Source organism: Streptomyces sp. NPDC034037, from assembly GCF_055575715.1.
The window spans coordinates 320798-436140 of sequence record NZ_JBVISC010000005.1; the positions used below are offsets into that span (position 1 = coordinate 320798).

Below are 115343 nucleotides of genomic sequence, written 5' to 3' on the forward strand. Positions count from 1 at the left end.
GGGGGCTCGAGCCGCCCCCTGCCTGCGACTTCGGTGGGGGTGTCGTTTCCCGTGTTTCTGGTGGGGCGTAGCCCCCGCAGGGGGCGCGGGGAACTGCGCGAGCAACCAGGAACGAGCCGCACGCGACAGACGACCCTTTAAGGGGCGCGGGGAACTGCGCGAACAGCCACCGACGAGCCGCACACGACAGACGACCCTTTAAGGGGCGCGGGGAACTGCGCGAACGGCCACCCATGAACCCGCGCGCGGCAGACGGAGCTTCAGGGGCGCGGGGAACTGCGCGGGCGGTCACCCACGCAGCCGCACGCGCGTGATCGGCTCCAGCGCTCATGAGGGAAGATGCCCAGGGTGAACCGCCGGGGTGAGGAGAGGGTGAGCTTGCGCAGCGTGGTCGTCAGTCGTGACGTCGATCCGGACGCGGGGGAAGCAGACGCCCCCCGGCGAGGAAGAGGCGCCGCATGGCTCGGCGGCGCGCTGCTGCTCGGCGTCACCGCCATCCTCGGCTTCCGCGTCGCCGACTCCGACGGCCTCACCCCCGTACCCCAGATCCTCGCCTTCCTGCCCTGGCTGCTCGCCCCCGCCGCCGCCGGCCTCCTCCTCGCCGCCCTCGCCCGCTGGCGCACCGGCATGGTGTGGGGCGTCGCCGTACTGGCCCTGCTCGCCTGGTACATGGAGCCCTACGGCACCTCCGACCCCCCGGAGGGGAAGGCCGTCGCCGAGCTGCGCGTCATGGCCGCCAACATCGAGTACGGCCGCGAGACGGCGGGGCTCCTACGCGCCGTCCGCGCTGAGCAGCCCGACCTGCTCTTCGTCGAGGAGTGCGACCACGCCTGCTCCGCCACCCTCCGCGAGAAGCTGCCCCGCGCCGACTACCCCTACCGCGAGTCGGTCGACGCGTACGGCCCGGAGGGTTCCGTCCTCCTCGCCAAGGTCCCCCTGAAGCCCGCGCCCGGCATCGACGCCACCCTCGGCATGCCCGGCGCCGTGGCCGACGTACAGGGCCACCCCGTACGCGTACAGCTCGCGCACCCCATGCCCCCGATGCCCCGCCACGTGGACCTGTGGCGCAAGGAGCTGAGGGCCATCGAGAAGTACGCCGCCGCCGGCAAGGGCCGCTCCACCATCGTCGCCGGCGACTTCAACGCCACCCAGGACCACGCCGCCTTCCGCTCGCTCCTGCACGGCGGCGGCCTGCGCGACGCCGCCCGGCTCGACGGCGCCTCACGCACCCCCAGCTGGCCCACCACCCTGCCCGCACCGCTCGGCGCGCAGATCGACCACGTCCTGGTCACCCCGGACTTCGCCGCCCGCGACACCCGCTTCCTGGAACTCGGCGCCACCGACCACCGCGCGCTCGTCGTCACTCTCACGCTCCACCGATAATGGGCTCATGCCTCGTGAGACCCCCAGCGCACCTCCGGTTCCACGCGGCCCCCGGCCCCCGCGCCCGCTGACCCCGCCCGACTGGCTGGTCCGCTCCCTCAGACCGCAGTCCGCGCCCATCCCCTGGGCGGCCGTCGCCCGCGCCTGTGTCGCCATGGCACTGCCCCTCGCCGTCGGCATCCTCGCCGGGCGGCCGGCGTACGGCGCGCTCGCGTCGATGGGCGCGCTCTCCGGCGTCATCGGCGACACCGCCGACGCCTACCGCATGCGCGTCCTCAACATCGCCGTGCCGCAGCTCTTCGGCGCCCTCGGCGTCACCCTCGGCTCCCTCGTCTTCGGCCACGGCTGGGTGGCGGTCGGCGCGGTCACGTTCGTGGCGCTCGTCTCCGGGATGATGTCGACGATCGGGGCCGTCGCCTCCGTCGGCGGGCTGCTCCTGCTGCTGAACTGCGTCGTCGGCGCCGGGCTGCCCATGCCCGGCCCGTGGTGGCTGGCCCCGGCCCTGATGACAGGCGGCGGCCTGCTGGTCCTCGCGCTCGGCCTGCTCGCCTGGCCGCTGCGCTCCGGCATCCCCGAACGCGCCGCCGTCGCCGCCTCCTACCGCGCGGTGGCCGCCCTCCTCGACGCGGCGGGCACCGACGCCTACGACGACGCCCGCGCCACCGTCACGGCCTCGCTCAACCAGAGCTACGACCTCGTCCTCGCCCGGCGCGCCCGCGACCACGGCCGCAACCCCGACCTCGTCCGGCTCGTCGCCCAGCTGAACGCCCTCACCCCGATCATCGAGGCCGCCCCCGCCACCCACCTCGGCGCCCGCCACACCTGCGGACGCCTCCCCTGCGCCGTCCCCGGCGCGGTGCGCGCCCTGGCGGAGGCGGTGGAGCACGGCGGCCACGCCGAACCGCCCGCCCCGGCCCCGGAGGCGATCCGGCTGCCCGAGCCCGGCGACCACGCCGCCCGCGCCCTCGACCACGCCGTGCGGCACGCGGCGGAGACCCTGAGCGACCCCGACCCGCTCGCCGTCATCGACAGCGACGACCGGCTCGGCAAGCCCGCCGCCCTGCGCGTACGCGCCCGGCGCGCCTCCCGCAACGTCGTCCTGTCCGGCGCCTCCTGGCGCTACGGCCTGCGCCTGGCCCTGTGCATCGGCATCGCGCAGGCCCTGGTCTCCCTGATCGACGTCCCCCGGTCGTACTGGGTGGCCCTCACCGTCACCTTCGTCCTCAAGCCCGACTTCGGCTCGGTCTTCTCGCGCGCCGTCCTGCGCGCCCTCGGCACGGCCGCGGGGCTGGTCGTCGCCGCGGCCGTCCTCACGCAGGTGCCGCACGGCTGGTGGGACGTGCCCGTGATGATGCTCCTCGCCCCGCTCATCCCGGCCCTGACCACCCGGGGCTACGGCTACCAGACGGCGGCCATCACCCCGGTCATCCTGCTGCTCTCCGACATCCTCAACCACCAGGGCCTCGGGCTGGTCGTGCCCCGCCTGGTCGACAGCCTGCTCGGGTGCGCCATCGCCCTCGTCGCCGGCTATCTGCTCTGGCCGGAGAGCTGGGGCACGCGCATCGGGGACCGGCTCGCCGACGCCGTCGCGGACAGCGCCGGATACGTGGAGTGCGCCTTCGGCGACACCGCGGGCGCCGCCGAACGGGCCCGCCAGCGCCGGCGCCTGTACCGCGACCTGTCGGTCATCCGCTCCGAGTTCCAGCGGGCGCTGACCGAGCCCCCGCCGACCGGCACCCGGGCCGCCGCCTGGTGGCCGCTGGTCGTCGCCGTCGAACGGATCCTGGACGCCACGACCGCGGCCCGCGTGCGCATCCGGCACGGCGCCCCGCCGGCGGCCGCCGACGAGATCACCGAGATCGCCCGTGAGCTACGGGAGTTGGCGGCGGGCCTGCGCGCCTCGGACGTACTGGAGGAAGTGCGCCCCGACTTCACCGTGGGGCCCAAGGACAGCGTCCTGGAGCCCCTGCGCCAGGAGGTGGCGGCGGCCAGGGCCATCGCCACCCCCAAGGCGTAGCGGCCCTGTTGGGGCGCGGGGGCTCTTTCGGGCTGTGGCAGGATCACGGGATGCTACGACTGACGGACTTCATCATCGACTGCCCGGACACGATGGAGCTGGCGGCCTTCTACTCCGAGATGGTGGGGCGCCCGGTCAAGGAGGGCAGCGACGAGAACTGGGCCGGCATCACGTTCGGCGAGATCGAGCTGGCCTTCTGGCCGGTGGCCGACTACCGCGCCCCGCAGTGGCCCGACAGCGACCACCCCAAGCAGTTCCACCTCGACTTCGAGGTGGACGACATCGAGGCCGAGCAGCGCCGCGTCCTGGCCCTCGGCGCGACCCTGATGCGGGACTGCGTCGGCCCCGACGGCTACGGCTTCCGCGTCTACGCCGACCCCGTCGGCCACCCCTTCTGCCTCTGCCGCAACAAGGGGGTCATCTGGACCGATCAGGGCCTCGTCTGGCCCACGAGCGGCCAGCAGGCCCCGTAGGGCCGCCGCGGACCGCGGGCCGAGCCGCCGCTCAGCCCGCTCCGTGGCCCCGCGCTAGCGGACCTTCTGCAGCGCCTTCGCCAGGCCGTTGGCCCACAGCCGCTCGACCTTCGCGCGCTCCGTGGCGTCCGGCCGCGCGTTCGTGCAGGACGGGCCGGGGCCGCCGCCGGACATCAGCTGGCTGCACGGACCCGAGTACGTGTCCGGCAGGCCCAGCACGTGCCCCGTCTCATGGGCGGTCACGCGCGTCGAGTTGTACTGCTGGTTCTGCGCGTAGTCCAGGAAGATGTACCCCCGGCCGTGCCCGTCGGTGCTCGCGTACGAGCCGCGCGAGTCATTGCCCTCGCGGTAGCTGAAGCTCGCGCCCGAGCTGCCCTGCTGGAGCTTGACGTTGGACACCGACGAGTTCCAGATGGACGTCGAACTGGCTATCTGACGGGCGAAGCTGGGGGCCCTGGAGGCGTCGTAGACGACCGTCACGGACGTCGCGCCCGGGTTCGCCGCGCGCTTCTCGGCGACCGCCTTCACGACGGCCTCGAAGAACGCCTTGTTGGCCTTGGCCTCCTGCGCCGACCCCGCGTACCGGTCGTACGACGGAGCGGCGGAGTGCCCGGCGGGCGCCACCGGGGCGGCCGACGCGGTGACGGAGGTGGCGCCGAGTCCGGCGACGGTGAGACCGAGGACAGCCGCGACGGACAGGTAACGCTTGCTCATGGGTGGGGGGCTCCCTACTCGTTCGACCGACCGTGGGGGTCGATGAAGGGTGAACTTTTCGGTGGCAGTGAGTCTCGGGGAGCCCGGGGCGCCTGGGAATGATGGCAACACGCGATAGCACGGAGCTATCACCCACTCCCGGCCTGCCCAGAACGGCTGGTTCTCATGGGGTTTGGGTGTCTGGTGCGCCGGCCGTAGCGGCTCTACGCTCAACGACCATGGAGCTCGAGGTCAGGCACCTCCGCGCGCTGTGCGCCATCGCCGACACCGGCAGCCTGCACAAGGCGGCGCGCCAGCTCGGCATGAGCCAGCCCTCGCTCACCACCCAGCTGCGCCGCATCGAGAACGCCCTCGGCGGCCAGCTCTTCGCCCGCGAGCGCACCGGCTGCCGCCCGACCCCGCTCGGCCGGATCGTCCTGAGCCGGGCCCGGCCCCTCGTCACGGAGATGCGGTCCCTGGTCAGCGAGACCAGGGCGGCCGCCGCCCGCACCGCCGACGGGCCCCGGCTGCGCATCGGCTCCACCGCGAGCCGGGCCATACCGGGCTGGCTGCGCCGGCTGCGGATACGCCTGCCGGGCACCGAGATCTCGCTCCAGATGGACGTCTCCGCCAACGCGCTGCTGCGCATGGTCGACGCGGCGCAGCTCGACGTGGCGTTCGTGCACGAGGTGGAGGGCAGCCCGCTGCGGATGCCCGAGAACCTGCGAAGACGGGTGCTCCTCGACCGCGAGCCGCAGTTCGTCTCCCTCGCCGCGGACCATCCGGCGGCCGGACGGCCCGTCGTACGGCTCGGCGACCTCGCCGACGACCGCTGGATGGTCGACCCCACGGTCGACGGCGAGTGGGACGGCCTGCGCCGCGTCCTGACGGCGGCCGGCCTGAACCCGCCCGTCCTGCACGGCGACTACCTCACCGCCGCGTCCCTCGTCGCCACCGGCGAGGTCGTCGCCCTCTGCCAGCCCACCTCGCGGGGCCGCGCCGAGATGGCCGTACGGCCCCTCCACGGCGATCCCCTCGGCGTACGCCTGCTCGTGGCGGCCCGCGCCGAGGAGGAGCTGGACGCGGTCTACGGCGAGCTGGAGGCCGCCTACTGGGAGGCGGCCCGCCAGTCCCCCGCCTACGCGCAGTGGCTGCTGCGCGCCGGTGACCCGCGAGGGGCGGGCGGCGGGACGCTGGTCCCGGCCGGCCGGTGACCCCCCACCTCTCTCCCGTCTCCCGGACCGCCGCCCCCCTTGGACGTCACACGCCGATGTCGCGGCCGTCCTCGCGCCATACCGACACGACCGACGGGCGGACGATCTTGCCCGGGCCGTCGGGCCAGGCGCTCGCCGGCTTCTCGACGGACGCCCCGTCGACCTCGCCCGGGTGCTGGACGGAGACCAGGACCCGCCGGTCCTGCACGAGCGGCCCACAGGTCTCGGCGCCGGTCGGCATGGTCAGGAACTGCTTCAGCTCACCGCGCCGGTCGCCGCGCGTGGCGACCCCGAACAGGCCGTCGTGCGAGCCCAGTTGGTTGCCGTCCGTGGAGATCCACAGGTTGCCGTGCGGGTCGAAGGCGACGTTGTCCGGGCAGGAGATCGGCGAGACCCGCTCCTTGGGGAAGCCCGCGAAGTACGTCGCCGGGTCGTTCGGGTCACCGGCGACCAGGAACAACGACCAGCCGAAGGTCGTGGCGTCGGCGCGGTCGCGGTGCTCGGTCAGCTCCAGGATCTGGCCGTGCTTGTTCAGGTTGCGCGGGTTGGCCTCGTCGGCGCCCGCCTTGCCCGGCTTGCCCCGCTCGGAGTTGTTGGTCAGCGCCACGTACACCTTGCCGGTGTGCGGCGACGGCTCGATGTCCTCGGGCCGGTCCATCTTGGTGGCGCCGACCTTGTCGCCCGCGAGGCGCGTGAAGACGTACACCTCCTCGGCCGTCATGCCCTCGACGTGGCTGACCGCCTTCCCGCCGGGTCCGGCGGTGGCCAGCGGGATCCACCGGCCGCCGCCGTCGAACTCGCCGTCCCGCGGCAGCGTGCCCTTGCCGTCGATCTCCTCGGCCGGTGAGTCACCGGTCAGCTTGGCCACGTACAGGGTGCCCTCGTCCAGCAGCGTGAGGTTGTGCTCGTGCGCGGCGCGGGAGCCGCCCTTGGCCATGCGCTTGCTGCTGACGAACTTGTAGAAGTAGTCGAACTTCTCGTCGTCGCCCATGTAGACCACCGGACGCCCGTCGCGCGTCAGGCGCGGCTGCGCGGCCTCGTGCTTGAAGCGGCCGAGCGCGGTGCGCTTGCGGGGCGTCGAGTGCGGGTCGTACGGGTCCAGCTCCACCACCCAGCCGAAGCGGTTCGCCTCGTTGGGCTCCTTGGCCAGGTCGAAACGGTCGTCGAACCGCTCCCACTTGCGCTCCGAGGCCTCGCCCGTGACGCCGTACCGCTTCAGGCGGGCGGCGGCCGTCGCGTCCGTCACCTTCGCGGCGTTGGCGAAGTACTGGTTGAAGTTCTCCTCGCCGTGCAGCGTGGTGCCCCACGGCGTGGTGCCGCCCGAGCAGTTGTTGAGCGTGCCGAGGACGGTCGTGCCCCGCGGGTCGGCCTTCGTACGGAGCAGCTCGCTGCCGGCGGCGGGACCGGAGAGCCGGAAGCGGCTGGTCGCGGTGAGCCGGCGGTTGAGGTGGTGGCGGCCGACGGCACGCAGCTTGCCGCTCCTGCGCTCGCCCTCGACCACGACGACGGACAGGCCGTGCGCCGCCCACGCGATCTCCACCTGCTCGCGGGTGGGGTTCTGGGGGTCGTACCCCTTGAACATCAGGATCTCGTCCGTGTACTCGTGGTTGGCGACCAGGACCTGTCGGCCGTGCTCGGACCGGAGCGGCAGCAGCGACAGGAAGTCGTTGTTGTACCCGAACTGGCCGGCCTGCGCCGCGGCGCTCTGCCGGTCCGCGTCGAAGGCGGGCGCGCCGCGCAGGATGGGCTCGCCCCAGCGGATGACGACGTTCTGCTCGTAGCCGGCGGGGACGGTGACGGCGTCCGTGGTGTTCGGGGCGACGGGCGCGAACCTCAGTCCGCGCGCTCCCTCGTCCTTGGCGCCCTTCCCGGTGCCGGGGGCGGCCGGGGCGGCCGCGGCGGCCTCGCCCGCGCCGGGGCCCGCCATGACCGCGCCGCCCGCGGCGGTGGCGACCGTCACGACGGCGGCGGCGCGCATCAGCGAACGGCGGCTGAGCGCACCGGCGATGACGTCACCCACGTACTCGTTCGCGCTGGTGTTGGGCACCTCGCCGAAGCAGGCGTCGCCGCAGCGGAAGCGGCAGGTCAGGGCGGAACGGCCGCCGCTCCCCTGATGCGAGGTGATGATCGGCAGCAGCTTGGGCACGGATCCTCCGTCGTCGTGGCGTGGCTTGTTTCCGCCGTGAGGCTAGGCGGGGGTTCCGGCACGGCGGCGGCCTGCGGGTGAACGGCCGGTGAATCCGCGACGCCCGGGAGGAAGTTGACGTGCGAGCCGCCGCGCGGTGGCGCGGGCGGGTGACGAGCGGTGACCCTGCCCAAGATCGCCCGTGGCGGCGGCTAACCTTACGTGTCCGCCCTGGCCAGGGATTTCGGGAATCAACTCACGCGAAGGGTTGCGCACATGGGCATTCTGGATCGCCTGCGGAACGCGTTCGGACGGTCACGCAAGGGGAACGTTCCTGAGGCGCGTGAGTCTGCGGCAGCGCTTGAACCGGGGGCGGAGGGATCGGATTCCTCGCAGGGCGTCTCGCTTCCCGGCCCGTCACCGGAGCCGACGCCGCCCACCCGGGCGACGATCCCGTCCCCGAGTCCGGAACCGTCGGCCTCGACGGTGAGTGACCTGGTCGCGGCGGCCTTCGACAAGGTCAAGCGCCGCGCCCCGGACCCCGCGCCCCCCGCCGAGGCCCCCACGACCGAGCCGAAGCCCGAGGCCATCCCGGAGCGCGCGCCCGAGGCGGAGACCGCCCCGGAGCACCCGGCCGAGGCGCAGGCCGAGCCGAAGACCACGGCCGACGCGCGGCCTGCGGCTGAAACTGGCCCCAAGGCGAAGTCGGACGCCGCTACGAAGCCTGCGGCTGACGGTTCGCCGAAGCCGGCCACCGCCCAGGAGCCTGTGACCGAACCGAGCCCCGGGGATGCCCCGGAGCGGGCGGTCAAGGCGGAGGCCGACGCCGAGCCCAAGGCAGAGTCGGAGGCCGACGCGCAGCCGACGGCTGAGACCGAGCCCAAGACTGAGCCCAAGGCCGAGGCCAAGGCCAAGGTGGAGGCGCAGCCAGAGGTCCAGCCCGAGGCCACGACCGAGGGCAAGCCCGAAGCGAAGGCCGAGCCCGCCCCGAAGGCGGCCACTGCCCAGGACACTGCGGCTGACCCGAAGGCCGAGGACGGCCCGGAGCGCGCGGCCAAGGCGAAGGCCGACGCCGAGCCGAAGACCACGGCCGTCGCGCAGCCTGCGGGTGAAACTGCCCCCAAGGCGGAGGCGAAGCCCGAATCCAAGGCCGAGCCCGCCCCGAAGGCAGCCACCGCCCAGGACGCTGCGGCCGAGGACGGCCCGGAGCGCGCGGCCAAGGCGAAGGCCGACGCGCAGCCTGCGGCTGAGACCGAGCCCAAGGGCAAGGCGGAGGCGGACCCAGAGGCCCAGCCCGAGGGCAAGCCCGAAGCCAAGGCCGGGACCGAGACGAAGGCCAAGGCCAAGCCCAAGGACAAGGCGAAGCCCGAAGCGAAGCCTGCGGCCAAGGCGGAGACCACGTCCGAAGCGGAGCCCGAAGCCAAGGGGCAGGCCGAACCCGAAGCCACGGCCAAGGCCAAGCCCAAGAGCGAGGCCAAGCCCGCAGCCGAGACCGAAGCCAAGGGGCAGGGCAAGCCTGAAGCCGACGCGGAGACGAAGCCCGCAACCGCGCCCGGCGCCAAGGCGAAGCCCGAAGCGAAGCCTGCGGCCAAGGCGGAAGCGACGTCCGAAGCGAAGCCCGCAGCCGAAACCGAGACCGAAGCCAAGGGGCAGGGCAAGCCTGAAGCCGACGCGGAGACGAAGTCCGCAACCGCGTCCGGCGCCAAGGCCGACGAGGCGAAGCCTGCGGTCAAGGGGCAGGACGAGGCGAAGGCCGGAGCCGAGAAGGCCGGGGGCGGTGTTGTCGGCAAGGGGGTGGCCGGGGTTCGGGGGGTGGCACCTGGGTTGGTGGCCGCGTACAAGGCCGCCGGGGGCGTGTTGAAGAAGCGGGGGCTGGACGAGGTGCGCGCGGCCGTGTACCTCGTGCTGGACCGCTCCGGGTCCATGCGCCCGTACTACAAGGACGGCTCCGCGCAGAGCCTCGCCGAGCAGGTCCTCGCGCTGGCCGCCCACACGGACCCCGAGGCCACCGTCCACGTCGTCTTCTTCTCCACCGACATCGACGGCACCGGCACCCTCACGCTCCCCGAGCACGAGGGCCGCATCGACGAGCTGCACGCCGCCGCCGGCCACATGGGCCGCACCAGTTACCACCGCGCGATCGAAGAGGTCGTCGCGCACTACGAGTCGCACCACGAGAAGTCGGACCGCGCCGGCGAACCCGCCCTGGTGATCTTCCAGACGGACGGCGCCCCCGACGCGAAGGGCCCGGCGACCCAGGCCCTGGCGGAGGCCGCCGCGCACCCCCTCTTCTTCCAGTTCGTCGCCTTCGGCGAGCACGACGCGAAGGCCTTCGACTACCTCCGCAGGATGAAGGCGGACAACGCCGCGTTCTTCCACGCGGGCCCCACCCCCCGCGAGCTGACGGACAAGGAGCTGTACGAGGGCCTGCTGGCGTCCTGGCGCCCTGGTCCGGCCGGTGAAACCGAGGTGAGTGGATCTTCGCGGGGCCGTTAGGATTTCGACCATGGCGGCCACTGGATCCGAGAAGCAGGGAGCGGGCGAGAACGCGAAGGCGTTCTACGTCTCGACCCCCATCTACTACGTAAACGACGCTCCTCACCTGGGCCACGCCTACACGACCGTTGCAGGGGACGTGCTCACGCGCTGGCACCGTCAGCGCGGCGAGAAGGTGTGGTACCTCACCGGCACGGACGAGCACGGTCAGAAGATCATGCGCACGGCCGAGGCGAACGACGTCACCCCCCAGGAGTGGTGCGACAAGCTCGTCACCGAGGCCTGGAAGCCCCTCTGGGAGCACCTGAACATCGCCAACGACGACTTCATCCGCACCACGGAGAAGCGTCACACGGACCGGGTCCAGGAGTTCGTCCAGGATCTCTACGACAAGGGCGAGATCTACAAGGGCGGCTACGAGGGCCCGTACTGCGTGGGCTGCGAGGAGTACAAGCTCCCCGGCGACCTGATCGACGGCGAAGCGGGCGGCGAGTTCGCGGGGCAGAAGCTCTGTCCCATCCACAAGAAGCCGGTGGAACTGGTCAAGGAGGAGAACTACTTCTTCAAGCTCAGCGAGTACGGCGACAAGCTCCTCGCCCTCTACGAGGCGAACCCCGGCTTCATCCAGCCGGAGTCCGCGCGCAACGAGGTCGTGAACTTCGTCCGGCAGGGCCTGCAGGACCTGTCCATCTCGCGCTCGACGTTCGACTGGGGCGTCAAGGTCCCGTGGGACGACAAGCACGTCATCTACGTGTGGGTCGACGCGCTCCTGAACTACGCCACGGCCGTCGGCTACGGCGCCAACCAGGAGAAGTTCGACGCCACCTTCCCGGCCGACGTCCACCTGGTCGGCAAGGACATCCTGCGCTTCCACGCGGTGATCTGGCCCGCCATGCTGATGGCGCAGGGCCTGCCGGTGCCGGGCAGGATCGCCGCCAACGGCTGGCTGATGGTCGGCGGCGAGAAGATGTCGAAGTCGAACCTGACGGGCATCAAGCCGCAGGACCTGACCTCGCACTTCGGCGTGGACGCCTACCGCTGGTACTTCCTGCGCGCCATCGCCTTCGGCAGCGACGGCTCCTTCTCCTGGGAGGACTTCTCCGCCCGCTACACCAGCGAGCTGGCGAACGACTACGGCAACCTCGCCTCCCGCCTCGCGGCCATGGTCGGCAAGTACTTCGGCGGCGAGCTGCCCGAGGCCACGGCGGCGGGCGACGCCGAGAAGGCGGTCGAGGACGGTCTGGCGAAGGCCGTCGCCGACGCCGACCGCGCGATCGGTGAGGAGCTGGACTTCCAGGCCGGCATCCTCGCCATCTTCGCCTTCGTCAAGCAGGTCAACGGCTACATCACGGAGCAGGAGCCGTGGAAGGTGGCCAAGGACGAGTCGGCGGAGGGCCGCGCCCGCCTGGCGACCATCCTCTACACGGCCGCCGAGGCGCTGCGCGCCGTCGCGGTCCTGCTGAACCCCGTCATGCCGGAGACGTCCCAGAAGCTGTGGGAGTCCCTCGGCGCGGAGGCCTCGCTGGGCGCGCTGGCCGAGCAGCGGGTCCAGGACGCGGGCACGTGGGGCCGGCTGCCCGCGGGCTCGACGGTGACGAAGGGCGCGGTGCTGTTCCCCCGCCTGGAGGAGCCGAAGAAGGCCTGACGTACCTACGCCCGAGGGCCGGGACCGCGCTGTGCGGTCCCGGCCCTTTCGCGTGCGCCCTCAGGCGTACGTCCGCAGCAGCCGGGCCAGTTGCCGGCCCGCCGCCCGCAGGGGTTCCTCGCTGCGCGTGACCTGGGCGGTCACCTCCGCCCCCTCCAGCGTGCTGATGACGGTCGTGGCGACCTCGGCCGCGTCCTCGGCGGTGAAGCCGGACGCGAGCAGCTTCCCGGCGACGACGCGCTCCCAGTTGCGCAGGGCCTGCGCGCACACCCGCTGGATCTGCGAGTCGGTGCCGAGGGTCTCCAGGGCGGCGGCCGTGACGGGGCAGCCGTCGGTCCAGCCCGATTTCCGCAGCGCGACCGCCAGGTCGGCGGCGCACGCCTCGACGGCCGGGGCCGGATCGTCCTCCCGCTCCAGCGCGTCCGCGAGGAGCCGGCCGAACTCCATCTCGCCGTGCTCGATGGCGGCGACGGCGACAGCCTCCTTGCCGCCCGGGAAGAAGTGGTAGACGGAGCCGAGCGTGGCCTCCGCCTCCGTGGCGATCTGCTTGATGCCGGTGCCGACATAGCCCTGCCGCTGGATGAGCCGCGCGGCGACCACGACGATGCGCTCACGCGTGCTGGGGGGCGCGCTGTTCTGACTCATCCCGCCACCTTATCCAGCTCTGAGTAGAGCGTTCGTTCTAGAGCCGTGCTACGTTTCGCTCCAGCGCTGGATAGAGCGCTCGTTCTAGTAACTCCATGTTCCTGTCGGAGGCCCGCATGTCACAGCACGTCACCCCTGCCGTCAACCCCGCCGTCACCGTCATCGGGCTCGGCCCCATGGGCCAGGCCATGGCGGCCGCCTTTCTCGACCGCGGCTACGAGGTCACCCTCTGGAACCGCACCGCGTCCCGCGCCGACGCGCTCGTGGCACGCGGCGCGCGGTGGGCCCCGACGGCGGAAGCCGCCCTGGCGGCGAACGAGTTGGTGATCCTCAGCCTCACCGACTTCGACGCGATGTACGCCCTCCTCGCCCCCGCCGAGGCGGCCGTCGCGGGCCGCACCCTGGTGAATCTCAGCTCCGACACCCCGGAGAAGGCCCGCGCGGGGGCCCGCTGGGTGACGGAGCGGGGCGGGACACACCTGACCGGCGGCGTCCTGTGCCCGCCGCCCCTGATCGGCACCCCGGACGCGGCGACGTTCTACAGCGGCCCGCGCCAGGCGTACGAGGCACACCGCGAGGCCCTCGAAGTGATCACCGGCAGGACGGACCACCGGGGCGAGGACCCGGGCCTGGCCGCGCTCATGTACCAGCTGAACATGGCCATCTTCTGGCCGTCGATGACCGCCTACTGGCAGGCCGTGGCCGTGGCCGCCGCCCACGGCCTCACGGCCACGGACATCGCGCCCTACGCCGCGGAGAACTTCGCCGGCATGGGCCACTTCATCGACTTCTACGCCCCCCGCATCGACGCGGGCAACCACGCCGGCGACGTGGACCGCACCGCGATGGGCCTGGCCAGCATCGACCACGTCGTCCACACGGCCCGCGACGCGGGCGTGGACACGGCCTTCCCGGAGGCGGTCCAGGACCTGTTCCGCCGCGTCGTGGCCGCGGGCCACGGCTCGGACAGCTTCAGCTCGGCGGTGGAACTCCTGAAGTCCCCGAAAGAGTGATCACCAACCGTTCATCGGATTTCCCCACCCCGAATCCGCTTGGCTCTGTCCCATGGTCACCTCCCGCCACGAGGCCTCCCACCGGATCTTCCAGGAACGCCCGGAGATCCTCGGCCCCGTCTTCGGCCTGCTCGGCGTCCCTCCACCGTCCAAAGCCGTCGTAGAGAGCTGGGCGGTGGGGCCGTTCGCGTGCGGCGCACTGGGGTGGACGGCACTCAGCACACATCCGCTCGTCCTGGGCCCCGAGAACGTACCCGTCGTCACCTTCTGAAGGTCGGCCTGGGGAACACCCCGGCCGGAGCGGAATGGAGAGAACTCATGACGTTCGTCAGCTACTTCCCGGGCCGGGGCACACTTCGCGAGCAGGCCTACCTGGAAGGGAAAGCGGAAGGGAAAGCGGAAGGCAAAGCGGAAGGCAAAGCCGAGGGCGCGGCCGAGGCTGTGGCCATGGCCGCCCATGCCGTGGTCCGCCTTCTCGAACAGCGTCTCGCACCCCTCCCCGACGACGCCCGCGAACGCGTCGCGTCCTGCACCGACCTCGACACCCTCGGCCGCTGGCTGGACCTGGCCTTCACCGTCGGGAGCGTCGAGGAGCTCTTCGCCGAGGACACGGGGCCCGAGCACACGCCGCACGGGTGACGGCGCGCTGTGCTCAGCTCACGGTGAGCTAAGTCATGCGGGGTGATGGCTTAATTTGACGGCGCCTTCACACGTGACTACGTAAGCTTCACGACATGGCCACGACTCACTCCCCCGACCGGCGCCGTACCGCCGACGAGGTCAACGAGGAGATCCGTGCGCTGTGGCTGGGCGCCGGTGGCCGGTTGCGGCCCGACGAGCGACGGGTGTACGAGCAGCTCGTCACCGAATGGGCCGAGGCCGAGGCCAACTCCTCGTCCACGCACGCCGCCTGACAGCACACACGGACTCCACGACCCGACGACGAAGAAGAAACAGAAGAAACAGAAGAAGTAGAAGAAGTAGAAGAAGTAGAAGAGAAGGCACAGGAAAAGGCCCCCGGAACCGATGGTTCCGGGGGCCTTTTCGGGCCGCTACTGCGCCGCCGGCTTGCGCAGCGAGATGTTCAGCTCCCGCAGCCGCGACTCGTCCAGCTCGGTGGGCGCGCCCATCATCAGGTCCTGCGCGTTGCCGTTGAGCGGGAAGGCGATCGTCTCGCGGATGTTCGGCTCGTCCGCGAGGAGCATGACGATGCGGTCGACGCCGGGCGCGATGCCGCCGTGCGGCGGGGCGCCGAGGCGGAAGGCGCGCAGCATGCCCGCGAACTCCTGCTCGACGGTTTCCGCGTCGTAGCCCGCGATCTCGAAGGCCTTCAGCATGACCTCGGGCTCGTGGTTGCGGATGGCGCCGGAGGACAGCTCGATGCCGTTGCAGACGATGTCGTACTGCCAGGCGAGGATGTCCAGCGGGTCCTTCTCCTCCAGGTCCTTCATGCCGCCCTGGGGCATGGAGAACGGGTTGTGGGAGAAGTCGATCTTGCCGGTCTCCTCGTCCTTCTCGTACATCGGGAAGTCGACGATCCAGCAGAAGCGGAAGACGCCCTCCTCGAAGTGTCCGGCCCGCTTGGCGGCCTCGACGCGCACCGCCGACATGATCTTGGAGACCTCGTCGAACTCGCCCGCGCCGAAGAAGACGGCGTGCCCGGCGGCGAGGCCGAGCCGCTTGGTCAGCTCCTCCACGTTCGCCTCGGTCAGGAACTTGGCGATCGGGCCGCTCAGCGAGCCGTCCTCGGCGACGCGCACCCAGGCGAGGCCCTTGGCGCCCTGCTCGACGGCGTAGTCACCGAGGCCGTCGAAGAACTTGCGGGACTGCCCGGCGGTGTCCGGCACCGGCAGCGCGCGCACGTGCTTGCCCGCGAAGGCCTTGAAGTCGGAGCCCGCGAAGATGTCCGTGATGTCGTGCAGTTCGAGCTTGGCGCGCAGGTCCGGCTTGTCGTTGCCGTACTTCAGCATCGACTCGCGGAAGGGGATGCGCGGGAAGGGCGAGGTGACCTCGCGGCCGCCGCCGAACTCCGTGAACAGCTCCGTCATCAGCTTCTCGATGGGCTGGAAGACGTCCTCCTGCTCCACGAAGCTCATCTCGACGTCGAGCTGGTAGAACTCGCCCGGCGAGCGGTCCGCGCGCGCGTCCTCGTCGCGGAAGCAGGGCGCGATCTGGAAGTAGCGGTCGAAGCCCGAGATCATCAGCAGCTGCTTGAACTGCTGCGGGGCCTGCGGCAGGGCGTAGAACTTGCCGGGGTTCAGGCGGGAGGGGACGACGAAGTCGCGGGCGCCCTCGGGGGAGGTCGCGGTGAGGATCGGTGTCGCCATCTCGTTGAAGCCGAGGGCCACCATCTTCGAGCGGATCGCGGCGATCACGGCGCTGCGCAGCATGATGTTGCGGTGCATGCGCTCGCGGCGCAGGTCCAGGAAGCGGTACTCCAGGCGCCGCTCCTCGTTCACGCCGTCCTCGGCGTTGATCGTGAAGGGCAGCGGGCCGGCGGCGCCGAGCACCTCGACCTCGGTGGCCTCGATCTCGATCTCGCCGGTGGGCAGCTCGGGGTTGACGTTGTCGGCGCCGCGCGAGACGACCTTGCCGTCGACGCGGACCACCGTCTCCTTGGACAGCTTGTCCAGGACCTCGGCCGCCGCGGTGCCCGGACGGGCCACCAGCTGCGTGATGCCGTAGTGGTCGCGGACATCGATGAACAGAATGCCGCCCAGGTCTCGGCGATTGTGCAGCCAGCCGCTGAGCCGGACGTCGGTGCCGACGTCAGAGGCGCGGAGCTCGCCGCAGGTGTGGGACCTGTACCGATGCATCGTCGTTCATCCAGTCTTCGCGAATAGGGGAGAGAGCAGACGCTCCCCAGGCTACCGTCCGGGCGAAGATCGGTTTCCGGATATCCGCCGGTGGCCGCCCCTCCGTGCTCCCCCCGGACCTCTTGCGGGCCGGGAAAGGGCCCGTTCCGGGAACCGGGCTCGGTGGCGGCTTTCCCCTCCATCTTCATAAAGTGGGTCAATGCGCACCGACGATCCCCTCTCGCAGGCGGGGAGCGACTCCCTGCCTCCCATACGGGACGTCCTTGCCGCCATCGCGACCGGCCTGTGGCGCTGGGACAACGCGTCCGGGACCGTCACGCTCGACGCCGAGGCCGCCCGGCTGCTCGGCCTGCCCGCCCGCCCGCAGACCCTGACGGAGGCGGCGGTGCGCTCCCGCTTCCACCCGGTCGACTGGAACGAGATCTACGGAACGGTCCAGCTCGCCGTCGCCGAGGGCACCCTCGCCGAGGCCCGGTTGCGGATCATGGACGACACGGGACGGCGCGTCCTGCGCACCGTACGCAGCCGCTCCAAGCCCGTCCTGCACGACGCGACCGAGGCGTACGAGCTGATCGGCACCCTCCAGGAGGTCAGCGAGCCCGCGCCCGGCACCGCCGCCCGCACACCCGTCACGGGCGACTGGCGCCGCTCCCGGGAGGCGTTCCTGCTCGACGCGGGCCGGGCGCTGGCCGAGGCGCGCTCCACGGAGGAGGTGCTGCGGGTCGCGGCGGGCCTGTCCATGCCGGGGTTCTCGCCCGACGGGCTCGCGGTCTTCGGGGTGGCGGGCGACCGGCTCTCGATCATCGGGCACCACGGCCACCAGCCCGGCGACGACGGGCCCTTCTCGGCGATGCCGCTGGACACCAACTACCCGGCCGCCGAGGTGGTGCGCACCGGCCGTGCCGTCTACCTCTCCTCGCCCGAGGACTACCGCCGCCGCTATCCGGCGGCCTGGCCGCTGGCCCGGCGCTTCGAGCGGCAGTCGTGGGCGTTCTTGCCGCTGACGGTGGCGGGCCGCACGATGGGCGCGTGGATGGCGGCCTTCGCGTATCCGGTGTCCTTCACGCCCGACGAGCGTTCCGTCCTGACGACGGTCGCCCGGATGCTGGCGCAGGCGCTGTCGCGGGCCGGGGTCGCCGAGTCCGAGCGGGAGCTGACGGAGGGCCTGCAGCGCTCCATGCTGCCGATGCTCGGGCCGCGGATCCCGGGGATGAGCGTGGCGGCCCGCTATGTGCCGACCGGCGGCGGGCTCCAGGTCGGCGGCGACTGGTACGACATGATCCAGCTGCCCAGCGGCCGGATCGCCTTCGTCATCGGCGACGTACAGGGGCACGACGTGCGCGCGGCGGGCCTGATGGGGCAGCTGCGGATCGCCCTGCGCGCCTACGCCTCCGAGGGGCACCGCCCGGACGCGGTGCTGTCGCGGGCCACCCGGTTCCTGTCGGGGATCACCGAGTCGATCACGTACGGCTCCAGCGGCCACGGCGCCGACGAGTCCACGGTGTACGACCCGCGCTTCGCGACCTGCCTGTACGTGGAGGCCGACCCGGCGACCGGCGTCCTGGAGATCGCCCGCGCCGGCCATCCCGAACCCGCGATACGCATGAGTGACGGAACGGTTCTGCTGAGGCCCACGGCGGGCGGTCTGCCGCTGGGCATCGACCCGGACGCGGACTATCCGACGACGCGCCTGGTCCTGGAACCCGGCGAGACCATGCTGATCTGCACGGACGGTCTCATCGAGACCGGCGGCCACGACCTGGACAGCGGCTGGTCCCGGATCCGGTCGATCCTGGAGGGGTATCTGGGCGAGGACGAGCAGGACGGCCTGGAACTCCTCGCCGACCGGCTCGTACAGGCCGTGCACGGGCCCGCCTCGCACTACACCACGGGACCGCTCGCCGACCGCCGCGAGGACGACGTGGCCGTCCTGCTGCTGAGCCGCACCGGGCGCCCCGAGCAGCGCACGGACGCCCGCCGCACCGTCCTCACCGTGGCGCAGGCCGAACCGGAGCGCGTCGCGGGCGCCCGCAGGCACCTGCGGGACCTGCTGCACGACTGGGCGGACGACGAGCAGGTCGACTCGGCGGTCCTGATGGTCTCGGAGATGCTGACGAACGTCCTGGTGCACACGGACGGCGACGCCCTGCTGGTCGCCGAGGTCACCGGTGAGCCCGGCGCGCGCCGGCTGCGGGCCGAGGTCGCGGACGGCAGCGACGACCTGCCGCACAAGCGCCGGCCGGGCGAGATGGCGTCGTCGGGGCGCGGCCTGGTCCTCATGGAGCTGCTCGCCGGGGCGTGGGGCGTGGACCCGCGCGGGGACGGCAAGAGCATCTGGTTCGAGCTGTACGAGGACGCGAATGCCGCCGGCGGTGAGGCGGGGGAATGAGTGGCGGGGCAGCGGCGGGGGCCACTACGCGCGGGTCGTCGTGGGCTGGGCGCGCGGTTCCCCGCGCCCCTTCGGGGCGCTACTCGGGGGGCTGAGCCGTACCGGAGTAGCGGGAGCGCAGTTCCGACAGGACGCCGAAGGCCGCCGCCGTCAGGGGTACGGCGAGGAGCATCCCGAGGATTCCGGCGACGGACGCGCCCGCCGTGATCGCCAGCATGACCACCGCCGGGTGCATCTGCACGGTGCGGCTCTGGATCATCGGCTGGAGGAGGTGCCCCTCCAGGACCTGTACGGCCAGGACCACGCCGAGCGCCCAGAGCGCGATGGCGAAGCCGCGGTCGGCGAGGGCGACGAGGATCGCCACCGCGCCGGACAGGAACGCGCCGAGGTAGGGGATGTAGGCGCCGACGAAGACGAGCGCGCCGAGCCCGAGGGCGCCCGGGACGCGCAGGACCAGCAGGCCGACGGTGATGCACAGGGCGTCGATGAACGCGATGATCGTCGTGCCGCGCATGAAGCCCTCGATGGCCTCGAAGGCGCGCCGCGCCATGACCTCGGCGGTGTCGGCGCTGTCGCCGGGGGCGAGCGAGCGCAGCCCGTTCAGCGCGCGCCCGGAGTCGCGCAGGAAGAAGAAGACGAGCAGCAGCGCGAGGACGGCCATCGCCATCATCTCGCCGACGGTGCTGAGCCCGCTGATCACCCCGGACGCCGCCGTGCCGCCGAACTTGCCGAACAGCTCCTTGGCGTTGGACGCCATGTCGTCGAGCGAGGTGCCGGCCGCCCCGAAGTACTTCGACAGGTCGCTCGCGGCCTGCTTGAGGGAGGCGATGATCTGGTCGCCGCTGTCGATGAGCGCCTTGACCACGATGTACGTCGCCCCGCCCACGACGGCGACGACGGCCGCGCAGGTCAGTCCGGCGGCGAGGGAGCGCTGCACCCGCATCTTGAGCAGGCGCCGGTACAGCGGGCCCAGCAGCGCGGTGCCGAGCAGGGCGAGCAGGACCGGGGTGACGGCCGTCTTGAGGGTGACGCAGAGCCAGACCCCCACGGCGGCCACGCCGGTGACCAGGAGGACGACGACGCACCAGGCGGCGGCGCGGCGGGCGGGCTCGGGCAGGAGGGTCTCCACCTCTCCTACCCGAGCACGGGGCCGGGCGCCGCGCACGTCATGTACGGCTACATGCCGGGCTGCTCATGTACGGCTACATGCCGGGCAGGTCATGTGCCCCTACATGCCAGGCCGGTCAAGTACGGCTACATGCCGTGCACGGCCGGGACCTTGCCGAGGAGGCCCCTCTGGAAGTCCTCGAAGGCCTGCTGGAGTTCGGCCCGGCTGTTCATCACGAACGGCCCGTAGTGCGCCATGGGCTCGCGGATCGGCTGCCCGCCGAGCAGGACGACCTCCAGGTCGGGGGCGTGCGCGTCCTGCCGCTCGTCGGCACGGACGGTCAGCGCGGAACCGGCGCCGAGGACGGCGGTCTGCCCCACGTGCACGGGGCGCCGCTCGGCCCCGACCGTGCCGCGGCCCGCGAGGACGTACGCGAGTCCGTTGAAGTCCGCGCGCCAAGGCAGCGTCACCTCGGCGCCGGGCCGCACGGTCGCGTGGATCATCGTGATCGGCGTGTGCGTGATGCCGGGGCCCTCGTGCCCGTCCAGCTCACCGGCGATGACGCGGAGCAGCGCGCCGCCGTCGGGGGAGGTGAGCAGCTGGACCTGGCCGCCGCGGATGTCCTGGTAGCGGGGGTCCATCATCTTGTCCCTGGCAGGCAGGTTCACCCACAGCTGGAGGCCGTGGAAGAGGCCGCCGGACAGGACGAGCTCCTCCGGCGGCGCCTCGATGTGCAGCAGGCCGCTGCCGGCCGTCATCCACTGGGTGTCGCCGCCGCGGATGGTGCCGCCGCCCCCGTTGGAGTCCTGGTGGACGAAGGTGCCGTCGATCAGGTAGGTGACCGTCTCGAAGCCGCGGTGCGGGTGCCAGGGGGTGCCCTTGGGCTCGCCGGCGGCGTACTCCACCTCACCCATCTGGTCCATCATGATGAACGGGTCGAGGTACTTGTAGTCGATCCCCGCGAAGGCCCGGCGCACCGGGAAGCCCTCGCCCTCGAAGCCGCTGGGCGCGGTGGTCACGGCGAGCACGGGGCGGGCCACGGCGTCGGCCGGTGCCACCACTCGGGGCAGGGTCAGCGGGTTCTCGACGGTCACTGCAGGCATGGTCGGACCTCCTTGTGCGCTCACTTTAGTTGAACATAGAACTTTCTGCCATCTGAACGAACGGGACCCGGAGGGCATTCCCTCCGGGTCCCACGGGTGGCTTGATCTGTTCCGGTTATGGGCGCACGGGCTACGGGCGCGGGCTACGGACGCACGGGCTCCAGCTGGAGGTAGTCCAGGTTCCAGTTCTGGAACGCGCCCGCGTCCAGGGACAGCAGGACGTGGTGGTGGCCGGCGGCCAGCTCCCGGGGATCGCGGCTGTCCTGGAGGTCGAAGGCGTGATGGGCGGTCGTGTTGGCGACCGGTACCGGTTTGCCCGGGCCGGCGCGGTCGAAGGCGAGCCGGTAGGTGCCGGCGGGGGAGTACGGGGACGAGACGCGGGCCTTGAGGGTGTAGCGGCCGGCCTTCGGCACGTCGAATCCATAGGTCAGCCACTCCGAGCCGCGCATCCAGCACACGACCACGGCGCCGTCGTGGTCGCACACGTCGACGTTCTCGCCGCGCCGCCCCGGTCCGTCGCCCCGGTTCCCGGGGTCGATGTCGTGGTAGGCCCTGCCCTCGCCGCCGGGGGCGTAGTTCTCCGCCTGGACGCGGACCGCCCCGGCCGGCACGGGGTCGGGGGCGCCGGTGGTCAGGTAGGACTTCAGCGTCCGGACGTTGTCGGTCTGGAGGATCGTCGCCTTGTGACGGGCGATGAGCGCGCCCCAGCCGCGCGCGGGGTCGATCAGCGAGGCCTCGTCGGTGAACCGGGCCGCGTAGCCGTTGCGCATCGTGTTGAACCACACGCGGCCGGTCGCCCGCAGCCCCTCGGCGAAGGCGGGGGCGGCCACCTTGTCGCGGACGTCGTCGAAGACGACCTCGAACGCGGGCGGCCGGTTCTGGCCGAAATCCCCCACCGAAGCGGCGTTGGCGTCATCCACCAGGTGCATGTAGAGCGCGCCCCGATGCCGGTCGAGGAACGCCCGTACCTCCGTGGCCGGTGCCCTGGACTTGAAGAGGCCGTTGCGCACGGTGCCGGTCTGCTCCAGCACCCGCCAGACGGCCTCGCGGTCCTTCCAGGCCTGGTCGAGATTGACGAGGCCGAGGGTGCGGGCGGCGCCCATGGCCTCCGCGAGCGTCGGCACCCGCTCACCGGTGACCGCCGCCTGGCGACCGCCCAGTCCCGCGCGCAGCCGCAGGCCGCGCAGCTGGGCGAGGGTGAGGTCGGCGACGCGACCGGTGCCGTCGGTCGTGCGGTCCACCCTCTCGTCGTGCATCAGGACGGGCACCCCGTCCTTGGTCAGCCGGACATCGACCTCGACGATCTCCGCACCGTCGGCGAAACCCGCCCGGACGGCGGCGAGGCTGTTCTCGGGGGCCCTGCGCCACTGCCCCCGGTGGGCGGCGATCATGACCCCGGCCCTGGGCCCGTGATCGAGGAAGGCGCGGAGGGCACGATCGGCGGGGGTCTCGCCGGGGCCGACGGAGTCGGTACGGGGGGCGGGGGCGGCGGCGTCCGTCCGGGGCGGAGGGGCGGCGGGGGGCGGCGGCTTGGCGGGGGCTGCGGGGTCCGCCCGGGGGGGCGGCGGGTTGGCGGGGGGTGCGGGGTCCGCCGGAGGGGGCGGGGCGGCTGGAGGGGGCGGGTTCGCGGGGGGTGCGGGGGCCGCTGGGGGCGGGGGGCCGGGGGTGGAGACGGGGCCCCTCATGGCCGCCTCCGGCGCCCCGGCGGGCGCCACCGCCCTGGTGCCCGGGGACGCGGCCGCTCTCGTACCCGGGAACGCGGCGCCGAGCAGCGCCGCGCACACGGCGAAGGTCACGAGGACGGCGAGCCGCCCCCTGCCCGGGTCGGCGAGGGCGCGACGCACACTCCCTGGCGAGGAGGAGCGCGGGGATGAGGGCGCGGGCGAGGCGGAGTACGGGGGCGAGGGCTCGGGTGAGGCGGAGTGCGGGGACGAGGAAGAGGGCGAGGGCGAGGGCGAAGACGAGGGTGACGAGGAGGGCATGGACGTGAGCATCCGCGCCCCCGCTCCGCGCGGTCCCCGACCCGGCCGCGCCCCGCCCGCCGTTCACCTGAAGCGACGATCTGAGCGCTACCCGTCCGGCGGCCCCCGGACGCCGGCCGACACCGGGGTCACGGCCCGGCGGCCGGAGCACGGCTCGACAGCCAGGTCACGGTCCAGCGCTCGGCCATGACCCGGCGGTCGGCATCGTGGCCCGACACCGGGGTCACGGCCGACAGCCCGGGCCACAGCCCAGCGCCCGGGGCCTACGACCCGACGCCCGGGTCACGACCCGACGAGCGGGGTCACGGTCCGGCACCCGGCGCACGACCCGAGGCCCGGGGTACGGGCGGGCCGGGAGGGTGGGTCAGCCGTACATGCGTCGCATGGCGAAGTCGACCATCTGTTCCACGGCCTTCGCGTCGAAGACCATGCGGTGCTCGCCCTCCATGTCGAGGACGAAGCCGTACCCGGTGGGGAGGAGGTCGATGACCTCGGCGCCGGTGATCACGAAGTACTTGGAGTCCTTGCCGGCGTACCGGCGCAGTTCCTTGAGGGAGGTGAACATCGGGATGACGGGCTGCTGGGTGTTGTGCAGCGCGAGGAAGCCGGGGTTGTCGCCGCGCGGGCAGTAGACCTTCGAGGTCGCGAAGATCTGCTGGAAGTCCTCGGCGGACAGCGAGCCCGTGGTGAAGGCGCGCACCGCGTCCGCGAGGGACGGCGGCGAGGGCTCGGGATAGAGCGGCGGCTGCTGGCCGTACCCACCGCCGGGCATGCCCTGCATCTGCTGCGGCGGCGGCTGCGCGCCCGGCGGGGCGTACTGCTGCTGGGCGCCAGGGTTCTGGTCGTAGCCGTACATGGGTGGAAGCCTACTGAGTCACAGATGGCCGGTTAGGGGTTGCGTCTTATTACCGACGGGTAGCATCATCGTAGCTACTTACTGGTATTCCATCCCTTTCTGCTTACGGAGCCTTCGCCATGGGCCACTACAAGTCGAATCTCCGCGACATCGAGTTCAACCTCTTCGAGGTGCTCGGCCGCGACAAGCTGTACGGCACCGGCCCGTTCGCGGAGATGGACGTCGACACCGCCAAGAGCATCCTCGAAGAGCTGCGCCGCCTCGCCGAGAACGAGCTGGCCGAGTCCTTCGCGGACGCCGACCGCAACCCCCCGGTCTTCGACCCGAAGACCAACACCGCGCCCGTCCCGGCGTCCTTCAAGAAGAGCTACCAGGCCTTCATGGACTCCGAGTACTGGCGCCTCGGCCTGCCCGAGGAGATCGGCGGCACCACCGCGCCCCGCTCCCTGATCTGGGGCTACGCGGAGCTGCTGCTCGGCTCGAACCCGGCCGTGTGGATGTACTCCTCCGGCCCGGCGTTCGCCGGCATCCTCTTCGAGGAGGGCAACGAGGCGCAGAAGAAGATCGCCTCCATCGCCGTCGAGAAGCAGTGGGGCTCCACGATGGTCCTCACCGAGCCCGACGCGGGCTCGGACGTCGGCGCCGGCCGCACCAAGGCCGTGCAGCAGGCGGACGGCTCCTGGCACATCGAGGGCGTGAAGCGCTTCATCACCTCCGGTGAGCACGACATGTCGGAGAACATCCTCCACTACGTCCTCGCCCGCCCCGAGGGCCACGGCCCCGGCACCAAGGGCCTGTCCCTCTTCCTCGTACCGAAGTACGAGTTCGACTGGGAGACCGGCGAGCTGGGCGAGCGCAACGGCGTCTACGCCACCAACGTCGAGCACAAGATGGGCCTGAAGGCCTCCAACACGTGCGAGATGACCTTCGGCGACCAGCACCCCGCCAAGGGCTGGCTGATCGGCGACAAGCACGACGGCATCCGCCAGATGTTCCGCATCATCGAGTTCGCGCGGATGATGGTCGGCACGAAGGCCATCGCGACGCTGTCCACGGGCTACCTGAACGCCCTGGAGTACGCCAAGGAGCGCGTCCAGGGCCCCGACCTCGCCCAGTTCATGGACAAGACCGCGCCCAAGGTGACGATCACCCACCACCCGGACGTGCGCCGCGCGCTGATGACGCAGAAGGCGTACGCGGAGGGCATGCGCGCGCTCGTGCTGCACACCGCGGCCGTCCAGGACGAGATCCAGGTCAAGGAGGCGGCGGGCGAGGGCGCGTCGGCGCTCAACGCCCTGAACGACCTGCTCCTGCCCATCGTCAAGGGCTACGGCTCGGAGAAGTCGTACGAGCTGCTGGCGCAGTCGCTCCAGACGTTCGGCGGCTCGGGGTACCTCCAGGAGTACCCGCTGGAGCAGTACATCCGCGACGCCAAGATCGACACCCTCTACGAGGGCACGACGGCCATCCAGGGGCAGGACTACTTCTTCCGGAAGATCGTCCGCAACCAGGGCGCCGCGCTGAACGGCCTCGCCGAGGAGATCAAGAAGTTCCTCGCCGTCGGCACGGGCGGCGAGACGCTGGCCGCCGCCCGCGAGGAGCTGGCCAAGGCCGCGGTCGAGCTGGAGGCCATCGTCGGCGTCATGCTGACGGACCTCGCGGCGACCGAGCAGGACGTCAAGTCCATCTACAAGGTGGGCCTCAACACCACGCGCCTGCTGATGGCGTCCGGTGACGTCGTCGTCGGCTACCTGCTGCTGCGGGGTGCGGCGGTCGCCGCCGAGAAGCTGGAGACGGCCTCCGCCAAGGACAAGGCCTTCTACGAGGGCAAGATCGCGGCGGCGAAGTTCTTCGCGACGACGGTTCTGCCGGGGGTCGCCGCCGAGCGGAAGCTCGCCGAAGGCGTTGACCTGGGGCTGATGGAGCTGGACGAGGCGGCGTTCTAGCCCCACGCCTCTCCTGCCTCTCCCCCGGCCCCCGCGCCGGGCACCACGGCCTGTCCCCGTCCCGGGGGCGGGCCGTGCGGCGTTGGGCCCAGGCCCAGGCCGTGTGGCGTGAGGCCCCGGCCCGCCCCGGGCCGTGCGGCGTGGGGGGGCGGTCCTGGCCCGCCGCTTCGCGGCGGATGTTTTCCCACCCACCCACCCGATTGCCCCGCATCGCCCCGGAACCGAACAAGCTCCCGCCGCGAAGCGGCGGGCCAGGGGATGACGCCGGGTAAACGGGCGGGTGGGTGGGAGACATCCGCCGCGAAGCGGTGGGCCAGGGGATGACGCGGGGCAACGGGCGGGTGGGTGGGAGACATCCGCCGCGGAGCGGCGGGGCAGGAGATCCTCCCCACCCCCCCAGGCCCCCGGCCAGACCCCGTCAAACCCACCCCACCCCCGCAGGGGGGCACCACCCCCGCCCCGGGGACCCACACCACCCCACCCCCGCTCTGGCTAGGCTGGCAGCCATGCGCACATCCACCGGCCCCTTCGACCGCGGCCACACCGAAGACCTCATGTCCTTCCTGGCGGCCGGCCCCACGCCGTACCACGCCGTGGCGAGCGCCGGCGAGCGGCTGGAGAAGGCCGGTTTCCGCCGGGTCGAGGAGACCGACGCCTGGGACGGCACGACCGGCGGCAAGTACGTGCTGCGCGGCGGCGCGATCGTCGCCTGGTACGTCCCGGAGGGCGCCGACCCGCACACCCCCTTCCGCATCGTCGGCGCCCACACCGACTCCCCGAACCTGCGCGTGAAGCCGCAGCCCGACGCGGGCGCCCACGGCTGGCGCCAGATCGCGGTGGAGATCTACGGCGGCCCGCTGCTCAACTCCTGGCTGGACCGCGACCTCGGCCTCGCGGGCCGGCTCTCGCTGCGCGACGGCACGACGCGGCTCGTGAACATCGACCGGCCGCTGCTGCGCGTGCCCCAACTGGCCATCCACATGGACCGTTCGGTGCACTCCGAGGGCCTGAAGCTCGACAAGCAGAAGCACATGCAGCCCATCTGGGGGCTCGGCGACGACGTGCACGAGGGCGACCTGATCCGGTTCCTGGAGGCGGAGACCGGTCTGGGCGAGGGCGACGTCACGGGCTGGGACCTCATGACGTACTCCGTGGAGCCCCCCGCCTTCCTGGGCCGTGACCGCGAGCTGGTCGCGGGCCCCCGGATGGACAACCTCCTGTCCGTGCACGCGGCGACGGCCGCCCTCGCCGCCGTGTCGGGCCGCGCCGACCTGTCGTACATCCCGGTCCTCGCCGCCTTCGACCACGAGGAGAACGGCTCGCAGTCCGACACCGGCGCCGACGGCCCGCTGCTCGGCAGCGTCCTGGAGCGGTCCGTGTTCGCGCGCGGCGGCTCCTACGAGGACCGGGCCCGCGCCTTCGCCGGGACCGTGTGCCTCTCCTCCGACACCGGCCACGCCGTGCACCCCAACTACGCGGAGCGGCACGACCCGACGCACCACCCCCGCGCCAACGGCGGCCCCATCCTCAAGGTCAACGTCAACAACCGCTACGCCACGGACGGCACCGGGCGGGCGGTGTTCGCCGCCGCGTGCGAGAAGGCGGGCGTGCCGTTCCAGTCGTTCGTCTCCAACAACTCGATGCCGTGCGGCACCACCATCGGCCCCATCACCGCGGCCCGGCACGGCATCAAGACGGTCGACATCGGCGTGGCGATCCTGTCGATGCACAGCGCCCGCGAGCTGTGCGGCGCGGACGACCCGCACATGCTGGCCAACGCCCTCGTGGCGTTCCTGGCGGGCTGAGGCGTCAAGTCCCGTGTGGTCGTGGCCCATCCGGGTACACGGTGCATCGCAGCCACGACCACAGGGAGGCGGTCCATATGGGCCTGGGCGGATGCATCATTCTCATCGCCGTGGGCGCCATTCTCACGTTCGCGACCGACTGGGAGATGGAAGGCCTCAACCTCACCGTCGCCGGTCTGGTCATGATGGCGGTCGGCCTCATCGGCGTCGCCGCGTTCACCAGCATCGCGCGCCGCAGGCGGGCGGTGGTGCCACCGGTCGCGCCGAACACGGTCGTCGACCCCGAGCAGGAGCGCAGGGGCTACTGACCCGCCGACACACCACATCATCGATGCCGGATGTCCGATGTCTGATGTCCGATGTGCGACGGTTCGGGGTAGTCATGGGTCATGAGACTTCTCGTACGGGACCGCCTGCTCGGCATCGGTGACGACTACTGGATCGAGGACGACCAGGGCCGCAAGGTCTTCCTCGTCGACGGCAAGGCGATGCGCCTGCGCGACACCTTCGAGCTGAAGGACGCGCAGGGCAGGGTCCTCATCGACATCCACGCCAAGATGCTCGCCCTGCGTGACACGATGGTGATCGAGCGGGAGGGACACCCGCTCGCCACGGTCCGGCGCAAGCGCCTGTCGCTGCTGCGCAACCACTACCGCGTCTCGCTCGTCGACGGCACGGAGCTGGACGTCAGCGGCAAGATCCTCGACCGGGAGTTCGCCGTCGAGTACGACGGTGAGCTGCTGGCGGACATCTCGCGCCGCTGGCTCAGCGTGCGCGAGACGTACGGCCTGCACGTCGTGCGCGAGGACGCCGATCCCGCCCTGCTGGTCGCCGTCACGGTCTGCGTCATCCACCTGGCGGAGAAGGAGCGCTCGGACGACTGATGTCCGGTTCCGGCGTCGTGGGCGGGGCGCGCGTCAGCGTCCGGGCGGCGGGTCCATCCCCAGCAGCCGGTCCTTCAGCGCCGGGAACTGCTCGCGTGTCGCCGCCACCTTCGCGGGGTCGAGATCGACGGTGAGGACCTCCTCACCGTCGCCCGCCTCGGCGAGCACCTCGCCCCACGGGTCGACGACGACGCTGTGCCCGGCCTGCGGTACGCCCGCGTGCGTGCCGCCGGTACCGCAGGCCAGGACGTACACCTGGTCCTCGACCGCCCGCGCCCTGGCCAGCAGCAGCCAGTGCTCGCGCCGCCGCTCGGGCCAGCCGGCGGACACCACGAACATCTCGGCGCCCGCGTCGACAAGACCCCGGAACATCTCGGGGAAGCGCAGGTCGTAGCAGGTGGCGAGGCCGAGGGTGGTGTCCGGCGTGCGAACTGTCACGAGCTGCGAGCCCGCGCCCATCAGCACGGCCTCGCCCTTGTCGAAGCCGAAGCGGTGGATCTTCCGGTAGGAGGCGGCGAGTTCACCGTCCGGGGAGAAGACGAGCGAGGTGTTGTAGAGGACACCGTCCCCCGCCCCGGAGCCCCCGTCCCCCGCGCCGGAGCCGTCGTCGGACGCGGCGCGCTCGGGGATGGAACCGGCGTGCAGCCAGACGCCCGCGTCCCGCGCGGCCTCGGACATCGCGTCGTACGTGGGACCCGTCAGCGGCTCGGCCTCGCTCGCGAAAGCCTCGTAGGCGAAGGCGCCCGTCGTCCACAGCTCGGGCAGCACCACGAGATCCGGCCGCTCCCGTGCCGCCGTCTCCCGCACCAGCGAAGAGACGCGCTCCCTACGGGAATTGACCGGCTCGTCCTCGTCCACGGCGATCTGGATGAGAGAGGCGCGCACACTACCACCGTCCTGGCATTCGATCCGTCATCACCGTCAAGCACAGCCTACGATCGTCACACGAAAGCACTGCCGGGGTGCCTGCGGGCAGCGTACTGTGATTTTCCGGGGGAGCCCCCCGGACCCCCACGACGCCCCACCGACACCCACCGCCCGCGTACGACCGCCGAGGGGTCCCGTGAGTCTCCATCCCAGCCTGCAAACCTACGCCGATGCCTGGTCCCACTCCGTGGAAGCGATATCCGAGCTGGTGACACCGCTCGTCGAGGGCGAGTGGAACCGGGCCACCCCGTGCCCCGGCTGGTCGGTGCGCGACATCGTCTCCCATGTCATCGGCCTCGACTGCGAGATGCTGGGCGACCCGCGACCCATCCACTCCCTGCCCCGCGACCTGTACCACGTGCGGACCGAGGGCCAGCGGTACATGGAGATGCAGGTCGACGTGCGGCGCCACCACACGGCACCGGAGATGACCTCCGAGCTGGAGTACACGATCATCCGCCGCTCCCGGCAGCTGCGGAACGAGTCGCGCGACCCGAGCACCAAGGTCCGCGGCCCCCTCGGCACGGAGCGGACCCTCGAACAGTCCATGCGCCTGCGGGCGTTCGACGTATGGGTGCACGAGCAGGACCTGCGCACGGCGCTGCGCAAGCCCGGCAACCTCGACTCCCCCGGGGCGTACGTGGCGCGCGACCTGCTCCTGCAAGGGCTGGCGAAGGTCGTCGCCAAGGAGGCGGGCGCGCCCGCGAACAGCGCGGTCGTCTTCGACGTCAGCGGCCCCGTGGAGTTCCTGCGCACGGTGCGCGTGGACGCCGAGGGCAAGGGCACCGTGGACAACGCCCCCTCGCTCGGCCCGCTGGCCACCATCGCCCTGGACTGGGAGACATACTTCCGGCTCGCCTGCGGACGCGTGTCGTACGGGGCCGTCGCCGACCGCGTCAAGACCGAGGGCGACCACGACCTCGCGGAGGCCATCCTGCGCAACTTCGCCGTGACACCGTGACTCCGTGACGTCGTGACTCCATGACGTCGTGACGCCGTGAAGCAGAGCCGACCGTCCGGCGTCCCAGACGCCCCCGAAGCGGTTCACACCGGGACGTGCACGGCCTCGACCCGGGAGGCGACAAGCTGCTCCCGCTCCCGGCGAACCGCCCGCTTCCGCAGCCGCAGGATCTGGCAGAGCCCCACCGCCTCCAGGACGAACACCGCCGAGAACGCCACGCGGTAGTTCTCACCGGTCGCGTCCAGCAGCAGGCCGATCGCCAGCAGCGTCGTCATGGAGGCGACGAAGCCGCCCATGTTGGTGATGCCGGAGGCCGTGCCCTGGCGCTCGGGCGGGTTGGCGGGCCGCGCGAAGTCGAAGCCGATCATCGAGGCGGGCCCGCAGGCGCCGAGCACGGCGCACAGCGCGATCAGCAGCCACAGCGGCGCGTGCTCCCCGGGACAGGCGAGCGTGGCCGCCCACGCCGTGGCCGTCGCCCCGACCGTGCCGAGCGCCAGCGGGAGCCGCGCCGCGTGGTGCCGGGCGACGATCTGCCCGTAGACCAGGCCGATCACCATGTTGGAGAGCACGACGAGGGTGAGCAGTTCGCCCGCCGCCGCCCGGGACAGGCCCTGCGCCTCGACGAGGAACGGCAGCCCCCACAGCAGCAGGAACACCATCGCGGGGAACTGCGTGGTGAAGTGCACCCACAGTCCGAGCCGGGTGCCGGGCTCGCGCCAGGACAGGGTGATCTGCTCGCGTACGAAGGCCGCCCCGGTGCGCTCGGCCGGCTTCGGCTCGTGGCCCTCGGGGTGGTCCTTGAGGAACAGCGTCAGCAGGACCAGGACGACGACACCGCACAGCGCGCTGCCCGCGAAGGCCGCGGTCCAGCCGACGGAGTGCAGCAGCCGCGCCAGGACGAGCGTGGAGACGAGGTTGCCCGCCATGCCGACGAGCCCCGCGAGCTGGGCGACCAGCGGGCCGCGCCGGGCCGGGAACCAGCGCGTGCCGAGCCGCAGCACGCTGATGAAGGTGAGCGCGTCGCCGCAGCCCAGCAGGGCCCGGGAGGTGAGCGCCATCGCGTACGAGGGGGAGAACGCGAAGCCGAGCTGCCCGACCGTGAACAGCACGACGCCGATGGTCAGCACCTTCTTGGTGCCGAGCCGGTCGACCAGCAGGCCGACGGGTATCTGCATCCCCGCGTACACGAGCAGCTGGAGGATCGAGAACGTCGACAGGGCCGAGGCGTTGACGTGGAACCGGTCGGCGGCGTCGAGTCCGGCGACGCCGAGGGAGGTGCGGAAGATGACGGCGACGAAGTAGACGGCGACCCCGATCGACCAGACGACCACGGCCTTCCCGCCGCCCGGCGGATCACCGGGCAGGACGGCGGGGGCGGACGGGGAACTCACCGCACCTCACCCCGGGCCAGGTGCTGGAACCACCCCACGTGCCGGGTGACGACGGCGACCGCCGCCTCCGCGTCGCCCTCGCGCAGCGCCGCGAGGATCTCCTCGTGCTCCGCCAGCGTCTTCGCGATCCGGTCCGGGTGCGAGTGCATCACGGCGACCCCCATCCGCAACTGCCGGTCCCGCAGCTGGTCGTAGAGGCGCGAGAGGATCTCGTTGCCCCCGCTGCGCACGATCTCGGCGTGGAAGCAGCGGTCGGTGACGGCGGCCGCGGCGAAGTCCCCGGCGGCGGCCTGCTCGCGCTGGCGGGCCAGCAGCGCCGCGAGGCGCTCCACGAGCCCCGCCGGCGCTGGTACGGCCTTGCGCACGGCGTGCGTCTCGACGAGCAGCCGCGTCTCGACGACGTCCGCGATCTCCTGCGCGGAGACGGGCAGCACGAGCGCGCCCTTCTTGGGGTAGAGCCGCAGCAGCCCTTCGACCTCCAGCTTCAGCAGCGCCTCGCGCACCGGCGTGCGGGAGACGCCCACGGCCTCGGCCAGCTCGCCCTCGGTGAGCAGCGTGCCGCCCTCGTAGCGGCGCTCCAGGACGGCTCGCTTGACGTGCGCGTAGACGCGTTCGGCGGCGGGCGGCCGCTTGCCGGCGGGCGCGGTGGCGGTGGCGGTGGGGGTGGCGGAGGAGGTGGTGGAGGCGGGTGCGGTGGGGGTGGTGGGCGTGGTCGCGGCGGCGGGGGCTGGCATGCGCACAGCTTAGATACAACACGTATACGCGAGAATCCCCCGTCCACATGACGGACCCCCGCGCGCTCCATGCGCCCTCACGGGTCCCCGCGAGATTTCTCGGGTCCGGAGCAGATTTCTCGGCGCGTCGGCACATCCATTGCCCCCTCTCACTCGTCTTACGAAAGAGGCGGCCCCTCCATGTGGCCGCAATCCAGGGGCATTTGGAGCAGAGATCTTGAAAACCGGCATCAAGGACGTACGCCGCGTATCGGTTGTAACCCTCACCGCGAGCGCGATACTGGCCGGCGGCGTCCTCACCACCCCGGCCCACGCGGCCGCACCGCCCAAGCCGTCCATCGCGGCCAAGGGCGGCTATGTGATGAACAACGGCACGGGCAAGAGCCTCTTCACCAAGTCCGCCGACACCCGCCGGTCCACCGGCTCCACGACGAAGATCATGACGGCGCGCGTGGTGCTCGGCCAGCGGAACCTCAACCTCGACTCCAAGGTCACGGTCCAGAAGGCGTACAGCGACTACATCGTCGCCAACAACTACGCCTCCTCGGCCCGCCTGATCGTCGGCGACAAGGTCACCGTCCGCCAGCTGCTGTACGGGCTGATGCTGCCCTCCGGCTGCGACGCCGCGTACGCGCTCGCCGACAAGTTCGGCAAGGGCACCACCCGCGCGGCCCGCGTGAAGAACTTCATCGGCCAGATGAACACCACGGCCAGGTCGCTCGGCCTGACCAACACCCACTTCGACTCGTTCGACGGCATCGGGCACGGCCAGAACTACTCGACGCCGCGCGACCTGACGAAGCTCGCGAGCAACGCGATGAAGTACTCCACGTTCCGCACGGTCGTGAAGACCAAGGCGACCACCCAGAAGGTCACCACGAAGTCCGGCGGCTACCGCAACATGGCGTGGGAGAACACGAACAAGCTCCTCGGCTCCTACAGCGGCGCCCTCGGCGTGAAGACGGGCTCCGGCCCCGAGGCGAAGTACTGCCTCGTCTTCGCCGCGACGCGCAACGGCAAGACGGTCATCGGCACCGTCCTGACCTCGTCCTCGGCGGCCGACCGCCTCTCGGACGCCAAGAAGCTGATGGACTACGGCTTCAAGGTCGCCTGACACCAGGCACGCCGACAGTACGAGAAGGGGGCCCGCCGCTCACCGCGCGGCGGGCCCCCTTCTCTTGCGTGCTACGCCCAGGTCAGCAACCGCTTGGGCCGCTCCAGGATCGCCGCCACATCGGCGAGCACCTTGGAGCCCAGCTCCCCGTCCACCAGGCGGTGGTCGAAGGAGAGCGCCAGCGTGGTCACCTGACGCGGCTTCACCTTGCCCTTGTGGACCCACGGCTGGAGCTTGATCGAGCCGACCGCGAGGATCGCGGACTCGCCGGGGTTCAGGATCGGCGTGCCCGTGTCGACGCCGAAGACGCCGACGTTCGTGATCGTGACCGTGCCGCCCTGCATGGCACCGGGCGACGTCTTGCCCGAGCGCGCCGTCGACACCAACTCGCCGAGCGCCTCGGCCAGTTCGGGCAGGGTCTTGGTGTGCGCGTCCTTGATGTTCGGCACGATCAGACCGCGCGGGGTGGCGGCGGCGATGCCGAGGTTCACGTAGTGCTTCTGGACGATCTCCTGGTTGGCCTCGTCCCAGGCGGCGTTGACCTCGGGATGGCGCCTGATCGCCACCAGCAGGGCCTTGGAGATGAGCAGCAGCGGATTGACCCGCAGCCCCTCGAACGCCTTGTCCTGCTTCAGCTCCTCGACCAGCCGCATCGTGCGCGTCACGTCGACCGTCACGAACTCCGTGACGTGCGGGGCGCTGAACGCCGAACCGACCATCGCCTGCGCGGTCGCCTTGCGGACGCCCTTGACGGGGATACGGGTCTCGCGGGCGTCGGCGCCCGCCACGGGGGCCGGTGCCTGCCCCTGGGGCTGCGCGGGGGCGGCCTGCTGTGCCTGTGCCTGTGCCGGTGCCTGTACCGGTGTCGGCTGCGGTGCGGCGGCCTCGGCGGGGGCCGTCACCACCGCCGCCGCGTGCACGTCCTCGCGCGTGATGATCCCGTCGGGTCCGGACGGGGTGACCGTCGCGAGGTCCACGCCGAGGTCCTTGGCGAGCTTGCGGACGGGCGGCTTGGCCAGCGGGCGGGCGCCGTGGCCGTTCACGCTGCCGTTCTGCGGAGCCACCGGGGCCGGCACCGGCGCCGGCTCCTGCTCCGCGACGGCGGCCTGCTCCACGACGGCGCCCTTGCGGGCCCGCCGCTTCGTCGAGGCCTCGGCCACGCCGTACCCCACGAGCACGGGAGTCCTGCCCTCCGCGACCGGGGCCCCGGAGACCACGGCCTCGGCGGGCACGGCCTCCGGCGCCGCGGCCGGGGCGGGCGCCGCCGGGGTGCCCGCTCCGCCGGACACGTCCACGGTGATGATCACCTGGCCGACGTCGACCGTCGTGCCCTCGGGGAAGCGCAGCTCGGCCACGACGCCGTTGAACGGAATGGGGAGTTCGACCGCGGCCTTGGCCGTCTCGACCTCGCACACGACCTGGCCGTCGGTGACGGTGTCACCCGGCGCCACGTACCACTTGAGGATCTCGGCCTCGGTGAGTCCCTCGCCCACGTCGGGCATCTTGAACTCGGCCAGAGCGGTGTCTGTCATCGTCGTCACGACCCTCTCCCTCAGTACGCCAGCGAGCGGTCGACGGCGTCGAGCACCCGGTCGAGACCCGGCAGGTACTCCTCCTCGAGGCGGGCCGGCGGGTACGGGGCGTGATAGCCGCCGACCCGCAGCACCGGGGCCTCCAGGTGGTAGAAGCACCGCTCGGTGACGCGCGCCGCAATCTCCGCGCCCGTGCCCAGGAAGACCGGGGCCTCATGGACGACGACGAGCCGCCGCGTCTTCTCCACCGAGGCCTGCACGGCGTCGAAGTCGATCGGCGACATGGAGCGCAGGTCCAGGACCTCCAGGGACTTGCCCTCCTCCGCGGCGGCCGCGGCCGCCTCCAGACAGACCTTCACCATCGGCCCGTACGCCACGAGGGTCAGGTCGCTGCCCTCGCGGGCGACGAAGGCCTTGTGCAGGGGCCCGGGGAAGGCCTCCTTGTCGACCTCGCCCTTGTCCCAGTACCGCCGCTTGGGCTCGAAGAAGATCACCGGGTCGTCGCTCTGGATGGCCTGCTGCATCATCCAGTAGGCGTCCGCGGAATTCGACGGGGAGACCACCTTCAGGCCCGCCACGTGCGCGAACAGCGCCTCGGGGGACTCGCTGTGGTGCTCGACGGCGCCGATGCCGCCGCCGTACGGAATGCGGATGACGACCGGCATCTTGATCTTGCCGAGCGCGCGGGCGTGCATCTTCGCGAGCTGCGTGACGATCTGGTCGTACGCCGGGAAGACGAAGCCGTCGAACTGGATCTCCACCACGGGGCGGTATCCGCGCAGGGCCAGCCCGATGGCGGTGCCGACGATGCCCGACTCGGCGAGCGGGGTGTCGATGACCCGCTCCTCGCCGAAGTCCTTCTGCAGCCCGTCCGTCACCCGGAAGACACCGCCGAGCTTGCCGACGTCCTCGCCCATGACGAGGACCTTGGGGTCGTTCTCCAGCGCCGTGCGCAGCGATTCGTTGATCGCCTTGGCGATGGGCAGTTTCTGGACAGCCATGGTTACTTGACCTCCCCGGCCGCGGGGCCGTCCGCGAACGACGCCTGGTAGGCGGCGAACTGGGCGCGCTCCTCGTCCACGAGCGCGTGCCCGTCCGCGTACGCGTTCTCGAAGATCGCCATCAGATCGGGATCCGGCATCGCCCGCACCACCTCTCGCACTCGCTTGCCCAACGCTTCGCTCTCGTCGTCGAGTTCCGCGAAAAATCCCTCATCCGCGTGACCTTCGGACTCCAGGTAGGCCCGCAGCCGCAGGATCGGGTCCTTGGCCTCCCAGGCCACCCGCTCCTGGTCGTCGCGGTACTTGCTCGGGTCGTCGGAGGTGGTGTGCGCGCCCATGCGGTACGTGAACGCCTCGATCAGCGCCGGGCCCTCGCCCGCGCGGGCCCGCTCCAGCGCCCACTTGGTGACGGCGAGCACGGCGAGCACGTCGTTGCCGTCGACCCGCACACCGGGGAAGCCGTAGCCCTGCGCGCGCTGGTAGAGCGGCACGCGCGTCTGGCGCTCGGTGGGCTCGGAGATCGCCCACTGGTTGTTCTGGCAGAAGAACACGACCGGGGCGTTGTAGACCGCGGAGAAGGTGAACGACTCGGCCACGTCGCCCTGGCTGGAGGCGCCGTCACCGAAGTACGCGATCACGGCCGAGTCGGCACCGTCCTTGGCCACGCCCATGGCGTAGCCGGTGGCGTGCAGCGTCTGCGAGCCGATGACGATCGTGTACAGGTGGAAGTTGTTGCTGTTGGGGTCCCAGCCGCCGTTGTTCACGCCGCGGAACATGCCGAGCAGGTTCGTCGGGTCGACCCCGCGACACCAGGCGACGCCGTGCTCGCGGTACGTGGGGAACACGTAGTCGTCGTCACGGGTGGCCCGGCCCGAGCCGATCTGGGCGGCCTCCTGGCCGAGCAGCGAGGCCCACAGGCCCAGCTCGCCCTGGCGCTGCAGATTGGTGGCCTCGGCGTCGAAGCGACGGGTGAGGACCATGTCGCGGTACAGGCCGCGCAGCTCCTCGCCGGTGATGTCGGCGACGTACGCGTCGTACACGGCGTTCTCGGCGCTCCTGACGCGCTTGCCCTCGGGCGTCAGCAGCTGTACGAGCTCGGGCTCCGTGCTTTTCTGCGGCGCGGCCTTCTTGGCGCTCGCGCGCTTGGCGGCGCCGGTACTGCTGCGGCGCGGTTTGCGCGCGGCGGTGCTCTCCACGGTCACGTGTGCTCCTCCGTCGGTCCGGCTCCCGGGATTACCGGGTGAGCCAGTACGGCTCGCCTGGTCCGCCCGCGCACGGGGTGGGTGCGGCTCGGCCGGGAACAGGCGTGACAGGTGCCCCGGCGAGCGCCCTGCACAATGCACGTTACCCAGTGCTTCCCAATTCTGTGAAACCCCATCTGACCTGCGAATTTGCTTGGATTTCCAAGTAAACGACCATGCGTCGACTGCTGGGAAATCCGAGTACTTCGAGAAAAGCGGGAACACATCCTGGTCACAGCACTGATCACAGCCTGGCAGGGGGCCGGAACACGGGCACGTTATCCCGGCCACCCCGGGCTCGGGAAGGGCCGCACGAGAAGGGTTCCTCCCGGGCATCAAAAGTGATCGTGTGTGAGACTGGCTCCGTGCGCGAAGACGGAAAAATTACGGTTTTCCTCCTCGACGACCATGAGGTGGTCCGGCGTGGAGTCCATGAGCTGCTCTCCGTGGAGTCCGACATCGAGGTGGTCGGCGAGGCCGGCACAGCGGCGGACGCCCTGGTCAGGATCCCCGCGACCCGGCCCGACGTGGCCGTGCTCGACGTACGCCTGCCCGACGGCAGCGGGGTCGAGGTGTGCCGCGAGATCCGCTCGCAGAACGAGGACATCAAGTGCCTGATGCTCACCTCCTTCGCCGATGACGAGGCCCTCTTCGACGCGATCATGGCCGGTGCGTCCGGTTACGTCCTCAAGGCCATCCGCGGCAACGAACTGCTCACCGCCGTGCGCGACGTCGCCGCCGGCCGGTCCCTGCTCGACCCGGTCGCCACGGCCCGGGTCCTCGAGCGGCTGCGCGACGGCAACAACACCAAGGGTGACGACCGGCTCGCCGGCCTCACCGACCAGGAGCGCAAGATCCTCGACCTGATCGGCGAGGGCCTGACCAACCGCGTCATCGGCGAGCGGCTCCACCTGGCCGAGAAGACGATCAAGAACTACGTCTCCAGCCTGCTCTCCAAGCTGGGCATGGAGCGCCGCTCGCAGGCCGCCGCGTACGTGGCGCGCATGCAGGCGGAGAAGCAGCACTGACGGGACTTACGTCCCGTTTCAAGGGGGCGGGGGCCTCTTTTATGAGCCCTGGCCCCTGGACGAAGGTGGGGCCATGCCCTCCGACGTCCCCGCTGCCACTGATGCCGCCGACTCCGCCGACGACCAGCTCGCCTTCGAGCTGCTCCGCCGTACGGACCACGGCCGGGTGGCGACCAGCATGCGCGCGCTGCCCTTCCTCGCGGTGGCCCGCCACATCGTCGTCGGCGGCGGCATCCTGCTGCGCATGCACCAGGGATACGGCTACCACCAGGCCTGCGCCGGCAGCGTCGTCGCCTACGGCGCGGACAACGCCGACACGGCGGGCGCCCACGAGGACCGGTGGAGCGTGCAGTGCGTCGGCGTCTGCGAGGCGGTCGAGCCGACCAACGCCGAGCTGGAGCTGTTCGGGCCGGCCCCGCACTTCGCGGACGGCGAGCTGTTCGACCCGGTCTACCTGCGGATACAGCCGCAGGTGACCCAGGTCCACACCCTCAGCACGGGCCGGGTCCGCGGCACGGGCCGCGCCCCCAGCCCGCAGCGCGTCCGCTGAGCCGCCGGATCAGACGCGGGGAGCCCCCGGATCAGACGCCCGGGTCCTCGCCGGTGCCGCCCTGGTCACCCTCGCCCTCGGTCGGGTCCGTGGTGACCGGCGGATCGTCGGTCGGGTCCGTCGTGGGGTCGGTCGTCGGGTCCGTCGTCGGATCCGTCGTGGGGTCGGTCGTCGGGTCCGTGGTGGGCCGCGTCGGGTTGCCGGTCGGCCGGGTGGGGCCGGTCGGCTGGTTCGTCTGCGGGGGGTAGTCCGTCTGGCCCCCGGTGCCCCCGCCGGGCTCCGTCGCCCCGCTCGTCTCGCCCTTGTCCGGGCTCTTGCTGGGCTTCTTCTCCTGCGACTGCTTCGTCGTGGGAGTCGTCGGGGGCTTTTCCTTGTGCTTCGTGTCGCTGTTGAAGTTCAGCGCGACGGCGACGCCCACCGCGATCGCGATGACCGCGAGGACGGCGACGATCCACATCCTGCCCCGGCCGCCCTTGCCGCCGCGCTGCCCGCCCTCGAAGCCGCCGTCGTCGCCGCCCGGCGGACGCAGCATCGGGCCCGGGATCTGCGCGGTCCCGGAGTCGGGGTGCCCCATGGCGCCCGAACCGGCGACGCCCATCGCCGGGGTGCCGCCGCCCTCGTGCGTCTCGACGGGCCCGGTGTTCCACGTGCCCGTGTGGCTGCCCTGCTCGTGCAGCATCTGGAGCCCGTACTGGACCAGGCCGCGCATCTCCTCGGCGGTCTGGAACCGGTCGTCCGGGTCCTTGGCGAGGGAGCGCATGACGAGCCCGTCCAGCTCCGGCGGCGCGTCCGAGACCTGGGAGGGCGGCACGGCCGTGTCCTGGACGTGCTGGTAGACCACCGACAGCGGCGTCTCGCCGGTGAACGGGGGCCGCAGCGCGAGGAGTTCGTAGAGCAGACAGCCGGTCGCGTACAGGTCGGAGCGGTGGTCGACGGCCTTGCCGAGCGCCTGCTCGGGCGACAGGTACTGGGGCGTGCCCATGACCATGCCGGTCTGCGTCATCGTCGACTGCGCGCCGTGCAGGGCGCGCGCGATGCCGAAGTCCATCACCTTCACCGCGCCGGTGTTGGTGATGATCACGTTCGCGGGCTTGATGTCACGGTGCACGATGCCGTGCTGGTGCGAGTACGCGAGCGCTTCCAGCACCCCGGAGACGATGATGAGCGCCTGCTCGGGACCCGGCGCCTCCGCGTTGAGCAGCAGATCGCGGATCGTGTGACCCTCGACGATCTCCATGACGATGTACGGGACGACGCTCGGCCCGACGACGTCTTCACCGGAGTCGTACACGGCCACCACGGCGTGGTGGTTGAGGCCCGCCACCGACTGGGCCTCACGCGTGAAGCGGGCCTTGGAGACGGGGTCCTCGGCGAGGTCGGAGCGGAGCAGCTTGACCGCCACCGTGCGGCCCAGACGTACGTCCTCGGCGGCGAACACCTCGGCCATGCCGCCCCGGCCGAGCCGGTGCGTGAGCCGATAGCGGCCGTCTCCGACGAGCCCGCCATTGCCCCACAACTCAGGCGCGTCTGACATTCCGCCGCCAGTCGCGTCGGGGTCGGACGGGCCCTGAGCGCGCTGCGTCTGTGCCATCAGTCCTCGCCGTCGTTTCTGGTCGTGGTACTTGGTGCTGAGCACGCCGTCGCACGGGTACTCCGACGGGCCACGCTACAGCCTTCACGCCACCTGCCGGTTCGACGTGGACCGGACATAAAAGCGTTCACGGGTCCTCACGCGCAAACTTGTAACGCTTCCGAGACGCTTCTTGCGCGTACGGTCACGGAACGGGCACCGAGCTTGACGCGTCATCGTCCTCGGGCAGACTTGGCCAGGAATAGCGGGTAATCGATCACCAGCCGCGGAGCCGTCCGGCCACCGCGCCGATGGGGGACGCACGAGATGAGCAGCCAGGACGGCGCACAGGGGCGGTACGCGGGGCGTTCGCTGGCCGGTGGCCGCTACCAACTGCGCGATCTGCTCGGCGAAGGCGGCATGGCGTCGGTCCACCTCGCGTACGACGCCGTTCTCGATCGCCAAGTCGCGATCAAGACGCTCCACACCGAGCTGGGGCGCGAGCAGTCCTTCCGCGAGCGCTTCCGCCGCGAGGCCCAGTCGGTGGCGAAGCTCACGCACACCAACATCGTGTCGGTCTTCGACACCGGCGAGGACGAGCTCGACGGCACGACGATGCCGTACATCGTCATGGAGTACGTCGAGGGCAAGCCGCTCGGTTCCGTGCTCGACGCGTCCGTCACGCAGTACGGCGCGATGCCGACCGGCCAGGCGCTGAAGATCACCGCCGATGTGCTCGCGGCGCTGGAGATCAGCCACGAGATGGGCCTGGTGCACCGCGACATCAAGCCGGGCAACGTCATGATGACCAAGCGCGACGTCGTCAAGGTCATGGACTTCGGCATCGCCCGCGCCATGCAGTCCGGCGTCACCTCGATGACCCAGACCGGCATGGTCGTCGGCACCCCGCAGTACCTCTCGCCCGAGCAGGCCCTCGGCCGCGGCGTCGACGCGCGCTCCGACCTGTACTCGGTCGGCATCATGCTCTTCCAACTGGTCACCGGGCGCCTGCCGTTCGAGGCGGACTCGCCGCTGGCGATCGCGTACGCGCACGTCCAGGAGGAGCCCGTCGCTCCGTCCTCGATCAACCGTTCGCTGCCGCCGGCGGTCGACGCGATCGTCGCCCGCGCGCTGAAGAAGAACCCGAACGAGCGCTTCCCGACCGCAGACGCGATGCGCGACGAGTGCCTGCGCGTGGCCCAGTCCCTCCAGGCGGCGGCCCCCAGCATCGTGCCGGGCGCGCCGACGGCGAGCGGCGCGGGCGTCAGCTCGGCGGTCTTCCCGCCGGTCGACTCCTCGCTCCCGCAGCAGAGCAGCGGTGTGCAGACGCCGTACCAGCCGGGCCCCTACGCCCCCTCGACCCCCGCGCCGACCCCGGGCTACGGCTACCCGCCGCAGCAGCAGGGCTACGGCTACCCCCAGCAGCAGGGCGCGCACACCCCGCCCCCCTACAACCTCTCCCCGCAGCCGGTCACGGCGGCCACCGGGGGCCCCGGCGGCGGCAAGCGGCGGAACATCCCGCTGATCGTCGGCTCGATCGTCGTGGCGCTCCTCGCGATCGGCGGCCTGATCACCGCGCTCACCCTGGGCGGCGACGGCGAGAAGGAGGCGTCGGACGACAAGTCGAAGCAGCCGGTGGCGGGGCACAAGGGGCCCGAGCGCGACAACATCATCGAGGTCGAGAAGTGCAAGGAGCCGGAGACCTCGTACAACGACGAGAACAAGATCAAGGTCCCTGACTTCACCTTCAAGGACTGGAAGTCGGTGCTGTCCTGTCTGCAGGCGGCCGGGTGGAGCTACGACAAGCGCTCGATCGACGAGAACGCCTACGGTGAGGACACCGTGATGCGGCAGACCCCGAAGGAGGGCTCGGACGTGGACCCGAAGAACGTGGACATCCAGTTCGACGTCTCCACGGGCAACCCGGCCTGAGCCGATCCTCTGATCCGATACGACGAGGGCCCGGTACGCGTGTCGCGTACCGGGCCCTCGTCACGTACTGGCCGCGCCCCTAGAGGCCCCTAGAGATACGGGCCCCCCGTGCGGCCCGCGATGCCGCCCTCTTCCTCGTCGTCGCCGCCCATGCCCGGCGGCAGCGCCCGGCGCATGGATTCCAGCTGGGCCCGCGCCGCCATCTGCTGGGCGAACAGCGTCGTCTGGATCCCGTGGAAGAGGCCTTCGAGCCAGCCGACCAGCTGGGCCTGGGCGATGCGCAGTTCGGCGTCGCTCGGCGTCGCCTCCTCCGTGAAGGGCAGGGAGAGCCGCTCCAACTCCTCGACCAGCTCGGGCGCCAGACCGTCCTCCAGCTCCTTGACCGAGCTGGCGTGGATCTCCTTCAGCCGCACTCGGCTCGCCTCGTCGAGAGGAGCCGCCCGCACCTCCTCAAGCAGCTGCTTGATCATGCTGCCGATGCGCATGACCTTGGCCGGTTGTTCGACCATCTCCGTCACCGGAACCTCGCGGGATTCGTCGTCTCCGCCACCACCGAGAGCCATTCCGTCCTGGCCAACGACCAGGACCTGGGGGCTTTCCGGCGACCGTTCGTTCCTCGGCATCTCCATGCCGTCATTGTCTCGCACCCGTACATCACACGTCGGTGGTGCCCCCATACGGCGGTGATCCACCCTCGCGAACCCCTCGGGCACCACCCCTTCGGCCACCCCCTCCGCCGCCGCTCAGTCACGCCGCAGCCGCAGGCCGAGGAAACCGAGGCCGAGGCCGATCAGGACCAGGCCGCCGCCGAGCGGCAGCACCCGGGGCCCGGGCAGCACGGACTCCGTGGAGGTCGGCTCCTTCGGGTCGCTCATGCCGTCCCGGAGGGTCACCGACACCCGTTCGGGTCGCGGCGGGGATACGTCCGGCGGCGGCGAGGGCGGTGCCGGCGGATCGGGGATGGGCGCATCGGCACGCCCCGGCCGCGCGCGGCCCTCACCAGGACGGCTGCCGGCCCGGGGCGTCTCGTCGACGCTGGTGACGGGGCCCCGGGGCCCGGCTTCCGCCGCGTACGACACGGGCCCGGACGGAACCGACCCGAGGGACGCGGCCGACCCGAGGGACGCGACCGTCCCGAGGACGGTGAGCAGCGTCGTCACGAGGACCCCACGCAGAGCCAGCCACGAAACAGTCACCGCGCCGGTCGCCTCCCGCAGTCGGGACACCCAAGGTCAAGAGGAACATCACGCCAGGCACAACACTCACATGGCATGACCATCCCGGCACCTCGATCGCGCCCAAGAGGGTGTGACGGCTACCGCGTGAGCAGCACCTTCCCGATGTGCCCGCTCTCCTCCAGCACCCGATGCGCCTCGGCCGCGTCACTCATCGGCACCGTCCGGTCGACGATCGGCCGCACATGCCCCGCGCCGATGAGCGGCCAGACGTGCTCCCGCACCGCCGCGACGATCGACGCCTTCTCGGCCGCGGGCCGCCCCCGCAGCGAGGTGGCGGTGACGGCGGCACGCTTGTTGAGCAGCGTGGCGATGTTCAGCTCGCCCTTGACGCCGCCCTGCATGCCGATGATCGCGAGCCGCCCGTTCACCGCGAGGGCGCGCACGTTCCGGTCCAGGTACTTCGCGCCCATGTTGTCGAGGATGACGTCGGCACCGGCCCCGTCCGTGGCGCGTGCCAGCTCCTCCACGAAGTCCTGCTCGCGGTAGTTGATGAGGATGTCGGCGCCCAGCTCCTGGCAGTACGCCAGCTTCTCCTTGCTGCCCGCCGTGACGGCGACCTTCGCGCCGACCGCCTTGCCCAGCTGGATCGCCATGGTGCCGATGCCGCTGGAACCGCCGTGCGTGAGCAGCGTCTCACCGGGCCGCAGGTGGGAAATCATGAACACGTTGGACCAGACGGTCGCGGTCACCTCGGGCAGCGCGGCCGCCGTCACGAGGTCGACGCCCTCGGGCACGGGGAGCAGCTGCCCGGCCGGGACGACGACCTGCTCGGCGTAACCGCCGCCGGAGAGCAGGGCGCACACCTCGTCGCCGACCGCCCAGCCGGAGACGCCGGGACCAAGGGCGGTGATCCGGCCCGCGCACTCCAGACCGGGGTAGGGGGACGCGCCGGGCGGCGGGTTGTAGAAGCCCTGGCGCTGGAGCAGATCGGCGCGGTTGACGGCGCTCGCCACCACCTCGACCAGCACCTCGCCCTCGCCGGGCACGGGATCGGGCACCTCGGCCCACACGAGCGCTTCGGGGCCGCCGGGTTCGGGGATCGTGATCGCATACATGCGGCCGAGGCTACTCCCGCCGCCCCCCACACCAAGGAAACCCCACGGGCGTGCACCCCTCGACGGACAGCCACGGGCGCCCCACCAGGGGCGCGGGGAACTGCGCGACAAGCCACAACACACAGCCACGAGAACAGCGACCTCACCCCCCGGCGGCACCCCGACCCCCGGCACACGGCCCGGAGCCGCCCCCGCCCCCGCCCCGGGGCGAACCCCCAAGGCCCCCAGGCCAGATCAATCCGCCGGCAACGGCCTCGCGTCGGGCGCGACCACCGACGCGGGCGACGCCCGGACAATCGTGATCAGCCGGTCCGTCAACTCCAGCTTCCCGACGGCCGGATCGTCGTACCCCAGCACCCGATGCCCGCGTACGACACTCACCACGAGGTCATCCGTCTCCCGCACTCCCCGCCCCACCTCGGCCTTTATCACCGGCCGCTCGACGAGATCGAGCCCGGTGCCCTGCTGGATCAGGTCCTCCATGACCATGCCCGCGCTCGGGCTCAGCACGGAGAGCCCGAGCAGCCGTCCCGCCGCGCTCGCACTGGTGATCACCGCGTCGGCGCCGGACTGCCGCAGCAGCGGCGCGTTCTCCTCCTCGCGCACCGCCGCCACGATCTTCGCCCCGCGGTTCAACTGCCGCGCGGTGAGCGCGACCAGCACCGCCGTGTCGTCGCGCTGCGTCGCGATGATGATCTGCCGGGCCCGCTGGACCTCCGCCCGCAACAGCACATCACTGCGGGTCGCGTCACCGATGACACCCGCGTACCCCTCGGCCGTCGCCGCCTCGATGGCCTTAGCGCTGGGATCGACCACCACGATCTGCTCCGGTTTCAGACCGGTGGCGCAGACGGTCTGGATCGCCGAACGGCCCTTGGTGCCGAAGCCGACGACGACAGTGTGTTCACGCAAGTTGGACCTCCAGCGGGACAGACGCCATTCCTCGCGCGTACGTTCCGTGAGCACTTCGAGGGTCGTACCGACCAGGATGATCAGAAAGAGCACGCGCAACGGCGTGATCAGGAGGATGTTGGTGAGCCGCGCGCTGTCGCTGTACGGGACGATGTCGCCGTACCCGGTGGTGGAGAGCGTCACGGTGGCGTAGTACGCGGCGTCGAGGAAGTCGACGCGCTCATCCGAGTTGTCGTGGTAGCCGCTCCGGTCGATCCACACCAGGAACGTCGTCAGGGCGAGCACCAGCAACGCCATCGCCAGCCGCCGGGTGACCTGGCGCAACGGCCGTTCGACCACCCGCTGGGGCAGCTTGATCCGGTGGGTCACATGGTGTTCGTCGGGCTGGCGGGCGATCACGTCGTGGCCGGGAAGTTTCACGTGAAACACACCCCGCCGTCGGTCGAACGCCAGGGCAGGTCCAGGATCTCCAACACCTGACCCTCGCGTGCCCCGCCGGGCGGCACCACCGCGAGCCCGTCGGCCGCCGCGATGCCCCGCAGCATCGCCGGGCCGTTGAACCGCAGCGGCACGGCGTGCTCGGCGCGCAGGGTGACGGGGACGAGGCGGGTGTCGTGCGGGTGCCCTTGCACGTCCTCGCGTACGGGCGCGGTGTACGCGACATGCGAGGCGGCGGGCGAGGCGTGTGGGGCGTACGTGGTGGCGGCCCCGGACCCGCGTCCGGTGAGCGTACGCAGCAGGGGTTCGGCCAGCGTGAGCAGGCCGGAGATGGCGGCGAGCGGATTGCCCGGCAGCCCCACGAGATGCCGGCCGGGCCGGATCCGGGCCAGCAGCATCGGGTGCCCGGGCCGTACGGCGACACCGTCCACGAGCAGTTCGGCGCCGATGCGGCGCAGCGTGGGGTGGACGTGGTCGACAGGGCCCGCCGCCGTGCCGCCGGTGGTGACGATCAGGTCGGCGGCGGAGTCGGTGAGCGCGGCGTGCAGCGCGTCGGCGTCGTCGCCCAGCCGCCGCACGCCGGTGACCTCGGCGCCGAGCGCGCGCAGCCAGGACGGCAGCATCGGGCCGAGCGCGTCCCGGATGAGGCCCTCGCGGGGCAGGCCCTCGGTCAGCAGCTCATCACCGAGTACGAGGATGTCGACCCGGGGCCGACGCAGCGCGGCGAGTGTGTCGTACCCCGCCGCCGCGGCCAGACCGAGGACGGCGGGCGTGACCAGGGAGCCGGCCGGCAGCAGCTGGTCGCCGGAACGGCACTCCTGGCCGCGCGGCCGGATGTCCTGGCCCTGCACCACCTCGCGCAGGGCGTGCAGCCTGCCCCTGGCGTCCAGTCGGCCGTGTTCCGAGCGCACCACGGCGGTGGCCTCCCGCGGGATGCGGGCACCCGTCGCGATCCGGACCGCCTCACCGTCCCCGAGGGTCTCGGGCCCCTCGTGCCCGGCGAGGACCTTGTCCTCCCGTACGCCCCAGGGGCCCGGCCCCGCGACGGCCCAGCCGTCCATGGCGGAGGTGTCGAAGGACGGCAGGTCGGTGAGGGCGGTGAGCGGGGCGGCCAGGGTCAGCCCGAGCGCCTGGTCCAGGGGGACGGCCACGGGCTCGCCTCCCGTCCGGGGCACGGCCTGCGCGGCACGTGCGCGGGCGGCGGGCCATGAGGTGACGCCGACGTGCGCGGCCCCGCCCTCTGGGGCCTGCCCCCACGTGCCGGGGCGCGTGTGGGGCGGGGCGGACGGAGGCGTGGGCGGGGAGACGGGGGAGGCCGCGGACGGCGTAGAGACCGAGGACGCCGGGGACGCCGGGGACGCCGAGTGGGGCACGGCTCTGCGGCCGTCCCGGCACTCGTTCACCAGGGCAAGCGCCTCGTCGAGGTCGGCGTCCGGAGCGGGTTGCCCGGTCATCCGGCATCGGACGCGGCGTCGGGGGCGGGCGTGCCGTCGTCCTTCGCGTCCTGGCGGGCCTCCTGCGCCCAGCGTGCCGCGAGCGCCGCGGCCTTGCGCGCCGCCTCGGCCACCGCCTCGGCGCCGCCACCCGTCCCACCCGACGCGGCGGCCTGAGCCGCCGCGTAGCCGACGAGGAACGTGGTCAGCGGTGCCGCGGGCCTGGCCACGCCGTGCGCGGCGTCGCGGGCGAGGTCGAGGAGGGTGCCGGTATCGACGTCGAGTTCGATGCCGAGCTCGTCCTTGACTGCGGAAATCCATTCATCCAACACGTGCCCATGCTCCCTGATCCGCGCCCGTGCGGCGGCGATGTCGTCCCAGGTGTCGCAGTCGAAGGCGGCGACGGGGTCCGCGACCCGGGTCAGATCGAGCCGCGCGGTGAGCAGGCGCAGCGGAAGCCCGTCGAGCCCGCCACCCTCGCCCGTGTCCGCGCCGGTACCCGCGCGCGTCTGCGCGACCTCCGCGAGCCCCCGCCGCAGCGACGCGCTGCGATAGGCCGCCACGAGCGGCTGGTCACGCCCCCCGGGATCGGTGAGGAGCGCCCCGTCCGCACCACTGTCCCGCAGCGCGTCGAGCAACCGGCGCACCGTCCGCCCGTCCAGGAACGGCAGGTCGGCGGAGAGCACCAGCACCCGCTCCGCCGTCGTGCGCCGCAGCCCGGCGGCGAACGCGGCCAGCGGCCCGCCGCCCGGCGGGTCCTCGCGCGCCCACACCACGGGCCGGGCCGTCGGTCTCGGCGCGGCCACGACGACGGTGGTCCCGGCGCCGGAACAGGCGGCCAGGACCCGGTCGATCAGCGTCCGGCCGCCCACGCGCACCCCGGGTTTGTCGGCGCCGCCGAGCCGCGCGGCACCGCCGCCGGCGAGCACCACGGCGTCGTAGACGCCACCTTCGTTCGCGGTCACCCCCCGAGTATGTCCCTACGCGGGATCATCGCCACCCCGCGAACAACCCCGGGCGCAAGGGAACTTCCGCTACTTGGACGCCGCCCCCGGCATGCCATCCGGCGCGCCCGCCCGGCTCCCCCCGCCAGGTTCACACCGAGCGCAGCAGCACCACCGGCTGTTCGACGCAGTCCGCCACGTACCGCAGGAAGCCGCCCGCCGTGCCGCCGTCGCACACCCGGTGGTCGAAGGTGAGCGACAGCTGGACCACGTGCCGCACCGCCAGCTCCCCCTCGTGCACCCACGGCTTCGGCACGATCCGGCCGACGCCGAGCATGGCCGCCTCGGGGTGGTTGATGATCGGTGTGGAACCGTCCACCCCGAACACCCCGTAGTTGTTCAGCGTGAACGTCCCCCCGGTCAGCTCCCCGGGGGTCAGCCTCCCGGCCCGCCCCGCCTGCGTGAGCCGCACCAGCTCGGCGTTGATCGACTCGGTGGTGCGCGCCTGCGCGTGCCGGACGACGGGCACGACCAGGCCACGCTCCGTCTGCGCGGCGAATCCGAGGTGGATGTCGGCGAACTGCCGCACCTCCCGCGCCTCCATGTCCACGCTGGAGTTCAGCATCGGGAAGCGCGTGAGCGCGGCCACCGTGATGCGGGCGAACAGCGCGAGCAGCGACACCTTGTGGCCGTCGCCCTCCGTCGTCGCGGCGTTCATGGCGGTGCGGGCGGCGAGCAGTTCCGTCGCGTCGGCGTCGACCCAGCAGGTGGCCTCGGGTATCTCGCGCCTGCTGCGGGCCATCTTGTCCGCGACGAGGCCCCGGATGCCGGTCAGCGCGTGCCGGGACTCCCGTCCCGCGTCCGTGGGCTCCTGCCCCGCCTCGACCTGGCGCCGCGCCTGCGCGGACCCGGCGCGGACCAGCTCGTCGTCCGCGCGGACCGCCGCCGTGACGTCCGCGCCCCGACGCGCCTCGTCCGCCCCGACGGCGGCGTGCTCGGTCGTGGTGGCGGCACGCTCCGTCGTACCCGGGGCGCGCCCGGCCGTTCCGCCCCCGCCGATGGCCGCCTCGACGTCACCCCGTGTGATCAGCCCCTCCGGGCCCGAGCCCGCGAGCGCCCGCAGGTCCACCCCGTGCTCCCGCGCCAGCCTGCGCACGAGGGGGGAGATCACCGGAACCGGACCGGCCACGCGCGTGCGTCCCTGTTCCGAACGCGGCTCCTCGGACGGCGCCGCCACGGCGTGCCGGGTGGGCCGCACCCTTCTGCGGCGGGCCGGGGCGGCCGCGGTGCCGTAACCGACCAGGACGTTTCCCGAAGCCTCATCCGCGGCCGTCTGCAGGGCCCGCTCGGCGGGCTCCTCGGGTGCGGAAACCCCGGGTGCGGAGGCCTCGGGTACGGGGACCCCGGGTGCGGAGGCCTCGGCCGGCGCTCCCACCGCGACCGTCAGCAGCGGTGCCCCGACGGGCAGTTCCGCGCCCTCGGCGCCGAAGCGGGCGGTGACCACGCCTCCGTAGGGGCACGGCACCTCGACCATCGCCTTGGCCGTCTCGACCTCGACGACCGGCTGGTCCACGGCGACGACGTCCCCGACCTCGACCAGCCAGCGGACGATCTCGGCCTCTGTCAGCCCCTCGCCCAGGTCCGGCAGCTTGAACTCCAGCACCTGCGCCATCAGCTCTGCGCCTCCCACTGCAACCGCGCGACCGCGTCCAGGATCCGGTCGACGCCCGGCAGATGGTGCTTCTCCAGCATGGGCGGCGGATAGGGGACGTCGAACCCCGCGACCCGCAGCACCGGCGCCTCCAGATGGTGGAAGCAGCGCTCGGTGACCCGTGCGGCGATCTCCGCGCCGGGGCCCGCGAAACCGGTCGACTCGTGCACGACGACCGCCCGGCCCGTGCGCCGCACGGACGCGGCGACCGTCTCGTCGTCGAAGGGCACCAACGACCGCAGGTCGAGCACTTCGAGGTCCCAGCCCTCGGCGCGCGCCGCCTCGGCCGCCTCCAGGCAGACGGGCACCGACGGGCCGTACGTGATGAGCGTGGCGCTGCGGCCGGGGCGCCGCACCACCGCGCGTCCTATCGGTTCAACGGTCTGCGGCGCGTCCGGGTTCCAGTCGGCCTTGGACCAGTACAGCCGCTTCGGCTCCAGGAAGACGACCGGGTCGTCGGAGGCGATGGCGGCCCGCAGCAGGCCGTAGGCGTCGGCGACCGTGGCCGGGGTGACGACATGGAGGCCCGGGGTCGCCATGTAGTACGCCTCGGAGGAGTCGCTGTGGTGCTCGACGCCGCCGATCCCGCCGCCGTAGGGCACGCGCACGGTGAGGGGCAGCGGCATCGCGCCCCTGGTGCGGTTGCGCATCTTCGCCACATGCGACAGGAGCTGTTCGAACGCGGGGTAGGCGAAGGCGTCGAACTGCATCTCGACGACGGGCCGCAGTCCGTACATCGCCATGCCGACGGCCGTCCCGAGGATGCCCGCCTCGGCCAGCGGCGTGTCCGTACAGCGGTCCTCGCCGAACTCCTTCGTGAGCCCGTCCGTGACCCGGAAGACGCCGCCGAGCGCCCCCACGTCCTCTCCGAGGACGTGCACGGAGGAGTCCTCGGCCATGGAGTCGCGCAGCGCCCGGCCGAGCGCCTGCGCCATGGTGGCCGGTTTGGTGGCCGGCCTCGCCGCGACCGTGGTCATCGCGTCCCACCCTCCGATGCGTGCGCCTCTTCCGAGGCGGCGTCCAGCTCGGCCCGCAACTGCGCCGCCTGCTCCCGCAGTTGCGAGGTCTGCTCGGCGTACACGTGCGTGAAGAGGTCCATGGGGTCGAGCAGGGGCTCCTGGTTCATGCGCTCGCGCAGGTCGGCGGCCATGGCCTCGGCCTCCTCACCCGTCCGCCGCTTGAAGTCGTCGTCGAGAAGGCCCCGCCCTGCCAGTTCCCGCTCCAGGAGCAGGATCGGGTCGTGGCCACGCCAGGCCTCGACCTCGGCGTCCCCGCGGTAGCGCGTGGCGTCGTCGGCGTTCGTGTGGGCCTCCATCCGGTAGGTGACCGCCTCCACGAGCGTCGGGCCGCCGCCCTCACGCGCGCGGGTGACCGCTTCACCGAGGACCTCGGTCATCGCGACCGCGTCGTTGCCGTCCACCAGGCGCCCCGGCATCCCGTACCCGACGGCCTTGTGGGCCAGGGAGGGGGCGGCCGTCTGCTTGGCGAGCGGCACGGAGATCGCGAAGCCGTTGTTCTGCACGAGGAAGACCACGGGCGCCCGCCACACGGCGGCGAAGTTCAGCGCCTCGTGGAAGTCGCCCTCGCTGGTGCCGCCGTCGCCGACCATGGCGAGCGCGACGACGTCGTCCCCCTTCAGGCGGGCGGCGTGCGCGAGGCCCACGGCGTGGGGGAGCTGGGTGGCCAGGGGGGTGCACAGGGGCGCCGTGCGGTGCTCGCGCGGGTCGTATCCGGTGTGCCAGTCGCCGCGCAGCAGCGTCAGGGCGCTCACCGGGTCGAGGCCCCGGGCGACCACGGCGAGCGTGTCCCGGTAGCTCGGGAAGAGCCAGTCCCGCTCCTCTAGGGCCAGCGCGGCGGCCACCTCGCACGCTTCCTGGCCGGTGCTCGAGGGGTAGACCGCGAGCCTGCCCTGCTTCGTCAGCGCCGTCGCCTGCGTGTTGTAGCGGCGCCCGCGCACCAGCTCCGCGTAGAGGCGGCGCAGCAGCCCCGGATCGGCCTTCGCGGCGGCCTCGGTGCCGAGCACCCGGTACGGCTCCGCGTCCGGCAGCAGCGGCGCGGGGTCGGTCCTGGGCTGCCAAGCGGGGGGCGGAGTCGGCCGGTAGGCGCCCCGCTGCTCCATGACCGTCATGACGGCACCTCCTGGGGGAAGCGGTCTCCTCGTGAGGAGCTGCAAAAGAGGCGCGGTGATGTGAGGCGCCTCACCTACCGATTGTTCGGTCGCCGGCACATTTTGGCTACAGGCACCTCCAGGCTGTGGACAAACGGTTCTGCACAGCCTGGGATGGACGCAGTACGTCCATGGTAGGGAGGCGGGGGGACATGGCATCTGAACGAATGGCCGACCAGCATGCCGAGGACCGTCCGGAGCCCCGGTCCCTGGACGCCATCGACCGCGACATCCTCCAGATCCTGCACACGGACGGTCGCGCGTCGATACGGTCCGTCGCCGAGCGGGTCCACGTCTCGCGGGCCAACGCCTACGCGCGCATCAACCGCCTCATCGACGACGGCGTCATCCGGGGGTTCGGGGCGCGGATCAATCACGAGCGCGCCGGGCAGGGCGCGTCGGCGTACATCACGCTGAAGATCGTGCAGAACACCTGGCGCACGGTGCGCGAGCATCTGCGCGCGCTCCCCGGCGCCTCCCACATCGCACTGGTCAGCGGCGACTTCGACGTGCTGCTCCTGGTGCACACGCCCGACAACCGCGCGCTGCGGGAGCTGGTGCTCACCCGGCTGCAGTCCATCCCCGAGGTCCTCAGCACGCGGACGCTGCTCGTCTTCGAGGAGGACGACCTGCAGAGCGCCGAGCCGAGCACCCACCCCTGACGTCGAGCCGGAACGCCGGCCGGAGCACCGGGCCGGAGCTCACCGGGCCGGAGCTCACCGGGCCGGAAAAGGAGGCCCGGGACGCCGACGCCCGTGACTCAGCGGTCGGTGCGCAGCCCTCCGAAGGCCAGCTGCACGACGGCGTCGGCGATCTGGCCGCCGTTGGCCGCTCCCCGGCTCTCCGGCCGGTACCACTCCACGATCGAATTGATCATTCCGAAGAGCAGCCGGGTCGCCAGGCGCAGCTCGACGTCGGAGCGCAGGTCGCCGTCCGCGACCGCCTCCTTGAGCAGCGCGGCCACCTGCTGGTCGAACTCCCTGCGCCGCTCCAGGGCCCACCGCTCGGTATCGGTGTTGCCGCGCACCCGCAGCAGCAGTGTCACGTAGGGCAGCTCGGCGACGAGGACCTCGACCGTGCGCCGCGTGACGTACTCCAGGCGCTCGACGGCGCTGCCCGCGCGCGCGTGCTCCTCGGCGAGGATCCCGAAGAGGCCGTCGATCGCCCGGCTGACCGCGCGGCGCAGCAGTTCCTCCTTGCCCGCCACGTGGTGGTAGATCGAGGACTTGGAGATACCGGCCGCCTTGGAGAGGTGCTCCATGGACGTGCCGTCGTAGCCGCGTTCGTTGAAGACCCGTACGGCGACGCCCAGCAGCGTCTCCGGGGTGTACGTGTCACGCCGGGCGGTGGTCATGAGTACTCCTCTCGCACGGCCTGGCGCCGCAGGGCCTGGGAGGGCGCGTAACGCCCGGTGGGGTACCCGTCGTTCATCAGGTCCAGCGCCTCGGCCACGCGGTACGCGGTGAGCCGCCGACCCCATTCGATCGGTCCGAGCGGGTAGTTGACGCCGAGCCGCATGGCGGTGTCGACGTCCTGCGCGTCCGCCACCTCGCGGCCGACGGCGTCCAGGGCGAAGTCGACGAGCATCCACACCGTGCGGGCGACGATCATCCCCGGGGCGGGGCCGATGACGCTGACCTTCTTGCCGAGCGCCTGGAAGAGGCCGACCGCCTCCTTCAGCGCCCGCTCGTCCACCCGGCCGGAGGGGGCCAGGGCGATACGGGTCGCGGTGCGGTAGTCCAGGGCGAGGTCGAAGTGGATCGTGGGTTCCGCCGCGGCGTCGGGGGACATCCCGTCGGCCGGTTCGAGCCGCGCGCCGCCGGGCAGCTCGATGGAGCCGGGACAGTTCGGGGCGTCCTTCCCGTGCCCGACCCGGATACCGGCTTCCCGCATGAGGTCGGGCAGGGCGTCCGCCGCGAAGAGGTCGCCGTGGACGGTGACGGACTCCGGAGCCCGCTCGGGCCCCGCGGTGTGCGGCTCCGCGCGCGGGGTGTCGTCGTACGCGTACCAGCCCTGCCCCGACTTGCGGCCGAGGCGGCGGGACTCGACGAGCCGGCGCTGGGCGAGCGAGGGCGTGAACTTGGGGTCCTGGAAGAACGACTCCCACACGGAGCGCGTGACGGCTTCGTTGACGTCCTGGCCGATGAGGTCGGTCAGCTCGAAGGGGCCCATCTTGAAGCCGCCGCACTCGCGCAGGACCGCGTCGATCGTCGCCGGATCGGCGACCCGCTCCTCGTACAGGCGCAGCGCCTCGGCGTAGAAGGGCCTGGCGACGCGGTTGACGATGAACCCGGGGGTGTCGGCGCAGCGCACCGGAGTCTTGCCCCAGGCCCACGCGGTCTCGTACGCGCGCGTGGCCGCCGCCTCGTCGGTCGCGAAGCCGCTGACGACCTCCACGAGGGGGAGCAGCGGCGCCGGGTTGAAGAAGTGCAGGCCGAGGAAGCGGCCCGGCTTCTTCAGGGCGCCCGCGATGGCCGTCACGGAGAGGGAGGAGGTGTTGGTGGCCAGCAGGCAGTCCTCGGCGACGACGTCCTCCAGGTCCTGGAACAGCCGCTGCTTGACCTCCAGTTGCTCCAGCACCGCCTCGATGACGAGGGCGCAGCCGGCCAGTTCCGCGAGGCTCTCGGCGGGCGCGAGCCGGGCGGCAGCGGCGGCGCGGTCGCCGGCCGAGAGCCTGCCCTTCTCCACGAGCCGGTCCAGGCGGGCGCCGATCGCGTCGGCCGCCGCCTTCGCCCGGCCGGGGGCGGCGTCGTACAGCCGCACGGGGTGGCCGGCCACCAGGGCGACCTGTGCGATGCCCTGCCCCATGGTTCCGGTGCCGACCACGGCAACGGCGCTGCTGAGCTCGAGTGCTGTCATGCTCGCGATCCTCCCGCACGGTGGGCCGGCCGGAGGTTTCGGGGTGGCCGCGAAGAAGTTGTCCACAGGTTTGGCGGACCCTCTTGTCCCGACCGATCGTTCGGTTACTCTAGCTCTGTCAGCCAGTCCCTGCCCACTGTTCCCGCCCATCTCGCCAGCTCGACGGAGAGCTGACCGACGAGGAGTTGGTCCTGTCATGGCCGCCGAACTCACCGCGCACCAGCTGATCGCCAAGCACCGGCCCACCCTCGATCAGGCGCTGGAGACCATCCGCACGCGTGCGTACTGGTCGCCGCACCCCGAGCACCCCAAGGCGTACGGGGAGGACGGCAGCCTGAGCCTGTCCGAGGGCAAAGCCGCTTTCGACGCCCTCCAGGGCACCCGCTTCGACCTCGACCAGCCCGGCACGGACGACTGGGTCGGCGCCGAGGTCTCTCCCTACGGCCCGGAGCTGGGGATCACCTACCCCCACCCGGACGTCGACGTCCTGCTCCCCGCGATGCGGGCCGGCATGCGCGCCTGGCGCGACGCGGGCGCGGAAGCACGCGCGATGGTCGGCCTGGAGATCCTTGCGCGCATCGGCGCCCGCACCCACGAGCTCGCGCACGCCGTCATGCACACCAGCGGCCAGGCCTTCATGATGGCCTTCCAGGCGGGCGGCCCGCACGCCCAGGACCGCGCCCTGGAAGCGATCGCGTACGCGTACGTGGAGCAGGCCCGCACCCCCGACACCGCCGACTGGCACAAGCCCCAGGGGAAGCGCGACCCCCTCGCGCTGAACAAGCGGTTCACGCCCGTGGCGCGCGGCATCTCGCTCCTGATCGGCTGCAACACCTTCCCGACGTGGAACGGCTACCCGGGCCTCTTCGCCTCGCTCGTGACCGGCAATCCGGTCCTGGTCAAGCCCCACCCGCGCGCGGTGCTCCCGCTCGCCCTCACGGTGCGGATCGCCCGCGAGGTCCTCGCCGAGGCCGGCTTCGACCCGAACCTGGTCTGCCTGGCCGTCGAGCGGGACGGCGAGGGCATCGCCAAGACCCTCGCCGTCCGCCCCGAGATCAAGATCATCGACTACACGGGGTCGACGTCCTTCGGCGACTGGCTGGAGGCCAACGCCCGCCAGGCGCAGGTCTACACCGAAAAGGCCGGGGTCAACACCGTCCTCATCGACTCGACGGACAACTACAAGGGAATGCTGGCCAACCTCGCCTTCTCCCTGTCCCTCTACAGCGGCCAGATGTGCACGACCCCGCAGAACCTCCTCATCCCCCGCGACGGCATCCACACGGACGCCGGGGCCAAGTCGTACGACGAGGTGGTGGCCGACCTCGCGGCCTCGGTGGACGGCCTCCTGGGTGACGACGCCCGGGCCAACGGCATCCTGGGCGCGCTGGTCAACCCGGACGTGAGGACCCGCCTGGAAGCGGCCGCCGGCCTCGGTGAAGTCGCCCTGCCCTCCCGGCAGGTGGCCAACCCCGACTTCCCGGACGCCGTGGTGCGCACCCCGGTCATCGTCAAGCTGGACGGCGCGAAGCCGGACGCCGAGGCGGCCTACCTGAGCGAGTGCTTCGGCCCGGTCTCCTTCGCGGTCGCCGTCGACTCGACGGCGGACGCCGTGGAGCTGCTGCGCCGCACGGTGCGGGACAAGGGAGCGATGACCGTCGGGGCGTACACCACCTCGCACGAGGTCTCCACGGCCGTCGAGGAGACCTGCCTGGAGGAGTGCGCCCAGCTGTCCCTGAACCTCACGGGAGGGGTCTATGTGAACCAGACGGCGGCGTTCTCGGACTTCCACGGCTCGGGCGGCAACCCCGCGGCGAACGCCGCGCTGTGCGACGGCGCGTTCGTCGCCAACCGCTTCCGCGTGGTGGAGATCCGCAAGGACGCGTGACCCGCGCGCGGGACGGACTGCGGCGGGTTCAGGCCTCCACGCCCGAAGGCCTGCCCGCCGACCAGTGGAAGAGCGCCATGGCGACGCTCGTCGCCAGGTTGTAGCTGGACACCTGCGGCCGCATCGGCAGGGACACCAGCTGGTCGGCCCGTGCCCGCAGGGCCGCCGAGAGACCGCTGCGCTCGGAACCGAACGCGAGCACGGCGTCGTCCGGGATCTTCAGCCCCCGGATGTCCACACCCTCCGCGTCGAGTGCGAACACCGGCCCGGCCGGCAGCTCGGCGACCTCCACGCGCTCCACGGCGGTCGCGAAGTGCAGCCCCGCGCCGCCGCGTACGACAGTGGGGTGCCAGGGGTCCAGCGTCCCGGTCGTGACGACACCGGTCGCCCCGAACCCGGCGGCGAGCCGGATCACCGCCCCGGCGTTGCCCAGGTTGCGGGGGTCGTCGAGCACGACGACCGGCGCCGTCCTCGGCGTACGCCCCAGGGCCTCCAGGTTGGCGGTGCGCGAGGGGCGTACCGCCAGGGCGGCCATCGCGGTGGGGTGCAGTCTCGGCACGAGCGCGCGCAGCCGCTCCTCGGACACCTCCACCAGGAGCGCGTCCAGCGCGTCCCGCACATCGGGGGCCAGCTCGTCGGCGAGCGCCAGCACGCCCGCGCGGTCAGCGGTCAGCGCGACCGGCACCCGCGCGTCGAAGCGCAGCGCGTGCTTGATCGCGTGGAAGCCGTCGAGCAGCACGGAGGCGTCGGCGAGCCCGAGCCAGGCGCGTACGGCGCCGTCGGCGTCCGTCGCGTGCGTCCCGTCCGTCGGCTCCGTCCCGTTCATGAGGCGAAGCCTACGCGCGCGCGTGCCGCCCACTTGCCGAGGCGCCGCAGGAACGATGTGGGCAGGAAGACCGCGTCCGCGGTGATCATCGCGAGGGAGAAGAACGGCAGCCCCAGGACGACGGCGATCACGGCGTGCTCGAAGATCATCGCTGCCAGGAGGACGTTCTTCACCCGCCGGTTGAAGAGGGTGAAGGGGAAGGCCACCTGCACGGCGACCGTCCCGTACGTCACCAGCATCAGCATCAGCCCGTGGGACGACAGCAGTCCGGAGAGAGCCGGCCACGGGGAGAAGTAGTCGAGGTTCAGCGGGTAGTACACGGCCGTCCCGTCCTGCCAGCGGCTCCCCTGGATCTTGTACCAGCCGGCGGTGGCGTAGATCAGACAGGCCTCCACCATGATCACAAGCAGGCCCGCGTTGTGGACGAGGTTGGCGACGACGTCGAGGAGCTTGCGGAGCTCACCGTGCGGGGCGCGCCGTCCCGCCAGCCACCACAGGCCGTGGGCGAGCCACACCCCCCAGAAGATCAGGGGCCACCAGTCATCGAGTTCCCCCATCAGGGTGACGACGGACAGCCCCAGCCCGAGCGCCCACCACAGCACGGGCCCCACCCTGTCGACGCCCGGCTCACCCCGCACCGCCCCTACACGCGCGCGTGCCGCCCGCCGCGCGTCCAGCGACCAGACCTGGCCGCACCGGAGGAAGACCAGATAGGTCGCCATGAGGTGGATGACGTTGTCGCCGCCGTCGCCGATGAAGACGCTGCGGTTCTGCAACGACAGCACGCCGATCATGAAGAGCACTGACATCGTGCGCGTGCGCCAGCCGAGCAGCAGCAGGGCGCTGCTCACGACGGCCACCGTGTAGACGATCTCGAACCAGATCCGCGCGTCGGACCACATCAGGGCGGTGAAGGCGCCGTTGCCGGAGATGAGCCGGCGCGCCATCTCCCAGTCCCAGGGGCCGTCGGGGCCGTACATCTCATGGCGGTGGGGGAATTCGCGCAGCAGGAAGAACAGCCAGGTGCCGGCGAATCCGATGCGGATCACCGCGCTCTGGTACGGGCCGAGGGCGTGGCCGGTGACCTTGTCGAGCCCCCGCGCCAGGGGGTGCGCGACGGCCAGGAGACGTTGCCCGGCCCAAGACCCCTGCCTCGCGGCGGGCTGTTCGGTACGGGTCACCGGGCCACCCCCTCCGCGTCGGCGAGCGGCAGGTCGTCGGGCGTCACCGACCACCACGGGACCAGGCGGTACACCGGCTTGGTGGCGACCTTCTCCTCGCTCCACTTCGGCGGCCGTACGCTCGTGGTCCTGGAGCGCACCTGCACGCGCGCGATCTCGTCGCCCGCGCCGCCGGGCCCCTCCCGTTCGAGCCGCAGGTACGCGATGCGGCGGACGTAGCGCTCGGAGAGCCGGCCCCGCAGACCGACGGGACGATTCTGCGCGTCGTGCGAACCGACGTAGAAGTCCCAGGCGCGGCGCAGTTCGTTCTGCCGGGTGTGGCTGGGCAGCAGGCTTCCGTCGATGGCGGCGCCGTCCTGCGCGGAGAGGTCGTACCAGTCGGTGGTCCGCATCCCTCCGCCGCCCGTACGCAGCTCCGCCCGGGCCTGTACGGCGACGTTCTGCTGGAGCGGGTTGGGCGCGAAGAGCTTCCAGTTCTGTTCGAACTCGGGGTAGATCCATTCGTCCACCACGTCGCCGTGCCGCTTGGTCAGTGTGTTCGAGGGAGCGACGTGGAAGAAGAGCATCCCGATGTGCACGCACGCGACCACGGCGATGAGCGCGAGAGCGCAGGCGGCGACGATCTGGTGACCGAGCTTGAGCCCGGCGATGCCGGGGCGGGGGGACCCGGAGGGCGGCTCGCTCGGCTCGGGTGGCGGTTCGCTCGGCCCGGAGGGCGGCTCGCTCAGCCCGGATAGCGGCTTGCTCGGCCCGGAGGGCGGTTCGCTCGGGCCGGATGGCGGTTCGCTCGGCCCGGAAGGCCCAACGGACGCACGTGGCCCGATGGGTCCGGAAGGCCCGGCAGACCCGCGTGACGGGGCGGGCTCGACAGGCCCGGTGGCCCCAGGCGGCCCGGCCGGCCCAGGCGGCCCGTCAGACCCCGACGGCCCGGCGGACCCGCCCCCGGAACCCTCGTCGTACCCGTCCATTCCGCCCCGTTCCCCCGCCCCGCTCCGAACCCTGCCGCCGGAACGGTACTCAGGCCTGTCCGCCGCGCGCAGCGGCGGCGAAGTTATCCACAGGGTTGACACCTTATGGCGGCGCGCCGCACCATTGAATTCCAACGAACCGAACGATCGGTCGGTCGGTTCGCTCCCAGGTCGAGGGGGACCGAGATGGCGACAGCAGCCGCACCCAAGGCGGCGGGGACGGAGCCGGAAGAGGCCGCGCGCACGGCCGAGCAGCAGGCCGCCTTCGACGCGGCGGTCGCCGCCGACGAGCGCATCGAGCCACGCGACTGGATGCCGGACGCCTATCGCGCCACCCTCGTGCGCCAGATCGCCCAGCACGCGCACTCCGAGATCATCGGCATGCAGCCGGAGGCCAACTGGATCACCCGCGCCCCTTCCCTGCGGCGCAAGGCGATCCTGATGGCGAAGGTGCAGGACGAGGCCGGGCACGGCCTGTATCTCTACAGCGCCGCCGAGACCCTCGGCACCAGCCGCGAGGAGCTGCTCGACAAGCTGCACTCGGGCCGCCAGAAGTACTCCTCGATCTTCAACTACCCCACGCTGACCTGGGCGGACGTCGGCGCGATCGGCTGGCTCGTGGACGGCGCCGCGATCACGAACCAAGTCCCCCTGTGCCGCTGTTCGTACGGCCCCTATGCCCGCGCGATGATCCGCGTCTGCAAGGAGGAGTCCTTCCACCAGCGCCAGGGGTACGAATCCCTGCTCGCCCTCAGCCGTGGCACCGAGGCCCAGCACGAAATGGCGCAGGACGCGGTGAACCGCTGGTGGTGGCCCTCGCTGATGATGTTCGGCCCGCCCGACGACGAGTCGTCGCACTCCGAGCAGTCGATGACATGGAAGATCAAGCGCCACTCGAACGACGAGCTGCGCCAGCGTTTCGTCGACATCTGCGTCCCCCAGGCCGCCTCGCTGGGCCTGACCCTCCCCGACCCCGACCTGGTGTGGAACGAGGCGCGAGGGCACTACGACTTCGGCCCGATCGACTGGACCGAGTTCTGGGACGTCCTGAAGGGCAACGGCCCGTGCAACGACCAGCGCATCACCCAGCGCCGGCGTGCCCACGAGGAAGGCGCCTGGGTCCGGGAGGCCGCCGCCGCCTACGCCACGAAACAGGCAGCCGCAGACCAGTCGGCCAAGACGCAGCCGGCCAGGACGCAGGCAGACGGGGCACAGGCGGAAAGCCCACAGATGAGCGGCACCGAGGGCAGCACCGCACAGCACGGAGAGGCGACAGCATGAGCAGCTCGACCGACTGGCCGCTGTGGGAGGTCTTCGTCCGCTCCCGTCGCGGGCTCTCCCACACCCACGCGGGCAGCCTGCATGCGCCGGACGCGGAGATGGCCCTGCGCAACGCCCGCGACCTCTACACCCGCAGGAGCGAGGGCGTCTCCCTCTGGGTCGTGCCGTCCACCGCGATCACCGCCTCCTCGCCCGACGAGAAGGACTCCTTCTTCGAACCGGCCGGCGACAAGCCCTACCGCCACCCGACGTTCTACGACATCCCGGAGGGGGTGAAGCACCTGTGACCACCACCCCGACCGCAGCCACCACCCACGCCCCGGCCGTCCCGACCGAGGCCCTGCCTGCCCTCGCCCTGGGTGACGACGCCCTGGTGCTCTCGCATCGCCTGGGGGAGTGGGCCGGCCACGCCCCCGTCCTGGAGGAAGAGGTCGCCCTCGCGAACATCGCCCTCGACCTCCTCGGCCAGGCCCGCGTCCTGCTCTCTCTCGCCGGCGACGAGGACGAGCTGGCCTACCTCCGCGAGGAGCGCGCCTTCCGCAACCTCCAGCTGGTCGAGCAGCCGAACGGCGACTTCGCCCACACCATCGCCCGCCAGCTCTACTTCTCCACCTTCCAGACCCTCCTGTACGGCCGACTGGCCGCCGGGGACAGCGAGTTCGCGCCCCTGGCGGCGAAGGCCGTCAAGGAAGTCGCCTATCACCAGGACCACGCCGAGCAGTGGACCCTGCGGCTCGGCGACGGCACGGCCGAGAGCCACGAGCGGATGCAGCGCGGGCTCGACGCGCTCTGGCGGTTCACCGGCGAGATGTTCCAGCCGGTGGACGGCATCGACGTCGACGGCGAGTCCCTGCGGGAGAGCTGGACGGCCTCGGTGACGGCCGTCGTCGAGCGGGCCACCCTCACCGTGCCCGGCGGACCGCAGACCGGCGCGTGGACGGCGGGCGCCGGACGCCAGGGCCTGCACACCGAGCCGTTCGGGCGGATGCTCGCCGAGATGCAGCACCTGCACCGCAGCCACCCGGGGGCGTCATGGTGACGACCGTGCCCACGGCACTCGAGGCGGAGCTGCTCGCCCTCGCGGGCTCGGTGCCCGACCCGGAGCTGCCCGTGCTGACCTTGGCCGACCTCGGCGTGGTGCGCGGCGTGCGGGTCCTCGCCCCCGGCAAGGTCGACGTCGAGCTGACCCCCACGTACACCGGCTGCCCGGCGGTCGAGGCCATGTCCTGCGACATACAGCAGGTGCTGCGTGAGCACGGCATGACCGAGGTGTCCGTGCGCACCGTGCTCTCCCCCGCCTGGTCCACGGACGACATCAGCGCCGAAGGCCGCCGCAAGCTCGCCGAGTTCGGCATAGCGCCCCCGCGCTCCCACCCGGCGGACGGGCCCGTGCCCCTGAGCCTGTCGATCCGCTGCCCGCACTGCGGATCGACGGACACGGAGCTGCTCAGCCGCTTCTCCTCCACGGCGTGCAAGGCGCTGCGCCGCTGCGCCTCCTGCCGCGAGCCCTTCGACCACTTCAAGGAGTTGTGATGGCACGCTTCCACCCGCTCCGGGTAGCGGCGGTCGACCGGCTCACCGACGACTCCGTGACGCTGACCTTCGACGTGCCGCCCGCACTGTGCGAGGAGTACCGCTTCACCCCGGGCCAGCACCTCGCGCTGCGCCGCTTCACCGACGGCACCGAGATCCGGCGTACGTACTCGATCTGCTCGCCCGCCCCACCCGCCGACGCCCCCGGCATGCCCAGGACACTGCGCGTCGGAGTGCGCCTCGTGGAGGACGGCGCCTTCTCGACGTACGCCTTCAAGGAGCTGTGTGTCGGTGACGAGCTGGAGGTGATGACCCCGGCCGGACGTTTCACGCTGGACCCCGCTCCCGGCCGCTATGCGGCGGTGGTCGGCGGCAGCGGAATCACGCCGGTGCTCTCCATCGTCACCACCCTCCTGGAGCGCGCACCGCAAGCCGAGTTCTGCCTCATACGCAGCGACCGCACGGCGGCCTCGACGATGTTCCTGGAAGAGGTCGCCGACCTGAAGGACCGTTGGCCGGACCGCTTCCAGCTGGTGACCGTCCTCTCCCGGGAGGAGCAGCAGGCCGGCCTCGACTCGGGACGGCTCGACGAGGAGCGGCTCACCCGTCTGCTGCCGGCGTTGCTGCCCGTGGCGGACGTCGAGGGCTGGTTCCTGTGCGGGCCGTTCGGTCTGGTGCAGGGAGCCGAGCGCACCCTGCGCGGCCTCGGCGTGGACCGTCGGCGCATTCACGAGGAGATATTCCACGTGGACGGCGGCGTCTCCACCGCACCCCCGGCCTCGCCCGCCACCCCCGCGCACAGCACGGTGACCGTGACCCTCGACGGCCGCTCGGGCACCTGGCCCGTCCTGGACGGCGAGACGCTGCTGGAGACGGTGCTGCGCAACCGCGCGGACGCGCCCTACGCCTGCAAGGGCGGGGTCTGCGGCACGTGCCGCGCCTTCCGGGTCTCGGGAGAGGTCCGGATGGAGCGGAACTTCGCGCTGGAGCCGGAGGAGACGGAGGCCGGATATGTGCTGGCCTGCCAGTCCCATCCGGCCACGGACACCGTGGAGTTGGACTTCGACCGCTGAGACGCCGGGCCCAAGTACCGGCGACCGTGGACGCCGTGGCTGTTCCCTTCCCCTAGAACCTGTTCTATCTTGACGCCCCGTCAGTTGGGACAGGCCGGTGCGTGGGAGGACAGGCAGTGGACTTCACCTTCACCGAGGAACAGCAGGCCGTGGTCGAGGCCGCCAGGGCGCTCTTCGCCGGCGTCGCACCGGACGGGGTGCCGAGCCCGGCCCGCACGCCCGGTGCCGTCGCGGAGGACTTCGACCGCGCCGTGTGGGCCCGGCTCGCGGACGCCGACCTGCTCGGGCTGCTCATCGGCACCGAGCACGGCGGCGTGGACCTGGACGCCATCGCCCTGTGCCTGGTGCTCCGCGAGTCCGCGAAGGTCCTCGCACGGGTTCCGCTCCTGGAACACGCCGCCGCCGCCGCGCTCGTACAGGCCCACGGCAGCGCCGAGTTGCGGCGGCGCGTCCTGCCCCGGGCCGCTCTCGGGCAGCTCGTCCTCACCGCCGCCGCCCACGGCCGGACCGGCCACGACCGGGCGGACCTCGCCGTCACCGCCCGACCCGACGGTGACGGATGGCTCCTCGACGGGCTGCAGACCGCCGTGCCCTGGGCGCAGAACGCCGACCTCGTCCTCGTGCCCGCCCGTGCCGACGACGGCCACACCGTTCTCGCCCTCGTGCCCCGCGTCCACGAGGGCCTGACCATCGCCGAGCAGTTCTCCACCAGCGGCGAACGGCTCGGCGAGCTGCGCCTGGAGGACGTGCGCGTCGACGCCCGCGACGTCATCGAGGCAGCCGGCGCCTGGGACCGGCTGCGTGACCTGCTCGCCACCGGCACCTGCGCCCTCGCCCTGGGCCTCGGCGAGGCGGTGCTCCGCATGACCGGCGAATACACCGGCAAGCGCGAGCAGTTCGGGCACCCCATCGCGACGTTCCAGGCCGTGGCGGTGCAGGCCGCCGACCGGTACATCGACCTGCGCGCGATGGAGGTGACCCTCTGGCAGGCCGCCTGGCGGATCAGCACCGGCGCCGACAGCGCACTGCCCGTCGCCGGGGACGTGGCCGTCGCCAAGATCTGGGCGTCCGAGGGCGTACGAAGGGTCGTGCAGACGGCGCAGCACCTGCACGGCGGCTTCGGCGCCGACACCGACTACCCCCTGCACCGCTACCACGCCTGGGCCAAGCAACTGGAGCTCTCCCTCGGCCCGGCGGCGGCGTACGAGGAGACGCTGGGCGACCTGCTGGCCGCCCACCCGCTCGGCTGACGCGAGGCGGTCGAGAGAAACGGTTCAGAGAGGCGGTCCAGAGGGGCGGTCAAGAGGGGCGAGGGGCCTCAGACCACGGTGCCCGGGCGGCCCTGGTCGTCCACGACCGGTCGGCCCGAGGCCTGCCAGGCCTCCATGCCCCCGGCGACGTTCACCGCGTCGACGCCCTGCTGCCCCAGGTACATGGCGACCTGGGCGGAGCGCCCGCCGGAGCGGCAGATGACGTTGACCTTGCCGTCCTGCGGGGCGGCCTCGGTCAACTCGCCGTACCGGGCGACGAACTCGCTCATCGGAATGTGCAGCGCGCCCTCGGCGTGACCCGCCTGCCATTCGTCGTCCTCGCGGACGTCCAGCAGAAAGTCGCCGCTCGTGAGGGCGTCGACGCCGACGGTGGGCACATGAGATCCGAAAGCCATGCCCCCGACGCTACCCGACCGGCACTACGCCGTCAGCCGTGCCAGCTCCGCCTCGCGCTCGGCGACCTGCGCGAGCAGCTGCTCGGCGATCTCGTCGAGCAGCGTGTCCGGGTCGTCGGGCGCGAGCCGCAGCATCCCGCCGATCGCACTCTCCTCCAGCTCCTTGGCGAGGACCGAGAGGAGTTCCTTGCGCTGGGCGAGCCATTCCAGCCTGGCGTACAGCTCCTCGCTGCGGGTGAGCCGCTGCTCCTGCGGCACGGGCCCCGCGGCCCACTCCGCGGACAGTTCCCGCAGCAGCGCCTCGTCCCCGCGGGCATAGGCGGCGTTGACGCGCGTGATGAACTCCTCGCGCCGCTGTCGCTCGCCCTCCTCCTGCGCCAGGTCCGGATGCGCCTTGCGGACCAGCTCGCGGTAGAGCTTGCGGGCCTCCTCGCCGGGACGCACACGCTGCGGCGGCCGCACCGACTGCTCGGTGAGCATCGACGCGGCCTCGGGAGAGAGGCCCTCGTCGTCCATCCAGCCGTGGAACAGCTCCTCCACACCCGGCATCGGCATCACCCGTGCCCGCGCCTCCTCCGCCTTGCGCAGGTCCTCGGGGTCACCCGTGCGGGCCGCGGTGGCCTCCGCGATCCGGGCGTCCAGCTCGTCGAGGCGCGCGTACATCGGGCCGAGCTTCTGGTGGTGCAGGCGCGAGAAGTTCTCCACCTCCACCCGGAAGGTCTCCAACGCGATCTCGTACTCGATCAGCGCCTGCTCGGCGGCGCGCACGGCCCTTTCGAGCCGCTCCTCGGGCCGCTGGGGCTCCTCTGGCATCGCCTCTGCCGCGGACTGCCCCGCCGCCTGCTCGCGCCGCTCCTCGGAGCGCGCCCGCAGCCGCTCCTTGAGCTGGTCCTTGAGCCGCCCTTCCGGAGCCGGGCGCCCCGCCTCCCCGCCAGAGGTCTCGGGCGTCTCGGGCTGCGTCGGCTCGGCTTCCGGCATCGTCACTCGTCCAGCGTAGGGCACCAGGCGCCCCGCCCCGGAAGCCCGCCGTCCACCAGCACCGGAAGCTGACCCCGGAAACGCACCCTCCACCGCACCGGATGCCGCACTCGGAAACGCACCCTCCACCGCACCGAGTGCCGCACCCGGAAGCGCACCGTCCACCGCACCGGATGCCGCCCCCGGAAGCACACCGTCCACCACACCGGAGGCGCTCGGCCCCGGTCCGCCTCACACCCCCGTCTCCGCGGCCACCCGCCCCTCCTTGACGGCCCGCGCCAGCGACGCGTGATCCGCCTCCGTGCGGTCCGCGTACGCCGTCGCGAAGCGCGCTATCGCCACGTCCAGCTTGTCGCTCTTGCCGCAGTACCCCGCTATCAGGCGCGGATCGGCGCCGTGCGTGTGCGCGCGGGCCAGCAGGGCGCCGGTCATGCGGGCGTAGTCGTCCAGCTGGTCGGCGGTCAGCGCCGCCGGGTCCACGCTGCCCTTGCGGTTCCTGAACTGACGCACCTGGAACGGCAGTCCGTCCACCGTCGTCCACCCGAGCAGGAAGTCGCTGACGACCTGCATCCGCTTCTGGCCGCCCACCACCCGCTGCCCCTCGTGCGCGCTCTGGGGCTCCTTGAAGCCCGCCGCGGGCAAATGCGGCAGCAAGGCGGAGGGACGCGCCTCCTTGACCTGGAGCACCAGGGGCTCGCCCCGGTGGTCGAGCAACAGCACCACGTACGACCGCAGGCCGACGCTGCCCGTGCCCACGACGCGGAACGCCACGTCCTGGACGGCATACCGCCCGAGCAGCGGCAGCCGGTCCTCGGAGACGGTCTCCAGGTACTCCTCGAGGGACGCGGCCACCGAGGCGGCCTCCGCGTCCTTCACACGCCGCAGCACGGGCGGCGCGTCCACGAAACGCCGACCCACGGAACCGTCGTCGCCCTCGACCCGCTCCGTCGACTTGGCGGCGAACCGGGCGCTCGTGTTCTGCCGGGCCTTGTCCGAGACCCGCTGGAGCGTGCCGAGGAGGTCGCGGGCATCCGCGTGCGAGACCAGTTCCTCGTCGGCGATGGCGTTCCACGCGTCCAGGGCCGGGAGCTTCGCCAGAAGCCGCATGGTGCGGCGGTAGGACCCCGCCGCGTCCAGGGCGGCGTCCGCGCAGACCGCCTCACTCGCGCCCGCCTCGCGGCCGGCGAGCACCAGGGAGGTGGCCAGACGCTTCAGGTCCCACTCCCAGGGGCCGTGCACCGTCTCGTCGAAGTCGTTGAGGTCGATGACGAGGCCGCCCCGCGCGTCCCCGTACAGCCCGAAGTTCGCCGCGTGGGCGTCCCCGCATATCTGCGTACCGATCCCGGTCAGCGGGGCCCGCGCGAGGTCGTACGCCATGAGTCCCGCGGACCCCCGCAGGAAAGCGAAGGGGGAGGCGGTCATCCTGCCGACCCGGATCGGCACCAGCTCCGGGAGCCGGGTGCGATTCGACTCCTCCACGGCCGCCACGGGGTCGGGGCGCCCCGCCCCCGCCTCGAACCCCGCGTGCATCGAGCGGGGGACGCGCCCCCGCAACGCCTTGCCCTCGCGCTTGGGCGACCCCTGCCCGGGCCACGGCGCGAACCCCGGCACCTGCGGAATCCTCTTCCCCCGCCGCTGTCCCTGCCCTGGCCCTCGGCGCACCAGCGCCTTCCCGAGTTCCGCCATGCCCATCGCCCCCGCCGTCCGTCCACCGAACCTGGCCTCGAAAGTACCGCCGCGCGCCGACTCCCGTCAGAGCCTGTGGATAACTACGGTGACATAGATCACTACACGCAGAGGTAGTCGCGAGCACGCGTACGGACACAAAACCCGTCGATTGTCCGGTGCCCAGGCCAGAGGCCGATCAAGGGGCGGCTCGGCCACCCGGTGTCTCAGTGCCGCCGTGATCGTCTTCGTTCCCTTCCGCCTGCTCTCACTCATCACCAGTAGGCGCCATAGTTCCGCATCACGCCGGCCAGGGGTTACGGCCCTCAGGTGTAGGGGGATGGATGGATCCCTCACTCGGCATACCGTCGTCCTGCTCACGCACAGGACGACGTACCGGGCAGCCGGGTCTTCCACCCTTCAGGCCGCAGCCCAACCTCAAATGGTTGACACCGAGGCCCGGCGTTCCGGCGGGCTCAAACCTTTGTTCTACACGCTCCACACAGACTCGCCGAAGGTCTATACGGAGCTTGCCAGCCCTTGGCGCTACGGACATGGCCCTGCAGTTCGCCTCAAGCCCAAGACCGTTCCTGCTACGAAAAGCATGAGGGCCGCAGCGGCGGCCAGGAGAGAAGCGCTCTCGTGCAGCGGCCACGCCCAGGGATACGGGTTCTGGCTAGGCCCCAGGCCAATGAGCGCGCAGCCCACAGGGAGGGCGGCGACGGCCAACGGACCGTACATGGAGCCGACGAGGTACTGAACGATCAGGCCCACGCCGAGGTACCCCGCCAGATTCCGCGCCACGCCGAGACCCACACCGAAGTCGAGCCACTGCGCTTCACACACTCCCAGGACGACCGCCACACTGGCGGCACCTCCGAATAGGACGGCCCGGTAGGTGGAGACTGGGCGGACCGCGGTGGCATCGGTTTCCATGGGCGCTCTGCTCATGGCGTGCAGGAGGAAGCACACCGGAGCCACCGGGAGAACCAAGGGCAACGGAACCCCTGACCCCAACCCGCCCATGAGCGAGGGGATAGGAAGCGCCGCCCCGGCGAGTAGTGGGGCAAGGATGAAGCAAGCCAGCACAGAGGCCCAGGAGGCATGCACCATGTGAACGCGAAGCCACCAGGTCACGATTTCTTGTCCCCTGCATGCTGGAAGGAAGCAGGGCTGAGATCCGCCGTCACGGAACAGTCCAGAACGGATCGCATGTTGCGCTCGTACCAGGCATGTTGTTGAGCTGGAGATAGTTCGCGTATCTGGTCGGCGAGAGCGACCGCTTCGGGCTGCCAATACGTCACCAGCTCACCCTCGGGCTCTCCCGAAGTCAGCGACAACCAGGCGTAGATCGCGCTGTGCGCAGCATCCCCCGGGTACTCGGCCCCTGGCTTCGTCGCACACGCCGGCGGGGAATCCGGCAGAACGCTGGTGGCGGTGACGGCCCGGACCGTGCTCTCGCTAGGGCGCGGTTCACCGAACTCGACGCGGGATGGCGGAGTGACTCCCACTCGGCTCAGGCGGCGTTCGGCGTCCTGCGCCCAGCGAACCATGTCGTCCTGCCGTTCGTATTGCTCTGGCCATACGCAAACCTGGACACGTCCGCCTGCACACCTGCGGAGTCCGGGATCCCGGGCTTGCACTCCCTCGAACTCAAGCGGCATGGCCAAGATGACTGCACCTGCGACACCAAGAGCACCGGCCGCCAACGCATATGCCTGATGTCGTCGGCCCCTCGTGCCGAGGGCAGTGGCAAGCAGAGCGGCGACCACCAGCCCAGCGGAGAAGACGATGGTGGCGGCCATACTCCGGACCGACGCAGTTTGGTCGATGCTGCAGCACTCCACCAGCCCCTGCCCGTTGAGGTGCCGCAGCCAGGGCAACTCGCCCAGTGCAGCAGGCCAGAACCCCCACAGGTAACCGAAGATGAGCATCATGGCGGCACCCAGGATGCGTGGCATCCACGGCCCTACCAGCCAGCCGAGCGCGATATGGGACACCACGACCGCAAAAGCGGTGAACAGGATTCCCAAGCTTGGGAAGCCAGGCGCCCCGAGAGCGATAGAGGAATAGGCCAAGAGACTTGCGAGCACCCCAAGCAGTCCCAATACGATGACCGGGGCGAGATGCAGCCAGGCGATGTGAAGGCGGCTGCGGGCGGGAGCCCAACCATCGATCCCCGCACGGTGAACTCTCGCGGATTCCCACGCGGCGCAGGCACCGCATCCCGCGCTCACAAAACCAAGCACGATCAGCGACTGCGCAGTGGCGGATTCCCAGTATTCGATAACAGAATCTGTGTTCCGCACACCGAACCAGAACAGGACCGGGAGCATGACGAGTGCAACCCAGGCGGCCGGCCCTGATCGGAGGAGAGTTCCAAGACGCATGCCTCAGACCTCCCCTCGAACCAGGCTACGGTAGGCGCTCTCCGCGCGCCGCTCGACCGGTATGCCTTTAGGAGCCTGGGCGAAGAAGTCCGGAACTTTCCCCTGAAAGGCCACCTGTCCTTGGTCGAAGACGATGACGCTCTCGTAGATATCGACCAGGTCCTCCGTCTGGTGGGTGGAGACCACAAAGCTGACGGATTCTGACAGCTCGCCCACCAGTTCGCGGAAGACACCACGCTGCACTGGGTCAAGGCCCGCGGTCGGCTCGTCCAGCAGAACGATCTGGGCATCGTGAATCAGGGACTGTGCGATGCCAAGTCGTCGCATCTGTCCACCGGACAATTCGTGACTCCGGCGCTTCGCCAGCTCTGCGAGGCGAACCCGGTCCAGGGCCTTTGCGGAGCGTTCCCACGCCACGGACTTCGAAAGACCTTTCAACCAGCCCCCATAAGCCACCTGCTCTCGTACGGTCAACGATGGCACAGGCTTTACCTGCTGCGGCAGCCACCCGACTCTGCGCCGGTACTCACTACGGTGACGTCTTTCCGTAGTTGTCAACTCACCCAGTTGCACCCGGCCGGACACGGGAGCAAGAACCGAGGCTCCCAGAGACAACAGTGTTGATTTTCCAGCACCGTTGGGCCCCAACAGCACGGTGCATCCCGAGGGAAACTCCAATGACAAGCCGTCAAGGACAGAGACTCTCGCACGGTAGGTGAAGGAACAATCGATGAAACGAAGCAGCACGGCCTATCCAGGTGGTCAGCGCGGAACAGCGGTGAGCGCAGGAAGGGTGCCCGATCCTCTCATCCGGAACCGAGCACCCTGCCGAGTGGATCAGTACTTGACGACCACGCGCTTGACAAACAGCTTGTAGCCGGGCTGGTCATAGCCGTTCAGACGGGTGTACTTGAAGTAGTAGCCACCCTTGGAACGGTCGCCAAAGCTGGACGTGTCACAGTAGTTCGTGTCCCGAGCAACTACGGGGTCCGGAAGGGCCGAGCGCTCCTTCTTCAGTTGCAAGGTTACGTTCTTGAAGTGGTCCTCGCCCGAGCCCCCGTTGTGGGCCGTGCAGCCAGAGAACTTGACCGACGTCGACACCCCGTCCCGGTTCTTGTCGTTCCAGTGACGAGAGTCCTTACCTGTGATCCACGCATCAATGCTGCTCTTGAAGCCGCCCTCAGCGAAGGCCGGTCCGATCCCGAATCCTGCGATGGCCGTAACTCCTGCCACGACCGTGGCTATCTTGCGCTTCCTGTCCATGTTCCCCTCCTAGAACGGGACCCGTGGCTGGTCAAGCCACGTGGTCCTTCCATGACGGACCAGATGTTCCTTAGTGATCATACGACTACGCGGAGGCATCGAGGGGAAAACGCGTTCGATTTGAGGAACATCTGAGGTTGGGCAAGCGGCATGAGCCGCAGCGGTCCGTAGGTGAGTGCGCCCAGCACCTTGGCGTGTTTAAGCTTGTTGTTGAAGCAACGACTTCGATGACGTTATGGCGTAGGCAGGCGGTTCGACCGAGGCTGCAGCGAATGTCGGCCTTAATAGGGTCGGTCTGCTCCGTATGACGGCTTTGATTCCTCGTGGCCGCAGGCAGCCACGGGTTTTCATGGAGGAGCTAATGTGGGCAATGGCCTGCTCGACCCGGGTGCTGTTTTAGCGTGCCGACGGAGATGGCGAAGCCCAATGGCCGACCCTGGTCGTCGCAGGCGAGGTGGAGCTTCGTGGTCAGTTCACCGTGGGAGCAGGCAATCGACTCGCCCGGCCAGAGCACTCCTCATCCAGGCCGGCCTCGCCGACACCGAACTCGTCGAGGGCAACTGGTACTGCCCTCGATCCTCTAGCGCAAGCCTCTCCTACCAAAGTCCGAAAGACGCCGACACTCGCCGTATTGCCGCCCAGGTCCTCCTGCTGGCCTCTCGGTTGGGTCATGCCAACTCCCGCAAACGCACCGCCTGGGCGGACCATTGCCCCCACGGTGCGTGCCCTGCACATCGACGGCCCACCCGCTGCTGTGAGACCAAGCCATTGGCCACCTGGACTACATAGGGATACGGCTCCCAGCCCTGAGACCTTCCTCACAAGCCACCTGTAACCGAGGGCGAAACTACAGCCCGCAGCAGAGCCACCGAAGATCCACACCGGAAAAACGGACACCGACGACTCCAAGCTCTCGGCGGCCCAAGCGTTCTTGGCCACACAACAGCGGCAGGCGCCATCGTGGTCACGATGGCGCCTGCCGCGTCGGTACAACCAGAGCACCTCTGTCGGTGCTCCATGGTGCGCGAGGGGGGAGTTGAACCCCCACGCCCTTTCGGGCACTGGAACCTGAATCCAGCGCGTCTGCCTATTCCGCCACCCGCGCATGGGTGTGTCTTTGGGTCTCTCACTGTGTGGTGCGAGCGCCTGCCGACATCCAGAAGATTAGCACGGTGCGGACGGTGGATTCACATCCGTATTCGGCGGGCACCTGCCAAGGGATCCGCTCTCGGACCGTGCCGGGGCCCAGGCCACGCCCGGGGCCGCGCCCGGGCCGGCACCGGACCTGTCCCCCTGGACCGTGCTCCCGCCCGCCCGGCCCGGCCCGCCCTCGCCCATCCCCGGGACCGGAGCACGCGAAGGTCCACAGCCAGGTGCGGGACACTGGCTCGAGGCCACCTCTACGATCCCTGCAAGAGGAGACTCAGCATGCGTCGCGAGCAACTGCCCGGAAGGGTTTGCGGATCCGGAAATCAGGGCCTCGTCAGGGGCCCTGGGGGGATCCCTGGCGCCTGGTGCGGGCATGCCTTGTGAGAGGCGACACTCACCGACCGGGCAGACAGGGGGAACCAGCCGATTTCCCGGCGCGTGGATACGATCAGTAAGCAGTACCAGGATGACTACGACGGAGGAGGTGCCCCATGGGAGTCCTGAAGAAGTTCGAACAGCGACTTGAAGGTCTGGTCAACGGCACCTTCGCCAAGGTGTTCAAGTCCGAGGTCCAGCCCGTCGAGATCGCCGGCGCCCTCCAGCGGGAGTGCGACAACAACGCGACGATCTGGAACCGCGAGCGGACGGTCGTCCCCAATGACTTCATCGTGGAGCTCAGCGCCCCCGACTTCGAGCGCCTGAGCCCCTACTCCGGCCAGCTCGGCGACGAGCTCTCCGGCATGGTGCGCGACTACGCCAAGCAGCAGCGCTACAGCTTCATGGGGCCCATCAAGGTCCACCTGGAGAAGGCCGAGGACCTCGACACCGGCCTGTACCGCGTCCGCAGCCGCACGCTCGCCTCCAGCACCTCCCAGTCTCCCGAACAGGCCACCGCGGGCCCCGGCCCCGGCGGCGCGGGTCCCGGCACCGTGGCCCCGGGCCGTGGCGCGGGCGGCGGCTATGGCTATCCGCAGTCCTCTTCCGGCGCCCCCGGCGGGGCACCTCCCATGCCGGCGGCACCACCGCCCGGCGCGGGTCGCCCCGGCGCCCCGTCCCCGGCGGCGGCCAGACCCCCGGTCCCCGGCGCCGGACCGCTCCCGGGCGCCCAGGTGCGGCGCTGGATCGAGATCAACGGCAATCGCCATCAGATCTCCCGCCCGACGCTGGTGCTGGGACGCAGCACCGACGCCGATGTGCGGATCGACGACCCCGGCGTATCGCGCCGGCACTGTGAGATCCGGACCGGAACGCCCTCGACGATCCAGGATCTCGGGTCTACCAACGGCATCGTGGTAGACGGGCAGCACACCACCCGCGCTACGCTCCGCGACGGCTCGCGGATCGTCGTGGGCCAAACCACCATCGTTTACCGGCAAGCCGAAGGGTGAAGCGGGGGCAATGTCAGAGCTGACCCTGACGGTCATGCGGCTAGGTTTCCTAGCCGTTCTGTGGCTGTTCGTGATCGTGGCCGTCCAGGTCATCCGCAGCGACCTGTTCGGAACGCGCGTCACACAGCGCGGTTCGCGCCGAGAGCGGCCCCAGCAGGCCGCCCGGGCGCAACAGGCCGCGCCTCCGCAACAGCGCCAGCAGCAGAGCGGCGGCGGCCGCCAGCGCCGCGGCGCCCCGAGCAAGCTCGTCGTCTCCGAGGGCATCCTCGCCGGGACGACGGTCGCGCTGCAGGGCCAGACCATCACGCTGGGCCGTGCACACGATTCGACGATCGTGCTGGACGACGACTACGCCTCCAGCAGGCATGCCAGGATCTACCCGGACCGGGACGGCCAGTGGATCGTCGAGGATCTCGGGTCCACCAACGGCACGTATCTCGACCGGACCCGACTCACCACCCCGACGCCCATTCCGCTGGGCACGGCGATCCGCATCGGCAAGACCGTCATCGAGCTGCGGAAGTAGTGCTACGTCATGAAAGAGCGCGAGCGGAGCGAGCGAGCCGAAGCGGCTGTCCAGGCACTGGACGCCGGCGCGCTCCCGACCGGAGGGTGGGCACCGTGCGGATGTACCCGGAGCCGACGGGCGAGGTGCGCATGAGTCTGTCTTTGCGCTTCGCCGCCGGATCGCACAAAGGCATGATCCGGGAGGGGAACGAGGACTCCGGTTACGCCGGCCCCCGACTCCTCGCCATCGCCGACGGCATGGGGGGCCAGGCCGCGGGTGAGGTGGCCAGCTCCGAGGTCATCACGACGCTCGTCACGCTCGATGACGACGTGCCCGGTTCGGACATCCTGACGTCGCTCGGCACGGCCGTGCAGCGGGCCAACGACCAGCTGCGGCTGATGGTCGAGGAGGACCCCCAGCTGGAGGGCATGGGGACGACCCTGACCGCCCTTCTGTGGACGGGTCAGCGCCTCGGCCTCGTCCATGTCGGCGACTCCCGCGCGTACCTCCTGCGCGACGGCGTGCTCACGCAGATCACCCAGGACCACACCTGGGTGCAGCGCCTCGTGGACGAGGGCCGCATCACCGAGGAAGAGGCCACCACCCACCCGCAGCGTTCCTTGCTCATGCGCGCGCTGGGCAGCGGCGACCACGTGGAGCCGGACCTGTCCATCCGCGAGGTCCGCGCCGGTGACCGGTACCTGATCTGCTCCGACGGCCTCTCCGGCGTCGTCTCGCACCAGACCATGGAGGACACCCTCGCCTCCTACCAGGGCCCGCAGGAGACCGTGCAGGAGCTGATCCAGCTCGCGCTGCGCGGCGGCGGCCCCGACAACATCACCGTGATCGTCGCCGACGTCCTGGACATCGACAGCGGCGACACCCTCGCCGGCCAGCTGTCCGACACCCCCGTGGTGGTCGGCGCGGTCGCCGAGAACCAGCTCCAGGCGCAGGACGACGGCGCCATGCAGACGCCCGCCGGCCGCGCCTCCGGGCTCGGCCGCCCGGTGCCGCCCCAGTCCTCGGGCGGCGGCTTCGGTCCGCCCGGCAGCGGTGACTCCACGGGGTACGTCCCCGAGGGCGGCTTCGGGGCGTACGACGACGAGGACTTCGTCAAGCCCCGCGGCGGCCGCAAGTGGATCAAGAGATCGCTCTACACCGTGCTCGCCCTCGCCGTCATCGGCGGCGGGCTCTACGGCGGGTACCGCTGGACGCAGACCCAGTACTTCGTGGGCACCAAGGACGAGCACATCGCGCTCTACCGGGGCATCGACCAGGATCTCGCCTGGGTCAGCCTGTCGAAGGTGGAGAAGGACCACCCCGAGATCGAACTCAAGTACCTGCCGCCGTACCAGCGCAAGCAGGTCGAGGCCACCATCGCCGAGGGCAACTTCGACGAGGCCACGAGCAAGATCGAGGAGCTGGGTCTGCAGGCCTCCGCGTGCCGGAAGGACGCCGAGCGCCGCAAGGTGGAGCGCGAGAACAACGCCAGGACCGGCGAGGGCGAGGCGGGCGGCACGACCGGCCTGACCAAGGCCCCGGGCGACGACCCCACCACCGACCCGTCCGGCCCGGCCGGCAAGAACGACAAGAACAGCACGACCGACAAGAACAAGTCCAAGACCGCACCGACTCCCACACCCGGCCCCAGCCTCTCCGAGGATGAGCAGAAGCTGGTCCCGCTGTGCGGTAAGCAGTAAGCAGCCGTTGGGGGCCTCTGCACGCCATGAGCAGTACTACACACACGTCGACGATCGGCGCGATCGGGGCGCCGAGCCGGCGCAACACCGAGCTCACGCTGCTCGCTTTCGCGGTCGTCATCCCGTTGTTCGCCTACATCAACGTCGGCCTCGCGCTCGACGGTGAACTGCCGTCCGGCATGCTCGGCTACGGCCTGGGTCTCGGCCTTCTCGCGGCCGTCGGTCATATCGTCGTACGCAAGTTCGCCGCGTACGCGGACCCGCTGCTGCTGCCATTGGCAACGTTGCTGAACGGTCTGGGTCTCGTCATCATCTGGCGACTCGACCAATCTGAGCGGCTACAGCATCTGGCCAAGACCCAGTACGGTTCCTTCACTCCTGCAGCTCCAAACCAGCTGATGTATTCCGCGATTGGAATCGCTCTGTTCGTCGGAGTGCTCCTGCTGATGAAGGACCACCGAGTTCTACAGCGTTACACCTATATCTCGATGGCCGGCGCGCTCGTATTGTTGCTGCTTCCCCTGGTCCCAGGGCTTGGCATGAATGTATTCGGGGCGAAGATTTGGATCAGTATCGGCGGCTTCTCCATCCAACCCGGTGAATTCGCAAAGATCGTCATCGCGATCTTCTTCGCTGGCTATCTAATGGTGAAGCGGGATGCCCTGGCCCTCGCGTCACGGCGCTTCGTCGGACTCTATCTGCCGCGTGGCCGTGATCTAGGGCCGATCATCGTCGTCTGGGCGATGTCGATCCTTATTCTGGTCTTCGAGACCGACCTCGGTACCTCGCTGCTGTTCTTCGGCATGTTCGTCGTGATGCTGTACGTCGCTACGGAGCGCACCAGCTGGATCGTGTTCGGCCTGCTTATGTCCGCCGTCGGGGCGGTCGGTGTAGCGAGCTTCGAGCCGCATGTAGAGAGCCGTGTGCAGGCTTGGCTGGACCCAATGCGCGAATACACGCTCAGTCGCCAGGGTGCGCCTGGTCACTCCGAGCAAGCTATGCAGGCTCTCTGGTCCTTCGGTTCCGGTGGTGTGCTGGGTTCGGGGCTCGGACAGGGCCACTCGGACCTGATCAAGTTCGCCGCCAACTCCGACTTCGTTCTGGCGACTTTCGGTGAGGAGCTCGGGCTCACCGGGATCATGGCGATCCTTTTGATCTACGGTTTGATTGCGGAGCGCGGGCTTCGCACTGCACTCGCGGCTCGCGACCCGTTCGGAAAGCTTCTCGCTGCTGGATTGTCCGGCGCCTTCGCCATCCAGGTCTTCGTCGTCGCCGGCGGCGTCATGGGTTTGATTCCGCTTACAGGCATGACCATGCCTTTCCTGGCATATGGCGGCTCGTCCGTGATCGCCAATTGGGCCCTAATTGGTATCCTGTTGCGCATCAGCGACACAGCCCGAAAGCCCGCACCTTCACCTGCACCAAGCCCAGACGCCGAGATGACCCAGGTAGTTCGACCGGCCTAAGCCAAGCCATCCCTATTTCGCCGGTAGGGAACGGACGAACCGCTCCCTACCGACCCGTCACGGGAAGGTCGTAAGTCATGGGCTTTCCCGGGCAGGCATAGCTACCTGCAAACACACAAAGGTGCCTCTGACCATGCTCTGGCCAGAGGCACCTTATTGCAGCAGGTTATAAACCTGCGCGTCAAACTCCGAGAATCCTGCACAATAATTCAAAAGCAGCCGCTAGGACCTCATAAACTGCACGGTTACTCGAGTCCCCACAACATATCCGGGGGACTGAAATCCTAGGGAGCTGTTTCAGTAGGCGCCCAACCGTACGCGGGCCGAGTTATATGGACTAGTCCGCCTTGGTTGTGTCGACGATCACATCTCGCACCGACAGTAGACGATACGGCCAGGTAGATCCCCCAACAGCCTTGATCTTGAATCGATAATCACCCGATGGCAACCCAGTCCAAACACCTGTGCTTGTCTCGTCTCCATCGCCCCACGAGAAGCATTCCGTGAAAGTTTTCGACCCGAAGCTGGTGTCAGTTCCGGTCGTCCGTATGAGCTCCACTGTAACGCTGCCGTAGGTGCTGCTTCCGTCACTAGCGAAACAGTGCTTGAAGTGGATTTGCGTGTAGTCGGAGTCTGACCACTCTCGCGAGGCATAGTCAGGCCGCACGCCGGATAGAGAACTTGACCACGTGGCGTGGGCACTGGTGACGGCGAGCATCGTGGCCCCCAGGGAGATTCCCACAAGGGTTCCGGCCCTCTTTAAGTTCTTCACACGTCCCCATTTCATGACACGAAACGAAATGACACCGTACGCACAATGCCAAGGCGACAACATCGTCCCCTGAGCGAAAAACTATCCTAGACCCCTCTGCGCCGCAACAGGTTTTATCAACGTTCGAGGCTCCCCAACTGCCCCACTCCATGCCGCATGGCCCCAATGGGATATAACGCCCACCTTTCGCTGTACGGTTCAAACACTTCGGGCCAAACCGCCGTTCACTTCGGTTTACGAGAAGCCTTCCTGGTTTAAGCGAAACGTCTAACGAATCAGCCACCTGGTGACATTGAATTTCGGCCATCAGCAGCTTTTACTGCCGGTGATGCGGTCGTAGACCCTCGCTCAACATGAGCAGGGCGGAGGCCTCCGAAAATCAGGTAAGTAGGCCGATTCAGGGTGCAGTGGTAGACCACCATCGTCAGCACACGTGATACGCCACCGATCGGAGGTACGCCGACTGCCTAGCAGTTGAACGTTGGGGGGCGCCAGAGCGGAACTGGAGCGGCCTCTGTTCCCCTGGCATTCCCCTCTCATTGCGGCCCGAGCCACCTGTGCCTACTCGATCACTCACGGTAAAGCCGTCGGCTGTAGTACTAGACTTCTCCGCACCTGACCGTGGTGACCGCAAGTCGAAGAGGTTCGGACCGTGAACAAGCCGCTACGTCGGATCGCGATCTTTTGTGGTCTGCTGGTCCTAACCCTACTTATTCGGGACAACTGGCTCCAATACGTCAAAGCGAGTGACCTCGAAACGGACAGTGCTAACCCCCGCGTCACCATCGAGCGCTACTCCCAGCCGCGCGGCGACATCATCGTGGACGGCAAGCCGATCACCGGCTCCAAGGCCACCCCGGGCAGCGACCTGAAGTACAAGCGCACCTGGAAGAACGGGCCCATGTGGGCCCCCATCACGGGTTACTCCTCGCAGCGCATCGGCGCCAGCCAGCTGGAGAACATCGACGACGGCATCCTGACCGGCAACGACGACCGGCTCTTCTTCCGCCGCACGCTCGACATGCTGACCGGCGAGAAGAAGGAGGGCGGCAACGTCGTCACCACCCTCGACGGAGCGGCGCAGAAGGCCGCCTACGAGGGCCTGAAGGGCCGCGGCAAGGGCGCGGTGGCCGCCATCGACCCCTCCACGGGCGCGATCCTCGCGCTGGCCTCCACCCCTTCGTACGACCCCGGTGACTTCGCGGGCAACACCAACGCCGAGGCCGAGAAGTTCCTGGAGCTCGACAAGGACAAGGACAAGCCGCTGGTCAACCGCGCGCTGCGCGAGACCTACCCGCCGGGCTCCACCTTCAAGGTGGTCACGGCGGCGGCCGCCCTGGAGCACGGCCTGTACGACAGCATCGACGGCAAGACGCGCTCGCCGCTGCCGTGGACCATGCCGAACACCACGACCCAGCTGAAGAACGAGGGCGACCTGCCCTGCAAGAACGCCTCGCTGCGTGAGGCGCTGCGGGTCTCCTGCAACACCGTCTTCGGCAAGATCGGCGCCGATCTCGGCAAGGACAAGATGCTGGAGACGGCGAAGAAGTTCGGGTTCAACTCCGAGCAGTTCGTCCCGGTCCGCTCCAACGCCTCGAACTTCCCCGAGGACATGGACAAGCCGCAGACCGCGCTGTCCTCCATCGGCCAGTTCGAGACCGCCGCCACGCCCCTGCAGATGGCCATGGTCGCCTCCGCGATCGCCAACGACGGCACGCTCATGGAGCCGTACATGGTCAGCGAGCTGCAGGCCCGCAACCTCGACGTCATCGAGAAGCACTCGCCCAAGGAGATGAGCGAGCCGCTCTCGAAGGAGAACGCCCAAAAGCTCCAGGAAATGATGGAGACGGTCGTCAAGTCGGGCACGGGAACCAGGGCGCAGATCCCCGGCGTCACCGTCGGTGGCAAGACGGGTACGGCCCAGCACGGCGTGGCGAACAGCAAGAACCCCTACGCCTGGTTCATCTCGTACGCCAAGACGGACTCGGGCTCGCCGGTCGCCGTCGCCGTGGTGGTCGAGGACAGTGCCGCGGACCGGGGTGACATCTCCGGTGGCGGGCTCGCCGCCCCCATCGCCAGGGACGTGATGGAAGCGGTCATCAAGAGCAAGAAGTGACGCCCGTCACGGCCACTCGACATCGGTGCACGTTGCGGTACCGGTCCGGTATCGGCTGACGGTCACGTCCGGGTCACGTAAGTCGAGCCGGGTACCGTATGCCCGGACAGCACACCGCCGGACCACACAAAGGTGCGGTCGGGGACCGACGGAGAGGGCTGGATTAGCTATGGAAGAGCCGCGTCGCCTCGGCGGCCGGTACGAGCTGGGCCAGGTGCTAGGCCGTGGTGGGATGGCGGAGGTCTACCTCGCGCACGACACCCGCCTCGGACGCACCGTGGCGGTGAAGACGCTGCGGGTCGACCTGGCCCGCGATCCGTCGTTCCAGGCCCGGTTCCGCCGTGAGGCCCAGTCGGCCGCCTCGCTCAACCACCCGGCGATCGTCGCGGTCTACGACACCGGCGAGGACTACGTCGACGGGGTCTCCATCCCGTACATCGTGATGGAGTACGTCGACGGCTCCACGCTGCGCGAGCTCCTTCACTCCGGCCGCAAGCTGCTGCCGGAGCGGGCCATGGAGATGACGATCGGCATCCTCCAGGCCCTGGAGTACTCCCACCGCAACGGCATCGTCCACCGCGACATCAAGCCCGCGAACGTCATGCTGACGCGCAACGGCCAGGTCAAGGTCATGGACTTCGGCATCGCCCGCGCCATGGGCGACTCCGGCATGACGATGACGCAGACCGCCGCGGTGATCGGCACGGCCCAGTACCTGTCCCCGGAGCAGGCCAAGGGCGAGCAGGTGGACGCCCGCTCCGACCTCTACTCCACCGGCTGTCTGCTCTACGAGCTGCTCACCGTCCGGCCGCCGTTCGTCGGCGACTCCCCGGTCGCCGTCGCCTACCAGCACGTACGTGAGGAGCCGCAGGCCCCGAGCGTCTTCGACGGAGAGATCACTCCGGAGATGGACGCCATCGTCCTGAAGGCCCTCACCAAGGACCCCGACTACCGCTACCAGTCGGCCGACGAGATGCGCGCCGACATCGAGGCGTGCCTGGACGGCCAGCCCGTCGCGGCCACCGCCGCCATGGGCGCGGTCGGCTACGGCCACCCGGACGACCAGCAGACCGCGATGCTGCACCCGCACAACGGTGGCGGCCACACGTCCATGATGCCGCCGGTCGGCCCCGACGACGGCGCCTACGACGAGACCGGCCACGGCCGCCGACAGAAGAAGAACAACACGTCGACGTGGCTGCTGATCATCGCGGGCGTCCTCGTCCTGGTGGGGGCGATCCTCATCGGGAAGGTGGCGTTCAGCGGGGACGGCGCCGACAGCGCGACGAAGGCGCCGAACCTCGTCGGCGAGAAGCTCGGTGAGGCCAAGGAGTCGGTCGTCAACGTCGGGCTCAAGCTGGAGGTCGGCAAGCACGAGCCGTGCGCCAAGTACCCGAAGGGCGAGATCTGCGAGCAGGACCCCGGGGCGGACACGGAGGTCGAGAAGGGCGACACCATCACGGTGACGGTCTCGACCGGTGCGCCCAAGGTCGCGGTGCCGAACGTCATCAGCACGGACGTCGAGGACGCCACGGAGAAGCTCCGGGGCGACAAGTACCAGTTCAAGGTGGAGACCGAGTCCCGGGAGTCCACCGAGGAGCCGGGCACGGTGCTCGAACAGGACCCGACGTTCGGGACCGAGGTCCAAAAGGGCAGCAAGATCACCCTCACCGTCGCCAAGAAGAAGGCGCAGTCCGTCGTGCCCAGCGTGGTCGGCAAGACCTGGGCCGAGGCGAAGAAGCAGATCGAGGACAACAACCTCGTTCCCCAGCGTCAGGACGTGGCCAGCGACGAGGTCGCGGAGGGCAAGGTCATCCAGACCACACCCACCGCGGGCACCTCGGCCGACCCCGGCTCCACGGTGACCGTCCAGGTCGCCAAGAAGCCGGAGGAGACCACTGTCCCGCCGCTGACCGGCCAGAAGCTGAAGGACGCCCGTAAGGCCATCGAGGACGCCGGCCTCTCGGTCGGCACCATCACCGGCCCGCAGGACGACGACGCCCTCGTGGTCCTCTCCACGCCCAACGCGGGCGAGAAGGTCGATCCCGGCTCGGCGGTCAACCTGACCACCGCGGGCGGCGGCGGAAACGGCGGCAACAGCGGGAACGACGACGGCGGAATCGGCGGCGGGGACGACGGCGGCGGCTTCCTCGGCGGCCTGTCGCAGCGCGACTCCCACCGGGACTCCCACTGGGGCTCGAACCGCGACGAGGACTGACCCCGGCCCACCGGCCGCGTGAACGAAGCCCCGGTCACCGCTCAGCGGCGACCGGGGCTTCGTCGTACCCGCCCTGGGGCAGCGTCACTTCAGCTCTGGTGGAGGCGTCCGCTTGCTGTCGACGTCATCGATCCGCTCCAGCTCGCCCCACACGACGTAGCGGTAGGTGGAGGTGTAGACGGGCGTGCAGGTCGTCAGCGTGATGTAGCGCCCGGAGTGCTTGACGCCCGATTCCCTGGGGATGGGGTCCAGGACCTTCACGTTGTACTTCGAGGTCTCGGGCAGCGTCTTGTAGACCTTGTAGACGTACCACTTGTCCCGCGACTCGAAGACGATCGCGTCGCCCTTCTTGATCTTGTCGATCTTGTGGAACTTCGCGCCGTGCCCGTCGCGGTGCGCGGCCAGCGTGAAGTTGCCCTTCTTGTCCTGGGGCAGGGCGGACTTGATCGGCTTCTTGTAGTAGCCGGCGACGCCGTCGTTGAGGCGCTTGCTGTCGGTGCCCGGTTTGACCAGGATCTCGCCGTTGCCCATCGCGGGTACGTGCAGGAAGCCGATGCCGCCCTTGGTGTCGACGCTGCCCGGACCGCCCGCCCACCGGTCGCGCACCTTCTCGCCCTGCTGGTGCGCCTCACGGTCGGCGACGACGTTGGTCCACCACAGGGAGTAGACGACGAAGAGGCCGAGGACCAGGCCGGCGGTGATGAGGAGTTCCCCGAAGACGCTGACCGCCGTGGCGAGGGGACCGCGGCCCCGGCGGCGTGGTGGGGGCGCCGGAGCCGGCGCCTCGGCCTGCTTCTCGTCGTCTTCGGTCGTGGCTGCCACTGGTTCCGCCCCGTTCTCACACTTCTAGTTGACGAGCACGCTCGGCTTGCCCTTGCCGCGCGGCCGTTCCTCGGCCATCTTGCCCCAGACGATCATCCGGTACTTGCTGGTGAACTCCGGGGTGCAGGTGGTCAGTGTGATGTAGCGGCCGGGTTTCGTGAAGCCGGAGCCCGGCGGCACGGGGCTGATCACACTGATGTTTCCGGGGTTCGTCTGCGGCAGGATGCTTGCCATCTTGTAGACGTAGTACGTGTCCCGGGTCTCGACGACGATGGGGTCGCCCGGCTCCAGGCGGTTGATGTAGCGGAACGGCTCGCCGTGGGTGTTGCGGTGGCCGGCCAGCGCGAAGTTGCCCTTCTCCGCGTCCGGCATCGCGGTCTTGGTGGCGCCCTTGTCGTAGTGGCCGACCATGCCGCGGTCGAGGACCTTCTGCTTGTCGATGCCCTCGGCGACCGGCACGACGACGTCCAGCTTCGGGATGTGCAGGAGCGCGAAGCCCTGGCCCGGCTCGAAGGCGCCCGGCCTGCCCTCCCCCTTCGCCCACTCCCGCTGCAGCGCGTGGGCGGCGCCGTCCGCCTGCTGCTGGGCCCTTATGTTCGTCCACCACAGTTGGTAGGCGACGAACAGCAACATCAACACGCCTACGGTGATGAAGACTTCGCCGAGCCCACGGCTGATCACCGCGCCGGGCGAGGGCCTGCGGGCGCGCTCCGCGCGTCGGGCCTCCACCCGCGAGAGCGGGGCCCCGCCGGGCCGGGGCGGTGCGGGGCGCGCGCCGCCCTTCCTCGCGGCCTTGCGGCGGGCGGCCCTGCCCTCGGCGGGGTGCGGGAGCCCGGGGCTGCCCCCGGTGGAGCCGGCGGGCTCGGGCCCGCCCCCGGTCTGCGGCGCGCGGCGCGTGTCGGCGGTCCGCAGGCCCACCGTCTCGTCATCGGCTATCGGCTCGGGGGCGTAACCGCCGTACAGCTGCTCGTACGTGGGTTCAGGCGCGCGCTGGGACACCACCCTGGGGGCGGGGGCCGCCGTGGGCCCGGGCGCGCGTGGCGGCTCCGCCAGGGGCTCGGGAGCGGGCACGCGCTGCGGCTCGGCAAGCGCGCTGCGGAACCACGGAGAGGGGTGGTCCCCGGGCCGGGGGCCGGGCAGCGGATCGGTCAGCGGGTCGGTCAGGTGATCGACCGCTTCCTCCAGTGTCTCCGCGTCCCCGTGCGCGCGAGCGCCCCCGTCCCCGGGCGCGCCACTCGCGCCGTACGGGGCCTCGGAGGGGCCCGGCTCGGGGCGCGGGGCCGTCACGCCGTGGCCCTGCCCACCACCGGGGCGAGCCCGCTCGATCGCGCGACGGCGCCGGTGTCGCCGCACTCCACCAGCCAGTTGGCGAGCATGAGGTGGCCGTGCTCGGTCAGCACGGACTCCGGGTGGAACTGCACGCCTTCGACCGCCAGCTCCCGATGGCGCAGGCCCATGATGATGCCGTCCTCCGTGCGCGCGGTGACCTCCAGCTCGGCCGGGACGGTGGCGGGCTCCGCCGCCAGCGAGTGGTAGCGGGTCGCGGTGAAGGGCGAGGGCAGGCCGGCGAAGACGCCCTTGCCCTCATGGCGTACGAGCGAGGTCTTGCCGTGCAGGAGCTCCGGGGCCCGGTCCACCACGCCGCCGTACGCCACCGCCATGGACTGCATGCCGAGGCAGACCCCGAAGACGGGCACGCCGGTCGCGGCACAGTGGCGCACCATCTCGACGCAGACGCCCGCCTGCTCCGGGGTGCCGGGTCCGGGCGAGAGCAGGACGCCGTCGAAGCCGTCCTGCGCGTGCCGCAGCGCGACCTCGTCGTTGCGCAGCACCTCGCACTCGGCCCCCAGCTGGTACAGGTACTGGACGAGGTTGAAGACGAAGCTGTCGTAGTTGTCCACGACCAGGACGCGTGTGCGGCGGGCGCCGCCGGGGGCGCTCACTGGCCGTCCACCGTGACGTCGTTGAAGGGGAGCAGCGGTTCGGCCCAGGGGAAGACGTACTGGAACAGCACATAGACCACCGCGAGGACGAGCACCAGAGCGATCAGCGCCCTCAACCATGTGTTTCCCGGCAGATGCCGCCAGATCCAGCCGTACATGCCGTCCCTTCCGGTCGCGTACGGCAACAGGCCTCTCTCGCCGTACGGCAACAGACTAACGGCGCAGTGCCTCCGGTTTCCCGGCCTCCACGGGCCGGGTCCCCTCCAGTCGGGCCCAGACGACCAGCCGGTGGCTGTGTCCCCACTCCGGTTCGCAGGTCGTCAGGGTGAGGTAGCGGTCGGGGCCCGTGAAGCCGGACGCGCGCGGGACGGGCGCGATGACGCCGATGTCGCCGGGGAGGGTCCTGTGGGGGCTCCTCTCGACGCGGTACGTGAACCAGGTCGCGCCGTCGGTCAGGACGACGGCGTCACCGCGCCGCAGCCGCGGGAAGTCCTTGAAGGGGTCGCCGTAGGTGCGCCGGTGGCCGGCGACCGCGAAGTTGCCCTTCTGCCCCAGTCTGGCGGTGGCGGCGTAGTGCCCGAGCCCCTTCTTCAGCACGTCCGTACCGGTGCCCTGGAGCACGGGCTTGTTCCACGTGAAACCGAACCGCGGGATGTACATGACGGCGAACGGTTTGCCGTCTTTGTAGGGGGCGGGCTGCTGCGGGGATGCCTCGCCGCCACCATCCTCGGCGCCGCCCCTCCCCGTCCCCGTGGCCGCCGAGTCCCAGGCCCACCGACTGTGGAGATCATCGATCTGGCGCTCCATGGCCTCGTCGGCCCGCACGCCGGTCCAGAACAGGACGTACACCACGAAGAGCACGATCAGCGTGCCGACGGTCACGCACAGCTCGCTGAACGTCCTGACGATCACGCGCACGGACACAGGCTCCCCCTAGGGGCGGCTACTCCTCGGCTGCCCACCGGCTGCTCCACGGCTCCGCCGGTCGTCGCACGGGACCGCTCCGCCGGTCATCGCACGGGCTTCGCGTAGTGGAGATCCACTGTGCCCGAGTAGCCGGGAAGAGTCACCGTCCCGTCCTCGTCCACTTTCCATCCGAGGCCGTAGGCGTTCACGTAGAGCATGTAGTTCTGGATCTCGGGGGACGCGGCGAGGGCGGTCCTGAGCTTGTCGGGGTTCCCCACGGCGGTCACCTTGTAGGGCGGGGAGTAGACGCGGCCCTGGAGGATCAGGGTGTTGCCGACGCAGCGCACGGCGCTCGTGGAGATCAGCCGCTGGTCCATGACCTTGATGCCCTTGGCGCCGCCCTGCCACAGGGCGTTGACCACCGCCTGGAGGTCCTGCTGGTGGATGACCAGGTCGTTGGGTTGCGGGTCGGGGTAGCCCGGGAGTTTGGGCGTCGCGTCGGGCGGGGCGTCGGCGAGGGTGACCGTGACGGCCTCGCCGTGCAGCTCCTTGGTGCCGGCGTTCTCCTCCAGGGCCTTGAGCCGGGCGTCGTCGGCCTTGGTGCCCCCGTCGTCGCGCTGGGCGAGCGCCTCGACGTCGTCGCGCAGGGAGCCGTTGGACTCATCCAGCGCGCCGTTCTTGTGACTGCGCTCCTGGATCAGGTCGGACAGTTTCAGCAGGGAGGCGTCGGTGCGGATGTTGGTGCCCTTGGCCGTGTTGAAACTGGTGAAGAAAATCAGGCCGGCGAGCGCGAAAACGGCACCCGTAAGCACCCGAACCGGACGCCATCGAGGGCGACGACCGGCACCTTCGTGGGGGTCGGCAGAATTGCTCAACGTACCCTTATCTCCTTCAGCGCCGCGGAAGCACTACGCTAACGGACGCCCGGGGGAGGCCACTGCTCCCCGAGGAGTCCCGCCCGGCCCCGTCCCAGTTACCTGCGCGGCCACGCAGCGCATCGACAGGAGAGACCCTCGTGCCGAAGTCACGTATCCGCAAGAAGGCAGACGACTACACGCCGCCCCCCGCCAAGAAGGCGACGAACATCAAGCTGACCAACCGCAGCTGGGTGGCTCCGGTGATGCTGGCGATGTTCCTCATCGGGCTCGCCTGGATCGTGGTCTTCTACGTCACGAACGGCACGCTGCCGATCGACTCGCTCGGCAACTGGAACATCGTCGTCGGTTTCGGCTTCATCGCGGCGGGCTTCGGCGTCTCCACGCAGTGGAAGTAGCTCACTCCACCCCCGCCGCGCAAGCCCTGCCCTGAGTTATCCACAGCGCTATCCACACGAGTGGAAAAGGTCTGAAGATCTGTGGATAACTCTCCGCCGGTTGACACCGGTGTGACTGACCCACCGGTTCCCTCGCCACCGCCCACCCCTTGTCCTTCCTGGGAAAACCCGGGCCGGCGACGAGGGGCACGGGTGTTCCCCACAGCGTGCACAGGATCGAGCACACGCTGTGGACAACACCGTTTCCTCACACGAGCTGCCCGGTCCTGACGAGGACGATCACCACGGTCGCGACCAGGACCAGCGCACAGCTGCCGTACTGGATGAGGCTCCGCCGCTCGCGGGGCGCGTACACCATGGCGTAGCCCACGATGAGCCCGCCGACGAGGCCACCGATGTGGGCCTGCCACGCGATGTTGGGCCAGAACTTCGTGATGAGCAGGTTGACCGCCAGCAGTACGAGGACCGGCCGCATGTCGTACTTCAGGCGCCGCATCAGGACGGCGGTCGCGCCGAACAGGCCGAAGACGGCGCCGGACGCCCCGAGCGAGGGCTGATTCGGCTCCGCGAGGAGATAGGTCAGCGCGCTGCCCGCGATCCCCGAGGCCAGGTACAGGGCGATGTACCGGGCCCGGCCGAGGGCCGCTTCGAGCGGCCCGCCGATCCACCACAGGCTCAGCATGTTGAAGGCGATGTGCATGACGCTGCCGTGCAGGAACATCGCCGTGACCAGGCGGTACCACTGCCCCTCGGCGACGCCTTCGACCGATCCGAGTTCCGGCACGAAGGCGCGTCCGAGCATGTCGTACTGGTCGGTGAAGCGGTCCCCGATCGCCATCTGCACCAGGAACAGGGCGATGTTCAGCCCCAGCAGGACCTTGGTGACCAGCCGGGGGTCGGCGCTGATCGTGCCGCCGGCGACCGTGCGCGGCTGGGTGGCCGTCGGGGCGTGGCCCGTCCCCGAACCACCGCGGACGCACTCCGGGCACTGGAAGCCGACCGAGGCGCTGATCATGCACTCCGGGCAGACGGGACGTTCACACCGGGTGCAGGTGATGCCGGTCTCACGGTCCGGGTGGCGGTAGCAGCGGGGCAGGCCCGACTCCCCCCGCGACTCCTGCGGGCTGCCTGGCACCTGGTCCATGAGGTCCCCTCAAATCTCCGTGCGACGGCACTGGTACGACGGCACTGCGGCGCTGTGGCGTGGCGGCGCCGCGACACCGCGGCACCGTGGTGTGGCAGGCGCTGTGGCGTGCTGGCACGCTCGGCAACGCACCGCCCCGCCCTTCCTTACGGATGGGCGGGGCGGTTCGGTTCCCTCGCGGATACGCGCGGGTACGCGTCGATCAGGCGTCGCGGGTCTCGATGACCACGGACTCGATGACCACGTCCTGCACCGGGCGGTCGGTGCGCGGGTTGGTCTGCGTGCCCGCGATGGCGTCCACGACCTTGCGGCTGGCGTCGTCGGCGACCTCGCCGAAGATCGTGTGCTTGCCGGTCAGCCACGCGGTCGGCGACACGGTCACGAAGAACTGCGAGCCGTTCGTGCCCGGTCCCGCGTTGGCCATCGCCAGCAGGTACGGCTTGTTGAAAGCGAGGTCCGGGTGGAACTCGTCCTTGAACTCGTAGCCCGGGCCACCGGTGCCGTTGCCCAGCGGGTCGCCGCCCTGGATCATGAATCCGCTGATAACGCGGTGGAAGACGGTGCCGTCGTACAGACGGTCCGTGGTCTTCTTGCCGGTCGCGGGGTGGACCCACTCGCGCTCGCCCTGAGCGAGCTCAACAAAGTTCTTGACCGTCGTGGGCGCGTGGTCCGGCAGGAGCCGGATCACGATGTCGCCCTGGTTGGTCTTCAGGGTGGCGTAAAGCTGCTCAGCCACGATCTGCCTTCCGTTGTCTTCTGTGACAGTCTTCTGTGACACCCCGATCCTCGCACGGACCGGATGGGGACGAGTAGCCGCCGAGTGGCGCGCGCCGCGGCGATCCGCGGGCGGCCATCCATGGCATCGTCGGCAAAGAACTCTTCTCGTCCCGTTCAATCGGATTCCCCGGGCCGGAAACGGATACCCGTTCCTTGCCGCCCGCGAGTGATTCATACCTGGGAGCGATCCAGAAGGCATGATCCTTGAAAGGGTGGAAAGGTGACATACGTATACGCCACCGAGGAGGAGGATCACGTGACCCGCATCGACAGCGTGCGTGCCGCGACTGGCTCGGCCAAGGACAGCGTGCGGCACGCCGCGGACGCGGTGGCGCCATACGCCGACACGGCCAAGGACCGGGCCGCGCAGTACGCCCAGGAGGCGCGTGCGCGGCTGGCGCCCAAGGTGTCGCAGGCGGCCGAACAGGCCCGTGTCCAGTACGGCGCCCACGTCGCCCCCCGCGTCGAGCAGGCGCGTACGCACGTGCCGCCGAAGGTCGACCACGCCGCCCACGAAGCAGCCGTACGCACCCGCAAGGCCGCCCGGCAGGCCGCCGAGTACTCCAAGCCCCGCATCGAGAACGCGGTGGCGGCCGCACAGCCCGTCCGTGAGGAGGCGGCGGCCCGCAGCACGGCCGCGCTCGCCGCTCTGCGCGGCCAGGTCTCGGCCAAGGAGATCCAGCGGCTGGTCCGCAAGCACGAGCGCCGGGCCAGGAACGGCCGCATCGCCAAGAAGCTGGCCCTTGTGAGCATCCTCGCGGGGGGTGCCTTCGCCGCCTGGAAGTGGTGGGACAAGCAGGCCAACCCGGACTGGCTGGTGGAGCCGCCCGCGGCCACCGAGGTCCCCGACAGCACGCCGCTGACCTCGGTCGATGGCAGCGACCAAGCCGCCCTCGACCCGGAGGTCCAGGCCAAGCAGGCCGAGGCCGAGGCGGAGGCGACGGACCGGGACAAGCAGAGCTGACGCAGGCGGGACGCGCGCCGCGTCCCCGGCGGCAGTGACACCGCAGCACCACGCGTCGTGGGGCGGAGGACCGATTGGTTCTCCGCCCCACGATGTTTCACGTGAAACAGCGCCTCGATCGTGCCGCCCGCCGCCTGACCGCGTTCTCGCACACGCTGACCGCGTTCTCGCACACGCCGCTCACCAGTCGATCCCGGCCGCCACCGGCCGATGGTCGCTGCCGGTGGCCGGCAGCACCCACGCGCTCTTCGGCTCGACACCCCGGACCAGGATCTGGTCGATCCGCGCCACGGGGAAGGTCGCCGGCCAGCTGAAGCCGAAACCGTCCCCGGCCTCCTCCTGGGCGGAGTGCAGCCGCGCGGCGAGACCAGCGAGCGCGCGGTCGTCCATGGTGCCGTTGAGGTCACCGAGGAGCACCACCCGTTCGTTGTCTTCGGCGGCGACGGCCTCGGCGAGCGCCTGTGCGCCGCGATCCCGGTCGCCCGTCCAGAAGCCGTCCCCGGGACGGACCCGTACGGACCCCAGGTGGGCCACGTACACCGCCAGCGGCCCGTTCTCCGTGGCCACCGTGGCGCGCAGCGCCCGACTGTCGGCCGCTCTGACGGCGGCCGGCTTGGTGGCCGCCAGCGGTCCGACGTCTTGCGCGGTGTCGACCGGTTCGGTGTCCGACAGCGGCAGCTTGCTCCACAGACCGACGGTGCCCAGCACCGTGTGGTGCGGGTAGGCCTCCGCCAGTGCCCGCTCGTACAGCGGCTTCGCCTGCCGGTCAATCTCCTCCAGGGCCAGTACGTCCGCACCGGAGCGGACCAGGTCGCGGGCGGTGCCGGCCGGGTCTGCGTTGTCGGCGTCGACGTTGTGGGAGACCACGGTGAGGTCGGCGCCCGGCCGGGACTTGTCGGCGAGCAGCCCACCGTAGAGGTACAGCCACGCAACGGCGGGCAGCAGCAGCGCGAGGGCCGCCGAGGCGGAGCGGCGCCACAGCGCCCCGGCGAGCAGCACCGGGACGAACAGCGCGGACCACGGCAGGAAGCTCTCCACCAAGCTGCCGATGCCCTTGCGGTCCGGGAGCCGGGCGTGCAGCAGGAGGAGCAGGCCCAACAGCAGCGCCAGCACCGCGAACACCGGGCCCCGCTTCCACGGCTCCGCTCGAGGCCGGGCCGGGGCGTCCGGACGCCCCTTCTGGTGTCGGCCCTGGTGCCGCTCCTGATCTCGGTCCTGATCTCGCTCCTGGTCAGGGGAGCTGGGGCCTCGGAGGACGCGGAGGAGCCGCCGCGTCCGGCGCTCGCGTATGCCTGCCGACACTGGAGTGGGAGTCATACCGCCAGTCAAGGCAGCCGGGTGTTGCCACCACGTATGCGGTTTTCGATACACCGGCGATATGTGCCGGCTCGTAGCCTCGCTCCATGCGTGTGCTGATTGTCGAGGACGAGCCCTATCTGGCGGAGGCCATCCGCGACGGCCTCCGCCTGGAGGCGATCGCGGCCGACATCGCGGGTGACGGCACCACCGCGCTGGAGCTGCTGGCCGTCAACACGTACGACATCGCCGTCCTCGACCGCGACATCCCCGGCCCGTCCGGTGACGAGATCGCCAGGCACATCCTCGCCTCCGGCAGCGGCACACCGATCCTCATGCTCACGGCGGCCGACCGCCTCGACGACAAGGCCTCGGGGTTCGAGCTCGGAGCCGACGACTACCTCACCAAGCCGTTCGAGCTCCGGGAACTCGCGCTCAGGCTCAGAGCACTCGACCGCAGACGTGCCCACCACAGGCCTCCCGTACGGGAGATCGCGGGACTGCGTCTCGACCCGTTCCGCAGAGAGGTCCACCGGGACGGCCGCTACGTGGCACTGACCAGGAAGCAGTTCGCCGTGCTCGAAGTCCTCGTCGCCGCGGAGGGCGGTGTCGTCAGCGCCGAGGAACTCCTGGAGCGCGCGTGGGACGAGAACGCCGACCCGTTCACCAATGCCGTCCGCATCACCGTCTCGGCCCTGCGCAAACGGCTCGGCGAACCCTGGATCATCGCCACCGCCCCGGGTGCCGGCTACCGCATCGACACGGCGCCACGGGCCGCACACGAGGGGGAAGGCCGTGGATAGGCGGCCCGGCCTGAGCGTTCGCCTCAAGCTCACGCTCAGCTACGCCGGTTTCGTCATGCTCGCCGGTGCCCTGCTGCTCGCCGCCGTGTGGGTGTTCCTCCTGCAGTACGTCCCCGACGACTGGGACCGCAGGATGCTGCACGAGAACCCCAATCGCCAGCTCCTCATCGGCACCTTCACTCCGGCGGCAGCCGCGGTCCTGATGTTCCTGCTGGTCTTCGGCCTCCTCGGCGGCTGGTTCCTCGCGGGCCGCATGCTCGCCCCCCTGACCCGCATCACCGACGCCACCCGCATGGCGACGGACGGATCGCTCTCGCACCGCATCCGCCTGGAGGGCCGCAGGGACGAGTTCCGCGACCTGGCCGACGACTTCGACGCGATGCTCGAACGGCTCGAAGCGCACGTCGCGGAACAGCGGAGGTTCGCGGCCAACGCCTCGCACGAGCTGCGCACCCCGCTGGCGATCTCGAAGGCGCTGCTCGACGTCGCCCGCAGTCACCCCGACCACGACACCGGCGAACTCGTCGAGCGTCTCCACACCGTCAACAGCAGGGCGATCGACCTCACGGAGGCGCTGCTGCTGCTCGGCCGCGCCGAGCGGCGGGCCTTCGCCCGAGAACGCGTCGACCTGTCCCTCATGGCGGAAGAAGCCACCGAAACACTTCTCCCCCTCGCCGAGAGGCACCGTGTCTCCCTCGCCACCAGCGGTGACATCGCACCCACGACCGGCTCGCCGGCGCTCCTGCTCCAACTGGTCACGAACCTCGTGCACAACGCGATCGTCCACAACCTGTCCGAACGGGGCACCGTGTGGATCACCACCGCTGTCCGGCCCGAAATGGTGCTGCTCACCGTCGAGAACACCGGCGAGAAGCTCGCCCCGCAGCTGACCCCGACCCTCACCGAACCGTTCCGGCGCGGCACGGAACGCGTCCACACCGACCATGTGGGCGCGGGCCTCGGCCTGGCCATCGTCGAGACGATCACCCGTGCCCACGACGGCACCCTCACCCTCACCCCGCGCCCCGCCGGCGGCCTGAGCGTCACCGTCGAGCTGCCCGCGGCGCCCCCGCGTACCGCCTCCTGACCAAGGTCGGTGGAGCCACGGATCCGGGAACGGCACGGGGCATGTCACGGACATGCACGCAGGGACCAGAGCGCATGCACGGCAGGGCAACGGCGTGCCAGAAAGCGCACGCATGCTGAAGCGAACCGCGAGGGGATCGCAAACCCCGCCCACACCCGACCGACTGATGAGGGAACGCCGTGCTCAAGAGGACTGGCTTCGCGCTGGTGTCGATCACCGCCGCGACCGCACTGCTCACCCCGCCGGCCACCATGGCCTCGGCGACGACCGGCCCCGCCCACAGGACGACGGCGGTCAGCCGGCACCTCCAGCCGGCGGCGCCGACGGTGGTCAGCCGGGACCTCCAGCCGGCATCGCCGACGGCGGTCAGCCGAGACCTCAGGCCGGCGGCCAGGAGCAGCGCGGCGGCCCAAGAGAACTGGCCGGTCATCGACTGGGACATCACGGACATCACGGCCGGCCGGGGCGAGCACGCGAATCGCTACTGGAACCTGATCGACGCGATCCACCGCAACAGCTACGGCGACGCGACCGACACCGGCAGCGGCCTGGTCCAGCAGACCACCCGGAACACGAACCGGCTGATCCAGGTGCGGGTGCGGAACGAGGGGCGCGACCTCGTCTCTGTCTACCTGTGGGCCGACAACCTCTACGTCGCGGGCTTCTACTCGCCCGGCGCCGGCGTCCACTGGGCCTTCCAGGACGGCCGCCAGCAGCAGTTCCAGCAGGATCTGGGCGTGCAGGTGCGTTTCATGCCGCGCAACGGGAGCTACCTCAGCCTCAACGGCGGCAGCACGCGCGAGAACCTCTACCTCGGCTCCACCAACATCTTCAACGCGCTGTACGACCTGCACAACGTCCCCACGTGGAACGAGACGCGCGTCGACCGGGGCATGCTGATGGCCATCACCATCTTCTCCGAAGCCGCCCGCTTCGGCCCGATCTTCAACCGCGTCTACGGCAACATCAACGGCTTCACCAACTACCAGCTGAGCCATGACTACGCCGAAATGGAGAACCAGTGGGGAGCCCTCTCCCGGGCCGCCCACAGCTGGCGTGAGGGCCGCCCGGCCTCGGTGCGCCTGATCGGCAACAACGTCACCAGCTTCGACCGGCTGCGCCAGGTGGTCGGCTTCGTCGAGCTGCACGGCTCGGAGGCGCTGCTCTAGAGCCTTGACCGCGGCACCCCGGGGCAGCCGCGGGCCTGTGGACACGGAAAAGCCCCTCCGACCCGCGTTCGCGCAGTTCGGAGGGGCTCTCGGGCTGTGGAGCCTAGGGGAGTCGAACCCCTGACATCTGCCATGCAAAGACAGCGCTCTACCAACTGAGCTAAGGCCCCGAGAACGATGCGCCGGGCCGCGAGGACCGCCTTCCGGCGTGCACCGCAGACCAGAGTACCGGGTCACCCCCCGGATCTCGCAAAAGGATTGGGGGTCCCGGTCGACGACCACGCTCCGTAAGATGCACGACGTGGTTCGCGGCAGCGAACCGCGGTCTTAGGGGAAGCGATGGGGAGACGCAATGGACGCCGCACAGCAGGACACCACCGCGAGAGCACGGGAGCTCCAGCGGAACTGGTACGGGGAGCCGCTGGGGGCGCTCTTCCGTCGACTCATCGATGATCTGGGCCTCAACCAGGCGCGTCTCGCCGGGGTCCTCGGCCTGTCCGCGCCCATGCTGTCCCAGCTGATGAGCGGTCAGCGCGCCAAGATCGGCAACCCCGCGGTCGTCCAGCGTGTGCAGCTCCTCCAGGAACTGGCGAGCCAGGTCGCGGACGGCAGCGTGAGCGCCGCCGAGGCGACCGACCGCATGGACGAGATCAGGAAGTCCCAGGGCGGCTCCGTGCTCACCAACACCTCGCAGACGGCGACCGGTTCGGGTGCGCCCACGGTCAAGCGCGTGGTGCGCGAGATCCAGTCGCTGCTGCGCTCCGTCGCCGCCGCCGGCGACATCATCGACGCCGCCGACTCCCTCGCCCCGACCCACCCGGAGCTGGCAGAGTTCCTCCGGGTGTACGGCGCCGGACGCACCGCGGACGCGGTGGCCCACTACGAGGCGCACCAGAGCTGAGCCGTCGACCGGGCCGCCGCACGGCCCGGAAGGGGAGCGGAGCGCGACCATGGGTGAGGTCTTCGCCGGCCGGTACGAACTGGTCGACCCGATCGGACACGGGGGAGTCGGAGCGGTCTGGCGCGCCTGGGACCACCGGCGGCGCCGCTACGTGGCCGCCAAAGTGCTGCAACAGAGCGACGCGCACACCCTGTTGAGGTTCGTGCGGGAGCAGGCCGTCAGGATCGACCACCCGCACGTGCTCGCGCCCGCCAGCTGGGCCGCCGACGACGACAAGGTCCTGTTCACCATGGACCTGGTCGGCGGCGGCTCGCTGGCGCACCTCATCGGGGACTACGGACCGCTGCCGCACCGTTTCGCCTGCACGCTCCTCGACCAGCTCCTCTCCGGTCTCGCGGCCGTCCACGCCGAAGGTGTCGTCCACCGCGACATCAAGCCGGCCAACGTCCTGCTCGAAGCCACCGGCTCCGGACGCCCGCACCTGCGTCTGTCGGACTTCGGCACATCCATGCGCAAGGGCGAGCCGCGCCTGACCGCGACCGACCATGTCATGGGCACGCCCGGCTACTTCGCTCCCGAGCAGCTGCTGGGCGCCGATCCGGACTTCACCGCCGACCTCTTCGCCGTCGGCCTGGTGGCCCTGTACGTCCTGGAGGGCGCGAAACCGGACGCCACGGCACTGATCGCACACTTCGCCGCGTACGGCACGCCCTGCGCGCCACGGGGCGTGCCGGAACCGCTCTGGCAGGTCATCGCCACCCTGCTCCAGCCCGACCCCAGGGCGCGGTTCCGCACCGCCACCGGGGCGCGCAAGGCGCTGGCGTCCGCCGCCGAGCTGCTGCCGGAGCCGGGGTCGGACGCCGAGCCCGTCCAGATCTTCGACCACCTTCCGCCGCTGCCCACGGGGTACGCCTCTACTGGCCCCACCGGTCACACCGACCTCATGCGTCCCACCAGCCCCGCCGGACACACCGGCCCTGCCCGCCCCCCAGCCACCCTCAGTCACGGCTCCCGACCGCCAGGCCCCGCACCGGCGACGCACCGCGCCCCCGCCTTCGGGACCCACAGCTACGTATCGCCACCGCCCTCCACGCCCCCCACGGCCGGCCCACCACCCCACCCGCCCGCGAAGATCGCCGTCCCGATGCTGCTCATCGCGCTGCTGTGCCTCACCGTGGGCGTGTGGGCCCTGACCCGGCTCTGACGGCGAAACGCGTCGCCCTGCGCCGCGCGACCAGCGTCCACACGCCGAGGACGCCCAGCAGACCCGCCCCGGTCCCGATCCCACCGACGGCGAGCACCACCATCGCCGTGTCGTCGTCATCGTCCCGCTCCGTGACGCCGAACTCCCCCGCGGGTACGGGCGATCCCGCGTACGCCGGCCCCGGGCGCGCGGCCCCTTCGACGGATATTCGGAGTGTCAGGTCGAGCGGCCCCTCGCCGGACACCTCCGCGACCCGCGGGCTGAGGTGGACCGACAGGTAGTACCAGCCGGCGAACCGCACCGCGGCCACCCTGTCGGCCGGCGCGAAGCGGTTCTCGTACGCGACCGGAGGCAGCGGGTCCAGTGCCACCGACTTCTGCTTGCCGTCGTACGCCGTGTCCTCGTCGTCGACCTCCGCGCGCACCGGGTTGGACAGCGCCACGACCAACGCGGACGAGACGTACCCCCTACCGCGCCCGGAGCCGCGTACCGTCCCGTTCCGCTCGCCCCGCCCGCTCGAACTGCCCAGCTCCGCGCCGACGGAGAGGCGCTGCCCCCAGTCGACCGGCACCCGGTAGAAGAGCGTTCGGCCGGGTGCGATCCGGTCGCCCCAGACCCCCGTACCCAGCGCGCGGGCCCCGGAGAAGCCCGGCCCGCCCGCGCGGCTCCTCCGCTCACCGGTCCGGGGCGCGGGGGTGGCGGAATTCCAGGAGCGGGGCGCTCGCGTCGCTCCCGCCGACCGCAGCGCGGGTTCCGTCGCGACCCGAAGCTCCAGCCCCCAGTCACCCCGGGAGGACTCAGGCTCGCTCATCCGCTCGACGAGCACGTAGTACGTGCCGGCCCCCGCGCAGCTCCTCTCGTCGGGCCCGACCCGGCGCGCCGCCGTGGCGGTGACGGGGCGCGGGCTCTCCGAGGCCCCGAACCTCGCCTTCCGCGCCTCCCGGGGACTGCAGTTGGCGCCGTCGGCGTCCTGCACGGAGACCTTGAGGCCATCGGCGTAGGAGACCTTCTCGGCCACCCCCGGCACCGCGGTGACCGCCACGTAGGCGCTCTCCTCGGCCGTCAACTCCAGGCGGTAGAAACGCTGCCCCGCGCGCGGGAGGGAGCTCAGGTACGTCTTCCCCGGGCTGAGCCGGTGCCCCGCCGCGTTGCTCGTCGCGCCGTCGATCGTTTCGGCGTCCTCGGCGAAACCGTACGGAGAGGACGCGCCCGCCGCCACCGTCTGAGCCGGGGGCAGCACTCCGGTCACACACAGCGCGGCCCCCACCGCCAGCGCCGCGCCCCTGCCCCCGCCAAGCCGCCGCCCCATCCCGCGCCACCCCTCGTCGCGAAGTCGGCCGTCCCGCCCGGACCGCCCGGGCCCATCCGCCCCGAGCGTCCTGCCCGCCGGGCGCCCCGGGGACACCACCACGACTCCGCCGTCACCGCAACCGCGCCACCACCAACCCCCACATTCGCTCCCGCAAGCAAATCCTTTACGGGAGCGAACTCACCGCACAGCACAAAACCCCGGCCGCATCAGCGACCGGGGCCTGTGAAGTGACTGGTGTCGATGACTCACGAACCCGTGGGCACGGAGTCAGTCGCCTCCGTCCACAGATCCTGCTCGGCGCGATCCGCCTGGATCTGGCGGTACACGAGGAGCCCGCCGATGGCGGCCAGTGCGACCAGGAGAAGCTTCTTCACCGCGCGACCTCGTCTTTCCTTGACGTAGGGGACTTCTGGCGCCCGACTATACACACCGACCGATATCGATCGGTGACCTGGATCCGACCCCCAACTTCCGCCCCCGACACAGCAGTCCAAACGGACTTCGGCGCTCCGCCGGCCTCGCCCCACTGTGGCGTTCGCCGCTCCGCGCCCTTTCTCGGGGCCCTTGGGGCCATCCGGGTGGTGTTCATCTGAACATCGGCGCCGCGCGGGCGTCGGTCCGTCGTTATCGACCCCACATACACATCATGAGGAAAGTACGCAAATCGCCCAACCCGAATTGAGGGGTCATGACCGGCAACAAGGCCATGAAGCTGTGGACCACGATCGTCACCGCCTTCCTCGCGCTCTTCGCGGCGCTCGGACTCACCACGACGGCCACCGCGGCCACGGCGGTACAGGAGACCACGAACGCTCGCAACGCCACGGAGTGCGCGCCCACGCCGGCTCTGGCCGCCCTCTGGACAGCCGCGTACGAACGTTCGTTGCCCCCGACGATGAAGCAGCGCATCCGCGCCGAGGCCCACGGGTCGTCCCCCAGCTGCCGGCACCTGCCCCCCGCGGACACGGAAGCCGAGGCCGGGACGGCCACCGCCCATGAGCCAGGGCTCGCCTCGGAGCCGTAACCCGGACTGGGCACCCCCCACAGGCGTCCGAAGGCCCCCCAGCCACACAGGCTGGGGGGCCTTCGCGCGAACGGACGGGCCGGCCGAGGGCGCGCGGTGCAGTCAGCTCGCCTGGCGCCGCTGACCGAGGACGCAGAACTCGTTGCCCTCGGGGTCCTCCAGGACCACCCACGACTGCTCGCCCTGGCCGATGTCGACGCGCTTCGCGCCGTGCGCCTCCAGGCGGGCCACCTCGGCGGCCTGGTCGTCGGGCCGGAAGTCGAGATGCAGCCGGCTCTTCGCCTTCTTGTTCTCCTCGACCCGGACGAAATCCAACCCCGGCAGGCGATCCGGCGCCGGGCGGATCTCGAACTCATCGTCATCGGAGTGGACGACGACCCAGCCAAGAGCGTCGGCCCACCACTGCCCCAGGGCCGCCGGATCCACCGAATGAACGATTACCTGTTCCCATTCCAAGGTCATCCGCAGAGCGTAGTGCGACCGAGGTTCGACGACAGTGAGTTGTTCAGGGCGACCCCACACGGCAAAAACCCCCGACCGTATTCGGCCGGGGGTTTTCGTACTGGTGGGGCTAACAGGATTTGAACCTGTGGCCTCATCCTTATCAGGGATGCGCTCTAACCAACTGAGCTATAGCCCCGCCGCGCTTCGGAGTATGTCCCGCGCGCTGACCCCTGAAGATTAGCGCACCTGGGGGCCAGTCCCAAAATCGGTGCTCCGGCCCCCGACGCGACCCCGTTACTCGTCTTCCGCCAGCGTCAGCTCGATGCCGCCCACGAAGCCCGCGGAGAGGTTGTAGATGAACGCCGCGAGCGTCGCCAGCGCCGTGGCCAGGATGACGTCGATGACCGCGATGATCGAGGTGAACGTCAGGACGCGCGGCAGCGACAGGAAGGACTGCAGGTCGAAGCCGTTCGACTCGTTCGAGCCCGTCGCCTCCGAGATCGTGCCGCCCACCGTCGAGAAGACGCCCATCGCGTCCATGACCATCCACAGCACGGCGGCCGCGACGATCGTGCAGATGCCGAGGGCGATGGAGAGCAGGAAGCTGACCTTCATGACCGACCACGGGTCGGCCCTGGCCACCCGCAGCCGCGCCTTGCGCGTGCGCGGCACCGTGCGCGTGCCCGGCCGCGGCTTGCGCGCCGCGCCCCCCTTGGCGCCCTGCTGGTACGCCTGCGGCGGGTGGTACGGCTGAGACGCCTGCGTCTCGGGCCTGCGCTCCCCGGGCAGCGCCCCGCCCGACGTGTCGGCGTCTCGGGTGTCCGTCACAGTTCCCCCCTGGGATCCATGAGACTCGTCGGAGTCGTGGGCATCTGTGGCGGAGCCACGGGCACCGTCCCTACCGGTAGTGCCGGCCCGCTGGGCCTCGGCGCCCGTGGCTTTACTCACGATCACTCACTCCTCGCGCTACTCGGCCGAGGAGTCCGTGCCCTCGTCCGTACCGACGGCCGGCTCGATGCCGTCCGGGTCGTCGACGACGATGTCCCCGTCGACTTCCTCGGCCTCGCGGCCGGCCTCGGCGTTACGAGCGATGCCGACCACGGCATCGCGCTTGCCCAGGTTGATCAGTTGGACGCCCATGGTGTCACGGCCCGTCTCCCTGACCTCGTTGACTCGCGTACGAATCACACCACCGCCCAGCGTGATGGCGAGGATCTCGTCCGTCTCCTCGACCACCAGGGCGCCCACGAGTTCGCCGCGGTCCTCCACGATCTTGGCGGCCTTGATGCCCAGGCCACCGCGACCCTGCACGCGGTACTCGTCGACATTGGTCCGCTTCGCGTACCCACCGTCGGTGGCGGTGAAGACGAACGTACCGGGCCGGACGACATTCATCGAGAGCAGTTCGTCGCCGTCGCGGAAACTCATGCCCTTCACACCCGACGTGGCGCGGCCCATCGGGCGCAGCGCGTCGTCCGTTGCGGTGAACCTGATCGACTGGGCCTTCTTGCTGATGAGCAGCAGGTCGTCCTCGGCCGACACCAGCTCGGCGCCGATCAGCTCGTCGTCCGAACCGTCGTCCGTCTCGCGGAGGTTGATGGCGATGACACCGCCCGAGCGGGGCGAGTCGTAGTCCTTCAGCGGGGTCTTCTTCACGAGGCCGCCCTTGGTGGCGAGCACCAGGTAGGGCACCGCTTCGTAGTCGCGGATCGCGAGGATCTCGGCGATCTGCTCGTCCGGCTGGAAGGCGAGGAGGTTCGCCACGTGCTGGCCGCGGGCGTCGCGGCCGGCGTCAGGCAGCTCGTACGCCTTGGCGCGGTAGACGCGGCCCTTGTTCGTGAAGAACAGCAGCCAGTGGTGCGTCGTCGACACGAAGAAGTGGTCGACGATGTCGTCCTGCTTCAGCTTCGTGCCGCGCACGCCCTTGCCGCCGCGCTTCTGCGAGCGGTAGTCCTCGGTCTTGGTGCGCTTGATGTAGCCGCCGCGGGTGATCGTGACGACGATGTCCTCTTCGGCGATCAGGTCCTCCATGGACATGTCGCCGTCGAAGGGCACGAGCGCGGAGCGACGGTCCTCGCCGAACTTGTCGACGATCGCCGCGAGCTCGTCGCTGATGATCTGGCGCTGCTTCTGGGGCGAGGCCAGGATCGAGTTGTACTCGTTGATCTTGGCCTGGAGCTCGTCGTGCTCGGCGACGATCTTCTGGCGCTCCAGGGCGGCGAGCCGGCGCAGCTGCATCTCGAGGATGGCGTTGGCCTGGATCTCGTCGATCGAGAGCAGGCCCATGAGGCCCTCGCGCGCGACGTCGACGGTCTGGCTGCCGCGGATGAGCGCGATGACCTCGTCGATGGCGTCCAGGGCCTTGAGCAGGCCGCGCAGGATGTGCGCCCGCTCCTCGGCCTTGCGCAGCCGGAACTTCGTGCGCCGGACGATGACCTCGACCTGGTGCGTCACCCAGTGGCGGATGAACGCGTCCAGCGAGAGCGTGCGCGGCACCCCGTCGACCAGGGCCAGCATGTTGGCGCTGAAGTTCGACTGGAGGTCGGTGTGCTTGTAGAGGTTGTTCAGCACGACCTTGGCGACCGCGTCCCTCTTCAGGACGATGACCAGGCGCTGGCCGGTGCGCGAGGACGACTCGTCGCGCACGTCGGCGATGCCGCCGACCTTGCCGTCCTTGACCAGGTCGGCGATCTTCTGCGCGAGGTTGTCGGGGTTGGTCTGGTAGGGCAGCTCGGTGACCACCAGGCACTGGCGGTTCTGGATCTCCTCGACCGCGACGACCGCGCGCATCGTGATGGAGCCGCGGCCCGTGCGGTAGGCCTCCTCGATGCCCTTGCGGCCCACCACGAGGGCGCCGGTCGGGAAGTCGGGGCCCTTGATGCGCTCGATGAGGGCGTCCAGCAGCTCCTCGTGCGAGGCGTCGGGGTGCTCCAGGGCCCACTGCGCGCCCGCCGCGACCTCGCGGAGGTTGTGCGGCGGGATGTTGGTGGCCATGCCGACCGCGATGCCCGCCGAGCCGTTGATCAGCAGGTTCGGGAAGCGCGCCGGCAGGACCGTCGGCTCCTGGTTGCGGCCGTCGTAGTTGTCCGTGAAGTCGACGGTGTCCTCGTCGATGTCGCGGACCATCTCCATGGCCAGCGGCGCCATCTTGCACTCGGTGTACCGCATGGCGGCCGCCGGGTCGTTGCCCGGGGAGCCGAAGTTGCCGTTGGAGTCCACCAGTGGCATCCGCATCGACCACGGCTGGGCGAGGCGCACCAGGGCGTCGTAGATCGAGGAGTCGCCGTGCGGGTGGTACGTGCCCATGACGTCGCCGACGACGCGGGCGCACTTGTAGAAGCCCTTCTCGGGGCGGTAGCCACCGTCGTACATCGCGTACAGGACGCGGCGGTGGACGGGCTTCAGGCCGTCGCGTACGTCGGGCAGCGCGCGGGACACGATGACGGACATCGCGTAGTCGAGGTAGGAGCGCTGCATCTCCGTCTCGAGCCCGACGGGCTCGACACGCATGCCCACACCGGGAACGACAGGTTCCTCTTCGGGCGTCACAGGGGTGTTCTCGTCGGCCATTGCTGGTCAAAGTCCTTTCGAGGTGCGGCTTGTACGGGCCGACTCAGATGTCGAGGAAGCGAACGTCCTTGGCATTGCGCTGGATGAACGAGCGCCGTGCCTCGACGTCCTCTCCCATCAGCACCGAGAAGAGGTCGTCGGCCTGTGCCGCGTCGTCCAGGGTGACCTGGCCGAGCACGCGGTGCTCCTGGTCCATCGTGGTGATGCGCAGCTCCTCGGCGTTCATCTCGCCGAGGCCCTTGAAGCGCTGGACCGAGTCGTCCCTGATGCGCTTGCCGGCCTGGCGGCCGATCTCCACGAGGGCGTCGCGCTCGCGGTCGGAGTACGCGTACTGGAAGTCGTCCCGCGACCACTTGATCTTGTACAGCGGCGGGCGCGAGAGGTAGATGTGACCGTTCTCGACCAGCGGCCGCATGAAGCGGAACAGGAACGTCAGGAGCAGCGTGTTGATGTGCTGGCCGTCGACGTCGGCGTCCGCCATCAGGATGATCTTGTGATAGCGGAGCTTCTCGATGTCGAAGTCCTCGTGCACACCGGTGCCGAAGGCCGAGATGAGGGCCTGGACCTCCTGGTTGTGCAGGATCTTGTCGATGCGCGCCTTCTCGACGTTCAGGATCTTGCCTCGGATGGGCAGGATCGCCTGGTACATCGGGTCGCGGCCGGACTTCGCCGAACCACCGGCGGAGTCACCCTCGACGATGAAGATCTCGCACTTCGTCGGGTCGTTCGACTGGCAGTCGGAGAGCTTGCCCGGCAGGGACGCCGTCTCCAACAGGCCCTTGCGACGGGTCAGGTCGCGCGCCTTGCGGGCGGCGACGCGGGCCGTGGCGGCCTGGATGCCCTTGCGGATGATGTCGACGGCCTCGTTGGGGTTGCGGTCGAACCAGTCCGTGAGGTGCTCGTGGACGACCTTCTGCACGAAGGTCTTGGCCTCCGTGTTGCCCAGCTTGGTCTTCGTCTGGCCCTCGAACTGGGGCTCGCCCAGCTTCACCGAGATGATCGCCGTCAGACCCTCGCGGATGTCCTCGCCCGTGAGGTTGTCGTCCTTCTCGCGCAGCAGCTTCTTCTCGCGTGCGTAGCGGTTCACCAGGCCCGTCAGCGCGGCCCGGAAGCCCTCTTCGTGCGTGCCGCCCTCGTGCGTGTGGATCGTGTTCGCGAAGGAGTACACGCCCTCCGTGTACTGCGAGTTCCACTGCATCGCGATCTCGACCGAGAGCAGGCGCCCCTTGTCCTCGGCCTCGATGTCGATGACGGTCGGGTGGATGACCTCGCCCTTGCGGGAGTTGAGGTACTTCACGAAGTCGACGATGCCGCCTTCGTAGTGGTACGTGACCGTGCGGGCCTCGGCGGCCTCGTCGTCGGTCGCCTCGGCCGAGTCCGCACCCGCCGTGGCCTTCGCCGACTCGCGCTCATCAGTGAGTTTGATCGTCAAACCCTTGTTGAGGAACGCCATCTCCTGGAAGCGCCGCGCCAGCGTCTCGAAGGAGTACTCGGTGGTCTCGAAGATGTCGCCGTCGGCCCAGAAGGTGACCGAGGTGCCGGTCTCGTCGGTCGCCTCGTGCCGCTCCAGGGGGGCGGTCGGGGCACCCGTCTTGTAGTCCTGCGTCCAGCGGTAGCCGTCCGTCTTGATCTCGACGGAGAGCTTGGTGGACAGGGCGTTCACGACGGAGACGCCGACGCCGTGCAGACCACCGGAGACGGCGTAACCGCCGCCGCCGAACTTGCCGCCCGCGTGCAGCACGGTCAGCACGACCTCGACGGCCGGCTTCTTCTCGACCGGGTGGATGCCCACCGGGATGCCACGGCCGTTGTCGATCACGCGCACGCCGCCGTCGGCGAGGATCGTGACGTCGATCGCGTCCGCGTGGCCGGCGAGGGCCTCGTCCACGGAGTTGTCCACGACCTCCTGCACCAGGTGGTGCAGACCGCGCTCACCGGTGGAACCGATGTACATGCCGGGTCGCTTGCGGACCGCGTCCAGACCCTCGAGGACGGTGATCGCGCTGGCGTCGTACGAGGGCGGGGCCTCGACGGTCTCGCCGGCGGCGGTGGACGGGATGTTCTCGTTGGGGTTGCCGGAATCGGCCACGAAGCGCCCTTTCTGGCACAGCACAAGCCAAGCTCCCGGCGGTGGCCGGAGCGGCTGCGTCGTTCAGCGATAGTCAGCGTTGCTCGGTGCGTCCCACAAGTGGGGCGGGATTAGCTTCCAGTCTACCGGTAGCACTGACATTGATGGGGGCTTGCCGGTACCTGAGTCCTCATGTGCCGCCCTGAACCGGACTCGGCCGACTCCCCATATACGGAACGGGGCTCCAGAGGGCTCACAGCGGCACTCAGCGCTTCGGGCCGTCAACCCCCAGCAACCGCCACCGGCAGGCTCAGCCGTAGGTGTCGCCGGGGCCCGTGCTGCCCGGTGCGCGCAAGGGTCCGAAGCGGTGCGCGGGGCCCCCGGGGCCGAGGACCTTGATGAGGCGCACGGTGCCGTGGCCCAGGTCCTCGTTGAGCCGGGCGACCAGCTGGGGGGCCATGAGGCGCAGCTGGGTGGCCCAGGCCGTGGAGTCGCACTGCACGGTCAGGACGCGCTCGTCCTCGTCGTACTTCTGCGGGACGCAGTGCTTGGCCAGGTCGTCGCCGACGATCTGCGGCCAGCGGCCCATCACACCGCCGACCGCGGCCGGCGTCTCCCAGCCGCGCTCGGTGATCAGCCGGTTGATGGCGGAGCCGAGCGGCAGCGGATCGCGGCCGTCGGCGCGGGCCCCGGAGCGCAGTCCGCCGCGGCGGGCCTGCTTCTTCTGCTGCGCGGCGTCCCCACGCGCGCGTGCCTGTTCTTTCGCGGCGCGCAGGGCGACGCGGGCGAGGTCGACGCCGGAGGGCTCGGGCGTCTTCCGCGGCCCCTCGGGCTCGCCCTTGGCGGGCTTCTCCTGGCTCATACGCGGTCCACCGCCCCATCCGCCACCGCGAACCGCGTGCCTGCCAGCACGCCCGGGACGTCGTCGTCCACCGCGGCCGTGACCAGCACCTGCTCCCCGGGGGCCACCAGTTCCGCTAGCCGTTCCCGGCGGCGGGCGTCCAACTCCGCGAAGACGTCGTCGAGGACGAGCACCGGCTCATTGCCCTCGGCCCTGAGCAGGTCGTACGAGGCCAGGCGCAGCGCCAGGGCGTACGACCAGGACTCACCGTGGCTCGCGTACCCCTTGGCGGGGAGCTGGCCCAGCTTGAGCAGCAGGTCGTCGCGGTGCGGGCCGATCAAGGTCACGCCCCGCTCGATCTCCTGCTTGCGCGCCTCCTCGAGGGCGGCGATCAGCTGTCCGTAGAGCGCCTCGCGGGTGTGGCCCTCACCGGGCGCGGAGGGCTTGTACTCCAGGGCGACGGGCCCGCCGCCGGGGGCCAGCTGTTCGTACGCCTTGTCGGCCAGCGGCTGGAGCGCCGAGATCAGATCGAGCCGCTGCGCCAGCAGCTCGGCGCCCGCGCGCGCGAGGTGCTGGTCCCAGACGTCGAGCGTGGACAGGTCCATGGAGCGTCCGCCGTGGCGCCGGGCGAGCGCGGCCGACTTCAGGAGGGTGTTGCGCTGCTTGAGGACCCGGTCGTAGTCCGAGCGGACGCCCGCCATGCGCGGGGAGCGGGCGGTGATCAGCTCGTCGAGGAAGCGCCGCCGCTCACCGGGGTCACCCTTGATCAACGCCAGGTCCTCGGGCGCGAAGAGCACCGTGCGCACGATGCCCAGCACGTCCCGCGGCCTGACCTGGGAGGACCGGTTGACGCGGGCGCGGTTCGCCTTGCCGGGGTTCAGTTCGAGTTCGATCAGCTGCTGCCGCTCGCCCTGGCGGACGTTGGCCCTGATGACGGCCCGCTCGGCGCCCATGCGCACCAGGGGGGCGTCCGAGGAGACGCGGTGGCTGCCGAGTGTGGCGAGGTAGCCGACGGCCTCCACGAGGTTCGTCTTGCCCTGGCCGTTGGGGCCCACGAACGCGGTGACGCCCGGATCGAGTGGGACCTCGACCCGGGCGTACGACCGGAAGTCGGCCAGCGACAGATGCGTGACGTGCATGGTGTGCGCCGACCTCCCCCGGCAAGCCCGTGCTCGACGCACAGGCTGTGGATTACTTCTTCTCGACCGCGTGGCCGCCGAACTGGTTGCGCAGCGCGGCGATCATCTTCATCTGCGGGGAGTCGTCCTGGCGGGACGCGAAGCGGGCGAAGAGGGACGCGGTGATCGCCGGGAGCGGAACCGCGTTGTCGATGGCCGCCTCGACGGTCCAGCGGCCCTCTCCGGAGTCCTGCGCGAAGCCGCGCAGCTTCTCCAGGTGCTCGTCGTCGTCCAGCGCGTTGACCGCGAGGTCCAGCAGCCAGGAACGGATGACCGTGCCCTCCTGCCAGGAACGGAAGACCTCGCGCACGTCCGTGACCGAGTCGACCTTCTCCAGCAGCTCCCAGCCCTCGGCGTAGGCCTGCATCATGGCGTACTCGATGCCGTTGTGGACCATCTTCGCGAAGTGGCCCGCGCCGACCTTGCCCGCGTGCACCGAGCCGAAGTCACCCTCGGGCTTGAGCGCGTCGAAGACCGGCTGCACCTTGGCGACGTCTTCCTTGTCGCCGCCGTACATCAGGGCGTAGCCGTTCTCCAGGCCCCAGACGCCTCCGGAGACACCGCAGTCCACGAAACCGATGCCCTTGGCCTTCAGCTCCTCGGCGTGCTTCTCGTCGTCCGTCCAGCGGCTGTTCCCGCCGTCCACGACGACGTCGCCGGGCTGGAGGAGCTCGGACAGCTCGTCGATGGTCGACTGGGTCGCGGCACCGGCCGGGACCATCACCCACACGACCCGCGGGCCCTTGAGCTTGCCCACAAGCTCTTCGAGGCTGTGGACATCGGCGAGGTCCGGGTTGCGGTCGTATCCGATGACGGTGTGACCTGCGCGGCGGATGCGCTCGCGCATGTTGCCGCCCATCTTGCCGAGGCCGACGAGACCGAGCTCCATCAGTGGTTCCTTCACTAGCGACGTGGCGTTACGGCACTTTCGTACCTGCGTCCGAGCCTACGCCCGGACGCACGCACACACCTGTGGGCTCAGCCGCTCAGACGTACCGGCATGATCAGGTACTTGTAGGCGTCGTCCGCCTCGGCGTCCAGGGCCGGCCTGCCGCTCAGCAGCGCCGGCTTCGTGGAGGTCGTGAAGGACAGCTGGGCGACCGGGGAGTCGATCGCGCTCAGGCCGTCGAGCAGGAACGTCGGGTTGAAGGCGATCGAGATGTCGTCGCCCTCGAGCTGGGCGTCGACCCTTTCCACAGCCTGTGCGTCGTCGCTGGAGCCGGCCTCCAGGATCAGCACCCCCTGCTCGAAGCTGAGCCGCACCGGGGTGTTCCGCTCGGCCACCAGGGCCACACGCTTGACGGCCTCCACGAAGGGGGCGGTCTCGATCACGGCCACCGAGTTGAACTCGGTCGGGAACAGCGTGCGGTACTTCGGCAGGTCGCCTTCGAGGAGACGCGTGGTCGTACGCCGGCCCGCTCCCTCGAAACCGATCAGGCCCTCGCCCGCGCCCGAGCCGGACAGCGCCAGGGTGACCGTGTCGCCGCTCGTGAGCGCCTTGGCGGTGTCCAGGAGCGTCTTGGCCGGGACCAGGGCGACGGCGGACGCCTCGGGGTCCTCCGGCTTCCACAGGAACTCGCGGACCGCGAAGCGGTAGCGGTCGGTGGAGGCCAGGGTGACCGTGTCGCCCTCGATCTCGATGCGTACGCCGGTCAGCACCGGCAGCGTGTCGTCGCGGCCCGCGGCGATGGCCACCTGGGCGGCGGCGGAGGCGAAGACCTCACCGGGGACGGTGCCCGTGGCGGTCGGCATCTGCGGCAGCGCGGGGTACTCCTCCACGGGAAGCGTGTGGAGTGTGAAGCGCGAGGAGCCGCAGACCACCGTCGCCCGTACACCGTCTGTGGAGATCTCCACCGGGCGGTTGGGGAGCGCTCGGCAGATGTCCGCGAGCAGCCGGCCGGAGACGAGGACCGTGCCTTCCTCGTCCACCTCGGCGTCCACCGAGACGCGTGCCGAGACCTCGTAGTCGAAGCTCGACAGGCTCAGTGCGCCTTCCTCGGCCTTCAGCAGCAGACCTGCGAGGACGGGCGCAGGCGGCCGGGCCGGGAGGCTGCGCGCCGCCCAGGCCACCGCCTCCGCGAGTACGTCGCGTTCAACCCGGATCTTCACCGTAAGCCGCCCTCCTGCTGTTGCTGGCTGCTCTCGCCCGCTGGGCCTGTGGCCCTCGTCGTCTGACTCGGTGTCTCTCAGCCATGCCGTGGGAAGGACACCGGGGTCCAGTCTGACGCACCGCACTGACAGTCGGTGCCCGTCGGGGTCAAGTCGTGGCGAGCGGCCTCGGAGCTCCGCGGGGCGAGTTGTGCACAGGCCCCACTTCCAAACGATTTCCCCGGACTCTCTAGTTGGGAGTAGTAGTAGGGCCTGTGGAAACCGTGGATAACCGTGTATGCGCTGGTCAGCACCGGTTTTTTATCCACCGTGCCTGTGGGCGGAGCCCGTGGACAACCGGGTGTTTCTGTGGACGGGCGAAAGTTCTGCACACCCGATGCACAGGCAGGGGCCACTTCTCCCCAGCGCTGTCCCCAGCTTTACCCCGCTTCCCCACAGGCCAACCCGGCACCTTGGTGTGACGCCTTTCACTCGACCCGGTGAGGGGGCGCGTCACGTTGCCGAACAGTGGACAGCCGTGTGGAGAAGCTGGGAAAAGCTGGGGACAACAGCCCCCTGCCTGTGGGCTGCCGGTGGACAACGTCGCGCACACCCTGTGGACGGAAATTTCATCCACACCCTGTGGACAGTCTTCGTCCACGAATCCACAACCACCTGACCTGGCCTGATGATCTCTCAGTCGCGCCGCCTGTGGACAGTGTCTGGACAACTTTCCAGTCCCCAGGGTGTGGACGCGAAAAAGTCCCGACATCTGTGGAGAACCCCCGTCTGAGCTGGGGAAATCGAACAACGAGGGCCGGCCGTACGAGGGTCTTGTGCGGGTGGAACGGGCTTCCCACGCCGTGAAACGGGCTCCACGCACGCGTGGGCGACGAAAAAGGCGCCCCGGGAGGTGTCCCGGGGCGCCCTCGGCGACGCGTCGCGGCGGCCGTCAGCCGTTCTTGATGCGGTTGGTGAGCTCGGTGACCTGGTTGTAGATGGAGCGCCGCTCGGCCATCAGAGCGCGGATCTTGCGGTCCGCGTGCATGACGGTCGTATGGTCGCGGCCGCCGAACTGCGCCCCGATCTTCGGCAGCGAGAGGTCGGTCAGCTCCCGGCACAGATACATGGCGATCTGGCGGGCCGTCACCAGCACGCGACTGCGCGAGGATCCGCACAAATCATCCACTGTCAGCCCGAAGTAGTCCGCGGTCGCCGCCATGATGGCCGTCGCCGTGATCTCCGGAGCCGCGTTCTCGCCGCCCGGGATCAGGTCCTTGAGGACGATCTCGGTGAGCCCCAGGTCCACGGGCTGGCGGTTCAGCGACGCGAACGCCGTGACCCGGATCAGCGCGCCCTCCAGCTCGCGGATGTTCCGCGAGATCCGCGACGCGATGAACTCGAGGACCTCCGGCGGGGCGTTGAGCTGCTCCTGCACCGCCTTCTTGCGGAGGATCGCGATGCGCGTCTCCAGCTCGGGCGGCTGGACGTCGGTGATCAGCCCCCACTCGAAGCGGTTGCGCAGCCGGTCCTCCAGCGTGACCAGCTGCTTGGGCGGCCGGTCGCTGGACAGGACGATCTGCTTGTTCGCGTTGTGGAGCGTGTTGAAGGTGTGGAAGAACTCCTCCTGGGTCGACTCCTTGTCCGCGAGGAACTGGATGTCGTCGACCAGCAGGATGTCCATCTCGCGGTAGCGCTTGCGAAAGCTGTCGCCCTTGCCGTCGCGGATGGAGTTGATGAACTCGTTGGTGAACTCCTCGGAGCTCACGTACCGCACGCGCGTTCCGGGGTACAGGCTGCGGGCGTAGTGCCCGATCGCGTGCAGCAGGTGCGTCTTGCCGAGTCCCGACTCCCCGTAGATGAAGAGGGGGTTGTACGCCTTCGCGGGCGCCTCCGCGACGGCCACCGCGGCCGCGTGCGCGAAGCGGTTGGACGCGCCGATGACGAAGGTGTCGAAGAGGTACTTGGGGTTGAGCCGGGCCGTCGGCTCGCCGGGCCCCGTCGCGGGCGCCGGCTGCGCGGCCAGCGGGCCGGGGGCGCCACTGGACGAGTTGCGGCCGACCGGGCCGCCCCGGTGCACTCCATGGCCGCCGTGCCCCTCGTTGCCCCGGTGATCGCGCGGATCGCGGTGGTCACGGGGATCGCGGTGGTCGCGGGGGTCCCCGGACGAGTCGGACATGTCATGGCGCTCGCGGCGGTCCTGCGACTCCGAGCGCTGCTGCTCGTACGGTGAGCGGTCCTGCGGCTGCGAGCGGTAGTCGCGCTGCGGCTGCTGGACCGGGTTCGCGTACGGATCGCGGTCGGGGAAGCCGAGCCGGGGCTGCTGCCAGCCGTAGTCGTCCTGCTGCTGCGGCTGCGGCCAGGCGCCGGGACCCGGGCGCCGGTAGTCCGGGTAGGCGGGCCGGGCGGTCGGCAGCTGATCGCGGGAGCCCTGGTGCTCGTCCGAGGGGCGGCGCCCATAACTCTCGTAGCCGTCCCGCCCCTGGCCCGAGCCGGAGGGCAGCTCGGGCTCCTCGTAGCGCTGCTGGTGCGACTGCTGCTGGCCCTGCTGGTGCTGGATCGGCGGGCCGGCCGGTTCGCCGACGGAGTCGTCGACCGTGATGGCGATGCGGATCGGGCGGCCGCACTCACGGCTCAGCGTCTCGCTGACCACGGGGGCCAGCCGGCCCTCCAGGACGCCCTTGGCGAACTCGTTCGGCACGGCGAGCAGCGCGGTGTCGGCGACCAGCGCCAGGGGCTGGCAGCTCCGGAGCCACCGCTCGTCCTTCGCCTCGACACCCTGGCCCCGCCCCTCACCCAGCAGATGTTCCAGAACTCGTGGCCACACTGCGGCAAGATCGGCAGGTACATCAGCCACAGGGCACGCTCTCTCACGGGGTCCCACGAAGGTGTGGTTCTTGGGACGGAAATCGGGATGGGGAGGGGGAAGGGAACGAATCGGAGTTCAGCCAAGGTAGTCAGGGCGACGGCTGCGGTTCAAGTTGTTGTCCACAGGCTGTGCACAGTGTCTCCCTCCAGCGGTCGGTTTGACCGGATGGCGTAGCCCCGCGTACCGTGACCAGGTCGAGTTGTCGATGGCTGCTGCCGCCTGCCTCCGATGGGCAAAGATCACGATCTGTGATTGTGAAGCGGTGCACTCGGTGCGTATTCGCGAGCTTCTCGTGGGCGCACGGTGACAGCCAGGCGATGTCCCGCCACCCACGATCATTTCTGGAGCCCCCGAGTGAGCAAGCGCACCTTCCAGCCGAACAACCGCCGTCGCGCCAAGACCCACGGCTTCCGCCTGCGGATGCGCACCCGCGCCGGCCGCGCGATCCTCGCCAACCGTCGTGGCAAGGGTCGCTCCAGCCTGTCCGCCTGATCTCAGTCAGGTCATGACGTCGTGCTGCCTACCGAGCATCGGCTGAGGCGGCGCGAAGACTTCGCGACCGCGGTACGCCGAGGACGCCGGGCCGGACGCCCGCTCCTCGTCGTCCATCTACGCAGCGGTGCAACGGACCCGCACGTGCCTGGGGAGAGCCTTCCCCCGACACGTGCGGGTTTCGTCGTCAGCAAGGCCGTGGGTGGAGCAGTCGTACGCAACAGCGTGAAGCGCAGGCTTCGCCACCTCATGCGCGACCGGCTCGCGGCCGTGCCCCCCGGTAGCCTGGTAGTCGTACGAGCGCTGCCCGGAGCGGGCGACGCCGACCATGCACAGCTGGCCCGAGACCTGGACGCCGCCTTGCAGCGGCTGCTGGGAGGGGGCGCGCGATGAAGTACCCGCTGCTGGCCCTTATCAAGCTGTACCAGTGGACGATCAGTCCGCTTCTGGGTCCGGTCTGCAAGTACTACCCGTCGTGTTCCCGCTACGGCTACCTGGCCATCGACCGGCACGGTGCGCTCAAGGGCACGGCGCTCACCGCCTGGCGCGTCCTGCGGTGCAATCCGTGGTCGCTCGGTGGTGTCGACCATGTTCCGCCGCGCAAGCGTCCGCGGTGGCACGAGATGCTGCGCGCCGCCTGGCGCGAACGCAAGGGCGGGCCCTCCGCCGCAGGCGCGCCGACCGGGCCTCCTCCCCCGAGCACGGCCGCCGAGACCGAGACCCCGTCCCATGCTCAAGGAGCCTGATTAGTGGACACGATTGCCAGTCTCTTCAGCTTTATCACGACACCAGTTTCGTGGGTCATCGTCCAGTTCCACTCGGTGTACGGGAAGCTCTTCGGCCCCGACACGGGCTGGGCCTGGGGCCTGTCCATCGTGTCCCTGGTGATCCTGATCCGAATCTGCCTGATCCCGCTCTTCGTGAAGCAGATCAAGGCCACTCGGGCCATGCAGACGCTGCAGCCCGAGATGAAGAAGATCCAGGAGCGCTACAAGAGCGACAAGCAGCGCCAGTCCGAAGAGATGATGAAGCTGTACAAGGAGTCGGGCACCAACCCGCTCTCCTCGTGCCTTCCCATCCTGGCGCAGTCGCCCTTCTTCTTCGCCCTCTACCACGTGCTGAACGGCATCGCGACGGGCAAGACGATCGGCGTCATCGACCAGGGTCTTCTGGAGAGCGCGCGTAAGGCGCACATCTTCGGTGCTCCGCTGGCCGCGAAGTTCACGGACAGCGCCGACAAGGTCGCCTCGCTCAGCGCCTCGATGACGGACGTCCGCGTCGTCACCGCGATCATGATCATCATGATGTCGGCCTCGCAGTTCTTCACCCAGCGCCAGCTGATGACGAAGAACGTGGACACCACGGTCAAGACGCCGTTCATGCAGCAGCAGAAGATGCTGATGTACGTCTTCCCGATCATGTTCGCCGTCTTCGGCATCAACTTCCCCGTCGGTGTCCTCGTCTACTGGCTGACCACCAACGTGTGGACCATGGGCCAGCAGATGTTCGTGATCCGCCGGAACCCGACGCCGGGCTCCAAGGCCCAGGCGGCCTTCCTGGAGCGTCTGCAGAAGCAGATCACCCACACCAAGAAGGTGCGGGGACGGGGCAACATGAACGTCATCAAGGCGATCGTCGCCAAGGGCCGTGACCGCAACGAGTTCGAGCGCAAGTTCATCAACGGTCTGACCAAGGCGGGCCTCGCGGCCCAGGCCGACGGCACCGTGGTGGAGAGCGAGACCTCGGTCGCCACGCTGACCGAGGACGGTGCCACCGCCGCCGGTGGCCCCAAGCGCCAGCAGCCCAAG

102 protein-coding genes and 3 tRNA genes (1 of these 105 cut by a window edge) are annotated in these 115343 nt (G+C 70.5%); 47 read left to right on the forward strand and 58 right to left on the reverse strand.

Features of this window, described 5'->3' with window-relative positions; genetic code table 11:
• The first annotated feature begins 372 nt into the window (after positions 1-372).
• The 3 genes from ACZ516_RS19730 to ACZ516_RS19740 are packed head-to-tail and all read left to right on the forward strand — an operon-like array spanning position 373 to position 3873.
• A complete protein-coding gene (locus tag ACZ516_RS19730; RefSeq protein ID WP_469011220.1) occupies positions 373-1383 on the forward strand; it encodes an endonuclease/exonuclease/phosphatase family protein in 1011 nt (336 codons plus the stop codon).
• Between the two features lie 7 nt (positions 1384-1390).
• Positions 1391-3400 carry an FUSC family protein gene (locus ACZ516_RS19735; RefSeq protein WP_469011221.1) on the forward strand — a complete coding sequence of 670 codons (2010 nt, stop codon included), beginning with the start codon at positions 1391-1393 and terminating at the stop codon, positions 3398-3400.
• A gap of 50 nt (positions 3401-3450) precedes the next feature.
• A complete protein-coding gene (locus ACZ516_RS19740; protein WP_361079774.1) occupies positions 3451-3873 on the forward strand; it encodes a VOC family protein in 423 nt (140 codons plus the stop codon).
• 54 nt (positions 3874-3927) lie between these two features.
• On the opposite strand, the gene snpA is transcribed toward ACZ516_RS19740, so the two are convergent.
• A complete protein-coding gene (gene snpA, locus ACZ516_RS19745) occupies positions 3928-4587 on the reverse strand; it encodes a snapalysin (RefSeq protein ID WP_358699536.1) in 660 nt (219 codons plus the stop codon).
• Positions 4588-4805: 218 nt separating this feature from the next.
• Here snpA and ACZ516_RS19750 point away from each other — a divergent pair, with 218 nt between their 5' ends.
• Entirely contained in the window at positions 4806-5780 is a 975-nt protein-coding gene (locus ACZ516_RS19750; protein ID WP_358583048.1) for a LysR family transcriptional regulator, read from the forward strand.
• Between the two features lie 46 nt (positions 5781-5826).
• On the opposite strand, the gene ACZ516_RS19755 is transcribed toward ACZ516_RS19750, so the two are convergent.
• Positions 5827-7926 (reverse strand): PhoX family protein, encoded by a 2100-nt coding sequence (locus ACZ516_RS19755; RefSeq protein ID WP_469011222.1) that lies wholly within the window; start codon positions 7924-7926, stop codon positions 5827-5829.
• 465 nt (positions 7927-8391) lie between these two features.
• Between ACZ516_RS19755 and ACZ516_RS19760 the strand changes: the two genes are divergently transcribed.
• A complete protein-coding gene (locus ACZ516_RS19760; RefSeq protein WP_469011223.1) occupies positions 8392-10401 on the forward strand; it encodes a VWA domain-containing protein in 2010 nt (669 codons plus the stop codon).
• 10 nt (positions 10402-10411) lie between these two features.
• Positions 10412-12046, forward strand: coding sequence for a methionine--tRNA ligase (gene metG / locus ACZ516_RS19765; protein ID WP_358583054.1), 1635 nt, complete (start codon positions 10412-10414; stop codon positions 12044-12046).
• A 60-nt stretch (positions 12047-12106) separates the two neighbouring features.
• On the opposite strand, the gene ACZ516_RS19770 is transcribed toward metG, so the two are convergent.
• Positions 12107-12691, reverse strand: coding sequence for a TetR/AcrR family transcriptional regulator (locus tag ACZ516_RS19770; protein ID WP_469011224.1), 585 nt, complete (start codon positions 12689-12691; stop codon positions 12107-12109).
• Positions 12692-12807: 116 nt separating this feature from the next.
• Here ACZ516_RS19770 and ACZ516_RS19775 point away from each other — a divergent pair, with 116 nt between their 5' ends.
• The 4 genes from ACZ516_RS19775 (at position 12808) to ACZ516_RS19790 (ending at position 14618) form a co-directional block, all read left to right on the forward strand.
• Positions 12808-13704: an NAD(P)-dependent oxidoreductase gene (locus ACZ516_RS19775; RefSeq protein ID WP_469011225.1), complete on the forward strand. Its 897-nt coding sequence runs from the start codon at positions 12808-12810 to the stop codon at positions 13702-13704.
• A 52-nt stretch (positions 13705-13756) separates the two neighbouring features.
• Positions 13757-13975 carry a hypothetical protein gene (locus ACZ516_RS19780; RefSeq protein ID WP_469011226.1) on the forward strand — a complete coding sequence of 73 codons (219 nt, stop codon included), beginning with the start codon at positions 13757-13759 and terminating at the stop codon, positions 13973-13975.
• Between the two features lie 47 nt (positions 13976-14022).
• A complete protein-coding gene (locus ACZ516_RS19785) occupies positions 14023-14343 on the forward strand; it encodes a hypothetical protein (protein ID WP_469011227.1) in 321 nt (106 codons plus the stop codon).
• Positions 14344-14438: 95 nt separating this feature from the next.
• Positions 14439-14618 (forward strand): hypothetical protein, encoded by a 180-nt coding sequence (locus ACZ516_RS19790; RefSeq protein ID WP_358583060.1) that lies wholly within the window; start codon positions 14439-14441, stop codon positions 14616-14618.
• Between the two features lie 138 nt (positions 14619-14756).
• Here the strand turns inward: ACZ516_RS19790 and aspS are convergent, their stop codons facing one another.
• Entirely contained in the window at positions 14757-16520 is a 1764-nt protein-coding gene (aspS, locus tag ACZ516_RS19795) for an aspartate--tRNA ligase (RefSeq protein ID WP_358583062.1), read from the reverse strand.
• 199 nt (positions 16521-16719) lie between these two features.
• Between aspS and ACZ516_RS19800 the strand changes: the two genes are divergently transcribed.
• Positions 16720-18909: an ATP-binding SpoIIE family protein phosphatase gene (locus ACZ516_RS19800; protein WP_469011228.1), complete on the forward strand. Its 2190-nt coding sequence runs from the start codon at positions 16720-16722 to the stop codon at positions 18907-18909.
• A 79-nt stretch (positions 18910-18988) separates the two neighbouring features.
• Here ACZ516_RS19800 and ACZ516_RS19805 read toward each other — a convergent pair whose 3' ends face one another.
• From ACZ516_RS19805 to ACZ516_RS19815, 3 genes are all read right to left on the reverse strand, one after another.
• The gene (locus tag ACZ516_RS19805) at positions 18989-20038 is read right to left on the reverse strand and encodes an AI-2E family transporter (protein WP_361079756.1); all 1050 of its coding nucleotides are present in this window, start codon (positions 20036-20038) and stop codon (positions 18989-18991) included.
• A 125-nt stretch (positions 20039-20163) separates the two neighbouring features.
• The gene (locus ACZ516_RS19810) at positions 20164-21120 is read right to left on the reverse strand and encodes a pirin family protein (protein WP_358583068.1); all 957 of its coding nucleotides are present in this window, start codon (positions 21118-21120) and stop codon (positions 20164-20166) included.
• A gap of 143 nt (positions 21121-21263) precedes the next feature.
• Positions 21264-22511: a glycerophosphodiester phosphodiesterase family protein gene (locus tag ACZ516_RS19815; protein ID WP_361079754.1), complete on the reverse strand. Its 1248-nt coding sequence runs from the start codon at positions 22509-22511 to the stop codon at positions 21264-21266.
• Positions 22512-22803: 292 nt separating this feature from the next.
• On the opposite strand from ACZ516_RS19815, the gene ACZ516_RS19820 reads away from it, so the two are divergent.
• The gene (locus ACZ516_RS19820; RefSeq protein ID WP_469011229.1) at positions 22804-23292 is read left to right on the forward strand and encodes a hypothetical protein; all 489 of its coding nucleotides are present in this window, start codon (positions 22804-22806) and stop codon (positions 23290-23292) included.
• Between the two features lie 174 nt (positions 23293-23466).
• Here ACZ516_RS19820 and ACZ516_RS19825 read toward each other — a convergent pair whose 3' ends face one another.
• Positions 23467-23958 carry an SseB family protein gene (locus ACZ516_RS19825; protein ID WP_361079751.1) on the reverse strand — a complete coding sequence of 164 codons (492 nt, stop codon included), beginning with the start codon at positions 23956-23958 and terminating at the stop codon, positions 23467-23469.
• A 119-nt stretch (positions 23959-24077) separates the two neighbouring features.
• On the opposite strand from ACZ516_RS19825, the gene ACZ516_RS19830 reads away from it, so the two are divergent.
• From ACZ516_RS19830 to ACZ516_RS19845, 4 genes are all read left to right on the forward strand, one after another.
• Complete coding sequence (locus ACZ516_RS19830) at positions 24078-25904, forward strand: acyl-CoA dehydrogenase (RefSeq protein WP_469011230.1); 1827 nt, start codon at positions 24078-24080, stop codon at positions 25902-25904.
• A gap of 506 nt (positions 25905-26410) precedes the next feature.
• On the forward strand, positions 26411-27709 hold the full coding sequence (locus ACZ516_RS19835; protein ID WP_469011231.1) for a M18 family aminopeptidase: 1299 nt from the start codon (positions 26411-26413) through the stop codon (positions 27707-27709).
• Between the two features lie 77 nt (positions 27710-27786).
• Positions 27787-28017 carry a DUF6458 family protein gene (locus ACZ516_RS19840; protein ID WP_361081055.1) on the forward strand — a complete coding sequence of 77 codons (231 nt, stop codon included), beginning with the start codon at positions 27787-27789 and terminating at the stop codon, positions 28015-28017.
• 81 nt (positions 28018-28098) lie between these two features.
• Positions 28099-28593, forward strand: coding sequence for an LURP-one-related/scramblase family protein (locus tag ACZ516_RS19845; protein ID WP_358586705.1), 495 nt, complete (start codon positions 28099-28101; stop codon positions 28591-28593).
• Positions 28594-28626: 33 nt separating this feature from the next.
• Here ACZ516_RS19845 and ACZ516_RS19850 read toward each other — a convergent pair whose 3' ends face one another.
• Positions 28627-29478, reverse strand: coding sequence for a carbon-nitrogen family hydrolase (locus ACZ516_RS19850; protein WP_469011232.1), 852 nt, complete (start codon positions 29476-29478; stop codon positions 28627-28629).
• 178 nt (positions 29479-29656) lie between these two features.
• Here ACZ516_RS19850 and ACZ516_RS19855 point away from each other — a divergent pair, with 178 nt between their 5' ends.
• The gene (locus ACZ516_RS19855; RefSeq protein WP_361081060.1) at positions 29657-30481 is read left to right on the forward strand and encodes a maleylpyruvate isomerase family mycothiol-dependent enzyme; all 825 of its coding nucleotides are present in this window, start codon (positions 29657-29659) and stop codon (positions 30479-30481) included.
• Between the two features lie 83 nt (positions 30482-30564).
• On the opposite strand, the gene ACZ516_RS19860 is transcribed toward ACZ516_RS19855, so the two are convergent.
• Complete coding sequence (locus ACZ516_RS19860) at positions 30565-31872, reverse strand: MFS transporter (protein WP_469011233.1); 1308 nt, start codon at positions 31870-31872, stop codon at positions 30565-30567.
• The gene (locus ACZ516_RS19865; protein WP_469011234.1) at positions 31869-32612 is read right to left on the reverse strand and encodes a GntR family transcriptional regulator; all 744 of its coding nucleotides are present in this window, start codon (positions 32610-32612) and stop codon (positions 31869-31871) included. The genes ACZ516_RS19860 and ACZ516_RS19865 overlap by 4 nt, the downstream gene beginning before the upstream one ends.
• Positions 32613-32823: 211 nt before the next feature.
• Between ACZ516_RS19865 and ACZ516_RS19870 the strand changes: the two genes are divergently transcribed.
• Complete coding sequence (locus tag ACZ516_RS19870) at positions 32824-33720, forward strand: D-alanyl-D-alanine carboxypeptidase family protein (protein ID WP_469011235.1); 897 nt, start codon at positions 32824-32826, stop codon at positions 33718-33720.
• Between the two features lie 71 nt (positions 33721-33791).
• On the opposite strand, the gene ACZ516_RS19875 is transcribed toward ACZ516_RS19870, so the two are convergent.
• Genes ACZ516_RS19875 through pdhA (ACZ516_RS19885) form a run of 3 tightly spaced genes read right to left on the reverse strand, consistent with a single transcriptional unit; the run spans position 33792 to position 37455 of the window.
• Positions 33792-35261, reverse strand: coding sequence for a dihydrolipoamide acetyltransferase family protein (locus ACZ516_RS19875; RefSeq protein WP_469011236.1), 1470 nt, complete (start codon positions 35259-35261; stop codon positions 33792-33794).
• Positions 35262-35272: 11 nt separating this feature from the next.
• Complete coding sequence (locus ACZ516_RS19880) at positions 35273-36253, reverse strand: alpha-ketoacid dehydrogenase subunit beta (RefSeq protein ID WP_469011237.1); 981 nt, start codon at positions 36251-36253, stop codon at positions 35273-35275.
• Between the two features lie 2 nt (positions 36254-36255).
• Positions 36256-37455, reverse strand: coding sequence for a pyruvate dehydrogenase (acetyl-transferring) E1 component subunit alpha (pdhA, locus tag ACZ516_RS19885; RefSeq protein WP_358586720.1), 1200 nt, complete (start codon positions 37453-37455; stop codon positions 36256-36258).
• A gap of 404 nt (positions 37456-37859) precedes the next feature.
• Between pdhA (ACZ516_RS19885) and ACZ516_RS19890 the strand changes: the two genes are divergently transcribed.
• The gene (locus ACZ516_RS19890; protein WP_361081071.1) at positions 37860-38522 is read left to right on the forward strand and encodes a response regulator transcription factor; all 663 of its coding nucleotides are present in this window, start codon (positions 37860-37862) and stop codon (positions 38520-38522) included.
• A gap of 73 nt (positions 38523-38595) precedes the next feature.
• The gene (locus ACZ516_RS19895; RefSeq protein WP_361081073.1) at positions 38596-39072 is read left to right on the forward strand and encodes a pyridoxamine 5'-phosphate oxidase family protein; all 477 of its coding nucleotides are present in this window, start codon (positions 38596-38598) and stop codon (positions 39070-39072) included.
• Positions 39073-39103: 31 nt separating this feature from the next.
• Here the strand turns inward: ACZ516_RS19895 and ACZ516_RS19900 are convergent, their stop codons facing one another.
• The gene (locus ACZ516_RS19900; protein WP_469011238.1) at positions 39104-40663 is read right to left on the reverse strand and encodes a protein kinase domain-containing protein; all 1560 of its coding nucleotides are present in this window, start codon (positions 40661-40663) and stop codon (positions 39104-39106) included.
• A gap of 306 nt (positions 40664-40969) precedes the next feature.
• Between ACZ516_RS19900 and ACZ516_RS19905 the strand changes: the two genes are divergently transcribed.
• Entirely contained in the window at positions 40970-42574 is a 1605-nt protein-coding gene (locus ACZ516_RS19905) for a protein kinase domain-containing protein (protein WP_469011239.1), read from the forward strand.
• An 89-nt stretch (positions 42575-42663) separates the two neighbouring features.
• On the opposite strand, the gene ACZ516_RS19910 is transcribed toward ACZ516_RS19905, so the two are convergent.
• From ACZ516_RS19910 to pdhA (ACZ516_RS19950), 9 genes are all read right to left on the reverse strand, one after another.
• Entirely contained in the window at positions 42664-43203 is a 540-nt protein-coding gene (locus ACZ516_RS19910) for a bacterial proteasome activator family protein (RefSeq protein WP_358586730.1), read from the reverse strand.
• 114 nt (positions 43204-43317) lie between these two features.
• Positions 43318-43734, reverse strand: a complete 417-nt coding sequence (locus tag ACZ516_RS19915; RefSeq protein ID WP_469011240.1) for a hypothetical protein — start codon at positions 43732-43734, stop codon at positions 43318-43320.
• Positions 43735-43889: 155 nt separating this feature from the next.
• On the reverse strand, positions 43890-44867 hold the full coding sequence (locus ACZ516_RS19920; RefSeq protein ID WP_361081082.1) for an NAD(P)H-quinone oxidoreductase: 978 nt from the start codon (positions 44865-44867) through the stop codon (positions 43890-43892).
• A 234-nt stretch (positions 44868-45101) separates the two neighbouring features.
• Complete coding sequence (locus ACZ516_RS19925) at positions 45102-46208, reverse strand: potassium channel family protein (RefSeq protein ID WP_358586736.1); 1107 nt, start codon at positions 46206-46208, stop codon at positions 45102-45104.
• Positions 46196-47671 carry a molybdopterin molybdotransferase MoeA gene (locus ACZ516_RS19930; RefSeq protein ID WP_469011241.1) on the reverse strand — a complete coding sequence of 492 codons (1476 nt, stop codon included), beginning with the start codon at positions 47669-47671 and terminating at the stop codon, positions 46196-46198. Before ACZ516_RS19930 ends, ACZ516_RS19925 begins: the two co-directional genes overlap by 13 nt.
• Positions 47668-48615, reverse strand: a complete 948-nt coding sequence (locus tag ACZ516_RS19935; RefSeq protein ID WP_469011242.1) for an NTP transferase domain-containing protein — start codon at positions 48613-48615, stop codon at positions 47668-47670. Before ACZ516_RS19935 ends, ACZ516_RS19930 begins: the two co-directional genes overlap by 4 nt.
• 130 nt (positions 48616-48745) lie before the next feature.
• Positions 48746-50266 carry a dihydrolipoamide acetyltransferase family protein gene (locus ACZ516_RS19940; protein WP_469011243.1) on the reverse strand — a complete coding sequence of 507 codons (1521 nt, stop codon included), beginning with the start codon at positions 50264-50266 and terminating at the stop codon, positions 48746-48748.
• A complete protein-coding gene (locus tag ACZ516_RS19945; protein WP_358577978.1) occupies positions 50266-51282 on the reverse strand; it encodes an alpha-ketoacid dehydrogenase subunit beta in 1017 nt (338 codons plus the stop codon). The genes ACZ516_RS19940 and ACZ516_RS19945 overlap by 1 nt, the downstream gene beginning before the upstream one ends.
• Entirely contained in the window at positions 51279-52433 is a 1155-nt protein-coding gene (gene pdhA, locus ACZ516_RS19950; RefSeq protein WP_469011244.1) for a pyruvate dehydrogenase (acetyl-transferring) E1 component subunit alpha, read from the reverse strand. The genes ACZ516_RS19945 and pdhA (ACZ516_RS19950) overlap by 4 nt, the downstream gene beginning before the upstream one ends.
• A 191-nt stretch (positions 52434-52624) precedes the next feature.
• Here pdhA (ACZ516_RS19950) and ACZ516_RS19955 point away from each other — a divergent pair, with 191 nt between their 5' ends.
• Positions 52625-53134 carry an Lrp/AsnC family transcriptional regulator gene (locus ACZ516_RS19955; RefSeq protein WP_358577983.1) on the forward strand — a complete coding sequence of 170 codons (510 nt, stop codon included), beginning with the start codon at positions 52625-52627 and terminating at the stop codon, positions 53132-53134.
• Positions 53135-53232: 98 nt separating this feature from the next.
• Here the strand turns inward: ACZ516_RS19955 and ACZ516_RS19960 are convergent, their stop codons facing one another.
• Both ACZ516_RS19960 and ACZ516_RS19965 read right to left on the reverse strand, forming a co-directional pair.
• Positions 53233-53826 carry a TetR/AcrR family transcriptional regulator gene (locus ACZ516_RS19960; protein WP_469011245.1) on the reverse strand — a complete coding sequence of 198 codons (594 nt, stop codon included), beginning with the start codon at positions 53824-53826 and terminating at the stop codon, positions 53233-53235.
• Positions 53823-55331: a 3-hydroxyacyl-CoA dehydrogenase gene (locus tag ACZ516_RS19965; protein ID WP_469011246.1), complete on the reverse strand. Its 1509-nt coding sequence runs from the start codon at positions 55329-55331 to the stop codon at positions 53823-53825. Before ACZ516_RS19965 ends, ACZ516_RS19960 begins: the two co-directional genes overlap by 4 nt.
• Before the next feature lie 196 nt (positions 55332-55527).
• On the opposite strand from ACZ516_RS19965, the gene paaN reads away from it, so the two are divergent.
• Positions 55528-57219, forward strand: a complete 1692-nt coding sequence (gene paaN / locus ACZ516_RS19970) for a phenylacetic acid degradation protein PaaN (protein WP_469011247.1) — start codon at positions 55528-55530, stop codon at positions 57217-57219.
• 28 nt (positions 57220-57247) lie between these two features.
• Here paaN and ACZ516_RS19975 read toward each other — a convergent pair whose 3' ends face one another.
• Genes ACZ516_RS19975 through ACZ516_RS19985 form a run of 3 tightly spaced genes read right to left on the reverse strand, consistent with a single transcriptional unit; the run spans position 57248 to position 59804 of the window.
• Complete coding sequence (locus ACZ516_RS19975) at positions 57248-58045, reverse strand: TrmH family RNA methyltransferase (RefSeq protein ID WP_469011248.1); 798 nt, start codon at positions 58043-58045, stop codon at positions 57248-57250.
• A complete protein-coding gene (locus tag ACZ516_RS19980) occupies positions 58042-59169 on the reverse strand; it encodes an HTTM domain-containing protein (protein WP_469011359.1) in 1128 nt (375 codons plus the stop codon). Before ACZ516_RS19980 ends, ACZ516_RS19975 begins: the two co-directional genes overlap by 4 nt.
• A gap of 53 nt (positions 59170-59222) precedes the next feature.
• On the reverse strand, positions 59223-59804 hold the full coding sequence (locus tag ACZ516_RS19985) for a DUF5819 family protein (protein WP_469011249.1): 582 nt from the start codon (positions 59802-59804) through the stop codon (positions 59223-59225).
• Between the two features lie 576 nt (positions 59805-60380).
• On the opposite strand from ACZ516_RS19985, the gene paaA reads away from it, so the two are divergent.
• From paaA to ACZ516_RS20015, 6 genes are all read left to right on the forward strand, one after another.
• On the forward strand, positions 60381-61475 hold the full coding sequence (gene paaA / locus ACZ516_RS19990) for a 1,2-phenylacetyl-CoA epoxidase subunit PaaA (RefSeq protein ID WP_469011250.1): 1095 nt from the start codon (positions 60381-60383) through the stop codon (positions 61473-61475).
• On the forward strand, positions 61472-61762 hold the full coding sequence (paaB, locus tag ACZ516_RS19995) for a 1,2-phenylacetyl-CoA epoxidase subunit PaaB (RefSeq protein ID WP_030790406.1): 291 nt from the start codon (positions 61472-61474) through the stop codon (positions 61760-61762). The genes paaA and paaB overlap by 4 nt, the downstream gene beginning before the upstream one ends.
• Positions 61759-62514 (forward strand): 1,2-phenylacetyl-CoA epoxidase subunit PaaC, encoded by a 756-nt coding sequence (gene paaC / locus ACZ516_RS20000; protein WP_467465309.1) that lies wholly within the window; start codon positions 61759-61761, stop codon positions 62512-62514. Before paaB ends, paaC begins: the two co-directional genes overlap by 4 nt.
• Complete coding sequence (paaD, locus tag ACZ516_RS20005; RefSeq protein WP_361081102.1) at positions 62508-63008, forward strand: 1,2-phenylacetyl-CoA epoxidase subunit PaaD; 501 nt, start codon at positions 62508-62510, stop codon at positions 63006-63008. The genes paaC and paaD overlap by 7 nt, the downstream gene beginning before the upstream one ends.
• Positions 63008-64081 (forward strand): 2Fe-2S iron-sulfur cluster-binding protein, encoded by a 1074-nt coding sequence (locus ACZ516_RS20010; protein WP_361081104.1) that lies wholly within the window; start codon positions 63008-63010, stop codon positions 64079-64081. The genes paaD and ACZ516_RS20010 overlap by 1 nt, the downstream gene beginning before the upstream one ends.
• A gap of 116 nt (positions 64082-64197) precedes the next feature.
• On the forward strand, positions 64198-65331 hold the full coding sequence (locus ACZ516_RS20015; protein WP_361081106.1) for an acyl-CoA dehydrogenase family protein: 1134 nt from the start codon (positions 64198-64200) through the stop codon (positions 65329-65331).
• A 68-nt stretch (positions 65332-65399) separates the two neighbouring features.
• On the opposite strand, the gene ACZ516_RS20020 is transcribed toward ACZ516_RS20015, so the two are convergent.
• The 7 genes from ACZ516_RS20020 to ACZ516_RS20050 all read right to left on the reverse strand — a co-directional run bounded on the left by ACZ516_RS20020 (position 65400) and on the right by ACZ516_RS20050 (position 73148).
• Entirely contained in the window at positions 65400-65747 is a 348-nt protein-coding gene (locus tag ACZ516_RS20020; RefSeq protein ID WP_358578004.1) for a rhodanese-like domain-containing protein, read from the reverse strand.
• Between the two features lie 24 nt (positions 65748-65771).
• Positions 65772-66725, reverse strand: a complete 954-nt coding sequence (locus ACZ516_RS20025; protein ID WP_467465322.1) for a hypothetical protein — start codon at positions 66723-66725, stop codon at positions 65772-65774.
• A 231-nt stretch (positions 66726-66956) separates the two neighbouring features.
• Positions 66957-68411: a DUF2252 domain-containing protein gene (locus tag ACZ516_RS20030; protein WP_361081109.1), complete on the reverse strand. Its 1455-nt coding sequence runs from the start codon at positions 68409-68411 to the stop codon at positions 66957-66959.
• A 1112-nt stretch (positions 68412-69523) separates the two neighbouring features.
• A complete protein-coding gene (locus tag ACZ516_RS20035) occupies positions 69524-70726 on the reverse strand; it encodes a DUF7224 domain-containing protein (protein WP_469011251.1) in 1203 nt (400 codons plus the stop codon).
• A 57-nt stretch (positions 70727-70783) separates the two neighbouring features.
• A complete protein-coding gene (locus ACZ516_RS20040) occupies positions 70784-71527 on the reverse strand; it encodes an ATP-binding cassette domain-containing protein (RefSeq protein ID WP_469011252.1) in 744 nt (247 codons plus the stop codon).
• 90 nt (positions 71528-71617) lie between these two features.
• Positions 71618-72043: a hypothetical protein gene (locus ACZ516_RS20045; RefSeq protein ID WP_469011253.1), complete on the reverse strand. Its 426-nt coding sequence runs from the start codon at positions 72041-72043 to the stop codon at positions 71618-71620.
• Positions 72044-73061: 1018 nt separating this feature from the next.
• Positions 73062-73148: transfer RNA gene (locus ACZ516_RS20050), tRNA-Leu, on the reverse strand.
• Between the two features lie 535 nt (positions 73149-73683).
• Between ACZ516_RS20050 and ACZ516_RS20055 the strand changes: the two genes are divergently transcribed.
• The 6 genes from ACZ516_RS20055 (at position 73684) to pknB (ending at position 83360) form a co-directional block, all read left to right on the forward strand.
• The gene (locus ACZ516_RS20055; RefSeq protein WP_358578009.1) at positions 73684-74580 is read left to right on the forward strand and encodes a DUF3662 and FHA domain-containing protein; all 897 of its coding nucleotides are present in this window, start codon (positions 73684-73686) and stop codon (positions 74578-74580) included.
• A 10-nt stretch (positions 74581-74590) separates the two neighbouring features.
• Entirely contained in the window at positions 74591-75106 is a 516-nt protein-coding gene (locus ACZ516_RS20060; RefSeq protein WP_358578011.1) for an FHA domain-containing protein FhaB/FipA, read from the forward strand.
• A 131-nt stretch (positions 75107-75237) separates the two neighbouring features.
• A complete protein-coding gene (locus ACZ516_RS20065; RefSeq protein ID WP_361081111.1) occupies positions 75238-76788 on the forward strand; it encodes a Stp1/IreP family PP2C-type Ser/Thr phosphatase in 1551 nt (516 codons plus the stop codon).
• Between the two features lie 26 nt (positions 76789-76814).
• Complete coding sequence (locus ACZ516_RS20070; protein ID WP_469011254.1) at positions 76815-78254, forward strand: FtsW/RodA/SpoVE family cell cycle protein; 1440 nt, start codon at positions 76815-76817, stop codon at positions 78252-78254.
• Between the two features lie 1424 nt (positions 78255-79678).
• Positions 79679-81142: a peptidoglycan D,D-transpeptidase FtsI family protein gene (locus ACZ516_RS20075; protein WP_469011255.1), complete on the forward strand. Its 1464-nt coding sequence runs from the start codon at positions 79679-79681 to the stop codon at positions 81140-81142.
• A 169-nt stretch (positions 81143-81311) separates the two neighbouring features.
• Entirely contained in the window at positions 81312-83360 is a 2049-nt protein-coding gene (gene pknB, locus ACZ516_RS20080; protein ID WP_469011256.1) for a Stk1 family PASTA domain-containing Ser/Thr kinase, read from the forward strand.
• 84 nt (positions 83361-83444) lie between these two features.
• Here the strand turns inward: pknB and ACZ516_RS20085 are convergent, their stop codons facing one another.
• The 6 genes from ACZ516_RS20085 to ACZ516_RS20110 form a co-directional block, all read right to left on the reverse strand.
• Complete coding sequence (locus tag ACZ516_RS20085) at positions 83445-84182, reverse strand: class E sortase (protein ID WP_361081114.1); 738 nt, start codon at positions 84180-84182, stop codon at positions 83445-83447.
• A gap of 24 nt (positions 84183-84206) precedes the next feature.
• Positions 84207-85469: a class E sortase gene (locus tag ACZ516_RS20090; RefSeq protein WP_469011257.1), complete on the reverse strand. Its 1263-nt coding sequence runs from the start codon at positions 85467-85469 to the stop codon at positions 84207-84209.
• Positions 85466-86125, reverse strand: a complete 660-nt coding sequence (locus ACZ516_RS20095; protein ID WP_361081118.1) for an aminodeoxychorismate/anthranilate synthase component II — start codon at positions 86123-86125, stop codon at positions 85466-85468. The genes ACZ516_RS20090 and ACZ516_RS20095 overlap by 4 nt, the downstream gene beginning before the upstream one ends.
• Positions 86122-86310: a hypothetical protein gene (locus ACZ516_RS20100; RefSeq protein WP_358578229.1), complete on the reverse strand. Its 189-nt coding sequence runs from the start codon at positions 86308-86310 to the stop codon at positions 86122-86124. Before ACZ516_RS20100 ends, ACZ516_RS20095 begins: the two co-directional genes overlap by 4 nt.
• 28 nt (positions 86311-86338) lie before the next feature.
• Positions 86339-87049, reverse strand: a complete 711-nt coding sequence (locus tag ACZ516_RS20105; protein ID WP_469011258.1) for a class E sortase — start codon at positions 87047-87049, stop codon at positions 86339-86341.
• An 86-nt stretch (positions 87050-87135) separates the two neighbouring features.
• The gene (locus ACZ516_RS20110) at positions 87136-87906 is read right to left on the reverse strand and encodes a DUF881 domain-containing protein (RefSeq protein ID WP_358578032.1); all 771 of its coding nucleotides are present in this window, start codon (positions 87904-87906) and stop codon (positions 87136-87138) included.
• A gap of 140 nt (positions 87907-88046) precedes the next feature.
• Between ACZ516_RS20110 and crgA the strand changes: the two genes are divergently transcribed.
• A complete protein-coding gene (crgA, locus tag ACZ516_RS20115) occupies positions 88047-88304 on the forward strand; it encodes a cell division protein CrgA (protein WP_358578035.1) in 258 nt (85 codons plus the stop codon).
• A 247-nt stretch (positions 88305-88551) separates the two neighbouring features.
• On the opposite strand, the gene ACZ516_RS20120 is transcribed toward crgA, so the two are convergent.
• Together ACZ516_RS20120 and ACZ516_RS20125 are read right to left on the reverse strand one after the other, a co-directional pair.
• Positions 88552-89448: a rhomboid family intramembrane serine protease gene (locus tag ACZ516_RS20120; protein WP_469011259.1), complete on the reverse strand. Its 897-nt coding sequence runs from the start codon at positions 89446-89448 to the stop codon at positions 88552-88554.
• 202 nt (positions 89449-89650) lie between these two features.
• A complete protein-coding gene (locus ACZ516_RS20125; protein WP_358578040.1) occupies positions 89651-90184 on the reverse strand; it encodes a peptidylprolyl isomerase in 534 nt (177 codons plus the stop codon).
• Between the two features lie 297 nt (positions 90185-90481).
• Here ACZ516_RS20125 and ACZ516_RS20130 point away from each other — a divergent pair, with 297 nt between their 5' ends.
• Positions 90482-91189: a DUF5324 family protein gene (locus ACZ516_RS20130; protein WP_361081492.1), complete on the forward strand. Its 708-nt coding sequence runs from the start codon at positions 90482-90484 to the stop codon at positions 91187-91189.
• Positions 91190-91369: 180 nt separating this feature from the next.
• Here the strand turns inward: ACZ516_RS20130 and ACZ516_RS20135 are convergent, their stop codons facing one another.
• Positions 91370-92506 (reverse strand): endonuclease/exonuclease/phosphatase family protein, encoded by a 1137-nt coding sequence (locus tag ACZ516_RS20135; protein WP_469011260.1) that lies wholly within the window; start codon positions 92504-92506, stop codon positions 91370-91372.
• Positions 92507-92592: 86 nt separating this feature from the next.
• Here ACZ516_RS20135 and ACZ516_RS20140 point away from each other — a divergent pair, with 86 nt between their 5' ends.
• From ACZ516_RS20140 to ACZ516_RS20150, 3 genes are all read left to right on the forward strand, one after another.
• Complete coding sequence (locus ACZ516_RS20140) at positions 92593-93288, forward strand: response regulator transcription factor (RefSeq protein WP_469011261.1); 696 nt, start codon at positions 92593-92595, stop codon at positions 93286-93288.
• On the forward strand, positions 93281-94375 hold the full coding sequence (locus ACZ516_RS20145) for a sensor histidine kinase (RefSeq protein ID WP_361081132.1): 1095 nt from the start codon (positions 93281-93283) through the stop codon (positions 94373-94375). Before ACZ516_RS20140 ends, ACZ516_RS20145 begins: the two co-directional genes overlap by 8 nt.
• A gap of 179 nt (positions 94376-94554) precedes the next feature.
• Positions 94555-95544 (forward strand): ribosome-inactivating family protein, encoded by a 990-nt coding sequence (locus ACZ516_RS20150; protein ID WP_361081134.1) that lies wholly within the window; start codon positions 94555-94557, stop codon positions 95542-95544.
• Positions 95545-95641: 97 nt separating this feature from the next.
• On the opposite strand, the gene ACZ516_RS20155 is transcribed toward ACZ516_RS20150, so the two are convergent.
• Positions 95642-95714: transfer RNA gene (locus ACZ516_RS20155), tRNA-Ala, on the reverse strand.
• A gap of 182 nt (positions 95715-95896) precedes the next feature.
• Here ACZ516_RS20155 and ACZ516_RS20160 point away from each other — a divergent pair.
• Together ACZ516_RS20160 and ACZ516_RS20165 are read left to right on the forward strand one after the other, a co-directional pair.
• Positions 95897-96445, forward strand: a complete 549-nt coding sequence (locus tag ACZ516_RS20160; protein ID WP_358578055.1) for a helix-turn-helix domain-containing protein — start codon at positions 95897-95899, stop codon at positions 96443-96445.
• A 49-nt stretch (positions 96446-96494) separates the two neighbouring features.
• Complete coding sequence (locus tag ACZ516_RS20165) at positions 96495-97649, forward strand: serine/threonine-protein kinase (RefSeq protein ID WP_469011262.1); 1155 nt, start codon at positions 96495-96497, stop codon at positions 97647-97649.
• Here ACZ516_RS20165 and ACZ516_RS20170 read toward each other — a convergent pair.
• Together ACZ516_RS20170 and ACZ516_RS20175 are read right to left on the reverse strand one after the other, a co-directional pair.
• Entirely contained in the window at positions 97615-98958 is a 1344-nt protein-coding gene (locus ACZ516_RS20170) for a hypothetical protein (RefSeq protein ID WP_469011263.1), read from the reverse strand. The genes ACZ516_RS20165 and ACZ516_RS20170 overlap by 35 nt on opposite strands.
• Positions 98959-99206: 248 nt before the next feature.
• Positions 99207-99335 (reverse strand): DLW-39 family protein, encoded by a 129-nt coding sequence (locus tag ACZ516_RS20175; protein ID WP_003999697.1) that lies wholly within the window; start codon positions 99333-99335, stop codon positions 99207-99209.
• A gap of 314 nt (positions 99336-99649) precedes the next feature.
• Here ACZ516_RS20175 and ACZ516_RS20180 point away from each other — a divergent pair, with 314 nt between their 5' ends.
• Positions 99650-99985 (forward strand): DUF6344 domain-containing protein, encoded by a 336-nt coding sequence (locus ACZ516_RS20180; protein WP_358578063.1) that lies wholly within the window; start codon positions 99650-99652, stop codon positions 99983-99985.
• Between the two features lie 102 nt (positions 99986-100087).
• Here the strand turns inward: ACZ516_RS20180 and ACZ516_RS20185 are convergent, their stop codons facing one another.
• The 10 genes from ACZ516_RS20185 to dnaA form a co-directional block, all read right to left on the reverse strand.
• Positions 100088-100447 carry a VOC family protein gene (locus ACZ516_RS20185; RefSeq protein WP_358578066.1) on the reverse strand — a complete coding sequence of 120 codons (360 nt, stop codon included), beginning with the start codon at positions 100445-100447 and terminating at the stop codon, positions 100088-100090.
• A 101-nt stretch (positions 100448-100548) separates the two neighbouring features.
• Positions 100549-100625, reverse strand: a tRNA-Ile gene (locus ACZ516_RS20190).
• Positions 100626-100723: 98 nt separating this feature from the next.
• Complete coding sequence (locus ACZ516_RS20195) at positions 100724-101377, reverse strand: DUF3566 domain-containing protein (RefSeq protein ID WP_469011264.1); 654 nt, start codon at positions 101375-101377, stop codon at positions 100724-100726.
• 18 nt (positions 101378-101395) lie between these two features.
• Positions 101396-103999, reverse strand: a complete 2604-nt coding sequence (gene gyrA, locus ACZ516_RS20200; RefSeq protein WP_358578071.1) for a DNA gyrase subunit A — start codon at positions 103997-103999, stop codon at positions 101396-101398.
• 43 nt (positions 104000-104042) lie between these two features.
• On the reverse strand, positions 104043-106112 hold the full coding sequence (gene gyrB, locus ACZ516_RS20205; protein ID WP_358578074.1) for a DNA topoisomerase (ATP-hydrolyzing) subunit B: 2070 nt from the start codon (positions 106110-106112) through the stop codon (positions 104043-104045).
• Between the two features lie 265 nt (positions 106113-106377).
• Positions 106378-106929, reverse strand: a complete 552-nt coding sequence (locus ACZ516_RS20210) for a DciA family protein (protein WP_469011265.1) — start codon at positions 106927-106929, stop codon at positions 106378-106380.
• Positions 106926-108047, reverse strand: a complete 1122-nt coding sequence (gene recF, locus ACZ516_RS20215) for a DNA replication/repair protein RecF (protein WP_361081145.1) — start codon at positions 108045-108047, stop codon at positions 106926-106928. Before recF ends, ACZ516_RS20210 begins: the two co-directional genes overlap by 4 nt.
• 52 nt (positions 108048-108099) lie before the next feature.
• The gene (gene gnd, locus ACZ516_RS20220) at positions 108100-108975 is read right to left on the reverse strand and encodes a phosphogluconate dehydrogenase (NAD(+)-dependent, decarboxylating) (RefSeq protein WP_358578081.1); all 876 of its coding nucleotides are present in this window, start codon (positions 108973-108975) and stop codon (positions 108100-108102) included.
• An 89-nt stretch (positions 108976-109064) separates the two neighbouring features.
• Complete coding sequence (gene dnaN, locus ACZ516_RS20225; protein WP_358696335.1) at positions 109065-110195, reverse strand: DNA polymerase III subunit beta; 1131 nt, start codon at positions 110193-110195, stop codon at positions 109065-109067.
• A gap of 931 nt (positions 110196-111126) precedes the next feature.
• A complete protein-coding gene (gene dnaA, locus ACZ516_RS20230) occupies positions 111127-113058 on the reverse strand; it encodes a chromosomal replication initiator protein DnaA (RefSeq protein ID WP_467465311.1) in 1932 nt (643 codons plus the stop codon).
• Positions 113059-113397: 339 nt separating this feature from the next.
• Between dnaA and rpmH the strand changes: the two genes are divergently transcribed.
• The 4 genes in view from rpmH to yidC are tightly spaced (at most 21 nt apart) and all read left to right on the forward strand, a layout consistent with a single transcriptional unit that may run on beyond the window.
• Complete coding sequence (gene rpmH / locus ACZ516_RS20235; RefSeq protein WP_003967884.1) at positions 113398-113535, forward strand: 50S ribosomal protein L34; 138 nt, start codon at positions 113398-113400, stop codon at positions 113533-113535.
• A gap of 21 nt (positions 113536-113556) precedes the next feature.
• Positions 113557-113928 (forward strand): ribonuclease P protein component, encoded by a 372-nt coding sequence (gene rnpA / locus ACZ516_RS20240; protein WP_358578088.1) that lies wholly within the window; start codon positions 113557-113559, stop codon positions 113926-113928.
• Positions 113925-114281, forward strand: coding sequence for a membrane protein insertion efficiency factor YidD (gene yidD, locus ACZ516_RS20245; RefSeq protein ID WP_358578091.1), 357 nt, complete (start codon positions 113925-113927; stop codon positions 114279-114281). Before rnpA ends, yidD begins: the two co-directional genes overlap by 4 nt.
• A 3-nt stretch (positions 114282-114284) precedes the next feature.
• A protein-coding gene (gene yidC, locus ACZ516_RS20250) for a membrane protein insertase YidC (RefSeq protein ID WP_361081149.1) crosses the window boundary here: on the forward strand, positions 114285-115343 show its 5' portion. Its footprint extends 246 nt past the window's final position; the window shows 1059 of its 1305 coding nt (coding positions 1-1059); the start codon lies at positions 114285-114287; the stop codon falls past the right edge of the window.

Coding starts and splice junctions, on each gene's coding strand:
- ACZ516_RS19735 (WP_469011221.1), top strand. CDS start 1,391: ATGCCTCGTGAGACCCCCAGCGCACCTCCGGTTCCACGCGGCCCCCGG.
- ACZ516_RS19740 (WP_361079774.1), top strand. CDS start 3,451: ATGCTACGACTGACGGACTTCATCATCGACTGCCCGGACACGATGGAG.
- snpA (WP_358699536.1), bottom strand. CDS start 4,587: ATGAGCAAGCGTTACCTGTCCGTCGCGGCTGTCCTCGGTCTCACCGTC.
- ACZ516_RS19750 (WP_358583048.1), top strand. CDS start 4,806: ATGGAGCTCGAGGTCAGGCACCTCCGCGCGCTGTGCGCCATCGCCGAC.
- metG (WP_358583054.1), top strand. CDS start 10,412: ATGGCGGCCACTGGATCCGAGAAGCAGGGAGCGGGCGAGAACGCGAAG.
- ACZ516_RS19770 (WP_469011224.1), bottom strand. CDS start 12,691: ATGAGTCAGAACAGCGCGCCCCCCAGCACGCGTGAGCGCATCGTCGTG.
- ACZ516_RS19775 (WP_469011225.1), top strand. CDS start 12,808: ATGTCACAGCACGTCACCCCTGCCGTCAACCCCGCCGTCACCGTCATC.
- ACZ516_RS19780 (WP_469011226.1), top strand. CDS start 13,757: ATGGTCACCTCCCGCCACGAGGCCTCCCACCGGATCTTCCAGGAACGC.
- ACZ516_RS19785 (WP_469011227.1), top strand. CDS start 14,023: ATGACGTTCGTCAGCTACTTCCCGGGCCGGGGCACACTTCGCGAGCAG.
- ACZ516_RS19790 (WP_358583060.1), top strand. CDS start 14,439: ATGGCCACGACTCACTCCCCCGACCGGCGCCGTACCGCCGACGAGGTC.
- aspS (WP_358583062.1), bottom strand. CDS start 16,520: ATGCATCGGTACAGGTCCCACACCTGCGGCGAGCTCCGCGCCTCTGAC.
- ACZ516_RS19800 (WP_469011228.1), top strand. CDS start 16,720: ATGCGCACCGACGATCCCCTCTCGCAGGCGGGGAGCGACTCCCTGCCT.
- ACZ516_RS19810 (WP_358583068.1), bottom strand. CDS start 21,120: ATGCCTGCAGTGACCGTCGAGAACCCGCTGACCCTGCCCCGAGTGGTG.
- ACZ516_RS19815 (WP_361079754.1), bottom strand. CDS start 22,511: ATGATCGCCGCCCACCGGGGGCAGTGGCGCAGGGCCCCCGAGAACAGC.
- ACZ516_RS19820 (WP_469011229.1), top strand. CDS start 22,804: ATGGCCGCCTCCGGCGCCCCGGCGGGCGCCACCGCCCTGGTGCCCGGG.
- ACZ516_RS19825 (WP_361079751.1), bottom strand. CDS start 23,958: ATGTACGGCTACGACCAGAACCCTGGCGCCCAGCAGCAGTACGCCCCG.
- ACZ516_RS19830 (WP_469011230.1), top strand. CDS start 24,078: ATGGGCCACTACAAGTCGAATCTCCGCGACATCGAGTTCAACCTCTTC.
- ACZ516_RS19835 (WP_469011231.1), top strand. CDS start 26,411: ATGCGCACATCCACCGGCCCCTTCGACCGCGGCCACACCGAAGACCTC.
- ACZ516_RS19840 (WP_361081055.1), top strand. CDS start 27,787: ATGGGCCTGGGCGGATGCATCATTCTCATCGCCGTGGGCGCCATTCTC.
- ACZ516_RS19845 (WP_358586705.1), top strand. CDS start 28,099: ATGAGACTTCTCGTACGGGACCGCCTGCTCGGCATCGGTGACGACTAC.
- ACZ516_RS19880 (WP_469011237.1), bottom strand. CDS start 36,253: ATGGCTGTCCAGAAACTGCCCATCGCCAAGGCGATCAACGAATCGCTG.
- ACZ516_RS19895 (WP_361081073.1), top strand. CDS start 38,596: ATGCCCTCCGACGTCCCCGCTGCCACTGATGCCGCCGACTCCGCCGAC.
- ACZ516_RS19900 (WP_469011238.1), bottom strand. CDS start 40,663: ATGGCACAGACGCAGCGCGCTCAGGGCCCGTCCGACCCCGACGCGACT.
- ACZ516_RS19905 (WP_469011239.1), top strand. CDS start 40,970: ATGAGCAGCCAGGACGGCGCACAGGGGCGGTACGCGGGGCGTTCGCTG.
- ACZ516_RS19910 (WP_358586730.1), bottom strand. CDS start 43,203: ATGGAGATGCCGAGGAACGAACGGTCGCCGGAAAGCCCCCAGGTCCTG.
- ACZ516_RS19920 (WP_361081082.1), bottom strand. CDS start 44,867: ATGTATGCGATCACGATCCCCGAACCCGGCGGCCCCGAAGCGCTCGTG.
- ACZ516_RS19930 (WP_469011241.1), bottom strand. CDS start 47,671: ATGACCGGGCAACCCGCTCCGGACGCCGACCTCGACGAGGCGCTTGCC.
- ACZ516_RS19940 (WP_469011243.1), bottom strand. CDS start 50,266: ATGGCGCAGGTGCTGGAGTTCAAGCTGCCGGACCTGGGCGAGGGGCTG.
- ACZ516_RS19945 (WP_358577978.1), bottom strand. CDS start 51,282: ATGACCACGGTCGCGGCGAGGCCGGCCACCAAACCGGCCACCATGGCG.
- pdhA (WP_469011244.1), bottom strand. CDS start 52,433: ATGACGGTCATGGAGCAGCGGGGCGCCTACCGGCCGACTCCGCCCCCC.
- ACZ516_RS19955 (WP_358577983.1), top strand. CDS start 52,625: ATGGCATCTGAACGAATGGCCGACCAGCATGCCGAGGACCGTCCGGAG.
- ACZ516_RS19960 (WP_469011245.1), bottom strand. CDS start 53,826: ATGACCACCGCCCGGCGTGACACGTACACCCCGGAGACGCTGCTGGGC.
- ACZ516_RS19965 (WP_469011246.1), bottom strand. CDS start 55,331: ATGACAGCACTCGAGCTCAGCAGCGCCGTTGCCGTGGTCGGCACCGGA.
- paaN (WP_469011247.1), top strand. CDS start 55,528: ATGGCCGCCGAACTCACCGCGCACCAGCTGATCGCCAAGCACCGGCCC.
- ACZ516_RS19975 (WP_469011248.1), bottom strand. CDS start 58,045: ATGAACGGGACGGAGCCGACGGACGGGACGCACGCGACGGACGCCGAC.
- paaA (WP_469011250.1), top strand. CDS start 60,381: ATGGCGACAGCAGCCGCACCCAAGGCGGCGGGGACGGAGCCGGAAGAG.
- paaB (WP_030790406.1), top strand. CDS start 61,472: ATGAGCAGCTCGACCGACTGGCCGCTGTGGGAGGTCTTCGTCCGCTCC.
- paaD (WP_361081102.1), top strand. CDS start 62,508: ATGGTGACGACCGTGCCCACGGCACTCGAGGCGGAGCTGCTCGCCCTC.
- ACZ516_RS20010 (WP_361081104.1), top strand. CDS start 63,008: ATGGCACGCTTCCACCCGCTCCGGGTAGCGGCGGTCGACCGGCTCACC.
- ACZ516_RS20020 (WP_358578004.1), bottom strand. CDS start 65,747: ATGGCTTTCGGATCTCATGTGCCCACCGTCGGCGTCGACGCCCTCACG.
- ACZ516_RS20025 (WP_467465322.1), bottom strand. CDS start 66,725: ATGCCGGAAGCCGAGCCGACGCAGCCCGAGACGCCCGAGACCTCTGGC.
- ACZ516_RS20030 (WP_361081109.1), bottom strand. CDS start 68,411: ATGGCGGAACTCGGGAAGGCGCTGGTGCGCCGAGGGCCAGGGCAGGGA.
- ACZ516_RS20035 (WP_469011251.1), bottom strand. CDS start 70,726: ATGCTCCCGGTCCTGTTCTGGTTCGGTGTGCGGAACACAGATTCTGTT.
- ACZ516_RS20045 (WP_469011253.1), bottom strand. CDS start 72,043: ATGGACAGGAAGCGCAAGATAGCCACGGTCGTGGCAGGAGTTACGGCC.
- ACZ516_RS20055 (WP_358578009.1), top strand. CDS start 73,684: ATGGGAGTCCTGAAGAAGTTCGAACAGCGACTTGAAGGTCTGGTCAAC.
- ACZ516_RS20060 (WP_358578011.1), top strand. CDS start 74,591: ATGTCAGAGCTGACCCTGACGGTCATGCGGCTAGGTTTCCTAGCCGTT.
- ACZ516_RS20065 (WP_361081111.1), top strand. CDS start 75,238: ATGAGTCTGTCTTTGCGCTTCGCCGCCGGATCGCACAAAGGCATGATC.
- ACZ516_RS20070 (WP_469011254.1), top strand. CDS start 76,815: ATGAGCAGTACTACACACACGTCGACGATCGGCGCGATCGGGGCGCCG.
- pknB (WP_469011256.1), top strand. CDS start 81,312: ATGGAAGAGCCGCGTCGCCTCGGCGGCCGGTACGAGCTGGGCCAGGTG.
- ACZ516_RS20120 (WP_469011259.1), bottom strand. CDS start 89,448: ATGGACCAGGTGCCAGGCAGCCCGCAGGAGTCGCGGGGGGAGTCGGGC.
- ACZ516_RS20135 (WP_469011260.1), bottom strand. CDS start 92,506: ATGACTCCCACTCCAGTGTCGGCAGGCATACGCGAGCGCCGGACGCGG.
- ACZ516_RS20140 (WP_469011261.1), top strand. CDS start 92,593: ATGCGTGTGCTGATTGTCGAGGACGAGCCCTATCTGGCGGAGGCCATC.
- ACZ516_RS20160 (WP_358578055.1), top strand. CDS start 95,897: ATGGACGCCGCACAGCAGGACACCACCGCGAGAGCACGGGAGCTCCAG.
- ACZ516_RS20165 (WP_469011262.1), top strand. CDS start 96,495: ATGGGTGAGGTCTTCGCCGGCCGGTACGAACTGGTCGACCCGATCGGA.
- ACZ516_RS20170 (WP_469011263.1), bottom strand. CDS start 98,958: ATGGGGCGGCGGCTTGGCGGGGGCAGGGGCGCGGCGCTGGCGGTGGGG.
- ACZ516_RS20180 (WP_358578063.1), top strand. CDS start 99,650: ATGACCGGCAACAAGGCCATGAAGCTGTGGACCACGATCGTCACCGCC.
- ACZ516_RS20185 (WP_358578066.1), bottom strand. CDS start 100,447: ATGACCTTGGAATGGGAACAGGTAATCGTTCATTCGGTGGATCCGGCG.
- gyrA (WP_358578071.1), bottom strand. CDS start 103,999: ATGGCCGACGAGAACACCCCTGTGACGCCCGAAGAGGAACCTGTCGTT.
- ACZ516_RS20210 (WP_469011265.1), bottom strand. CDS start 106,929: ATGAGCCAGGAGAAGCCCGCCAAGGGCGAGCCCGAGGGGCCGCGGAAG.
- recF (WP_361081145.1), bottom strand. CDS start 108,047: ATGCACGTCACGCATCTGTCGCTGGCCGACTTCCGGTCGTACGCCCGG.
- gnd (WP_358578081.1), bottom strand. CDS start 108,975: ATGGAGCTCGGTCTCGTCGGCCTCGGCAAGATGGGCGGCAACATGCGC.
- yidD (WP_358578091.1), top strand. CDS start 113,925: ATGAAGTACCCGCTGCTGGCCCTTATCAAGCTGTACCAGTGGACGATC.